This window comes from Halomonas sp. hl-4 (assembly GCF_900215475.1).
Taxonomy (GTDB): Bacteria; Pseudomonadota; Gammaproteobacteria; order Pseudomonadales; family Halomonadaceae; genus Vreelandella.
Window position 1 is genome coordinate 1,430,742 of sequence record NZ_LT907845.1, and the last position, 113,458, is coordinate 1,544,199.

The following is a 113,458-nucleotide window of genomic DNA, read 5'->3' on the forward strand; positions in this document are numbered from 1 at the left end:
CGCCACCGCCGGTGCCGGTAGAGGTAAACACGCTCGCCACCTTACCTCGCAACGCGCCCTTGGCCCATAGGCCGCCGGTTTGGTCGAGGAAGGTACGCATTTGGCCCGCCATGTTGCCAAAGCGCGTGGGGGTACCGAAGATAATTGCGTCGTAGTCGGCAAGCTCCTGAGGCGAGGCTTCAGGAGTGGTGAAATCCTGCTTGCCACCGGCATTTTTGAAAGCCTCTTCCGGCATGGTTTCGGGCACACGCTTGACGGTGACTTCTACGCCGTCAACACGCTTTGCGCCCTCGGCAACAGCGGCGGCCAGCGTATCGATATGGCCATACATGGAATAGTAAAGTACCAGTACTTTCGTCATTGCTCACTCCTTTGCGCCTTGATCAGCACGTTGACATGAATAGCCATACCATAGCGCAGTGGCGAGTAGAGAAAAGCGAATGTTTTCGACCGCGAGGATCGATTTCATCGACGCTCAAGTAGTTGCGCTTTGGCGAGACGCTGACTAGCTTTTATTGCACCCCCGCATCCATGGAGCCAGGAATGACAATTTTTGAAGCCCTACGCAAAGACCACGATATTCAGCGCGACTTACTAGCACGCCTGGTGGAAACCCACGGCGATAGCGACGAAAGAGAACAGCTCTATCAGCAAGTACGTGCAGAATTGAAATACCATGCCAACGCCGAAGAACGTGCGCTTTATATTCCTATGATGGAGATTGACCTAACCCAGGAAAAAGCCCGCCACAGCGTGGCGGAACACCACGAAATTGACGAAATGCTTGAGCTTCTGGACGACACCGATTTCAGCGCGACCAGCTGGCTTACCCACGCAAAAAAACTCCAGCACCTAGTGACTCATCACCTGGACGAAGAAGAACAAGAGGTGTTTCAGCTTGCTGGACGAGGCCTTAAGGACCAGCAGAAAACATCGCTGGCAGATGAATACAACGACGAGATGCAGCGCCAGCGCTCAGCCTAATCGTTGCCACAATAAAGGGCGCCCGGCACACACAATGCGCAAGTCCCGGGCGTTTTTTGTTGGTACTTTTTCAACATGCCACCGCGCTTTTTCACTCGAACGACGCCGAGGGTTGCCGGTTAAGCCGAAGATGGTAAAGGTGGGGCACGCTTATCACCTTGTTGTATTCCCAATGACACGACGCACCGTTACCTCGCGATTTTTTCTCGTTGACGCCGTTATTCGTCACGAGGAGCCAGCATGCTAAACGAGTGGCTGGACTGGACACTTGATGACCAGTGCGATACCCCACGGCAGGGTACCTTTGCCAGCGGTCACTTTGAGGTTAGCGCCCCCGGCGTTTTACGCCTGACGCCACATCGCCAACGCCCTGATGCCCACGCCTGCATTTTCTCAGCGGCCATTCATGGCAACGAAACCGCCCCTGTCGAGCTGATCGGCGCTTGGCTCAGCGCTCTAGAAGCCGGAACGCGGTCATTGGGCGCGCCCGTACTGGTGATTCTCGGCAATATCCCCGCCCTTAAGGCCCAGCAGCGCTTTATGCATACCAACCTCAACCGGCTTTTTCAGCGTGAGCTGAAAGGCAACGGCGATGAGCCCACGCGCGCGCGCCAACTTATGGCCGAGGTGGATGATTTTTTCTCACTGCATGCCGAGCTACCCAAGCTACACTATGACCTGCACACAGCTATCCGGGGAAGTCTCTACCCACGGTTTGTGGTGGCGCCCTATGCGGATACCGCCACCCAACCGGCCCAGTGGCGGTGGATCGCCGCTGCTGGTATGCAAGCCGTGTTACACCAGCATCAGCACAGCTGGACGTTTTCTCACTACAGTAAGCACTACCACGGTGCGCAATCGTTTACCTTTGAGCTAGGTCGTGTCGCGCCTTTTGGGCAAAACGATATGGCTTCACTCACGCCGATGCTTGCATTGCTGGGTAGCCTCAGCGAAGGGGTTATGCCGGCGGAGCAGGCCATTGACTCGTTACCCTATTTCCGCGTGCAGCATGAGTTAATTCGCCACGGCGACCAATTCACGCTGTGCTTTGCCGATGACACGCCCAATTTCACCCGATTTGAAGCCGGAACGTGCTTAGCAAACGACAGCCAGAACGGGGAGTATCGGGTGGGTGACACCCCATTACACGTGGTGTTTCCCAACGCCCACGTTGAAATAGGCGCGCGCGCCGCGCTACTGGTGACTCCCTGCGCGGCGCCACCTACTCATGAATAAGATTTGACAACAATAATGCTGTGGCGATGATAATTCGTTTGGCGTTGACTACGACTAACGTCGCGCTATCAAAAACACCGGGAAAGCGCGCATACGCCGTTTAGCCTGATAGAATCGCCCCTTTTTCGCGCCAGCCGCCATCAACACTCATTGTTGCTGCGGCAACCTAGTATTGGAGCCAATCACATGGCCGCTACGCCTATTCCTCTTGAAGTGCGCAATATAAAAAAGCGCTTCGGCGATACGGAAGTTCTGAAAGGTCTTTCTCTCCAGGCCCATAAAGGAGATGTCATTACCCTCATTGGGGCGTCTGGTTCAGGCAAAAGCACCTTCTTGCGCTGCATGAATCTGCTTGAGCAACCTGACGAGGGCGAACTTTACGTGCACGGAGAAGAAATCCGCTTCAAGAACACCCCGCGGGGACGCGAACCCGCCGACTGGAAACAAGTGGTGCAAATGCGCGCCAAACTTTCGATGGTGTTTCAAAGTTTTAATTTATGGGCGCACATGACGCTGCTCGAAAACATTATTGAAGCGCCGATCCATGTGCTGGGGCAGTCCAAAAAGGAAGCCACCGAACACGCCCACGCGCTGCTCGACAAGGTCGGCTTGACGGCCCGCGCCGATGCCTACCCAGCGCAAATGTCAGGCGGTCAGCAGCAACGCGGCGCAATTGCCCGGGCGTTGGCGATGGATCCGGAGGTCATGCTGTTCGACGAACCCACCTCGGCGCTTGACCCCGAACTGGTGGGCGATGTACTAAAAGTCATGCGTGATCTCGCCGAAGAGGGGCGCACCATGGTCGTGGTCACCCACGAGATGAGTTTTGCCAGGGACGTATCCAGCCAGGTGATCTATCTCCACCAAGGAATGGTGGAAGAAGCTGGCCGCCCCGAAGAAATGATCGGCAATCCCCAATCTCCGCGCCTGCAGCAGTTCCTGGCGCCTAAATACTAATCGCGAGGCTCACGATGCTTGATCTTCATGGTTACGGCCCGCGCTTGCTTGAAGGCGCAGGCGTAACGATTCAGCTAGCGCTGTTATCGTTATTGCTCGCCGTGGTGCTAGGGCTCATCACCGCCAGCGCGAAGATGTCGCGCAACTGGCTTGCCCACCGTATCGCGACGCTTTACACCACCGTTATCCGTGGCGTTCCAGACCTGGTGCTGATGATGCTGCTGTTCTTCGGCGGGCAAATCGGCGTCAACATGATAACCGACTGGCTCTACTATCAGTTTGAAATCGATATTTTCATCAATATCAACGAGTTTGTCGCGGGCGTGGTCACCATCGGGCTAATCTTCGGCGCCTACATGGGCGAAACCTTCCGCGGCGCCTTTATGGCGGTGGATCACGGCCAGATTGAGGCAGGTAAAGCCTACGGTATGAGTAACTCGTTGGTGTTTCGCCGCATCCGTTTCCCCCAGATGATGCGTCACGCCCTGCCGGGGCTTTCGAACAACTGGATGGTACTGCTTAAAACCACCGCGCTGGTCTCGGTGATCGGACTTTCCGACATGGTGCGCGTGGCGTCCGAAGCCTCCAAGGCCACCCGCGAACCGTTCACCTTCATGATTGTGGTGGCGCTGATTTATTTATTAATCGCCAGTGTGTCGGAGTGGGTATTCGCGCGCCTGCAAAAGCGCTATAGCATTGGGTATGGGGAGGCAGACTAATGGAACCCCTATTAACCTGGCTGGAAAATCAGCTCGCCGATAACAGCATTTTTACCCTGCAGACGCTTTCGCACTATGGCGCTGGCTTGACGACCACCGTGCAGTTGGTTTTCCTCTCGCTGATTATCGGACTGATCGCCGCGGTGCCGCTCGCCATTGGTCGCGGCTCACGGCATGCCTGGATCAAATGGCCTATTTTCGCTTACACCTACGTCTTTCGCGGTACGCCGCTACTCATCCAGCTCTACTTGATTTACTACGGTGTGGTGTTTGTTGAGGGCATTCAGGAGTCATGGCTATGGGTCATTCTGGAAGACCCCTTTGTACCAGCATTGATCGCCTTCACCCTGAACACTGCGGCCTACACGACTGAAATTTTCCGAGGGGCCATCAAGTCCACCTCGAAAGGCGAGATCGAAGCGGCACGGGCCTACGGCATGTCCCCCAGCCTTACCATGCGTCGGATCATTATCCCCAGTGCTTTCCGGCGCGCCCTGCCCGCTTATGGCAACGAAGTGATTTTCATGCTCCACGCCAGCGCGATCGCAAGCGTGGTCACCATCATGGATTTAACCGGCGCGGCACGCTTTGTCTATGCCCGTTACTACGCACCTTTCGATGCCTTTTTATTCGTCGCGGCCATTTATCTGTGCCTAACCTTTGCCATTCTGTATTTCTTCCGCCATCTGGAGAAAAAACTGCTGGCCCACCTACAACCCCAAACCGGCTAGCGTGAAACAAACGTTAGTTTATGCGTCGACAAAACATTGTTGTCGGCGCTAAGCTGGCAAAAGTTATGTTCCTCACCACTTGGTGAATTACATCCATCAGGAGAACCCATAATGAAAAAAGTCCTAACACTTTCGCTACTTGGCTTGGCGATTGCCGCAACCAGTGCCCAGGCACAGGAATATGACGAAGTCCGCATTGGCGTGGACGTTCCCTACGAGCCTATGGAATACCGCACCTCTGACGGCGAACTTACTGGCTTCGATATTGATCTGGGCAACGCTATGTGCGAAGAAATCGGCGTTAGCTGCGAATGGATTGTTCAAGGTTGGGACGGCATCATTCCGGGCCTCCTGTCACGTAAATACGATGCCATCATGTCATCCATGACCATCAACGACGACCGTCGTGAGCAGGTACTGTTCTCTGACCCCTACATCACGCCTCCGTCCGCCTGGTTTGCGCCTGAAGGTACCGAGCTGGAAGAAATCAGCGAAGAAACGCTTACCGACATGACCATCGGCGTTCAGCGCGGCACCCTGCAGGACAACTACGTCACCGACATGTACGGCGATGTGGCCGACATCAATCGCTACGCGACCGCCGATGACATGGTCCTGGACATGGAATCCGAGCGCCTGGACATCCTGTTCCTCGACTTCCCGGTAGGCAAGTCCACCCTGCTGGATAGCGAAGAAGGCGATTACGTGGTTGTTGGCGATATGCTGACCGAGCCGAAAGAATACTTCGGCGATGGTTTTGGCATCGCCTTCCGCCAGCGAGATGAAGCGCTCGCCGAGCAATTCAACGAAGCCCTTGAAACCCTTCGTGAAGACGGCACCTACGACGAAATCTACGCGCGTTACTTCGAAACAGAGTAAGCAACTGCTCCTCCCCAGCCCGCTGGGGAGGAGCCCCTCCTTTTTCTCTCCCCCTAAACTTGAACCGTTTTGTTATGCTTTGTTGCGTCGATGACGCATACGGAGTGGCGTGCGTCACTTTCAAGTGCATAAAAGACCGGTGAACCTGAACGATATCCACGAGTCTTTGAGCATAACGTTAACCTATGCAGGCATTCACACGGAGGTTCTATGGCGGCATCGGCAACAAAACCCTCGTCACACTGGACGGGCTGGGCTCAATGGCTCGCCCTGTTCACCATGACGGTGGACCATGTGACGCGCTTTGTAATACCCGATGGCTGGGAGCTAGATTGGGTGGGATCATCCGTTGGCCGCATTGCTTTCCCACTGTTTGCCGCCATGGTCGCTTGGCACGGCCTGTTCAATACGCGTAATCCGATGCGTTACGCTCGGCGTATGCTGATTATCGGGATAATCGCGCAACTGCCTTATATGCTGATGCCACGTGCATCTGATGCGTTCATACTCAACATCTGCTTTACCTTGGCCACCGGCCTCGCGCTAGGCTCGCTTGTGCGGTTGGGTTGGCAGCATTATCAGCAGGAAAGCATCCACTTTGGCTGGCTGCTTGCTGGCGCGGCGGCAGGTGTCACCCTGTGGTATCTGCTCGGCTTTTGGGTTGAGTATCACCACTACGGGTTGCTCTTGATTCCGTTGCTGATGTTTGCCATGCAGGCGCTGAGCGATGCCGACGGTGATTTTTCTGCGCGGCTATGGGCTGGTTTGGCGGCGTTCCCGGCCTTATGGATGGCAGGCCAAATGAATGCTTCCGATATGGCCAAGTCGTTTACGGTGGGCACCTGTATTGTGGTACTGGTGATAGCAGCAGGTGCCGCAAAGCGCATCCCCGCCATTCAGTGGGTCATGCCCAGGCGCTTATGGCTGGCCTGGTATCCTGGTCATTTCGCTTTGATCGCGCTATGGCTATTGCTCAGCGGTCAGATTGGCTAGTCGAATCATCAGCGGGCGCTCGAGGCTGGGCCAGTTGTTTCGCTTCATCCAGCATCCACGGCTGATAGCGTCGACGCTGTGCGCGACCTCCCATTTTAGCCTGATACATGGCCAAGTCGGCTTCTTTCAATAACTCGTCATGATGACAGCCGCCAGCTTGAAAACAGGTGAAACCAATACTTGGCGTCACGTCTACCCAGTGGTTTTCTAGTCTATAGGCGTCGGAAAGCGCATGCTGAATACCCTGCATATAAACTTCAGCCCAGTCGTCCAGCGCCTTGGCCGTGGCGGTATTGGTCAACGCCAATAGCACAAACTCATCACCGCTAAGCCTGGCCGCCATATCGCCTTCGTGTAGACAGCCCTCCAAGCGACGCGCCACTTGTATCAGCAAATCGTCACCGGCAGCGTGACCCAACGTATCATTGATCAGTTTAAAACGGTCCAGATCCATAAACAGCAGCAGTCCGCTGGCGTGCTGATCTCCGGCGCAAAGCGTTTCCAGACGCTCGATAAACATCCGCCGATTGGGCAGGTCGGTCAATGCATCATAGTAGGCCTGGTGATAAATAGTTGCTTCGCGGGCAGCCATACTGACGCGTAGCGAAATATTGTCGTGTATCACCAGTCCCATGCGCCGACTGGTGATAATCAGCAGTCCTAAAAACACCATCATGACGATGCCGATCATGGTGTGGGTAGGGATGTCAGATGTCACAAACATCCATTGAAGGGGCAGGCCAATCGGCAATATAAAAAAAATCACTATCCACCAAATGGCAGACAGCATGGTAACGCAGCCCGCCGCAACGCCCGACAAGACAATCGCCAGTGCCGCGACATATTCAGGATGCTCTGGAGCAAACATAAGCACACCGGCAGTCCCCCAGACGCACCCCGCCACAAAAACGGTCAGCGCAAACGAAAATAGCCATTTCGGTTGCGCCTGTGAGGTTTCGTCGGACTGCAGAAACAAGGAAGCCAGCCGCAAGCGAATCAGAGAGATGGCGATAATGGCGACTAGCCAGCTGATTAAAACGGAGGGAGCAACGACCTCCCACATAATGCTGACTAACAAAACCGCCCCTAGAATACCGGCGTAAACGGGCTGCCATAAATTACTATAGAGGATGCGCACCTTTTCGCTGGTCAGGCTCTGGGCTTTATTAGGATCTTCACGCGCAAACCGGCGACGCAGACCCGATAGAATCGCCGCACTAAAAAACTGTGGCATTCAAAAATGTCCCTTACGTTGTCGGCTCAGCTCGTCGATTCGTCGGCAGGCGCCCGGGGCTGTGCGAGCTGTTGCGCTTCATCCAGCATCCACGGCTGATAGCGTCGACGCTGCGCGCGACCCTCCATTTTGGCTTGATACATAGCCAGATCGGCTTCTTTGAGTAACTCGCCATAGTCACAACCGCTGGCTTGAAAACAGGTGTAGCCCATGCTCGGAGTCACCTCTACCGAGTGAGCTTCTAACCGGTAAGGTGATGCAAGTGTGTGCTGGACCGCCTGCATATAGTCCTCAGCCCATTCGTCCATCGCCCTAGGCGTCGTGGTACTGGTTAACGCCAATAGCACGAACTCATCGCCGCTCAGCCGTGCGACCATATCGCCTTGATGTAAACATCCTTCCAAGCGGCGCGCCACTTGCACCAGCAAATCGTCACCGGCGGCATGGCCCAGCGTATCGTTGATCAGTTTAAAGCGATCCAAATCCATAAACAGCAACAGCCCACTTGCCTGTTGGTCATCCGCGCAAAGCATCTCCAGGCGCTCAATAAACATACGCCGATTGGGCAAGTCGGTGAGCGCATCGTAGTAGGCTTGACGGTAAATAATCGCTTCGTGTCGCTTGCGCTCGGTGAAGTCCTCAATCATCGCCACCCCACCCACCATTTCCTGACTAGCGCTATGCACTCCGTTAAAAAAAGCGCGCAGCGGCGTGCCTTCAGAAGCTCTGGGGAGGTAATACGTACCCTCGTAATAACCCGTGCCTTGCCCTAAGGCATTTTTCACGGCCTTAGCGACGGCTTTATCGGCACTGCGTGCCAGCATGCAATAACCAATTAACTGCGCGCGCTCCACGCCCAGAATATCCAGCAGCTTGTTGTTGCAGTCGGTGATCGTGCCCTGCTCGTCAAAATGCAGCACGCCTAGAGGCGATTGGTGAAAAATCGACCGGTAGCGGTCCTCGCTTTCCTGCAGCTGCGCTTCCCGCGCCGCCATGCTGACCCGCAGTGAGATATTGTCGTGAATGATCCGGCTCAGCCGGCGGCTCGTGGCTACCACCAGCCCCAGAAACAGCACTAGCATCGAGCCAATCAGTACCGAGAGCGACGACCCCAGCAGAAAAAACTGCAGCATCAGCGGCAGCATAATCGGAAGCACAAAGCCCATTGCCACCCACCAGACGGCGGAAAGCGTTGTCACGCCGCCAGCAGAGATGCCGGCCACTACAATGGAAAGCGCCGCCACCTGACCAGGATGGTCGCCGGTAAACAGTGCAAAGCTACCAATGCCCCATACACATCCCGCCGCGATAGCTCCTGCGCTAAATCGATAAAGCCAGCGTTGACGCTGCTGCTGCAAGGCCGGTAAGCGATGAAAATGATAGGCCAGACCCAGGCGTAGTGCGGAAACCAACAGCAGAGCTGCCAGCCAACTCAGCAACTTCCAGTGCGCCACAACCGGCCAAAGCGCGGCGACCAAAAGAATCGCTGCGAGTACGCTGGCAAGCACGGGTGACCATAAACTGTCGTACAGCAGACGCACTTTTTCGCTGCGTAGGCTTTTCACCGTGGCATTATGTTCACTCTGGAAACGACTGCGCAGACCCGAGGCGATCGCCGTGCTAAATGGCTGTGGCATACACTCAATGTCCCTTTATGTTGCCAAGTCGGCTTGCAAGCCGATCTTATTGATTAATCAGTCTGCTCCTTTTTAGCCGATTTTCTCATGCTTGGCGACTGAAGTTCGTCATTGGCTCGTTGGCGCACAAAAAAGCCGCCTCAATCGGCGGCGATTAGACTTAAAGAGTTGACTCAAAGCTCCACGACACGGGAGGCGCCTCGGGCAATAGCGTTTGGCAGGCACGCACTTTTTCAAGCAGCTCGGCGTGGGTATTCGCCACCACATTCACATGGGCCAGTTTGCGCCCGGCCCGCTCGGCTTTGTCGTAGCGGTGCAGGTGGGTATTGGCAAGCGCCAGCAAAGAAGCGTTATCGCCTTCTCGGCCAATCACGTTGACCATGCAGGTAGGCGCAATCGCCTGGGGGCTGCCCAGGGGGAGTCCCTGAATCGCGCGGAGGTGGTTTTCAAACTGGCTGGTCACCGCGCCATCCATGGTCCAGTGGCCCGAGTTATGGACCCGGGGGGCCATTTCATTGGCCAGCAGGCTACCGTCGCGGGTTTGAAACAGCTCCAGCGCCAGTACGCCCACATAGTCCAGTTCATCCAACAGCGCGCGAATATAGCGGTCAGCGGTGTGTTGAACGCTGGCGTCCAGGTCCGGTAGTGGCGCGACCGAATAGCGCAAGATGCCATCGACGTGCTGGTTTTCCGCCATGGGGTAGAACACCACCTCGCCATCGCGGCCGCGCACGGCAATCATCGACACTTCGCGCACGAAGTCGACAAAGGCTTCGACGATCAATTGTCGATGGCCGATATCTCGCCACGCGTCACCCGCCTGTTCAGGCTGCTTAAGTACCGCCTGGCCTTTACCGTCGTAGCCTTCCGTGACGGATTTGGCCACCACCGGGCAGCCAAGCTCGCGGGCGGCTGCCTCAAGCTGCTCGGCACTTTCGACGACGCGGTAAGCGGGTGTGGGAATGCCCAAACGGTCAAACAGTGCCTTCTCTTCCACGCGGTTTTGGCATACTTCAATGGCGCGGCTGCTGGGATACACCGGCTTGTGCTGCTCAATTTCACGCACAAGCTGAACCGGCAGGTGTTCAAATTCGTAGGTCACCACGTCGACCTTTTCAAGAAACGCCGCCAGGTGCTGGTTGTCAGGGTCGACGATCACCTCGCCGATGCCCGCGCTGGGGTTGCCCGTGGTATCCAGAAACGTGAAGCGATTGCCCAGCGGGTAGCCCGCCAGCGCTAACATACGGCCTAGCTGGCCTGCGCCCAATACGCCGATATTACTTGGAATGGTAGACGTCATCGCAGGCCTCCTTATTCGGCTTCCGGCTCGGGGCGCGGGTCCGGGTTATCGAGCACTTTTTGAGTCTGTTCGGCGCGGAAGGCCTCTACCGCATTGCGTACCTCGGTGTCTTGCAGGCCAACAATTTGCGCGGCCAACAAGCCTGCGTTAGTGGCTCCTGCTTTGCCAATCGCCAACGTGCCGACTGCAATGCCGCCGGGCATCTGTGCAATTGAGAGCAGCGAATCCAGCCCTTTCAACGCCTTGGACTCCACCGGCACACCCAGCACCGGCAGGGGTGTCTGTGAAGCCACCATGCCAGGCAGATGAGCAGCGCCACCGGCCCCGGCCACAATCACCTGAAGGCCACGCTCAGCGGCGTTTTTGGCGTAGTCGAACAGCAGGTCCGGCGTACGGTGGGCGGAGACTACACGGGTTTCATAGGGGACGCCTAGCCGCTCGAGCATTGCCACCGAGTGCTCCATGACCGGCCAATCCGATTTTGACCCCATGATCACGCCCACTTTGGGTGCGCTGTTCGACGACATGCCATCTCTCCTCGGCCCGTGGCCTTATCAAAACGCTCAATATGCCGTGCCTCATGGTAGAGGACAGGCGAAAAATTAAGGGGTTAGTTTACCAGAGCCAAGGCGTTTACGGGGGGCTCTGCGTGCCATGAAATTTTCATCAAAAAAGGCATTGAAATACGACCCGGTTGGCGGCATTGTGTCTTTGTCATTTCAGACTGATGGAGCCTCATGAGTACGGCACGCTCAACTGCCCACGCGGATCTGCTCGATCCTCCGCGAAGCAGCCCTGACCTCGATGTCAGGGAACTCGAAAAACGTACGCGCTTAATGCGTATTATCACGCGTCTGATTGCGGTATCAGATATGGGAAGCCGTGAAATCGCCCGCAGAGCGGGGTTACCCGTTCAGAAGGTCAGCGACCTGCTCGCTGGAAAGCTTGAGCACCTTAACGTGGATGAACTTCACGTTTTGCGTCGCACGTTGGAAGTGGAGGTGCCATAGCGGTTTTTATCCTCGCCACCTCAGGATTATCGTTCTCCGCTAATGTCGGCCGCTTATACAGCGGCCGTTTTCATATCCGATTTGGGCAGCGACCTCAGGTCGCAATCAACACGCCGCCCAGCGCCACCACGATGACCACCATCCAAGCGGGCAGCTTCCATACGGTTAGCAGCAGAAAGCCCGTGAGTGCCAACGCGAACTCCTCAGCGCCAATGATCGCACTAGTCCACACCGGATCGTAAAGCGCCGCGCCTAAAATGCCGACCACTGCCGCATTGGCACCGCGCATCAGCGCCTGCGCCCACTGCCACTGGCGGAAGTCGTTCCAGAACGGCAGTACACCCACCAACAGCAAGAAACCCGGCAGAAAAATCGCCAGTAGCGCAAGCGTCGCTGTCAGCAAGCTACCACCTGACGGTATCAGCGCACCCAAATAGGCCGAAAAGGTAAACAGCGGCCCCGGAATCGCCTGAGCGGCACCATAACCGGTCAAAAACTCATCGGCTGACACCCAGCCTGACTGCACCACCTCGGCTTCCAGCAGCGGCAGCACCACGTGCCCACCGCCGAACACCAGGGCACCTGAGCGGTAAAAAGCATCGGTAATATCCAGCCAGGCCGCCATACCGGCCAGCAACGGCAGCACTGCCAGCAGCCCGCCAAACAGCACAAGCGCGATGATGCCGACCTGGCGCGAGACCGGAAAATGCAGCGCCTCGCTCTCCGCGGTCGCCGCCATGCCACGGCAAAGCACTAACCCGGCGATGCCACCCAATACAATCGCGCCCACCTGGCCCAGCGGCCCGCTAATGGCCACGACGGCAAAGACGGCAGCCAGCGCAATACCCGCACGGGTACTATCCGGGCAGAGATTACGCGCCATGCCCCACACGGCATGAGCGACAATTGCCACCGCCACGACCTTCAAACCGTGAATGATGCCGCTGGCAATCGGCCCCTCCAGCACTGCGGCGCCAAACGCGAACAGCACCAACACAATGGCCGACGGCAGGGTGAACGCCAGCCAGGCCATGGCCGCGCCCCAGGGCCCGGCGCGCATCAAGCCAAGCGCAAATCCGACCTGGCTGCTCGCCGGGCCAGGTAAAAACTGACACAGCGCGACCAGGTCGGCGTAGGCGCTTTCGGTCAGCCACTTCCGGCGTGCAACAAATTCCGTGCGGAAGTACCCCAGGTGCGCCACCGGTCCGCCAAAGGAGGTCACCCCCAGCAGCAAAAACGCCCTAAAAACTTCACTCACCCGCGACGTTTGCGTCATTTCACATCCTTATCGCGCACATAAAAACGCCAGGTTAACCCTGGCGTTTTACATACACATGACAACACTACTCTTCGTTATCGGTTACTGCCCCGGTGCTGGCGGAGCTGACCAGTCGCGCGTATTTGGCCAATACGCCGCGACGATAACGCGGCGTCGGCTGCCGCCAGGCCGCACGGCGGCGGATCAACTCGTCATCAGACACATCCACATCGATGGTATCAGCCACCGCGTCGATGGTGATGGTGTCGCCGTTTTCCACCAGCGCCAGCGGGCCACCCTCGAAGGCCTCGGGCGATACATGACCCACCACAAAGCCGTGGCTACCGCCGGAGAAACGGCCATCGGTAATTAACGCCACGTCGCTGCCCAGCCCACGGCCCATGATGGCCGAGGTGGGCGTAAGCATTTCGCGCATGCCCGGGCCCCCTTTGGGACCTTCGTAGCGAATCACCACCACGTCGCCGGCCACTACCGTGCCGTCGTTGATGCGCGCCTGGGCTTCTTCTTCAGAGCCAAACACCCGCGCCGAGCCACTGAACCGCGTGCCTTCCTTGCCGGTAATCTTGGCCACCGCACCTTCCGGCGCCAGGTTGCCATGGAGAATACGCAGATGGCTTTCGGCTTTAAGTGGGTTACCCAGCGGCGCGATAATCTGCTGATCGATTGGGTAGGGCTCTACATCGGCCAGGTTTTCCGCCAGCGTCTTGCCAGTGACGGTCAGGCAGTCGCCGTGCAGCAGGCCTGCATCCAGCAGGATTTTCATCAGCGGCTGAATACCGCCAATCGCCACCAGCTCGCTCATCATGTAGTGGCCGCTGGGGCGTAAGTCGGCTACCACCGGCACGCGCTTGCCAATCTCGGTGAAATCGTTGATCGACAGCTCAACCCCGATAGTGCGAGCCATGGCCACCAGGTGAAGCACGGCATTGGTTGAGCCACCCAGCGCAATCACTACGGTCACGGCGTTCTCAAACGCCTCGCGGGTCATGATATCGGAGGGCTTGATGTCGTTGGCCAGCAGCGCCAATACCGCCTCACCTGCCGCCTCGCAGTCATCACGCTTATCGCGGGAAATGGCGTTTTGCGCCGAGCTACCCGGCAGGCTCATGCCCAGCGCTTCAATCGCCGAGGCCATGGTGTTGGCGGTGTACATGCCACCGCAGGAACCGGGGCCAGGAATCGCTGTTTCCTCGATGTTCTTGAGTTCGATCAGGTCGATATCGCCGCGGGAATGCGCGCCCATGGCCTCAAACACTGAAACGATATCGGTATGGCCCTCGCCAGGCATGATGGTGCCGCCGTAAACAAACACGCTGGGGCGATTGAGACGCGCCAGGCCCATCACGCAGCCGGGCATGTTCTTGTCGCAGCCGCCAATGGCCACCAGGCCGTCAAAGCCTTCGCAGCCCGCCACGGTTTCGATGGAGTCGGCGATCACCTCGCGGGACACCAGCGAATACTTCATGCCCTCGGTGCCGTTGGCGATGCCATCTGAAATGGTGATGGTGTTAAAAATCACGCCCTTGCCACCCGCCGCGTCTGCACCGTCGCGGGCATGCTCGGCCAGCTCGCCAATGTGGCTGTTGCACGGCGTCACCATGCTCCAGGTTGACGCAACGCCTACCTGGGGCTTTTTGAAATCCTCATCGTTAAAACCCACGGCGCGCAGCATCGCGCGGCTGGCGGCTTTGCCTGGGCCGTCGACCACGGAGGAAGAATGACGGCGGGAGTTGTTAGAAGGCTCAGTCATGGGGAAATATCTCTCAGCATTGTTCACGGTATCGGCATAGCTTGGCGATATATCGCGCATCCCGCAAGATGTTCATTTAAAGCGCCTTAACAGTATGCTGATTATTGCTTTTTCTTATCATCAAGTGTAAACCAAAGTTGACACTTTCAGCACTGCCAACTAGGGCTATCAGCCAGCCCCGCGACATCGAATAGGCCAAAGCCATTGCCGCGCAATGGAAGGAGTAATTCTATGACCGTTTCTAACGTCACTTTCAGCCACTACGATACTGCCGATTACCTTCAAACTGAGGAAGATATTGCGGCTTATCTTGACGCAGTAATGGAAGAAAATGATCCAGCACTTCTCGCAGCCGCACTCGGTGACATCGCCCGTGCGCGCAACATGAGTCAACTTGCCAAAGACGTGGGCATGAGCCGCGAAGGACTCTACAAAGCCCTGTCTGGGGAAGGTAATCCGGCATTTTCAACCATCAGCAAGGTCGCCAACTCCCTAGGGTTGCGCCTATCCATCGAACCGCTTTCACGGCCGAAAGCACATAGCTAACGCGCTTATCGCGCATCCAGCAAGACGTAAACTTATGGCGACGGAACGCTATGCTCCCGCGGACATCTCATTTCGCTAGTTTGCTAGACGGCCGTGTTGTGTCTCTGAGCCTGCACTGATAACTCAAAACCGCAGGCTTTCGCATAACGCTGAAGCGTTTTCCAACCGGGGTTACTGTCACCACGCTCTAGCCGACTGATATTACTTTTTTGGGTATGCAGGCGCTTTGCCAATTCGTCTTGAGTCAGGCCTGCTTGCTGTCGCATGGTGATTAGCGTGTTGGCCAATTCAAACTCAGGTGCCAAGCGCTCATATTCCGCTTTGACCTCGGGATTTTGGAGCGCCCTATCCTTTAGTGCTTGTAAGCTCATGACCGTTGTACCTCACGTTGTCGTATACGAGCCAGTTCCAATACCTGGCGGGGCGTTTTTTGGCTTTTCTTCACAAATGCATGAAGAATGATGATTCTCTGCCCATTCACATAGCAAAATAAGGAGCGACCGATTCCCTCTTTGGCTTTTGCTCTTATTTCGAAAAGCCCATCTCCTAATGATTCAGTGTGTGGCGGCCCCAAGTTAGCACCATGCTGTTCAACCATTTCCAATAACCGCAGCATTCGGGCCTGTATTTTTGGCGGCATACCGAGAATTTCACCATCGACTCCCGGATAAAAATCAACTTTCCATTGCATTACCCAGCTCCCTGAAGGTTATCTTTTATGATAACTCATTTGTCGTAAAAGTTCCTCTTTCCAATCCGCACCCCGCAAGACGTTAACTTATGGCACCATACCCTTAGCCACCACCACCGCCGTGAAGGAACCTCGCGCATGCCCGCCAATTCGCTGCTTTCGCCAACACCGCTAACGCCCGGCTTTATGGTGGTGCATGGCAATCGCCTGGAAGATTTGCGCGGGCTGGCGGTGGAGTGGATGCGTCTGCACCCGCTGGGGCCGCTGGAGAATGAAACCATCCTGGTGCAGAGCAACGGCATCGGGCAGTGGCTGAAATTGGCGCTGGCGGAAGACCCAGAAAACGGCGGCGCGGGGATTGCCGCGGCGCTGGACGTGATGCTGCCCGCGCGGTTTCTGTGGCAGGCCTACCGCACGGTATTGACCCACACGAGCCAGCATGAAGATGCCGTCCCGGAAACTTCGCCGTTCGATAAATCGCGGCTGGTCTGGCGGCTGTTACGCCTGCTGCCGACGCTTGCCGGGCAGGACGTCTTCGCCCCGCTGGCGCAGTTCCTGGAAGTCGACCGCGACCAGCGCAAGCACTACCAACTGGCCGAGCGACTGGCGGACCTGTTCGACCAGTATCAGGTCTACCGCGCCGACTGGCTGGACGCCTGGGCCAACGGCGAGGACGTGCTGATCACCGCCCGCGGCGAAACCCATCCGCTGGAAGATCACCAGCGCTGGCAACCCGCCCTGTGGCGCATCCTGCGTGACGACGTGGCCGCTACCCAGGGCGATGCAGGCCTCGACAGCAGTCGCGCCCAGGTGCATCGGCGCTTTTTGAAGGCCACCGAGCAGTTGGACGGCCAAGCCTGCCCGCCAGGGCTGCCCCGGCGGCTGATCATTTTCGGCATTTCATCGCTGCCCCAGCAAACCCTGGAAGCCCTGGCGGCGCTGTCGCGCTGCTGCCAGGTGGTGCTCTGCGTGCACAACCCCTGCCAGTACTACTGGGCGGATATCATCGAGCACAAGGACCTGCTGCGCGCCAGCCGCTACCGCCAGCGGCGCAAGGCCGGCATGCCCGAAGCGCTGGACGTGCTGGGCACCGGCGACGCTGACGATGCCCTGCACCTCCACGCCCAGCCACTGCTCGCTGCCTGGGGCAAACAGGGCCGCGACTACCTGCGCCTGCTGGATGAGCACGACGACACGGGGCACTACCAGACCCTGTTTGAACAGCAGGCGCTGCGCATCGACATGTTCGAGCCGTTCTCCGGCGAACGCGGCTGCCTGCTCAGCCAGCTGCAGGATGACATCCGCGAACTGCGCCCGGTGGCCGAAACCCAAACCCACTGGCCCGCCCTCGACCCGGCAGATGACTCCCTGGTGTTTCATATCGCCCACGGCCCCCAGCGGGAGGTCGAGATTCTTCACGACCAGCTGCTGGCCGCCTTCAGCGCCGACCCCGAGCTGCGCCCGCGGGATATCATCGTTATGGTGCCGGATATCGACCGTTACGCGCCGCACATCGACGCGGTATTCGGCCAGCTTCAAAGCGACGACCCGCGCTTCATTCCCTACACGCTATCCGACCAGGCCAGCCGCCACCGCCTGCCGATGATGATCGCCCTGGAAAAGTTGCTGCGCCTGCCGGAGCTGCGCCTTTCCGTCAGCGACCTGCTGGACCTGCTCGACGTACCCGCCCTGCGCCAGCGCTTCGGGCTTGAAGAACGCGACCTGCCGGTGCTCGAGCGCTGGATGGAAGGCGCGGGCATCCGCTGGGGGCTCAACGCCAAACAGCGCCAGACCCTGGAACTGCCCGGCGGGCTCAGCCAGAACACCTGGGCCTTTGGCCTGCGCCGCCTGCTGCTGGGTTACACCGTGGGCGAAGGCGACGCCTGGCAGGGCATCGAGCCGTTTGACGATATCGGCGGGCTGGAAGCGGGTCTTGCCGGGCCCCTGGCGAGCCTGCTGGAAAAACTCGAAGCCACCTGGGAGACCTTCCGCCAGCCCACCGATGCCGCCAACTGGGTCGAGCGGCTGCGCACCCTGCTGGAAACCTTCTTCCTCACCGACGACGCCCAGGAAAGCGTGATGCTCACCAAGCTGGAAAACGGCCTGCAGCAAATCCTCGAAAGCAGCCGCGAAGCCCAGCTGGCCGATCCGCTGCCGCTTTCCATGGTGCGCGAACACTGGCTCGCGCAGATCGATGAGCACAGCCTCTCCCAGCGCTTTCTGGCCGGGGCGGTCAACTTCGCCACGCTGATGCCCATGCGCGCCATCCCCTTCAAGCGGGTGTGCCTGCTGGGCATGAACGACGGCGAATACCCCCGCTCCCAGCCGCCGCTGGACTTCGACCTGATGGGCAGCGACTACCGCCCCGGCGACCGCTCCCGCCGGGAAGACGACCGCTACCTGTTTCTCGAAGCGCTGCTCTCCGCCCGCGACCAGCTCTACGTTAGCTGGGTGGGCCGCAGCCAGATCGACAACACGACGCTTCCGCCCTCAGTGCTGGTCGGCCAGCTACGCGACCACCTGGCCGCCGGCTGGCACTTTGAAGACGACGCCCCGCTGCTCGACGCCCTGACCACCGAGCACCCGCTGCAGCCGTTCAGCCGCCGCTATTTCGAAGACAACACTGAGTCCGCGCAATTATTCACCTATGCGCATGAATGGCGAGACGTTCATGCACCTAGAGCGCCCCAGACTCAGCCCGAAAAGCTCCCCCCGCCGGAAAACGCCCCCGCCAGCCTGTCCCTCGGCCAGCTGGGCGGCTTTCTGCGTGAACCGGTGCGAGCCTTCTTCAATACCCGGCTGGGCGTCTACTTCGAGCAGGAAGCCATCGCCGAGCTGGACGCCGAACCCTTCGCGCTGGACGGCCTGCAGAACTGGCAGCTGCAGGACCGGCTGATTGCCGCCCAGCGACACGCAGTCGACAACGACGAGCCGCGCCTGGAAGCCCTCGACGCTCAGCTTGAACGCTTCCAACGCCAGGGCGTGCTCGCCATGGGGGCCTTTGGCGAGCGCATGCGCGAGTCGCTGGCCGAGCCCATGGACGACCTGTTCAGCGCTTATCAGGAAGCACTGGACCAGTGGCCCATCGCCTTAGCCGCGCCAGAACCGGTTCACGTAGAAAGTGCCAACGGCATCGTGCTGGAAGACTGGCTCAATGAGCTACGCCAGAACGAGGCTGGCGACCGCTGCCGGTTGTTACTGCTCAGCAGCAGCCTGATCAGCCAGGGCAGCGGGCGCGGCCAGTACCGCTGGACCCACCTGCTGCGCCCCTGGGTCGCGCACCTGGCAGGCAACCTCAGCGGCCCGATGACCACCCAGCTACTTTCCAAGGCAGGCAACATCACGCTGGACCCCATCGCCGCCGACACCGCACGCGCCTACTTGGACACCCAGATGACCGCCTGGCAAGCAGGCCTTCAAGCCCCGCTACCGCTGGCCCCCCAGGCTGCGTTTGCCTGGCTGACCAAGCTAGGCACGCCGGAGATCGCCGAAGAAAAAGGCCGGGAAAGCGACGCCTACGCCGCCGCCGAAGGCGCCTATGACGGTGGCCGTTTCCAGACCGGCGAAGTCGCCCAAAGCGCGTACCTGGTCCACCAGTGGCCCCGCTTCGAGCGGCTGTTCAATGACCACCGCGAACAAGCGCACAGCTTCGCCGCGCTGACCGAAGCGCTCTACGCCCCGCTGTTCAACGCGGTCAAAAACCCCGCTGGCAAAGACCAAGAACGTAGTGGAGACAGCAAGAAGAAAGGAGCTGCCCAATGAGCCAGGATGCCAACCGCGTAACGCCGCTCAACGCGCTCACCCTCCCCCTCCACGGCAGCCGCCTTATCGAGGCCAGCGCGGGCACCGGCAAGACCTTCACTATCGCGCTTTTATACGTGCGCCTGGTGCTGGGCGGCCAGCACAGCGAAGACGACACCGCCTTTGTGCGACCGCTGACGCCGCCGGAAATCCTGGTCGTCACCTTCACCAACGCCGCCACCCAGGAACTGCGCGAACGTATCCGCAACAGGCTGGTAGAAGCCGCCGGGGTTTTTCGTAAGGCACCTGACGCGAAGGAAGCAGGTCACGGAGAGGGTCTTTTTCCAGGGATGGAAAAAGTAGCGCCCAGGGATGGGTTCACAGCGCCCTCGGAGTGGCCTGCTTCCGAGCCTTCGGACGATCCGCTCCTCCTCCAGCTCCGCGACCAATACGATGAAGCCACCTGGCCCGCCTGCGCCCGGCGCCTGGAACTGGCCGCGGAATGGATGGACGAAGCTGCGGTTTCCACCATCCACAGCTGGTGCTACCGCATGCTGCGCGAGCACGCCTTCGACAGCGGCAGCCTGTTCTCCCTCGACCTGGAAAACGACCAGCACGAACTGGAACAGGAAGTGGTGCGCGACTACTGGCGCACCTTCTACTACCCGCTGGACGCCGAGGCACTTGGCCACATCACCCGCTACTGGAAATCCCCCGACGAGCTGCACGCCCAGGTCGCCCGGCTGCTCGCTGAAAGCGAAGCCCTGGGCAGCCAGCGCCCCGACCCGGCGGAGACCCTGAGCGCCGCCGAGGCCGAACGCCAGGCAACGCTCAGCACCCTGAAAGCCCCCTGGCCCGCCTGGCTGGACGAACTCGGCCCGGAGCTTGAAGACGCCGCCAAGCGCAAGGCCTTCAAAGGCCAAAGCTTCAACGCCAAAAGCCGCACCAACTGGCTGGGCGCGCTGCGCGAATGGAGCGAAAGCGACCTGGAGCGCCCCGCGCTGACCCCCGCCGCCTGGAAACGCCTCACCCCGGAGGGAATGGCCGAGATATGGAAAGACGGCGCGCCGCCCTGCCCACAAGCGTTTGAAGCGCTGGCCGAACTGCCCGAAGCACTCAAGACCCTGCCCGAACCGCGCAACGACCTGCTGATTCACGCCGTCCAATGGTGCAAGGTGCGCCTGGAACGCGAGCAGGAACGCCGCGCCGAAATGGGCCCCAATGACCTGCTCAGCCACCTGGACCGCGCCCTGCAAGGCCCCAACCGTGAAGCCCTGGCCGCGCAGATTCTGCGCCAGTTCCCCGTCGCGCTGATCGACGAGTTCCAGGATACCGACCCCATCCAGTACCGCATCTTCAACGCGGTGTTCGAGGTCGCCAAGCCCCGCCGCGACGCCGCCATCCTGCTGATCGGCGACCCCAAGCAGGCTATCTACGCCTTTCGCGGCGCGGATATCTTCACCTACCTGCAGGCCCGGCAAGACACCGCCGGCCGCCACGTCACGCTGGGCACCAACTTTCGCTCCAGCCGCGCCATGGTCGAAGCCGTCAACCACTGCTTCGCCTACGCCGACCGGCAACCCGCCGGGGCGTTTCTGTTCCGCGAGGAAGGCGGCGACAACCCGCTGCCCTTCCAGCCCGTGACCGCCAAAGGCCGCGACGAACAGCTGATACACCAGGGCCAACCGCTGCCCGCCATGACGCTCTGGGCGCTGCCAAGCGACGAGGCGCTTTCCAAAACCGCCTACCAGACCGAAATGGCCGAGCGCTGCGCCTCGCACATGACCGAACTGCTCAGCGCCGGGCAACAGGCAGAAAGTGGCTTCCAGAAAGACGACCAGCTCACATCGCTCAAGCCGTCGGACATGGCGGTGCTGGTCAACGGCCTGCAGGAAGCCCGCGCCATTCGCCTGGCGCTGGCCAGCCGCGGGGTCAAAAGCGTTTACCTCTCCGACCACGACAAGGTATTCAGCTCCCCCATGGCCGGGCAGGTAGAGCGCTGGCTGCGCGCCTGCGCCGAGCCGCTGGCCAGCTCCCGCCAGGCCGAAGCCCACCTGCGCGCCGCCCTGGCCACGCCGGTGCTGGGCCTCACTCTGGCCGACCTGGTCCACCTGCAACAAAGCGAGCTGGCCTGGGAAGCGCGGGTCGAACAGTTCAGCCACTACCACCGCCTCTGGCAGCGCCAGGGTGTGCTGCCACTCGTCCGCCGCATGATGGTCGACTTCGACATTCCCGCCCGCCTGCTGGCGGCGTTCGAAGACGGTGAGCGCTTGCTAACCGACCTGCTGCACCTGGGCGAACTGCTCCAGCAGGCAAGCGCTGAACTGGACGGCGAGCACGCACTGATTCGCTTTCTGTACGACGCCATCGCCGACCCGGAAAGCCACGGCGACAGCCACAAGCTGCGCCTGGAAAGCGACGCCGACCTGGTCAAGGTGGTCACCATCCACAAGTCCAAGGGGCTCGAGTACCCGCTGGTGTTTCTGCCGTTTATCGCCAACCACCGCCCGGTCAGCGACAAGGACCTGCCGCTGCGCTGGCACGACGCCCACGGCAACCTGCAACTCAGCCTGAGCGCCGATGAAGACACCCTGGCCACCGCCGACCGCGAGCGCCTGGGCGAAGACCTGCGCAAACTCTACGTGGCGCTCACCCGCGCCCGCCACGCCACCTGGCTGGGGCTGGCGCCGCTCAAGGGGCTGGAAAACAGCGCCATCGGCCACCTGATCAACGGCGGTAAGACCCTCGACCCGGAGGCACTCACCGCCAAGCTGGCGGAATTGACTGAAGGCAGCGACATTCGCGTTAATGCGCCCCCCGAGCCCACGGCGCTGCGCCTTGCGCCGCCCCAGCAAACCACCACCCTGGGGCACGCCCGCACGCCCAAACGCCCCGCCAGGGAACACTGGTGGATTGCCAGCTACTCGGCGCTGCGCCTTTCCGGCACGCTCACCGCCCCCGTGCTCACGCTCCTGGAGCCCACCACCGCCCAGGAAGCCACGGCGTTCGAGGTGCTGGATGAACCCCAGGATCTCTCCGAGCCGGACGCCTTTCACCTGCACAAGTTCCCGCGTGGCCCCGGCCCCGGCACCTTCCTGCACGGCTTATTGGAATGGGCAGGCAGGGAAGGCTTTGCCACCGCCGCCACCGACAGCGCTGCCCTGGACGATATGCTCTGGCGGCGGGTGCAGCTGCGCGGCTGGCAGGCATGGCAAGAACCACTGGCCGGTTGGCTCACCGCACTGCTGACCACGCCCTTGCCGCTGAACCAAAGCGACAGCGTGCCGGTCACCGAGCTTGGCAGCTATCAGGTCGAACTGGAGTTCTGGTTCGCCGCCAAACAGGTCAACACCCAGGCCATCGACGCTCTGGTTAGCAAGCACTTACTGCCTGGGATGGAACGGCCCGCACTGGATGCCGACACCCTGAACGGCATGCTAAAAGGCTTTATCGATCTGGCCTTCGAGCACCAAGGGCGCTTCTACGTGCTCGACTGGAAATCCAACTATTTGGGGCCGGATGACAGCGCCTACGAACCCGAGGCCCTGCGCCAGGCGCTACTGACCAAACGCTACGACCTGCAGGCCGCGCTTTACCTGCTGGCCATGCACCGGCTTTTAAAAGCGCGACTGCCCAACTACGACCCGCACCAGCACCTGGGCGGCTCGATGACGGTCTTTCTGCGCGGCAGCCGCAGCCCGGGACGCGGCGTCTTTGCCGAGCCCGCCCCGGTTAAACTGATCGAAGCCCTGGATGCCCTGTTTGCCGGTGAACCGGTTTCCACCACGTCGCAAGAGGCCACGCTATGAGCCGCAAACGCACAAACGGCCACGAAGGCGACAGCCAAACGTTTGACCTGTTCGACGACACCGCCGCCGAAACGAGCGAGCCAAAAGCGATGAGAGAGACAACACCCACGGCGGATACCGCGCAAGTAAGCGCTCACCATGCGCTCAGCGATACGACCGAACTGCTGGCACTGTGCGAACGCTGGGTGGCGCGTGGCTGGCTGCGGGATCTGGACCGCGCCCTGGTTCGTTTTCTCGCCATGGAAGCACCGGACGCCCCGCCGCTGCTGCTACTCGGCGCGGCGCTTGCCAGCCACCAGCTAGGCCGCGGCCATGTGTGCCTGGACCTAAACGCCACGCTCAGCGCGCCGGACTTTGCGCTCTCGCTACCGCCGGAAGGCGACGACCTAACCGACCCACCGCCGCTACCCAGCCAGGTGCTCGCCACGCTAACGCTCGCCGAATGGCAAGCCGCGCTCAACCACCCATTGCTTGCCAGCGCCGGCCCCGGCAATACCCCCCTGGTGGTCAGCCACAACGGCAACACCACCAAGCTCTACCTACGCCGCTACTGGCAATACGAACAAACCCTGCACCAGGAAATCGCCAACCGCCTCACCGGCGAAGAAGGCACCTGTAGGAGCCCAATTCATTGGGCGATGGGTGACGAACGTCACCCCGAATTACTCGCCAACGCGCTAAACGTTCTATTTAAAAAAACCACAACCCTAGACTGGCAAAAAACCGCCTGCGCCCTCGCCGCCCGCAACCGCTTCGGCATCATCACCGGCGGCCCCGGCACCGGCAAAACCACCACCGTGGTGCGCCTGCTCGCCCTACTGCAAACCCTGCAACTGGCGGAACCCAATGCCCAACCGCTGCGCATCCGCCTAGCCGCCCCCACCGGCAAAGCCGCCGCCCGGCTGAATGAATCCATCGCCGGGCAGGTAAGCCTGCTGCCGACGGAGGCACTGGCCGACCTGTGCGATGAAGCCGTTACCGAACAGCTAAAGGCGTCTATTCCCACTGAGGTCACCACGCTTCACCGCTTGTTAGGCGCCCGCCCCGATACCCGCCACTTCCGCCACAACGCCGCCAACCCGCTGGCGCTGGACGTGCTGGTGATCGACGAAGCCTCGATGGTGGATATCGAAATGATGACCGCCGTGCTGCGCGCCCTGCCCGCCCAGGCGCAGTTGGTACTGCTGGGGGATAAAGACCAGCTCGCCTCGGTGGAAGCCGGTGCCGTACTGGGCGACCTATGCCGCCGCGCCGAGGCCGCCCACTACACGCCAGAGACCGCCCAGTGGCTGGAACACGCCACCGGCCAGCCGCTACAGCCGGACTACATCGACGCCCAGGGCCAGCCCCTCGACCAAGCGATTACCATGCTGCGGGTCAGCCACCGCTTTAACGAGCACAGCGGTATAGGCCAACTGGCCCAAGCGATCAACCAGCCAAGCCACGCCCAAAGCGACCAGACAAAACACCAGGCGGTGAACAAGGTGCTGCGCCACGGCTACCCTGACCTACACCACCTGACGCTGACCGACGACGCCGCGCTGGATAAGCTGGTCATTCACGGCAGCCCCGACAAGTTTATCAACGGCGGCGAAGGCCGCACCGACCACAACGGTGCCCCCATCGCCCCGCCCACCGGCTACCGCCACTACCTGAACGTGCTGAACGCCCAGCGCCCGCGGGGTGAATCGTTTGAGGAAAACGCAGACGCCTACAACGACTGGGCAAGCGCCGTGCTCAGCGCCTACAGCTACTTTCAACTGCTATGCGCGCTGCGCAAAGGCCCGTGGGGGGTAGAAGGCCTGAACCTGCGCATCGCCAAAACGTTGCGCAGCGAAAAGCTGCTGTACGGGAGTGATTTCACGATGGTAAAAGGCTGGTATGAAGGCCGCCCGGTACTCGTCACCCAAAACGACTACGGCCTGAAACTGATGAACGGCGATATTGGCATCACGCTAGCGGTGCCTGATCCCCGCACTTCATCAGGAGGGCCCGGCAAATCGCTACTTAGAGTCGCCTTTCCCACCAGCGACCCAGAAAAACCCATCCGCTGGGTGCTACCCTCTCGCCTGCACGGGGTGGAAACTGTCTTCGCGATGACAGTACACAAATCCCAGGGCTCGGAGTTCAAACACACCGCCCTACTGCTACCGCCCACCATCAACCCCATTCTTACCCGCGAGCTGGTCTACACCGGCATCACACGCGCCCGCGATTGGCTTACGGTGGTGGAAGCCAAACGCGGGGTGTTGAATGAGGCGGCGGTTAGGGAGGTTATGAGGGTTAGCGGGTCAGAAACTACAAAAGGTTACATAAATGGATAGTTTTATTGCTTCAACTTTTTCTACTGTAACAGGCGGTATAGCACTTGCACTTTTGTTTTTTATAACCAAAGAAAAATTATTTCCGTTAACTGAAGTATCAGGTCACTGGGAATTAACGACAACTACGCAGAAAACAAAAAGAAATCCTTTTAAAAACATGAAGATAAAATACGACCTTATTCTATGGCGCGAAGATAAAGTAATAAGAGGAACTGCAGAAAAGTTCTTTGAAATCTCACAAAAAGGGTCTAAAACGTATTATGGAAAAAACAGAAAAAGAGGTAGAATCAAAGGCTATATTGAGAAAAATTATTTTTCTAGAGACAAAATAATTATAAACATGACTCTTGACGACTTTGGCCGTGAATCAGATTATCTTTTTAAGCTAACTGTTAAGAATAAAAATTACGCTCAAGGACGATTTTACTCAATGGTGGCAGAACAACATGGCCACGTAGAACTTACTAGAAAAAGCGAACCATAGCATTATGAATAAAGACATATCCGAAAAAATCGGCGGAAAACCGAAGCTATTAATTGACATTAAAGGATGGCTTATATATTTCAATTTAATTATTGATATAATTATATCCCACTCAAGGAGAGCTCAAAATACAACAAGTTTATGGATTGAAAATGACATCACTGAATTTGAGAAAGCGGTGCTAATCATCGAGGATAAGCGCTACTTTAAACACTCGGGCATTGATTTATATTGTGCGCCTAGAATAATCAAACAACTCATAATGAAAAAACGACTAGGTGGCATCAGCACAATAGAACAACAATACGTAAGAACCGTAATAAACAAAAGAGAGCGCACTATAAAAAGAAAATCTCATGAAATGACTCTATCATGGCTAATAACTAAAAGATTAAGAAAAGAAACCATCTTAAGGAGCTATCTCAGCTCTGCTTATTTTGGTTACAAACTAAATAGCTGTGATGATGCGTCATTGCTAATTTTTCAACGACCTGCATCAGAATTAGATCAAGAGCAGTCAGCTATCTTAGCTAGCTTATTAGTTTACCCATTACCTAAGCTTGTAGTTAACGCAATAAAAGAAAAAAAGGCTTACAGATTCGAAAGCTCAAGTGATTTTTTTAATTTCACAATAAAAAAAGCACCCAATTGGACCAATAAAATAAAAATGAGAAAAAATTATACCCTCAGATTAATCCAAGCCAAAAAGGCGTAAAAAAAGATATTCACAAGTAAGCTTTGACCTATTGCTAAATGAAACCTCTTTATTAAGGGAAAGAGTAGAATAATCTTTCCGCCTTACTTTTCCCATAAGCCTTCTTATAAAAAAAACCAGCTCACTACTTAACAAGTTCAGCTCTAATTCTAACTGTGACAAATGAATCGAACTAGTATTACTCCTTTGTCTCAAAATCATCTCACTGTGTATAGTATAAAATTTATTCTGGATAACATCTTCAAAAAAAGATACTTCTTGCCTTGAGAAGCTATAATCAAGTTTGGACATAAAGCCACCAATTTTCTCATTCCACAACACCACAGCTTTTCTATACTCTTGCTCAACTTCTTGATTATATTTTTTGCTTTTCAGGTTCCAAACTTGCTCTCTTTGCTTATGAACTCTCATATGAGAAAGCTCAGAGATCTCATTTATCAAAGACAAAGCTATATCTTCCTCCTTTGACTCAAACTTAACCCTTTCTTTTTTAAACCAACTATAATACTGTATCCAAGCAGTAAATATGGCCAGCATAATAGCGATTAAAAAACTAAAAAAATATCCCATAAAAAAACCCTCACTGCATTTAAATTAAATTCAGCTCAATAATTATAAACCGAGTGATCATAATGACCATCAATAAAACCAAAATCAATATCAAAATAACCACCCATATCTTTGAAAGCAAGATCAACATCACGTTTAATTATAATCTTGTTGCTTTTTGAAAATTCATATTGTAGTTTTGTTGCAGAACTAAACCCAACATAAATCACAGTTTCTTTATAATGCATAATATAATTTCTCATAGCAAATAATTTCTCAACAACACTTCTCCATTTTGCCCCCCATACAACAAACCTTCTATCTGATATAAGCATTTGATTTTAGCTATAGTACTTGAGAAATCTCTTTCTTCTTTCTGACTTGAAATTTGGTTTTTCAGCCATGCTAGATTTACAAATAATTCAAGCGAGGCCGCCCATCCAATAATACACTTTATACAAAGTGCAATAGTCTCGTCATCTTCTAGACCCGACCCCTCAAAATAATATAGCTTACCTATCTTAGGTACAGAATCCGGCACATCAACCATTTTATACAGCGCTTTTTAAAACTTAAAATTGGATCTATTGTACATTAACTGCTCAACATTCAGCCTGTGTCCAAATGTCATACTTATTCGCCTTCTAAGGTGTCGATACTAAATTATTATACTGCACCAGTATTATCAATGTATTGTATCGGAGAAATAACTCTGAACATTAATCTAACAAAATATTCATTTTATCCTGCCCCATTAACAAATATTCAATTTACTTAACTACTTACCAAGCGAAAAACTAGAAACGAAGCAAGCAAGTTTTCCACAGCAGAAACTTTTTTTACCTATGGGTTCTTTATTTGTCTTAACTTTGGCTGACGTTGTGCTTTTTCCAAAATTTCCATAGATTCACCGCAGCATCTTTCGAATAACTCATTTCGCCACTCAATTGAGTTTAAACCTTTCGAAAAGGGCACTTCAATTCCATTGAGATACCGCTTTCTTTTATGTATCACACCAAAGTTCTTTGATGGACCTTCACGGTATATGCCGACAAGTTGCGGTGCTCCCCCACTACGTGGATCTTGCCTAGATTCAAGCGAGTCACAGAATGCGCTAAAAACATTCCTACTGGTTCTTCCTGAATAGTGAGAATCTTGGCTATATTTTCCGACCCACTTTTCATACCATGCATTTAGAGAAGCTCTTCCAGTACCAGAGCTTGCTATTAATCCCGAATTTTCAGGCAATTCAATTTGCTCAAAAGAAACGCCATCATATGCAACATTAATCCTTGCGGCATGGAAGCTAGAACGCATTCTATTACCCATTCGGGTCGCATATAAAATTTGGCAGTTTCCTCTTTGAGGCTTCGGCATCAAGTTTAAACTTCTTTCAATCTCGCCCCTGACCTTTTCGATTTTTATTTCTATGGAGTCGCTGTCGTTGAACAACAAACCATCATCAATGCACTCAATTAATTGACCTAATATCTGTATAGGGAACGAGACAGAGCCACAGTAGCCAAATAATTCAGGAAAATTTCTTGAAGCAAAAAGTTTTCGGCCTACGTCCCAAGTAGCCTTGCTTCCCCAAGAAATTCGGCTATCGCTAGCAATATAAATCGATGCAGGGCCATGTGTATCGATACCAGTCCATGAAAATAGTGTTGTCATCTATACATCTCTGCGCATAAGTGGTAATATTAACTTACAAGTGGTGATAAAAATCATCATAACTAAGCAACCCCGGGCCCCTCCACCAAAAACGTTATGGGGGGGACAGGTAGAGAACATTTCCCCAGGTAAAACTGGGGAAGTCCCGGTCTTAAGATTTTTTCTTCCTAATTAACGCAAATATTTAGCGTGTCCGGTAAAGTTACGAACTGGAATCTGTTGTTAGTTTACTCCTTAAAGCTCTTCGTAGATTGTTGACATTCCTCTATCGCCCTTTCTGTACCCAGGCGGATTGACCAGAAAAACACTGTCCGTGACTCTAATATTTGATAAATCCGATACGTAACACAGGTCCCATTCGTGATTGGGATGAACGTGGCCACCTACAGTTTGATATATACGAAGAACTTCATTGCCTGATGTAGATACCCCTATCGTTGCAGGCTGTCCAGTGCGGCGAAGGCCGCTATAAGTAAATTCTATTTCTTTTCGTTCTCTAATTGCATTGATTAATGTGTCTATCATTTTCGTTCCCTCCATTGTGTGTTTCCTGAATTCAACTAACAGCGTATCAGGCTTCCAGTCTCATAATTGAAAAATTCTGTTACTTATATCTAGCTATATGCTGGTTTTAAAATCTACTCTAACTTTTAATATTAAATATTACTTTTAATTCGGATGTGTATTACAAATACACAAGCCTTCTACATTTGCTATTCCAATAATACTTTATTGATAACAAAGTTCTCTTATTCATCCAGCATCTGTACTTTGACGCTGACACCTGAAAACGCCACTCTACCCGCTATCTCCTTCATCCCTTCAATCGGCTGCTCATAGCTCCAAGCAATGTCTTTATTGTCACCCAACGAGAAATACACCGTATGACCTTTAAAGGGGCAATGGGTGGTCGTTTCTGAGGTGGTAAGCAAATCCATCCGCACGTCTTCACGCGGGAAATACTGCCGTGGCTGGTAGCCGGTTTCGCGGAGTTCGAGTGCCTGGGTGGAGTCGGCAAGCAGCTTGCCATCCACACGCACCTGCACGCGCTGGTTAACGGGATGAAGCTCGATGCGTGGGGCATGTGGCATTAAGTTGTTCCCTGCGGCGTTTTTCGCTCTAGTAAAATTAGCCTAGCAGTTAACTTATGTTAAACACACCCTCGCAGCTTAGCTTTTAGTCGGTAGCGCTTGGATTGGTGGGAGGAATCAGGCCTTCTTCACAAACTGGGCGGTGACCATCATGTCGCCAGCGCCGTCGACCTTGCAGTCCAGCTGGTGGTCCTTGCCTTCCTTGAGGCGTTTGATCACGGCTTTGGTGCCAATCTTGAGCACGAGGGAGCTGCTTTTTACTTTGAGGTCTTTTATTAGCGTGACCTTGTCGCCTTCTGCCAGCAGGGTGCCGTTGGCATCCTTGACGGTGACCGCATCTTCAGCGGCGGCCTCAGCGGGGTTCCATTCATGGGCGCACTCGGGGCAGATGAACAGGCTTTGGTCCTGGTAAACAAATTCAGACTGGCAACGGGGGCAAGGTGGGCACGACATAGTAATGGCTTCTGTGGTTTGATTAGCGGCCTATGATACTGCGCCCTGGCGGCCTTGGCGAATGGAGTCACACCAATAAAGGTTGCCTGCCCTGCCTATTGCTCCGGTGGGGACAGGTGGGCATCGGTCAAGGTGCGTGGCCGGTAATCACAGGTTGCATCGGCCCAGCGCTTCCAGACACTGTCATCGATTGAAATATTGACCGCCGGTTTTCCCTGCATCCCTTTTGAATATTGTCGGTAGAATCTGCAGTCTTCTGCCTTCCCAAGGCGTTTGAATTTGGCGTACATCCCCCTCAGGAACTCGGCGAAAGAATCTCTTGGCGCGGTCTTCCAGGCATCCTCAAGCACCTCGTATTGAGCCACTTTCAGGCCAGCTTTTTCCGCCTTGCCTAACATCCACTTCAGCGAAATATCGGCCAGTGTGTCGTCAGCGCCATACCCGCCGCCTACATTGGCGTGGGCACCGATAAACCAGCGCTGCTGTACGTCCAGGTTACCCGCTTTTTGCTTGCCATCCTGGCTGGTCCAGAGCGAGACGTTGTAGGTCGCTCTGTGTTCGTCCAGCGCTACCGCTTGATAGGCATGATCGACGATGCTGGAAAGCTCCGTATCGTGCCAATCGTATTTGCTTTTAAACAGGGTGGTGCCGGGCACGCCTAGCGCGCCAACGGTATCCCATATGCCAATGAAATGAATCCTCGGCTGGCGGCTGAAGCTTTTCTTGAACTCCTTGCAAACGTCAGCGTCTGGGTGCAGCGCCTTGTCCCGATAAATGCTTTCGGCCTTATCGAGCAACCCTGGCGTGACCACGTGCATTAACCCGCATTTTCGTATCAGCCCCACCAGGCTTCTGGCCGTGTAGGCACCGCGGCTGAACCCGAATATCCAGATCTCATCGCCCTCTTTATAGCGCCTGGCAAGCCAGTCATAGCCTTTCAGTAAATGTTTGCTAAGCCCGACACCGAAGGCACCGCCGCTAATGCGCTGAAACCTGGAGGTACCCACGCCGGGGTCGTAATAGAACCGTTGTTTAACATCACCATCGTAATCATGGATAAGCCGCGTAATACGATAAACATTCGTCTGGTCTTCAGGGTCGTTCCACGTTCCATCGAATAGCAGAATCAGTTTTTGTTTTGTCATTGTGTTCCCCATGATGATGCGCACCCTTGAACCGTGCTCATTACCGCTGACGGAGTGACAGCGGATGCGCTATGCGTTTCTGGGCATAGCGCCACCGTCAGCCTCAGCATTATGTGACTAAATGTAGTCGAAAATTAATACCGATGCCCGTTTATGCACAAGCTGCTACGGTTCTTCACAAGGTGGTTAACTTTTCCCGCTCAATCTCAGACAAACCAAGTCATGCCGTTCAAAGGGTGCAAGCTTCCGGCAGGTCAACGTCGGGGAGCGAGTGATTGTACGACCGACGTTAACCCCTGAGTGTGGATTTGAAGATTGTAATCAAAACTGAGATCACCGGGGCTAGTGGTGACGGCGACGGTTTTCGGCCAAAAGCGGACATTGAGACTTTCCTGATATTTAACGTTTACAATGAGCGCAATAAATAGCCACACTCGTACGGCTATTTTACTCTCGATTATGTTGTCTTGCGCCTCGTCTACCATTGCTTCTTGATTACTAAGACAGGATTACCTTGAAACTGAATCACGGTAAGCCTGAAGTGGAGACCCTTCAAATAATCTCGTACATTCTTGTTATCAAGGCCAAGCTCCTTGTAGGTGAAGCTGGTGAAAAATCTACGGAAGAAGGAAGCAATGCTATCTAAATCACCAAAGAAGCCAGAATCCAACTCTTTCACGAACGCTTCGTGCTGTTCATTCCAGTAAGAATTACCTTTGAAGTAGTGTTTTCGGATAAGCCGAAACGCGTCTCCTGTGAAAAGGAAAGCTGCTTCACATGATCCCAAATAGGGGTGTGTGAGCCTGACCACGATATTTCGTTTCTTAGTGTCCGTGACGGGGAAAGTGATGCTTACACCTAAGCTGTAGTCACCGACTTGAAGTCTCCTATTAGACCAATTCAGACTCTTCCTAATGTAAGTAATTCGTGTCTTCCCGATTCTGGCAAACCCCATGCGGCCAGTCTCTGCGATTATCATTGGGTACATGGCTAGTCGACTGAACCGGTAAGGCTCTGTGTTACCGCCTGGCTTTTTAACCACCCATCGCGTCAGGTCATATTCATGATCTGCTATCAGGCTATCGTAGTAATCCCATTCACCGGAAATGTGCTCAATCGAAGCATAAACGACTCCTTGGGACATCCTGATGTGGGATTGCCGCTCCAACTCCTCAAGACGACGGAGAAGAGCGTTTTGCTTTTCTTCTTCATGGTTTTTAAAGAGTTCATCGAATTCGGCTTCCGTTTCTTCTAATAGCTTCTTGTGCCGCCTAATGTGTCGCGAAATCTTGGAGAGAAGCATGTCAACAAAATTTTCATCAACAGATGTGGCGTCTTCCCTCCAGCGGATTAACGTATCAACAAAGCTTGACCCAGTCATGGTTGCAGCGGGAATAACTGTGCATTCCTTGCTCTTCCTGGCGTAAGACGTGAAGTTCTGAGAGCCTATTGCAACAAACTTGTCGTCGGTGAGCAGCACCTTTGCATGGAGGCGCGGAGTACTCAGCACAATGATACCGTTGGACAGCGCATTCTTGAGGGCACGAAGCTGGTTAGGCATTTCTAGCAGAGACGCAGGATTCAGCTCTGTGACGATGGTGATATTCTCATTTCCAAGCTGTGAATTTCCAAGAAGAGAGATTAGCAGACGATCAAAATAAGGGCTGTATACAGTAATCGACTCCTCGGCCTTAGACACCCGGCTCTTCCAGATACTGTAGACGTCTTTGGCAAAGTACGTTCGGGTAGCTTCCGATATTTTCATCTCTTCAGTTCATCTCTTCTGCATATCGTGTGGGCTAAGCAGCCGTTGCGAAGCGCTGCGTAGTACCGGTTGACTTGGGCCCTTGGTTATTCTTAACCGGTTTTCTCGCCACGCAAGACATTTACTATAAACTCAACTGCTTTTTGGTTATAGATACTTGGAGTTGCGGCTGGTATAGTACCATCTTTCTTAAATGCATCTTCCTGTCTTTTATTTCTAAAATTGTAAACGGAATAATCAGGATTAACCTTTAGATCATTTTCGGAAACACATGCCCAAACATCATGTTTCGTTGCTTGCGGTAGTTGTTTCGTCACTTCTTCCGCCATTTCCATCGCTGAGTATGGATAGCTCTTCGTTAGATTTTCTTTTACCCTTTGGATAACCTCTACTTTATCAACCGGAACAACATCACCAACCAGTTTGAGGGTAGGCGCTCCCGATTTTTCTTTAAACTCTCCTTCTTTGACAAACTTCGACGTCACCCCCTGATTGAGTAGCGCTACACTTTAGAGTCCGATCCTATGGGTAAGGAGATTGGACATGAAGAAGCGTTTCAGCGAAGAACAGATCATTGGTTTCCTGGGCGAAGCCGAAGCGGGGCTGCCCATCAAAGAGCTATGCCGTCGGCACGGTTTCTCAGAAGCCAGTTACTATCTATGGCGGAGCAAGTTTGGCGGCATGAGCGTCCCCGATGCCAAGCGACTCAAAGAACTCGAAGCCGAAAATGGACGCTTGAAAAAGCTGCTCGCAGAGTCGCTACTGGAAATGGAGGTCACTCGCGAGGCGCTGAGAAAAAAGTGGTGAGCGCCCCGGCACGCCGAGACGTGGTGCGCTTTATGGTGTCACGTGGCCTGAGTGAGCGCAGAGCGCTCCGTGTCATTCGTATGAGTGCCAGTGCATTGCGCTACCAGCCGGCCCCTGACCGCAATGAGACATTGCGTGAACGCATTGTTGCCTTGGCACACCGGCATCGCCGCTATGGCGCTGGCATGATCTACCTGAAGCTGCGTCAGGCCGGAGAACCGGTCAATCACAAGCGTGTTGAGCGTCTGTATGCGGAAGCTCGCTTGCAGGTGAAGCGTCGCAAGCGCAAGAAGGTTCCCATGTCTGAGCGAAAGCCACTTGGTCGCCCTGGGGCTGCCAATCAGGTCTGGTCAATGGATTTTGTGTTTGACCGGACGGCAGACGGACGAGTGATAAAGAGCCTCACGGTTGTCGATGACGCCACCCATGAAGCCGTGGCGATCGTGCCTGAACGTGCCATTAGCGGACTGTTTTTAACACGTATTCTGGATCACCTGGCCCTACAACGTGGCCTACCGAGCGCCATTCGTACGGATAATGGAAAGGAGTTCTGTGGGCGCGCCATGCTGTCATGGGCGCATCTACGTGGCGTTGCCCTGTTTTTAATCGAACCTGGAAAACCCAACCAAAACGCCTACATCGAATCGTTCAATGGGCGCTTTCGAGATGAATGCCTAAATGAGCATTGGTTCACCAGCCTTCAACACGCCCAGGCTGTCATCGAGGCATGGCGGCGGGAGTACAACGAAGAAAGACCGAAGAAGAGTCTTGGAGGGCTGACACCGTCAGCCTATGCCGAGCAACTGGTGGTAAAACACGATAAAGTTATTTCTGACTCTAAACCCGGGTGCTACTGAAGATGGGGTGACGTCGACTTCAACTTACCGACAAGATCGTCATCCAAAACTAATACTTGAGAAGAATCACGCTCTATCATTCCTCTCTCAGTATCAAGTATTGCTGCATTTTGCGGACCAGCTCGGCCTATTTTTGCCATGAGATTCAGCCAGCTTTGGTTATTCTGCTCGATGCGATGATTAACAATGCTTTCTAACTCAGCACTTTGGATTTTTTGCGTTCTCCCTCCATAGCGATAGTAAATGTCGCCATTTTTTATAATTTTCCCCTCGTCTTTCCGCGCAATGACCGGCTTTGCTTCAGACGGCCAGATATAAAAGGCGCCACAAAACATCTCATCGACGTCAATACTCCCTTGCTCCCACCGGATCTCAGAAGAGAAAAGCTCTAATAGATATCCTGTTATTTTCTCAGGATCCACCTTCTCAAATTGTGCTTTGGATTTGTCGGACAGGCCTGCAATTTCTCTCGGGGAATCTTTTACTCCAAAAATTAAAAAACCTCCACGATTATTCGAGAAAGCAGCAAAATCTTTAAAATAGTCAGCCAAGGCAGCAAGATTAAATTGCTCCTTGAATTCCAACTCTTGGCCCTCACGGTGATAAAGCCTTTTTCCATTTCTTCTTAGGCGCTCTTTTAGTTTTTCCTCAAAATTCATTCTTCGCCTCTACTTCCTTAAAAAAACATGTCTTAACATGCTTGCTGCTTTTCCTGCATGTCGGCTATGGGTCGAAAGGCGTCACCCCCCACTTACTCATAAAACGCTACCCTACCCGCTATCGTTTCCATCCCTTCAACTGGCTGCTCGTAGCTCCAGGCAATGTCTTGCTTTTCGCCCAGCGGGAAATACACCGTGTCGCCTTTAAACGGGCAATGGGTGGTCGTTTTTGAGGGGGTAAGCAAATCCATTCGCACGTCTTCGCGTGGTATGTAATGCCGTGGCGGGTAGCCGGTTTCGCGGAGTTCGAGGGCGTTGGTTGAGTCGGCAAGCAGTTTGCCATCCACATGCACCTGCACGCGTTGGCTAACGGGATGAAGCGTAATGCGTGGTGCCTGTGGCATTAGGTTGTTCCCTGCGGCTTTTTAGCTCTAGTTAAATTAGCCTAGCAGCAACGTTCGTTGAATCCCATGCTCGTCCCATTACACTTTAGGCGCGGGAATGATCTGGATCATGCGGGTGTGATAACGGCTAAACGTTCGGGTTATCCGCATTCACAAACGAGTACAGCTGAATATCTGAACGGCATGCCCAGCCCTGATTGGCCCAGAATTGTTTGGCCATTTCGTTCTCAGGGAGGATCATCAGATGCGATTTCAGAATGCCCTCATGCTTGAGCGCTTCCAGGCAACGGCTGACCAACTGTGTTGCGATGCCTTTGCGGCGGTGGGAATCTGCCACCGATAAGTGCTGGACATAGCCGCGCTTGCCGTCGTGACCCGCCATGATCGTTCCCACCAGTCGCCCTTCTGCCTCTGCCACAAAGCTCAGGCCGGGATTACGCCGCAGGTACTTCTCAATGCCTTCTCGGGAGTCGGCATCGCGCAGCCGCACGCCTTCACTTTCGCTCCATAGCGCGATGGTGGCGTCATAGTCGTCGATGGTCATCGTGCGGTAGTGCATTAAAGAGGTCTCACTGGTGGTTAGGTGAAAACAGGATCGCGTGAGGCGGGTTTATTTTGAGCATTCACGCATGGCACGAACATCGTCGATATCCACTGGCCTTGAGAGCATAGATTTATAGCGGATCAAGTCTTCCTTCAACATCAAGGGAAGCGCCAGGCCCAGTAAATTGACGGTTTCATAGCGAGCAAAGTCTATATTTAACGGCACCCATTCTTGGCTGGCTGCATCAAGAATGTGGGCGCCTTCTGCGTTGCCAACTTCTACCTTAATGCCTTCATACTTGAACTGGACATAGGTTAAATCCCAACCCTCCTCGCAGTGGTGCGCCGCGGGTTTGGATATGTACGCCTGCCCTGCCTGCACCACCGTCATAAAATGCTCATCGGGGACAAACAGGTCAATATCATTCAGCGCTCGCTCAGCACCATAGCCCTTTGCGGCGAGCCCTCCGCAGATCTGAAACGGGATATGTCTATCTCTGAGTAGTCCCACTATCCATTGGGCTGCTAACGGGTGCATGACTGTTCCATTTTGTTGGCTAACACCGGATTACCGTTGTAGCAGGCCTCAAACTCCCCGGTCACTCTAAAGCCATATTGCTGATAAAGCGCTTTTGCCGTCACGTTGCTTTTTGCGACGCAGAGCGTAGCGGGGCTACCGATCCAGGCCATCATATGGTCAAGCAGTTGACTGCCAATGCCTTGGCGGCGAAAGCGCGGGTGAACAAGTAGCGTGCGAATCTCATTTCCATAGACCGCTCCATACCCGCGAATGCCTTTATCGTCATGAACAAATATCGTTGATTCCATCAGCTCCCGTAGGCGTGTCTCGTCTTGCCTCAGAGGTATGAGTACAAATTGGCCTTGCTCAAACCGAAGCTCATCCAGTTTGGCGAGTGAGTAAATTTCCTCTATGGCTTCAAAATCCTGGTCTTCGAATGCTCGTATCATCGTTTTGGCTAACAATCCGGGAGGGACCTCTTCTTGGACACACTAATTGGCTAGTATCCTTTTAGCTGCTCACTCAACGCGACGAGATCTTCAGCTACAAAATCCCATTCTTGCTCTGCTGTTAAATCTTTATGCTGTTGCGGGCCATATTCTGTGCGCCGGGGTATAAACGCCGTTTTCATCCCCAATGCACGGGCAGCCGCCAGGTCGTAATTGTGCGCTGCGCATAGCATCACCTCTTCAGGCGGCAGGCGCAGCAGGCGGCAAGCCCCTAAATAGACCTCTGGGTCAGGTTTATAGTGCTGAAATAGCTCGGCGCAGAACACCATATCCCATGGCAGTTTGGCATAACGGGCAACGTCCACCATTAACGACAAATTGCCGTTGGTCAGGGTGGCAATGATGGTGTGCTCTTTCAATTTTTGAAGACCGCGCTGAACATCCGGCCATGGGTCTAACTGGTGCCAAAAGTGATTGACGCGATCAATGGTCGCCTCGTCTAGCATCACCCCATGTTGATTGAGGAGTTTAACCAGGCTTTCCCGATGCAGATCATCCAACCCCCTCCACGGAATTTCGCCTTTACGCACCCGATCCATCGAAGGCGCATAATGCTGACGCCATTGATCTGTCAGCGCTTCACTAGGTAGCTCAATTCCCAACTCCTGCTCTATCGCCCGGAACTGGTTAATCAAACTGGAGCGCCAATCGACAATAGTGCCAAATACATCAAACACGATGGCTTTCATTCACGTCTCCTTGCCGCTGTATGGTCATTAATAATCCCAGCAGTGCGACACCGATACAATCGCCTGTTGGTTAATCGCCATGGACAGCCCCAGCACAAAGCCGGTTTTATCGAAGGCCTATTGGTTATTGATACAGCGTGATGCACAACGAAGTTGTACTAGCCAGATATACTCTAACAAGCCTGTCAGCCTGGCCCAGGAGAGGAGAAGGAAGGATGAACAAACGTGACCTGGAAGCGACCTATCGTGATTACATCACCTGCCTCAATAAACAGGACTGGACGAACCTTGGCCAGTTCGTGCATGACGATGTTCATCACAACGGCAAGCCTCTCGGGCTTGACGGCTATCGCGCCATGCTGGAAGCCGACTACGAGCAGATACCTGACCTTTACTTCAACATTCAGCTGTTGATCGCTGATCCGCCGCATATTGCGTGCAGGCTTCGGTTCGATGTCACGCCTAAAGGTAACTTCATGGGCCTACCGGTGAATGGCCGAAAAGTGACGTTTTGCGAGAATGTGTTTTACCTCTTCCACGACCAAAAGATTCGTGAGGTCTGGTCGGTGATCGACAAGGCGGCGATCGAGGCTCAGCTTGGTTAAATTGCCTCTTAAGCCAGGCAGGTTTCGCCATCTTCTGCCATAGTGAAAGCTCAACAGTGACAACTCTCAAGGAGGAGAGAAGATGGTCCGTACTACCCGTATAGAGCCTATTAGCGAAGAGCAGGCTGAAGCCATCATTATTTCGGGATGGCGTGTTATAGACGTTACCCAGCCTGAAGCGATCGAGGTTGCGCGACGCTTCAAGACCAAGACATCCAATAAACCGGGGGCCGATCCGGACGCCACCCAGGATTACGATGCCTCGCAGACCAACGTGGGTAAAGGTGACGAATAGCCCTTTAAGTCTTTATTGCACCCACCAGGCAGGGCGCTCTTGAAGCGCCCTGCACTCCATGTGTTCAAGTGATTCCATCTCCAAACATATCGTTGTCGATGTTCATGGTGCGGTAGTGCACTTTTCCATCGAGCAGATGATCAGCATCAGCAACGGGGCTGACGCTGTTCCGATAAAAGAGCACTGATAAAAACGGAAGCAGCCGTTGCGCTGGCCGAACGGAGCATATGACTGATGGAGGTACGGTGCCCGTCACTTGAGGGTGGCTATACTAGCGCCCTCATCCAGGGGGAGCGTTAGTTACCCCTTCAAGGCTGGCATAAGCGCTTGTTGCCGCGCCCCAAATATTAATTTTTATTAGCCAGCAAGGATTCAAGCTTCAACTCTGGATACTGGTTCGCCACATTCGCGACGTCTCGGCGGGTTTCTTCTATTATCCACTCTCTTACTTGCTTGGCCGCGTCGCTTAGCGGCTTTTTACGTGAGTGCACCAGGTGGCATAGCCGCTCGGTGGCGATCGCCGTGGGCGTGGCGGGCACCAGTGAGCCGGTTTCCAGCCAGTGGGAAGCGATGTTGAGCCAGCCGATGGCGATTCCTTGGCCGAGCAAAGCTGCCTGGAGAACGACGGCATAGTCGGAAAATACCAACGGATGGGCAGTACCATAACTCTCCATATGAAAATTGGGCAGAAGCTCGAACCAGTCTATGCGGCTGTCGCTGAGGCTGATCAGGGTGGTGGAAAGGTCGTTGCTGGGCGATTCAAGTTGCTGCTGGCGATAGGCAGGGCTGCAGACAGGTACCAGTATTTCCGGCAGTAGCAATGAAGCGTCATGCAGGATGTCCTCTCCCGTGACAAAGCGAATCCCCAGATCAACGTCCTCGACCGGGCCGCTTACCGGGCCCGAAATCAACTGAAAGCGCAGATCGATATTGGGTAGCTGCGCCTGCAACCTGTGCATACGCGGCATAAGCCAGTGGGTAGTGAAGGCGGTTGAAACCGATAACGTGACGGTTTCAAGCCCGGTACTGCGCGCCCGGATTTCCTGAATTGCCGCTTCGATATTGTGAAAGCCGTCGATCACCCCTTGGTAAAGTATCTCGCCACTCTCTGTTAGCTCGGTTTTGCCGGGCGTCCTCAAGAACAGCTTGACCTCCAGATATTCTTCCAAAAACGCAAGCATGCGGCTGACCGCCGGCTGGGTAACCCCCAGTTCGGCGGCGGCTTTTGTGAAGTTACCGCAGCGGGCTGCTGACTCAAAAACGAAGAGAGCGTTGGCGCTAGGTAGTTGTCGACGCAATGTAGGCATAACTTCAGGTTATGCCACTGCCAAGAATTTCGCAATTGTCCGCGGTCACCTTATCTGCTGTACTCAATGACAACCGATAGGCATCACAACAATGAAAGGTGATAAATCCTATGGATGAGCGAGATAGTGTGGGTGTCTCCATACGCTCCATCTGCAAGCGATATGGCAACACACAAGCCCTGAAGGACATAACTTTAAATATTGAGCCAGGTGAATTCGTGTCGTTGCTGGGTCCTTCAGGCTCAGGAAAAACAACCCTGCTTGGCGCTTTGGGTGGGTTTGTCATGCCGTCATCAGGGTCGGTATGGGTCGGTGATCAAGACATGACCTTCATGCCACCGCACAAGCGCAACATCGGCATCGTCTTTCAGAGTTATGCGCTCTTTCCTCATATGAGTGTTGGCGAAAACGTGGCCTTTCCGCTGCGCGCTCGCCGCCTGCCCAAGTCAACTTGGCCGGAGCGAGTGAAACAGGCCCTCGCCATGGTCGAACTGGACGGTTACCAGGATCGTGGCGTATCTCAACTGTCGGGTGGCCAACGGCAACGCGTCGCCCTTGCCAGGGCGATCGTATTCGAGCCACGGCTGATTTTGATGGACGAACCGCTATCGGCGCTGGATAAGCAACTGCGCGAGGCGATGCAGATTGAACTGCGCAGCTTACATCGCAAGCTGGGGGCCACCGTCGTTTATGTCACCCACGACCAGCGTGAAGCGCTGACCATGAGCGACAGGGTGGCGATTCTCAAAGATGGTGAACTGGTTCAGATCGGCGCCCCCGAAACCCTGCATAACGATCCCAAAGACTCTTTTGTGGCCAGCTTTATCGGCGATTCGACGCTGCTGCCAGTGACGCGTGTCGATGAATACCATGTAAAGCTCGGCAATCAAATACTGCATTCCGCCAAGCCAATCACTTCACATTCGGAATTGCTACTGGCCATTCAGACCGAAAAATTACTGATTGACGACGGCCGTCATGCGCCCGGCATCAACCGCCTGGCATGCCGGGTCGTAGAGGCCGTATACCAGGGCGACAGCCTACGACTGTTCCTCGAACTGGAAGACGGCACCTCTATCAGTATGCGTCAACCCAGCCATCACGCTGCCAGGCAACAGATTCCCCCGCTCGGCGAAAACCTGAGCGTGGTACTGCATCCCGAGGACACCATCATCGTGCCTCGTGCGGGATGCGCCACTCCGGCGGCACACGTCGCCTGACATAACTGCGAAGTAAAAACAGGAGTCATAGCCGATCATGGAACTTTCCAATTTTAAAGTTCTTACTTTCGATGTCGTGGGCACGCTGATCGATTTCGAAACCGGTGTATTGAACGCTATCCGTCGTATTGGGGGAAGTGCCGCACAGGACCTGAGCGACGACACCATTTTCGAGGCCTACAAGCGCGGACGGGACCGTTACCCCGGCCGCTCGAGTAGTGCCATGGCGGATGTTTACCGCTCATTGGCTGAAGAGTTGCAGCTGCCATCCGATGTGGTTTCGGCCGATACTTTTCAGTTAGCGGTGCTGCGCTGGCCCGCTTTCGAGGATTCAGTAGCGGCACTGAAACGCCTGCGCAAGCACTATCGATTGGTCGCGATGACCAATGCTGACCGCACTGCGTTCACCTGCTATTCGCATATCCTCGATGATCCGTTCGACGACAGCGTGACCTGCGACGAGACCGGTGTGGCTAAGCCCAACCCTCAATTCTTTGCCTACAACCGTGGTCGTCAGGCGGCCCATGGCTATAAGGCTTCGGAAATACTGCATGTCGCCCAGAGCCAATACCATGACATCGGCATTGCCAAGGAGCTGGGTTACACCACTTGTTGGATAGAGCGGCGCCAGGGCCAGCAGGGGTTTGGCGGCACACCGGAACCCGCAGAGGTAACCACACCTGATTTCCATTTCCCTACGCTGAAGGCGTTGGCTGACGCCGTAGAGAGGGTGTGACATGAGTGGGCCGCAGCCAGTACCCCCGATTGCTTCACTTTGGCGTGACACGGCGACTACCGCCGCGAATTTTGCGTGTCTTACCCACGACAAAACCGTTGATGTCGCCATCATCGGGGGCGGTTATACGGGATTGGCAGCGGCCCACCGGTTAGCAGAAAGGGGCGTCCAGGCGATTGTGGTGGATGCCAACCCCATTGGCTGGGGGGCAAGCGGGCGCAATGGCGGCGTGGTGTCGGCGAAATTCCGGCTATCTTTTCCCAGCATCGCCCACGCCCATGGCATGCCGGTGGCCACTGCCATGCACCGGCTCTGCCATCAGGCGGTAGATGAGGTAGAAGCCCTGACTCAGGCGTATGGCCTGGAGAATGCCCGTTTTACACGCTGTGGCAACCTGCGCTGTGCGCATACCAGCAGAGCCCTGGACGCAATCACCGATGAAGCCAAGTGGATGCAGCGCGAAATGGGTGACGATTCACTGCGCTGCTTATCCGCTGGTGAGGTAGCCGAAGAAACCGGTTCCCACGCGTTTAAGGGTGGCGTACTGGGGGTTGGCGTGGGCACCTTGCACCCGCTTGACTATGTGCAGGGTCTGGCGGATGGGCTTAATCGACGCCATGGCGAGATGGTCTTTGAGCGCACCCCCGCCACCCATATTCGCCGCCTGGAGGATGGCATCCGTATCACGACGCCAGGCGGCGAGATCAAGGCGCGGCAGGTGATTATGGCGACCAATGCCTATTCGGACATCACGCCGGTCAGTGCTGCCATCAAGTCCCGCCTGGTTCCGTTCAGAAGCTCGATCATTGCCACTGAGCCGCTTCCAGAAGCGCTGCAGAACCGCCTGATGACCAAGGAGAGAAGCTACAGTGAAACGCGCAGAATGATGCGCTGGTTTCGCAAGGTCGATGGCCGAGTCGTATTTGGGGGACGAGGGGCGTTTGGCAAACAGGACTCCCAGGCTGCGTTCGACTCCCTCCAGAAAGCCATGGTGTCGCTTTTTCCAGAGCTCGCCGATATCGATATTGCCTATCGCTGGTCAGGGCATGTGGGCATGACGCTAGATGCCCTGCCTCATGTAGGCAGATTCGATGACCGAATGTGCTACGCCGCCGGCTATAACGGTGCCGGAGTGGCCATGTCGACTTTGCTTGGGCGGTTGGCGGCGGACTACGCCATGGGTGAAACCCCTGACGTGGCGCTGCTTGCTGCGGACAGGCTTAAGGCCGTCCCGTTTTATCCTTTACGTGAAGTCGGTATTCGACTGGTGGCAGGTTACTACCAGTTCCTTGATGCAATCGGGCGCTGATTCGGCGTCAGAAGCATTTACTCAGTTGGAGATCGCATGATGAAAGATACTAACTGCTTTAAATACTTGCTTAGTTCCTCGGTAATGGCCGTCGGTGCGCTGGGTGCCGGGCAAAGCCTGGCGGACGGCGAAATCACCTTCGTCTCCCAGGGTGGTGCTTATCAGGAAGCGCAGACAATCGCCATACTCGACCCGGTAGCCGAAGCATTGGGCATCACCATTATTCAGGAGAGCGCCCCCGACGCCTGGCCGATGATCAGAACCCAGGGCACCACCGGCCAAGCCGTATGGGATGTGGTCGACACGCCGCCGTTGAACTGTGTGCGGGGCGGCAAGCAAGAGCTGATAGAGGAGCTGGATTTCAGCCAGATTCCCAACGCTGAGTCGATGCCCGATGAGTACAAGACGCCCTACTCCGTGGCTTATGAGTTCTACTCCAGCGTGCTGGCCTACAACCCCGAGGCCTTTGATGGCAATCCACCGCAAAGCTGGCAAGATTTCTGGAATGTGGAGGAGTACCCCGGCAATCGTGCACTGCGTAATCACCCGCTAGGGACGCTGGAAGCCGCCTTGATGGCCGATGGGGTGGAGCGGGACGAGCTGTACCCGCTGGATGTTGATCGAGCCTTCGAAAAGCTGGAAGAGATCAAACCACATATTACCACCTGGTGGACGTCTGGCGGTCAGTCGGCGCAGTTGCTCAATGACGGCGAGGTGGACATGCTGATGATGTGGAATGGGCGTGTTAGTGCCATCATCAACGAAGGCGCAAGTGCTGATTTCACCTATAACGATGGTGTTCTGCAGAACACCCACCTGTGCATCATTAAAGATGCGCCCAACCAGGAAACAGCCGTCGAGTTTATCAACGCGGCTATAGACCCCGAGTATCAGGCCAACTTGCCCCTGCACATTGACTACGGGCCCGGCAACCCAGCCGCCTTCGATACTGACAAGATTCCCGATGACCGTGCCCAAGAGCTACCCAGCTTTCCCGATAACGCCGAACGTCAGGTATTGATGTCATACGAGTGGTGGGCCTCCTCTGAAGGCGAGGAAGCGGAGCGTCGTTGGCTGGAGTTCATGCAGCAATAAGTATGTCGTTGTCGTGGCCCGCCTGCGGGGTACGACAACGCTTGTCGATTTCCCGATAGGAGACATCCTTTGAAAGCGACCACCACCAACAATAATTACCCTCTCGTTAATACCCGGGATGCGTCACTTGGCTATCGGCGACGCGAGCACGCGCTGATGCTGCTTTTGATATCACCGGCCGTACTGGTGGTTTTCGTGCTGCTCCTCATCCCGCTTGGCTGGTTGATCGGTCAATCGTTTTATGCCGAAGGCTTCACACTGGAGCACTACCAGCGAATCCTCACGGAAGGTATCTACTGGAATACCTTCTGGGTCACGTTTCGCATCAGCTTTATCGTGACGCTACTGGCTCTGTTGATGGGCTACCCCATTGCCTATGCTGCCTCAATCCTACCAAGACGCTGGTCAATGCTGATTCTGGCGCTGGTAATCCTGCCATTCTGGACCAGCGTACTGGTCAGGGCCTACGCTTGGTTGATTCTGCTGCAACGCTCAGGCGTGGTTAACGAATCCCTAATGGGTGTCGGCCTTATCGACGCACCGCTCGCGCTGATTCATAACGAACTGGGCACGATCATTGCCACCGTACATATCCTGTTGCCGTTCATGGTGTTGCCGCTTTACGCCACAATGCAGAAGATTCCCAGTGATCTAATCCAGGCGGGCGCGAGTCTTGGTGGCAGCCCCCTGCACGTTTTCAGGCGGGTATTCTTCCCGCTCTCTCTGAGCGGCGTATTAGCGGGCATGACCCTCGTGTTCGTGCTGTGTCTTGGCTTCTATATCACGCCAGAACTGGTAGGTGGCGGACGCACGGTCATGGCCTCGATGTTGGTCAGCCGCAACATCCAGCTTTATAGCGACTGGGGTGCCGCCAGTGCCGTCAGCGTCGTGCTGCTGGTCTGCGTGCTGATCATTTTCTATGTGGTGAGCCGTCTCGTCCCTCTCGAGAAGATACTGGGTGCAAAATGAACAAACTATCCCTGAGCCGAATCACCTTTATTGGCTATGTGGCGCTGGTGCTGATTTTCTTGATCCTGCCATTGCTGATTGTCGTGCCCATGTCGTTCTCGGACAGTCGCTTTCTGTCCTTTCCGCCCACCAGCTTTTCGTTTCGCTGGTATGACACTTTCTTCAACAACCCCGGGTGGATGTCTGCCGCAAAGACCAGTTTGATCGTGGCGTTCTCCACGGCATTGATCGCGACCCCGATTGGCGTGGCAGCGGCCTACGCCATCAATAGCTCGTCTCACTGGCTTATGCGCTACCTGAAGATCGTACTTCTGCTGCCGTTGATCGTGCCGATCATCATCGTTGCCACCGGCGTGTTCTTCATTTACGCCTTGTCAGGCATGCTTTACACCATTCCCGGCTTGATCATGGCAGACGTGATGCTGGCGCTGCCCTATGTGATCACCGCGGTAACGGCAGGCCTGCACGGTTTTGATCAGACCCAGGAGATGGTGGCCAGAAGCCTTGGCATGAATCGCTTTCGCAGTTTCATGAGCGTCACTCTGCCGCAAATCATGCCTAGCGTGGTCACCGGCGCGATCTTTGCGTTCATTCAGGCATTGGACGAGACCATGGTGGCACTGTTCATTTCGGGTGGGCAGAACCAGCCCCTGACCGTGCGCATGTTCACTGCGCTGCGTGATGAGATTGATCCGACCATCGCCGCCATCAGCACCTTGTTGACCGCAGCTTCCTTCGCGCTGGTGTTGCTGTTGGTATTGGCACGCAAGCAGTCACCAGCATGACTACATGTGCAATTCCCGTCGTTTGCCTAATTTAAAGCAATCGGCGTAACAAAAATCTAACTTAACCCCAGCGCCTCAACCACCGCCGCCACCTTGTGGCGGTCATCGCCTTGCAGCGTGTTCAGCGGCTGGGGCAAACAAGGTTGGCTGACCTTTCCGGTGAGTTCCGCAATGGTGGCGGCAACCCGTAGGCTGCCGCCGTAGTCACGGTAGAGCGCCCATAGCGGCTCGAGTGCTTGAGAGCAGGCCATCGCTTGCTCGGTATCACCTGCCTGGGCGGCGCGGGTGAGCGCCAGTGCGATGTCCGGGTAGAGCCCGCCGATTACCGAGTACCAAGCATCGCACCCGGCGAGTAACCCGGTGGCGGCGGCCGCGTCGCCGCTAATGCCGATGGTCACGTCGCTGGGGATTAACGCCCGCAGCCCTGCCACGCGTGCCTTGGCAGCGGCAAGGTCGTTCTGCACTGGCGGAATTTTGATCGAGCGCACCTGGGGCAGCTCAGCAATGCGCCCGTGCAGCTCGTCGCTGAAATTAAAATGCGTGGTGCCGGGGTTGTCATATACGCAGAGCGGCACGCTTAGCGAACGGCAGACAGTCTCGTACAGGCTAAACACCTCCTCATCGGTGAGCGTTTGATACGACACCGGCGCCAGCAGTACGCCGCTTGCGCCTGCAAGCTGGGCGCGTTCGGCATTGGCCAATACATCGCGGGTGCGAAGCGCGCCAATGCCCACTATCACCGGCACGCCAGCGGCGCTTTCTACGCTCAGCCTGACGACCCGGGCCCGTTCTTCCTCGCTTAAATAGGCGTAGCTGCCGGTAGAGCCCAGCACGCCGATGGAATCCACCTTGGCGTCAGCCAAGCGGGCCACTAGCTGGATAAATTCATGCTCGTGAATGCCTTGTTCATCCATGGGCGTAAGCGGAAACGCGCTAAGGCCGGTCAACATGGTACATGATCCTTTTGAGGTGGCGGTTCAACTGCCCGTTATATAGCCATGCCGTAATTTAAGTAAAGGCCTGTCCACGCACGTACCGGGTGTCAGGACGTTTTCAACGCCCGCCAACCCCGTCCGAGAGATCGGGGCCGGGATGCAGGCGGTCCGGCCAGCGCAACACCATGATGGCCAGAACGTTGCGGTGTTCACCACTCTCCAGGTCCCCTCGCCCCGAGGACGACGGGATGATGCCGCTGGCCGGGTCCACCGCCGCAGCCAGCACCTCACGCACACGGCCCACCAGCGGGTGGTCTTCACGACCGGCCAGCAGGAAGACCAACGCCACCTCGGCCTGGATGTCGGCCGTACCACGGTCCAGGATGTTAGCTGTCTCACGCTCCAGCGCTTCCAGTACCCAAGCGTGCTCCTCTGGGTCCACCTCCCGCTGGTAGTAGCGGCTGTCAGCAATCACGAAGTGCGTCAGGCCATAGAGCCAGTTACGGTACTCGGCGTCGTTGAGCCCGGCGACTCGCTCGGGCGGGTAGTGGCGCCGGAAGGCTGCCTCCACTTCCCGGCGCAGGTCCATCACGCCGAGCTGGTGCAGGAAGTACGCCTGGTTGGCCACCTGGGCGGCATAGATCCCGATTACCCCGGGGTCGGTCAGAAAGGCAGTCCAGTCCACTTCGGCCAGGTAGCTCAGCGCCTGCTCGTGGTTCTCAATCGCCGGCAGCAGGCCGTAATACTCGGCCTGGACGAGCTGGAACAGCAGTTCCCGGGCGAAGGCCATCTCCCCCCACTCACCCAGCATGGCGCGTCGTGCGCGGTGCTTGGCCGTAAGCTGCGAGTAGTCGGCAACGATCGCCCGGCTGCGGTCAGCCGCGTACCCCGGCTCGGCCAGGCCGGCGATGTCCTCCTCGAGTCGCACCACTATACGCTCGCCGTAGGCATGATTGAGGGGCCGCCAGCGCTGCTCGCCCGTCAGGCGGTAAAGCCGCTGGGTAAAGTGGCGCTGCTTGTCCTCGGATAGCGTCGGCAGGGCCTGCTCGTAGACCTCCTGAATGGCAAGACCAGCCTCGCGCTGGATGTCACGCTCCCCATGCGGCTCCAGGGCGGCGCAGCCAGCCAGCAGGAGCACAACCATCAGTGAAAAGAGCTTTTCCATGCAGAATCCTTGGTGGCGTTCACTATCAATAAAGCATCATTGCACAGTCGATGAGCAATTATGTACAAGCATCCATAGCGCTGTCGGCATAAGCTAGGACGTACTTCATCGAGTCAGGTGTCATCAGGGGAGTCGGCATGAGTAACGCCAGCCGGTTTGAGTTCTTCAAAAGTCATCATGTGCCGACACTAACGGTGCTAAAAGCGGGCATTGAAGATTTCAGCTACGACCCACATGCCCATGAGGAGTATGCCTTTGGCGTGACGCTGGCCGGGCGACAGGACTTTTTCAGCGGTGGGCGGTTTCATCGCAGCCCGCCGGGCAATGTGATTTTATTCAACCCGGAGGAAGTCCACGACGGCCATTCGGGTGGCGCACAAGCGCTCGATTACCTGATGGTGTATGCCCACCCGGAACAGGTGACGCCGCTGTTCGCCGAGGCGCTTGGCCGCGAAAGCGCCGCCGGTTTCCGTTCCGATCAAACGCTGATTCAGGATGCGCCCCTGCGCCACGCCATTCTGGAACTGGCGCGTTTGGTGAGCACCCACGCCGGTAGCTGCATTGACCAGGAAAATGCGCTTTATCAGGTGGTTGAGCGAACCATTCAGCTAGGCGGCCGTGTTCAACCCAGCCGCGTCACGCAACGCCCGGATGCCCTGCTGGACCTTGCCAAGGCGTATATCCACGCCCATCTGGAAACGGATATGTCGCTGGACGACATCAGCCGGGCCGCGCATTTATCCAAGTACCATTTTTTGCGGCTGTTTCGCCAGCACTACGGCATGACGCCTCACCAGTACGTGATTAACTGCCGGATCAATGCGGCCCGCGCGGCGCTGGATCAGGGGGCGCCGCTGAATGAGGTGGCGTTGCGGTTTGGGTTTGCCGACCTTAGCCATTTTAATCGCCGCTTCAAGCGTATCTATGGCATGACGCCCCACCAATACCAGCGCGATATCACGCGTTAGCCCTACCCAACTTTGAGGTTCCAACATGTTAGCAATCATCGCCTATGCCCTGGGCGTCATGTACACCCCTGGGCCTGTGAATCTGCTCGGCCTGAATGTCGGCATCAATGGCCAGGCTAAACAGTCGGTCGGGTTTTGCCTGGGCGTGGGAATGGCAATGCTTGTTTACCTGCTGGTGTTGGGCTGGGCGGGAGCAGCCTGGATCAGCGGTAACGCCCTGATCCTGGTGAGTGCGCTGGGCTGTAGCTACATTGTGTACCTGGCCGTCAAGCTTGTCCGCGCCAACGCGGATTTGGGCGAGCCTGACCATGCTCCGCGTCTCCTGAGCTTTCGCGATGGGCTGGTGATGCAACTGCTAAACCCGAAGGCCATCGTCGCGACCCTGCCCATTGCCACCCTTCAGTTCCCGGCGGCGGGTATTCAGGGCGCAAGCCTGGTGGTCTGGGCGCTGGGGCTGTCCGCCATGGCGGCAGGTGCCCCCGGCAGCTATGTGGTCATCGGTAGCCTGGTGGGTGAGCGCATTAAAAGCACACGGGTGGTGAAGGGCTTTAACTGGCTGATGGCGGTGCTACTGGTCGCCGTGGCGATATCGATTGGTGTTGAGCATGTGTGGGTGCCGCTCGCTGCTCGAAGCTGAAACCTAAGCGCAAGGCGTGCAGGCCATACCTGTACTTTCAGCTAGTTCTGCTTCCGCTTCAGGGTGAAAGCGAACACTCATCTCTCAAGCCTTGCCCTAAGGTTAGCGAATACTTGCTCACTTGAAACCGTAGCCACTTTACCCCCCGTATATCGTCTAATCGGCTGCGGGCAACGTCGACCCATTGCTTGTCGATATCAGCCTCAGGGGAGTTGAGGCTACGCAGCAACACATCGACGACTCTTGCACGCTCTTCAACGGGTAATGATTCTGCTTCGCTGACAAGCTCTTGGATGTTCATAGTCTCACCTAATGAATGGCTCAGACTGAAGGTATCTCAACTATTATATTTTCGCCATATTAGCTCTTTTTGCTTTGTGAGGCTGTCCAATAAGATCACAGCCTATCTACCTGCAATACGCGCTCACGCTTTCCGCCAGCTCGCTCACCAAGCCGTGTACCCGCTCCACGGCTTCATCTGGCGTGTTGGAGTGCTCAATGCAGTCGACCATTGCCAAGGCTTCCAGCCGTTCCGACGTGGGGGCGCTGCCGCTGGTGTTACTGGTCTTTGTACTCTTCAAGCACCTCCTGTGCTTCTGCCTCGATAGCGTCCAGCACCTCTTCAGGCACTTGGTAGCGGAACTGCTTACGCCGGTTGTTTGAGAGGCGCCCCTCGTTACTTAGGCACATCATCACTAGACGGGCTAAATCACTTCCACGTATATCGAAATTCGCATCCACTGCTGCATATACTCGGTCAAAACAAGCAAGGTAGCGTGTTTCTGCTTTCAATTCCTCTTCCAGCGCTACTTTTGCCATTTTCAATGTAAAAGCCACGGCGTTTGTGGCATCCCAATAGCGATAGAGCGCATCGAGCCCCAGATACTCAAAATTATACTGATCGGCATCTATCCAACTTACTCGCCAATGCTCACGAGCTGGCCTTGAAAACGCTTCTAGTGCTGCTAAGTAATCAGCTTCATAACGCCTCATGGCAACCGAAATAGGCAGCAGATTATCGTGGGGGAGGCCATCCATTCGGCAGAGTGTATGGTGAATCAGAAAACGTGATATGCGCCCGTTGCCATCCATGAAGGGATGCAAAAAAACAAAACCAAAGGACAGTATCGCTGAAGCTACCAGCGCTGGCACAGCCTCAGACGAATCGCTGTCTGGGAGTTGGTTCGCCCAGGTCATCAATGCGCCCATTAATTGATTACAAAGATCCGGCGGTGGCGGTAAATAGCTGACGCCTAATGCGCCGGGCAACCCGTTATGTAGATAGTTTTGCTCATGGCGAAATGCCATTGCTTTGTCGAAAGGATTACTGATGGTGCTATTCTGCAATTCAACAAAGTATTCTTCAGTCAGCAGCTTGCGCTCGTGTGCCTGACGGAGTAGCTGCATGAAGCGCTGCTGCTTATCTTGCGACGGCGATTCTCGCTCAATGGCAAACGAAGATTGGGTTTCACTGAGATAGGCCCACTGAATTGCGCGGTCCAGCATACCGGGGGGCAACGAGGCCATGAAGGTAGCGGCTTGGGTGAGAATATCTTCTTCAAGTAGTGCAGCAATTTCTGGCGTACGCCTCACGGTTGCACAATAATCAAGTGTTCCTAGCCCGTTAAAGTCAATCCGCCAACGGCTGTCACGTACTGCAGGGCCGGTAATATAGCGTTCTGGGTCGAACAAAGGCACTGCTCGGCCACTGACGGCTATATCGAACGGCAAGCGCTTTACGAAGGCTTCATACAAAAAGCCTAATTTTCTTAAATAGATGCCGTTTGGCGAGGCTTGCAAGGCGTTTTGAAGCGCTTCTATGGGCAAATGTGGCAATGCGCCCGCCAGAATGGCGAGATCGATACCTTCGTGTTTAAGTGCGAAAAGAAGATGGTCGAGCAATGACGTTTCTGGCGCACGCCCGGCAGGTACTGCTATTTCCTTCTCCATAGACATAATGCGTGTGACTGGGCGCACCCGTGCAGGGTAAACGGGTGGACATACCCCCAGCGCCAAATGCTCGTGCAGGTACGCATAACCTACTGGCTTCATCACAAAACGCCTCAAATCAAAACATTTTATTCACTTCAACAAAGAAATGTTCAGTAATCAATAAAAATACGATTTTTTATTAACCTACTGCAACGCAAATAGAGAGCAGGCAGCTTCATGTCGCAGCTTGGAAGCTGATCAGATAAAAAAGAGCAGGCGTTCATCACCTGCTCTTTTGCACTTATTCCATCTCCACTTTTAACTGCTCACCGTCTCTTCAACCTCCCTGCACCCTCTGACGCTTTCCGCCAGATCACTGACCAAACCGTGTACTCGCTCAACGGCTTCATCAGGCGTGCTGGCCTTTTCGATACAATCAACAAGCGCAGAACCCACTACTACCGCATCGCTGTATCTACCAATGATGGCGGCCTGTTCGGCGGTGCGGATGCCGAAGCCAACGGCGATGGGCAGCTCGGTATCTTTCCGCAGTCGCGAAACCGAGCTTTCCAGCCGTTCCGGCGTGGGGGCGTTGCCGCCGGTGACGCCCGCCACGGAGACGTAGTAGATAAACCCGGAGGCGTTCGCCAGCACCCTGGGCAGGCGCTTGGCATCGGTAGTCGGGGTGGTCAGGCGTATAAAGTCGATGCCGTGTCGAAACGCGGGCTGGCAGAGTTCTTCGTCGTGTTCGGGGGGCAGGTCCACCACGATCAGGCCGTCTACCCCGGCACGGGCGGCATCGGCCAAGAAGCGCTCAACGCCGTAGCGGTAAATGGGATTGTAGTAACCCATGAGCACAATCGGCGTGGTGCTGTCCTGTTCGCGGAAGGTGCGCACCATTTCAAGCGTTTTGGCCTGGGTCTGGCCGTTGTTCAGGGCGCGTTGGGCCGCCTTTTGAATGGCGGGGCCATCGGCCATGGGATCGCTAAACGGCATGCCGAGTTCGATGATGTCCACCCCGGCGGCGGGTAGCCCGTGCAGCAAGCGGCGCGAGGTGTCGGCATCCGGGTCGCCAGCGGTGAGGTAGCTGATCAGCGCCGGGCGGTTTTGCTGTTTGAGTGTGCTAAAGCAGTGTTCGAGACGCGTGGGGTTGTGCATGGTCTGATTCACGATAGTGGTCATCGCGTTGTCCTTGATCGCGCTCATACGTTTTTCACTCCGAATTTATCGCCAAGGTGATGGGCAACGCTGGTCATGTCCTTGTCGCCACGGCCGCTCAGGTTGATCACCATCAAGTGCTCGCGAGGAAGCTGGGGCGCGCGTTTAGCGACTTCTGCCAACGCATGGGCGGTTTCCAGCGCGGGAATAATGCCTTCCTTGCGGCAGCAAATCTGGAAGGCCTCCAGCGCCTCGTCATCGGTGGCCGAGACGTACTCGACCCGCTTCTGCTCATGCAACCAGGCGTGCTCGGGCCCGATGCCGGGGTAATCCAGCCCGGCGGAGATCGAGTGAGCGTCGGTAATCTGGCCGTCTTCGTTTTGCAGCAGGTAAGTGCGATTGCCGTGCAGCACACCCGGCGTGCCACCGTTCAGGCTGGCGGCGTGCAGGCCGCTTTTGACACCCTTGCCGCCCGCTTCCACACCGATCATGTGAACGTCCGGGTCATCCAGGAACGGGTAGAACAGCCCAATGGCGTTCGAGCCGCCGCCCACGCAGGCCACCAGCGAATCCGGCAGGCGGCCGTGCTTTTCCAGCATCTGGGCGCGGGTTTCGTGGCCGATTACTGCCTGGAAGTCACGCACCATAGCCGGGTACGGGTGCGGCCCGGCCACGGTGCCGATAATGTAGAAGGTGTCGTCGACGTTGGTGACCCAGTCACGCAGCGCTTCGTTCATGGCATCCTTGAGCGTGCCGGTGCCGGAGGTGACAGGGACGATCTCCGCGCCCAGCAGCTTCATGCGGAACACGTTGGTCTGCTGGCGCTCGATGTCCGTCGTGCCCATGTAGATCACACACGGCAAACCAAACCGCGCTGCTACAGTGGCGGTGGCCACGCCGTGCATCCCCGCGCCGGTTTCGGCGATGATGCGCTTTTTGCCCATCTGCTTGGCCAGCAGCACCTGGCCGATGCAGTTGTTGATCTTGTGCGCGCCGGTGTGGTTGAGCTCTTCGCGCTTGAGATAAATGCTAGCCCCGCCAAAGTTCTCGGTCAGCCGTTCGGCGAAGTACAGCGGGCTTGGCCGCCCCACGTAGTCACCCTGAAAGTAGGCTAACTGACGCTGAAATTCGGGATCGTTCTTGGCGGTGGTGTATTCGTCTTGTAGCTCCAGAATCAGCGGCATCAGGGTTTCGGCGACGAAGCGGCCGCCAAAATTGCCAAACAGGCCGTTGGCATCGGGCAGGCTCTGGGATACGTCTATAGGTTGATTCATCACGACCTCTGAATGCGTTATCGAACAATGCAGTCAAAGTAGCGCAAGCAGGCGAGGAGAAAAATCGATAAGATGTCATCAACCTGTGAGCTGGAGTCACATATCAATGCACAATAGCCTGCCACCGCTTAGCGCCTTACGCGCCTTCGAGGCCACTGCCCGGCTGGGCAGCGTGACCGCCGCGGCCGAGGAGCTGAGCGTTACTCACGGCGCCGTCAGCCGCCAGTTAAGAAGCCTGGACGAGCATTTTGGCGTGGCACTGTTTACCAAAGCGGGCCGCGGCATTGTGCTGACGCCCCACGGCGAAAAGCTGCAAAGCGGCCTGAGCGACGCCTTTGCCCAACTGCGTGATAGTTGCGCCGCGCTCAAACGTGATGTGGAGGAAGCGCCCTTCACCCTCGCCTGCCCCGGTAGCCTGCTGGCCCGCTGGCTGATTCCCAGGCTCGACCGCCTTCACCGTGACCTGCCTGACCTCAAGCTGAAAGTGGTGGTGAGTGACACCGAGCAGCCCGGCCAACAGACGGACGCCAGTGCCACCCTAGCGTTTTCCGAGCCGCCCTGGCCCGCAGGTGTTGAGGTATTCGAGCTGATGGAGGAGCAGATATGTGCGGTGGCAAGCCCGCCGCTGGCGGCCCAGTGCGATGCAACCAAGCCCGGCTCTCTACTTTCCAATAAGCTCTTGTATACATCTTCCCGCCCCCAGGCGTGGCCACAGTGGGCCGCTGCCAAAGGGCTGGCGCTGGAACAGCTTGAGTCGGCGCTAAGCAAAGGCCAGAGGTTCGATCACCTTTACTACTTGATGGAAGCGGCAGTGGCGGGTCTGGGTATCGCCATTGCGCCACGGCTATTGGTGGAAGACGACCTGAGAAGTGGCAGGTTGGTGGCCCCCTGGGGAAGTATCCAAACCCCTGCGCGCCTCTGCCTGTGGTTGCCCAGCCAAGCCGATAGCCGCCGCAGCGAGCCACTGGCAGAGTGGCTCAAGCAGGAGTTGGAGACTGACTGCTGCTAATATGACTGCTTGATCAACGTTTATTTCGCGCAAAGGATGCGTGCTATTTGCTCACGCACCCAACGATGTGCACTGTGACCATGATTACGCTCATGCCACACCATACCGACTTTGAATCCCAGTGATTTAATGGGGGATTCAACAATTTTAAGGTCGGAACGTTGGGCAACTAAACGCCATGGCACCAGTGCCACAAAACGCGAGTGAGCAACAATCTCAGGGATGAACAGGAATGAAGATGTCGACAGAACAACATTGCGCCTATAACCCAATGTTTTTAAGACCTGATCCACCTGAGTGGAAAAATCGCCCCCGCTGAGCGAAACGATTACGTGCTCAAGCTGGACATACTCTTCAATCGTCATTTCCTCACTTAACTGTGAATGATTCCAGCATCCAACCAGCACATAGTTCTCATCATACAGCGGCCTGGTTCGTAAAACCTGGGGCGCCTCTTCAGGTGTCATGAGCGCAAGATCCACTTCACCCCGTGCCATTTGAGCTTCCAGCCTGGGTGGCTCCAGACTACGTAGGGCGATTCTAATGCCAGGTGCTTGTCGCCTAAACTCTTTCATGACCGCCAATCCCATGACCGCTTGAAGGTAATCGGTGCATGCAATCGTAATGGTCAGCGACGCTTGGGCAGGTTCAAAGTGCTGGTGCGTTATCAGTGTCTCTCGCACCTGATCCAGTGCAATACGTAGTGGGCTAAGTAACTCCAACGCTTTAGCGGTAGGCATCATCCCGCGGTGCGCCGGAATGAGCAGCGGGTCGTTGAACATATCCCTAAGGCGGCTCAGCTGAGCGCTGACGGCAGGCTGACTAAGATGCAAGCGTGCGGCGGCTCTCGTGACATTTTGCTCTTCAAGCAAAGCCTCTAAGGTCACCAACAAATTAAGATCCAGCCTTTTAGTATCCATATTTTATATAGTAGATCATAAAACTATTAATTTCATTGATAGCTTATTCTTGCCCACAATCTCTAGCGTATCCACTAAGTAAATTCGCCTGTAGGAGCATTAGAGTGTCCAAAACCATATTAATTGTGTATGCGCACCCAGAGCCCACATCATTGACCCGTCGGTTCGTAACTGAAACGGTACAAATACTGGAGCAACAAGGCCAAACCGTGCTGCAATCAGACCTATATGGCATGGGCTGGAAAGCGACGTTTGATGAGCACGATTTCCCCAACCGTATAAACATTGACCGGCTAGGCTTTATTCAAGAGTCGCAGCACGCCTATGCCACTCACCAGCAGACGCAGGATGTCGCCGCAGAGCAGGACAAGCTGCTTGCCGCCGATGCCGTCATATTCCACTTTCCTTTGTGGTGGTTTGGTATGCCCGCCATTCTCAAAGGCTGGATAGACCGGGTGTACGCCTATGGATTTGCTTACGGATACAAAGGTGAAGGCAATCGTTATCGCTATGGAGACGGTATTCTCAAAGGCAAACGAGCGTTACTGTCGGTAATGGTGGGTGGCCCAGCAGAGGACTATTCACCCAGAGGTATTAATGGCCCCTTGGAGGAATTGCTATTTCCCATCACCCACGGCGCCCTGTTTTTTCCGGGTATGGATGTACTGCCGACCCATGCCGTGTATGGCACTGGGAAACTATCTAAAGCCAGCGTAGCGAAGGAGCTAGCTGCTTGGCATCTACGCCTCGAAAATCTTTTTAATGAACCCCCTATTCCATTCAGGCGGCAAAATGGTGGGGAGTACCAGCAAAATATACTCGCTGACCATATTGCTGTGGGGAAAGAGGGACTAACCGTCCACATCGACCATTAGCCATTTTTTTAGACAGCAACACCATAAAGACAAAGCATTCATAGCTGTACGATGTTGCCAACACGTGCAGCTTTGGAATCGAGGCGAAGCCGCAGCGATAAAGCTATCGCTGTGCTTAACCTTTATAGGGGCATTTCGGTATAGTTAAAGTGAAGACTTAGTGACTATATCACCCACTCAAGCGATCGCGGTTACTGGCCACCAGCTCAGTCAGAAAATCCGCCACGGCACGGGTACGGGCTGATTGGGTGAGATCCGTCTGGATGACGAGATAGATGGGCTGATCCACGCCGATATCGGACTCGATGCAGACGAGCTCAGCCTCCAGCGCCAGAAAGTGCGGCAGCACCGCGATCCCCAGCCCCGCTTTGGCCGCTGCTAGCTGGGTCGCCAATGATGTGGTGGTCAGTGCTGGTTCACGACCTCGTAGAACCCGTTCAACCCACTGGGCGGCAGGTAAGTGCGCTTGCGTATCGCCCCAGGTGATAAAGGCATCCGTGTCGTAATCGCCTGCGTCACGATGAGCCTTGCGCTGCGCTACATAGTCGGGGCTCGCGTAAAGCCCGAAACCCAGCATACCCAAGCGTCGAAGGGTGACATTGCCCCGCTCGGGCTTAACCATTCTAAGTGCCAAATCGGCGTCGCGACGGTGCAGATTGACGGTCGTGATATCGGTCACTAGTTCAAGCGTGATGCCGGGGTACCGCGCATGAAATTGCGGCAATGCGGACAGAATCAGCGCCGTGGCCAGGTTTTCAGCGGTCGCTAAACGCACTCTGCCGCTCAGTTGCGCAGCATTGGAAACCCCGCTGGAAAAGGCCGCCGCTGCAGCCTCCAAGGCTTCGGCTTTCTCGATTAGCCCCGCTCCCTCCTCGGTAAGCTGATAGCCCGATTGCTGGCGTACAAACAGCGGCAGCTTTAAAGCGTTTTCCAGCCGTTCGATACGCCGGGAGAGCGTGGCGATGCCCAGGTTCAGCTCGGCGGCGGCACCACTCAGCGTGCCGTGACGGGCCACTGCCAGAAAGGTGCGCGTGTCGTCCCATACCCAGCCACGCGGCATGTGTTTTTCATGATCGGAAATTGGCTTACCTAATTCGTTAATTTTTTTCATTACCGGATAATGCCACGCTGTGACGGCGCCACTCAAGATCGCGTCATTACTGGAGAAACATCATGCAAAAACGAACGCTAGGCAACGATCTAACCGTTTCCGCTATCGGCTTAGGCTGCATGGGGATGAGCGAGTTTTACGGCCCTCGGGACGACAGCGAGTCGCTGCGGGTATTAGCCCGGGCGGTAGAGCTGGGTCTCGACTTTTTCGACACGGCGGATATGTACGGACCGCACCATAACGAGGAGTTGATTGGCCGCTTTCTCGCCAGTCACAAGCCTAAGGTGCGTATTGCCACCAAGTTTGGCATTGTACGCAACCCTGGAGAATATCAACGTAGCCTGGACAGTAGCGCCCACTATGCCCAACAAGCCTGCGAGGCATCGCTGCGGCGGCTGGGCATCGAGCAAATCGATCTCTACTACGTCCACCGCGTTAACCCGGACAACCCCATTGAAGAAACGATGGAAGGACTCGCCCAACTGGTGAAAGAGGGAAAAATTGCCCATATCGGCCTCTGCGAGGTCAGTGCAGAGACCCTTCGTAGAGCCCACGCTGTGCACCCGGTAACCGCGGTGCAAACCGAGTATTCGCTCTGGACGCGGGATGTCGAGCAAGATGTGCTGCCCACCTGTAAGGAACTCGGCATCGGCTTCGTGCCCTACTCGCCGCTGGGCCGTGGCTTTTTGACGGGAAAACTTCAAGAGAATGCCGACTTTGGCGAAGGTGATTTTCGCCCTAACCTGCCGCGCTTTTCTGAACAGGCCATGCATGCCAACCGCCAAATCGCCGACGTGATTGGTGACATGGCTACTCAAAAAGGCTGCACCCCAGCGCAGCTGTCGCTGGCCTGGCTGCTATCCAAAGGCGATAACATTGTGCCGATTCCAGGCACCAAGCGTCTGCGCTATCTTGAAGAAAATGTGGCAGCAGCGTCCATCACCCTAACCGCCGACGAGCAGCAACAGCTTGAAGCGGCCACCGAGCGCCTTCCGGTGACCGGTGAGCGTTATACGCCGGAAGGCATGAAGGGGGTTAACGCCTGAGCGGCTGTGGCTCATTGAGAACGCACTACTTGATAATCTCTTCAATCGACCGCTTTCCATCCAGCAAGGCGAACTCTTTGTTGGTAACACTGGATTGCAGTGCGTAGTGGAGCGCATGGGCGACATTGGCGCGGGAGATTTGATTGTCGCCTGCCTCGTCGATTGAGCTTGCGAACTGCTGGCTGGCGGCGTCATCCGTCAAACGCCCTGGCTTGAGAATCACGTAGGGCACGCCGCTGCTGCGCAGGTGGGCATCGGCGGCGAATTTTGCGGCCATGTAGGGGCGCAATTTTTCGGGCGCTTCCATGGGGTTCTCGGCGCGTATCGCGCTGATCATCAGGTAGCGGGAGAGCCCTTTATGCTTGGCGATATCGGCAGCACGAATGGCTCCATAAAGGTCGATCAACAGGGTTTTATCTGGCCCGGTGTGGGGCCCTGAACCGGCGGTGAATACTACCTGGTCACAGCCTTCAAAGGCGTGTGAGAAATCGTCTTCCAGGTCGGCAATCACGGTGTCGATGCCGCGCTCGTTAAACCACGGCACCTGCTTTTCGCTGCGAATCATTGCCTTGATGGGCGTACCTGCCTGCTGGGCCAACTCGCAAAACTGCTTGCCAATCTGTCCGTTCGCGCCAATCACTAGCGTGGTCATAACGTCTCCTTGTGAGTTGCTTCTACAGACTAGGTGCTGGCAAAAAGACGACATTCAACCCGGGGTGAATCATTCATTACCCGCCTCGGTTGCATGGGCGGGAGTCACCCGCAACAGCCTACCCTCGGGGCTGTCGGTGAGCAGGTAAATAGCGCCTTCCGGGCCTTCGCGCACGTCGCGGATGCGCTCATCCAGCTCGCCGAACAGCCCCTCTACGTCTTCGGCGCTGGTACCGTTGTCGGATACACGTACGCGACGCACTTCTTTATTCACCAATGCGCCGACCAGTAAGTCGCCTTGCCACTCGGGGAACATCTCCCCGGTGTAGCGCACCATGCCGGAAGGCGCGATGGAAGGTGTCCATTCCAGAACTGGAGACACGGTGCCTGGGTACTCTGTGAAAGGCGAAATCCGTGCGCCGGTGTAATCCAATCCACCGGTCGCCAATGGCCAACCGTAGTTGCTACCTGCTTTGATAATATTGATTTCATCGCCACCGCGCGGGCCGTGCTCGTGGGCGAGCAGCCGCTGGTTATCGTCGTCAAACACCACCCCCTGCACATTGCGGTGGCCATAGCTGTAAATTTCCGGTCGGGCGCCGTCATGGGCTAACGCAAAGGGATTGTCACCGGGCGGGCTGCCATCCGGATTAAGACGCACAGTGCTGCCGATGTGGCTTCCCAGATTCTGTGCCTGCTCGCGGTAATCAAAGCCATCGCCTAGCGTCAGAATCAGCGTGCCATCCGCCAGCCAAGCCATGCGTCCGCCAAAGTGGGCAGCGCCCTGCTTGGCTGGTTGAGTGCGGAAGATTTCGCTGACGTCTTCCAGGCCGTTTTCCGCCAGCGTGCCCTTCGCGAGGCAGGTGTGGTTGGCATCAGTGTTGCCGCAGGCATAGCTAAGATACACTTGCTGGTCGTCTTCAAACTGCGGTGACACCCGCACATCGAATAAGCCCGCCTGGCCAGAAACAAATACGTCTGGCACACCGCTTAGCGATTCCACCACTGTTTCTCCTTTACCGCTTAACAGCCTAAGCCGCCCTGGGCGCTCGGTGACCAGCATGCGCCCATCGGGCAGAAAGGCGAGCGACCAGGGATGTTCAAGCCCATCGGCAAGCGTTTCAATGTAATACGACCGGTCTTCCTGGGCCTCAACCGGTTGGCTCACACCGGGCAGTGCGGCGGCCAAGCTGCCAACCCCAAGAACCAGCGCCATACCGGAAAAGCCGCGCGGGCGCTTGGCGTATCCAGCCCGCCGGCGCAGCAGGGCAAACAGCCAACCCGCCACCCCTGCGGTTGCCAGCATGGCGATAAGCCCCGCGGTGCCGCGCGTGGCGGCAATCAAGGTGGGCGGCGGCGCCAGGGTGTTGACCAGCCATAGCGTCGCCCAAAGCCCAACGGCCGCACCGCCAGCGCATAACAGCGCCAGAAACCTGCCGCCCAGCCATCGGGAAAGCAGCACAGCCGCGGTTTGGGAAAAAACAAACCCCAATCCAAACAGCAGTGCATAAAGCGGCGCAAAGCTGGCGAGATCCTGAAGCGTAGTGGCCACACTTTGCTCCAGCGGAATCCTAACGCCCATCGTTCGAAGCGCGGCGAGATTAAACTGTGTTTGTACCACGCTACCCAGCACCACGCCCGTCAGCAGGGCAGCAATGAAATGGATAACGATGGGTACCACGCCTGTTGGTTTGGCCATTTTAAATATCAACTTGCTTAAAAAGCGGTGCAGTTTAAGAACATTTCAAGATTAGCAGTTTCTGGGTAAACCCGTGAGATCAGCGACTTTTCTCTTCAGTTCAACACTCACTATGTTACATGCTGGCAATTTGGAATAGCCACTGAAAACGGGTAGGGTTATTAAATGAACATTCAATAAAGGGAACTCCTATGCAACGTCTTCCGCTTGCTACCGCTGTATCGCTGGGTCTTTTCGCTGGTGCTGCCACCACTGCGGCGATAGCAGACACATCGCCTCTGGAGCAGCAGCTAAAAGATCTGGAAGCGTTTCAAGTCATCGCCCACCGTGGTGCCAGCGGCCACGCGCCGGAAAGCACCATGGCGGCCTTCGAACAGGCTCATGAGTGGGGCGTCGATTACTTGGAGCTAGACGCTCAGATTACCTCGGACGGTGAGTTAGTGGTGTTTCACGATGACACCATTGACCGCACCAGTGACGGTGAAGGCGAAATTAATGATTACACCTTAGAAGAACTCAAAGCGCTGGATACCGGCACCTGGTTTAACGACGAGAACCCCGATAGCGCCGACTCGGCCTTTGAAGGCGCGCAAATTCTCACATTGGATGAGCTCTTCGAGCGCTTTGGTCACGATGCCCGCTACTACATCGAGACCAAATCGCCCCAATTAAACCCAGGCCTGGAAGAAGCCCTGGTAGAAACGCTGGAAGAGTACGATATGGTCGAGAATGGCCGCGTGCTGGTGCAGTCCTTCGAGCAGGACAGCCTGTTAAAAGTGCAGGAATTAAATGACGATGTACCGCTGATCCAACTGGTGTGGTACTACCCAAGCGAAGAAGACGACTCACGCCTGGTGGAATGGACAGACGTGACCCCGGGGCCCGCCGAGATTACCGATGAAGACTTCCAGGAAGTGGCCGATTACGCAGTGGGTATTGGCACTAACGTCATCTACGAAGGCGAAGAGGTCATTGATGCCGACTTTGTTAAGCAAGCCCAGGACAACGGCCTGCCGGTGCATGTGTATACCGTCAATGAAACCGAAGAAATGGAGCGCCTGATGGAATGGGGGGTAAACGGCCTGTTCACCAACTACCCCGACCGCCTGCTTGATCTGGTCGAGTAGCCCCCCATTGGCGGCGCCCCGCTTTAGCCGGGCGTCGCCGGCCGCTGAAAGTCTTTGATCGTAATGCTGGCGAACTTTTCCAGAAAGAACACTAACGATTCAGGATGGCGGAAGCGTTCGCTAAAGGCTTCCTGACCTTCCGGTGAGTGGCGGGTAATATTGGCCTCGTATTCATTACCCACTTTAAATACGTTGGCGTGGTTTTCGCGTTCGCCTTCGCGGTGAATCGCGGTGAGCGCGGTTTGCTGCTGCAGCATGACACGCAGGCGGCTAGCGTCGCTTCGCTCGGCTGCCGTTGCCCATAGCGGTTGGTCGCGGTTACCGTAGTGGTAGAGCATCACGGCTAGCAGGATGGCAAAGATGCTGCTGGTTAATACCCATGTCAGCGTGGTTCCTGACACCGACATTTGCAGCATTACCACAAATTGCACGAGCCCACCGACAGCGAGGGCAACCGCCAGCGGGCGCCACATACGCGGATTCATCACGCTGCACTCAAGGCTTGCCCCCCACAGCCCCAGCACGGCAAAAAAGCCAACGACCAGATACACCGCCGCGAGCGGCGTGCCGCCGCCCATCAATACGGCGATAATGCCGATCATCAGTAACACGCTATAAAACGCTGCCAGCAGGCAGTAGGCACGCTTTAGAGTCATGAAAAGTTCTCCTTAGATGCTGGCCGGAAGTATTACTCACACCGGCCGTTATTGTTATGGTTCCTGTGAGTATAGGCGAAGAAAACAAATCCACCTCGTACCTGAAAACGCAGGCGCATGGATTTTTCTCTGGGGCAAACAAAACATACGGGAGGCCCCGTTGTGTGTATGCTGACGTACATCCACTTGCCTTAGTGGAGACCTCTCGTTGACGTCGGCACTCTTCCGCCGGTACCTACCTGTTGCCTCCTCTGAGTCCAAACCTGAGGTTTGTGATTCATGCTTCCTAGTTCCTTAAAAGCTATATTCGGCTCGCACACATCTACCAATGATACTCGCCAAACGGCTATCGTTTATTGCGAGGGCAACTTCACCCGAATTGATGGCAAAACGGCCAACGGTCTGGTGCGCAGCAGTGAGAAATACCGCATCCTTTGCGTTATCGACAGCACCATGGCCGGCACAGACGCGGGCCTCGCGCTGGGTATGCCTTCAGCGGGCATTCCAATAGTGGCCGATTTAACCACAGCGCTTGCCGATTTCGGCTCCCTGCCCGATGTGCTTATATTTGGGCTGGCACCTTTATCTGGATTGATGTCTGAGGCTGACCGCGCAGTCGTGTTGGCGGCATTGACGGCGGGCGTCAGCGTGGTCTCTGGTCTACACGAGTTTCTCGCCGACGACCCGGAAATGTCAGCGACAGCAAACGCTGCCGGCGCGACGCTTTACGATATCCGCCGACCACGCCCGACGAAGCACCTGCGTATGTTCGATGGTGCCATTGCTAACGTTGACTGCATACGCATCGCTGTATTGGGCACCGATGGCGCGATTGGTAAACGCACCACGTCTACCCTGCTTACCAAGGCGCTTAACGAAGCGGGCATTCACACAGTCATGGTCGGAACGGGCCAAACTGGCCTGATGCAGGGCGCCGCCTATGGCGTGGCACTGGATGCCATTCCTGCCCAATTTGGCGTGGGCGAACTCGAAGGCGCGGTGATGGCCGCTTATGAAGGCGAGCACCCCGACGTTATTGTTATAGAAGGCCAAGGCGCGTTGAGCCATCCCGCCTACCTGAGTTCGACGGTGGTATTGCGCGCCAGCCGCCCGCAAGCAGTCATTATGCAGCATGCCCCAGCGCGCAAAATGCTCAGCGACTACCCTGATGTCCGCATGCCGACTCCCGAATCAGAGATTCAGCTTATCGAGCTGTTCGGCCAGACCAAGGTCATTGGCCTAGCGATCAACCATGAGGACATGTCCTCCACAGAGGTTTTAGACGCGGCTAAGCGGTATCAGGCCGAGCTTGGCATTCCCGCCACCGATGCGCTGTGGCATTCGCCTTGCGAACTTGTCGCTATGGTCACAGCGGCCTTCCCCACACTGAAAGCACGGCAGCCGCTGGAAGTCGTATGACCTCGCCGCGTATCGAGATCGATCTGATCAAGATCGAGGAGAACACGCGCACCCTGGTGACGTTGTTAGCCACTAAGGGCATCCAGGTCACCGGCGTTACTAAGGCAGCATTAGGCTTACCAGAAGTAGCCAGCGCAATGATGGCCGGTGGTGCCGAGCGTTTGGGGGACTCACGGATCGAAAACCTTGAAGCGCTTCGCAAAGCGGGCATTGAGATACCTTTAACGCTACTGCGTTCTCCCACGCCTGAACAAGCCGAACGTGCGGTCGCATGTGCCAATATCAGCCAGGTGAGTGAACTTGAAGTAGCCGAAGCGCTCGCCTCAGCGGCGGCTAAACACGGCCTGGTGCATGGCGTGATATTGATGGTAGAGCTTGGCGACCTGCGCGAAGGTGTGCTGCCAAGCGGTGTTCTCGACGCTGCCCAGCACATCGTGCGTCTTAGCAATGTCACGCTATTGGGCCTGGGTACCAATCTCGCATGCCGAGCCGGGGTGGTGCCCAGCGTGGAGAATATGGGCGAGCTAACCTCACTTGCTAGTGGTCTTGAAAATGCGTTAGCGCAAGCGCTGCCGATCGTGTCGGGAGGCAATTCAGCCAATCTCGCCTGGGCCATGCAGTCTTCCACTGGCCGCGTTAACGACCTGCGTTTGGGTGAATCCATTTTGCTTGGTTGCGACCCCCTCACACGACGGCCCTTGAAAGGCCTGTACACCAATGCGTTCAGTTTGGTGGTATCGGTGATTGAATCGTTAGCCAAACCGACCTCACCGCGCGGCATCACGGCAGAGGCCGCGTTCGGCTCGCCGGTCGAAATGCGTGAACGCGGCACCATTATTCAGACCATCGCGTCAATAGGGCGACAAGATATTGACCCCGAAGGCCTAACACCCCCAGAAGGCGTCCGCATTCTGGCGGCCAGCAGCGACCACCTAGTACTTGAGACACCGCACCGCCTACCACCCGGTACGGAAATCCGCTTTGGCCTCAACTACTCAGCGCTGCTGCGGGGAATGACATCACCGTTTGTAGCGACTACTTTCTCAACCGCACCAGACCTACTTGCGCATGAGCGAAATGTCTTTATCGCCGCAGATTTATGCGTGCCTGATACGCACGTACATAAAGCAAATAAGGTGCTGCCTGCCTAGCGGCACCCGCTGTGCCGACCTCGCTGCATCTGCGCCCGTTCAGATACAAAAACCAACCCTTATGTTGCAGTAAACAGCCTGTTGCACCACGCACTTAACCGCATGTCGCGCTATACTTAGCCTATGGTTTAACGGAACCCTACGCTAGGAAGCATTTATGACGGATTCATCACGCGAGTCGACTCGGCAATCCTGGAACCCAGAGGGATATGCCCAGCATGCGCGCTTTGTGCCCGAGATGGGCGACGAAGTGTTAGCGCTGCTTGCCCCAAAACCAGGTGAACGGATTTTAGACTTGGGTTGCGGCGATGGTTTGCTAACCGAGAAAATTGCCCAACGTGGAGCCGAGGTAGTGGGCATTGATGCGTCGCAAGAGATGGTCAGCGCTGCTCAAGAAAGAGGGCTCAACGCCAGAGTGATGGATGCCTACCAGATGCCGTTTGACCAGGAATTTGACGCCGTGTTTAGCAACGCGACGCTGCATTGGATGCTCGACCCCCAATCGGTATTGGCCAGCATCAAGCGCGCGCTAAAACCGGGCGGGCGATTTGTCGCCGAGTTTGGCGGGCATGGCAACGTAGCGGCGATTTGTACCGCACTCATCGGCGCGCTGCAGTTTCGTGGTATCAGCGCCCGGGGCCGCTACCCGTGGTACTTCCCCACTGCGGATGACTATCGCCATTTGCTGGAAACAGTCGGTTTTAAGGTTGAGTCGATTGAGCTCTTACCCCGCCCAACGCCACTGCCCACCGGCATCATCGGCTGGCTCGATACCTTCGCGAGTCCTTTTTTACATGGGCTGGAAGACGACTTGCGCGAATCAGTGATCGACAATACCCAGATGCTGTTAGCCCACAGCCTTCGCGACGCCCAGGGTAACTGGACCGCTGATTACGTCCGCCTACGCGTGTGCGCCCACCTTTGATTATTGCCCCCGCCCATGAGGCGGGGGCGTTTTTCAGGCTTGCTAGAACTCGTCCCACTCGTCGTTATCTTGCTGAGCGTGCGCTGGCTGTTTTTTGCTTTGTGGGCTTGCTTTGCTAGGCGTCGCCAGGGTAGCGATAGGCTGCTTAGCATCCATATCATGGGCATCCGCACTTGACTGCGCGTCTACTTCCCCCTGTTCCAACCGGAAGGTCGCCATCAAGGCGGCAAGCTGCTTCGCTTGCCCCTCTAGCGAGGCGGCGGCAACGTTGGTTTGTTGAACCAACGACGCGTTTTGCTGGGTCACCGAGTCCATTTCAGTCAGCGCGGCGTTGATTTGTTCGATGCCGCTATTCTGCTCCCGCGTGGCGGTGGAGATTTCACTGACCAGCGTGGTGACCTGGCGGATAGAATCTACGGTGTCGTTGATCGTTTCACCGCTTCTCTCGGCCTGTTGCGCGCCCTGATGAATTTGGCCGGTGGTTGCCTCGATCAACTGGCGGATCTCTTTAGCCGAGTCGGCGCTGCGGCTTGCCAGAAGGCGCACTTCGCTGGCCACCACGGCAAAACCACGCCCCTGCTCCCCGGCCCGCGCTGCCTCAACCGAGGCGTTCAAAGCGAGAATATTGGTCTGGAAGGCAATCGAATCAATCACCCCGATAATATCGTTGACGCGTTCGGCGCTTGAGGCAATATCGCGCATCAGTTGAACCGTATGAGCCACCTCCTTGCCCCCACTTTCGGCCGACTGTGAGGCTGCGACTGACAATTGATCAGCCTCTTGGGCGGTTTCGGTATTACGGCTAACCGTGGTGGCCATTTGCTCCATGCTGGAGGCGGTTTGTTGAAGCGCGGCGGCCTGCTGTTCGGTGCGCGCGGAAAGATCCTGACTACCCGCTGAAATATCACCGGTTCCGCTAAACACGCTGTCGCTACTTTCGCGTAGCGAAACCACCAGCGACTTAAGCTTGGCCTGCATGTCGGCCAACCCTTGGTAGAGTTGCCCTACCTCATTACGCCCACGGTCTTCAATGCGAGCGGTTAAATCACCACTGGCGATGCGTTCAAAGTGCACCACCGCCTCGCGCAGCGGCGTGACCAGGCCACGCACAATGCCCATGCGCATGATGACCGTGGCCAGCACGGCAATGACCAGCAGAACAATAGCGATGGTGCCGACAATTTGGTTCAGCGACGCAACGTCGACCAGCATGGCATCGCTGCGCTGGTTAGCGTAATCCGTAAACGCCTGCATGGCATCGTCAAAGGCAATGCCCAATTCGCTTAGCTCTTCCTGGCTTCGCTGGACTTGAAACGGGGCCGCATCAAGCAAAGGCGTAATACCTTCGGTCACAAAGGCATCGTAAGCGTCCACCATAGCGCTGACGTATTCAGTGCGTGGGTCATCTTCAGCGAGTTCAACCTGGCGAAACTGCTCGAACCGCTCATCGGCGGCATTAACCGCCGCCTGGGCCATTGCTTGGCTTTCTTCCCCTTTGTCTGGATTTCCCTGAGTACTGAAACTAGCGTAGCGATCCAAAAACGTCTGGGCGCGAAGCGCGTTGACCTGGGTGCGGTTGGCGGCGTTGGCGAGCTCCCCGTTATTAATCGCCAATTCTTGGAGGGCATTTTCACTGGTGGTGCTCGAATAGAAACCCAGCCCGCTAATCAAGCCAATCATTAACAGCAATATGACCAGCGCGGCGGTTAGGCTCCATTTAATCGAGAGGTGCTTCATCCTGTTGATCCCTTTGCTTTTTTAAGTGTGGGTATCAACGACTATCGGCCAACATCGCACAACATGAAGGAAATTGACAAAAATATAGACCTTGGTCTAACAAAAAACCGGTGACGAGCAGGCCGCTCGCCACCGGGCAACGTAAACAGACTAGTTAAGACGCACCGTTAACGGTGTTAAATGGTCGCCATATCGATGACAAAGCGGTAGCGAACGTCACCTTTCTCCATTCGCTCGAAGCCTTCGTTGATGTTGTGAATATCCAACATTTCAACGTCGCAGGTAATGCCTTGGTCGGCACATAGCTGCAATACTTCTTCGGTTTCAGCGATACCGCCGATCAGTGAGCCCGCTACGACGCGACGCTTGAAGACCAGATTGAAGGCTTCAATCGCCGGCTCGATGGGCTCCATCAGCCCGACCAGAATGTGCGTTCCATCATACTTCAAGGACGCCAGGTAGGGATTGAGATCGTGTTGAACCGGCACGGTGTCGAGCATGAAGTCGAAGGTTTCGGCCACGGCGTCCATCTGCGCTTGGTCACTAGACACCACAACGTGGTCGGCACCGTTACGCTTGGCTTCTTCAACCTTGGCATCCGAGCGGGTAAACACGGTGACTTCAGCACCTAGCGCTTTAGCCAGTTTAACGCCCATATGACCCAAGCCGCCCATACCGATCACGCCCACTTTGTGGCCTTTACCTACGCCGTGATGCTTGAGCGGTGAGTAGGTCGTAATGCCGGCGCACAAGATCGGCGCGGCAGAGGCAAGATCGATACCATCGGGCATTTTCAGCACGAAGTGATCGCTGACCACAATCTTATTGGAGTAACCGCCCTGGGTCATGGTGCCATCCTGGCGGTCCTCGCTACCGTAGGTCATGGTGAAGCCTTCCAGACAGTACTGCTCCACGCCATCTTTACAGGCCGAGCAGGTGCGGCAGGAATCAACCATGCAACCAACGCTGACAATATCGCCTTCTTTAAAGCGACTCACCTTGTCGCCCACGGCGGTCACGCGACCGACGATTTCATGACCTGGCACGATAGGGAACTGCGTCATGCCCCAGTCATTGCGAGCAAAGTGCAGATCACTATGGCAAACGCCGCAGTACAAGATGTCGATGGCGACGTCGTCCGGGCGAGGCTCGCGACGGTCAAAAGTGAACGGGGCTAGCGGTTTATCTGCAGACAATGCCGCGTAGGCTTTGGCTTGACTCATCGAATGAAGCTCCTTTTTCAGCGATCCCCCTCAACGACGGGGATGAACACCTATTATTGACCTAATAGGCCGAGATAGCGATGAATGAAGCTACGAAACTTTTGCACGATCCTCCATAAAATCGCTATAAAATAACAAAATATGCCGGAAAACGTGACATAATCGTCTTTATTAATGGAAACTAATTATGAGGCTATTATGCCGAGTGAAGTCGCCAACCCTGGCCTTAATGCGGCCCAAGCGGGCAGTGAACTGGCGGAACTGATGACGCCGCTGGTCAACCAACAAGGCATGACGCCTACCGCGCTGAGCGGCGTGTCGCTGTTGAGGCTTGCTCGCCACCAGGCCCGCACGCCACTGCTTTACCAGCCTAGCCTAATTATCATCGCCCAGGGGCGTAAGATCGGCTATCTGGGCGATAGGGAAATTCACTACGACCCGGGCCACTACTTGGTACAAACCTTACCGCTGCCGTTTGAATGCGAAACCCACGGCTCGCCTGAGGCACCTTTGCTAGGCGTATCCATTCAGTTGGAGCCTGCGCTGCTTAGCGAAATGGTGGCCACCATGGGCGAGGTACTCGGTCACAACCAGGCCACGCTGCCCATGGCATCGGTGGCGATGAATGCGGGCATGCAAGCCGCAGTGCTGCGATTGGTGCGTGCACTGCATGAGCCCGCTGAACTCAACACGATGGGCAAGGCACGTATACGCGATGTGGTATTTGAGGCATTAAAAGGCGAGCAGGGCCCGGCGCTTAAGGCGCTGGTGCGCGGACATGGTCATTACGCGCGCATCGTTCAGGTACTATCGTCGCTGCATCGCGACTTCGCCGACGATTACAGCGTCGAGCAGCTAGCTCGTCAGGCCAATATGAGCCCCTCGACGTTTCACCAGCACTTTAAACAAATCACCCGCGCATCGCCGGCGCAATACATCAAGCAACTTCGGCTAATCAAAGCCCAGCAATTATTGCTTCAGGATGATCATAACGTCAGCCAGGCGGCACAAGCGGTGGGCTACCGCAGCGTGCCGCAATTCAGCCGCGACTATAAGCGCTATTTTGGCGACGCGCCATTGCAGCATCGTCGCCAAGAGCAGGCCATGCGGTCATAACGCAGCAACTATTTGGCAAATAGCTGGCCCATGTCCTTGAAGGCTTTGAATTCCAACGCGTTACCGCAGGGGTCAAGCAGGAACATGGTGGCCTGCTCACCCACTTCGCCTTTGAAGCGCACGTAAGGCTCAATCACGAAGTCGGTGTCGCGGGCCTTAAGACGCTCCGCCAGGGCTTCCCACTCATCCCAGCCGAGCACCACACCAAAATGGGGCACCGGCACATTGTGGCCATCGACTGGGTTGGTGTGAACGTCTTCCTGGCCCGGCGTTTTGGGGTGCTCGTGAATGACGAGCTGATGCCCGAAAAAGTTGAAATCAACCCAGTGATCGCTTGAGCGCCCTTCACTTAAGCCGAACACGTCATTATAAAACGCACGCGCAGCACTCAAATCGTAGACGGGAATTGCCAGGTGAAAAGGGGAAAGGCTCATGGTTATCTCCTGTAGCGAGAGTCATATTAATGGCATTGCTTCGTTTGGCTAGCGTACCGCACCATCCTGATTGCTCTATCCTAGAGCGCGCTATGCGAAAATAAAATCCATTACGCGTTGATGATAGCGTTTTAAAAATATAAAAGGTGCTTAAATTAAGCATAAAAGGAATCTACAGGTGAACCCAGAAGACCTTGAGAAGCTGGTAAACCGCAAGATGCCCTTCGGCAAATATGAAGGCTGGATTATCGCCGACTTACCCGGACCATACTTAAACTGGTTTGCACGCGAGGGATTCCCAACAGGCGAAATCGGACAACTGCTACATTTAATGCATGAGATCGACCATAACGGTCTGAGTGGCCTGCTCGATCCACTGCGGAAAAGGTAGTGAAGGGGCCTTAGGCCTTAGTTTCGAGACTCAAGCGCCTTTTCACGTTCAGCCATATATAGCGTTTCATGCTGGCTCGGGTCGGCAGGAAAACGGCCCAGCGCTACTGCATGTTGAAAAAAGCCTGGGGCGGGCAAGCCATCACCTCGGCGGCTAACCACCAGCGCCGCGATCATTGGCCGCCCTTCTGCCACATCCTCTTTCATGAGCTGCTCTAGCGCTTGTGCAACGCGCTGAATGGTGCGCGGGGGCATAAGCCCTAAGGCACTTGCCAGTTGCTGGTAAGTGATGGGCAATGCTGCGCTTGGCATGCTGGCTAGCAGTGTGCGCACCTGGGTGGCAATCGGGGCCTCTGGGTCAGTCTGGGGCATCGTGGTTGACGTTCTCGTTGCAGGAAGACAAGCATAACGTGAAATAGCTGGTTATGCTGACGTCGGAGTGAGTCGCTTAACGCGTTATTCATCAGGGGAAAAGCATGACAAAACCACCCAGTACTCGGCAAGCCAACGGCGGCCGGTGGCCTAATGCTTTGGCATGGCTAAGCGTTTTAGCGCTGCTGGCTGCTTTGCTACTGATGGGCGGAGCTGGCCCGGCCTACCGCGGGGAGCTAATTGAACTGGGCGATGCCTTCAGCCTACTGCGCTATGGCGTCTATCTTGCCGCGGCAGCAGCAGCGCTGGGGTTGATTTTGCTGGTGGTCAGCGCTTTGACACGCCGTCCCGGCGCTGGCGTGGTCGCAGTGATCGTGCTGGTGGGCACCGTCGCCATGCTGTATATGCCCTGGCAACACTGGCAGCGTGCCCAGCAGGCACCGGTTATTCACGACATCACCACCGACACCCAGAACCCGCCGACCTTTGATGCCCTGCGCGATGCCCGGGAAGCCGCGCCCAACGGCGCTGACTACCCCGGCGAGGAAACGGCGCGTCAGCAGCGGGACGCCTATCCCGAGGTGCAGCCGCTTCTGTTAGCAGCACCGAGTTCGCGTGTGCTCAGCGCCGCCCAGTCAGAAGTTGAAGCCGCAGGCTGGGAGATTGTAGCGATTACCGACAACACCATCGAAGCCACGGCTGTCACCCGCTGGTTTGGTTTTAAAGATGATGTCGTCATCCGACTCACCGAGCAAGAAAACGACATTCAGGTAGATATGCGTTCGGCATCACGCTTAGGTGCCAGTGATGTAGGCACCAACGCGCTACGTATTGAAAGCTTTCTTAATCGCCTGCGAGAGCGGCTGGAATAGCCTGTTTAGTGCACCTGTTTCGCCCGCGTGGTGATTTCGCGACAACGAATGTGCTCGGCATCCAGTGAGCCAATCGGCACGTCTACGCTGTGCGGTATATCACCGCTTAGCTGCAATGCCTGATAGCGCAGCGCGCATACGCGTAAAAACGACGTGAAGTTTCCCGCATCATGCCCCGCGGCTACCGATTCGTGGTAAAGCCGCGTGATCATTTGAGCGGTGTTCATACCGTCGCGCTGGGCAATTTCCTCAAGAATCTGCCAAAAGTAATTTTCCAGGCGCACGCTAGTCACCATGCCGTCAATACGCAGCGAATGGCTCGCGCTTTGCCAGAGCGAAGGGTCCGCATCGATAAACAGTTTGCACATCACGCCGCCTCTTCGAAGTGAGTCATGCTATCAGCATAGCGCCCATCTGGTTCTGCGCCCAGGCGTCTTGGGCGCAGAACCAGATGGGCGCTAATACGCGGCTCACTTAGCGATTCAGTAACGCCATAAACTGGGCTAGCCAGGCAGGATGGGCGGGCCAAGCAGGGGCGGTTACCAGGTTGCCATCGGTGACCGCTTCCGTCACATCGATTGAACGAAAACGTCCGCCGCCCAGCTCTACTTCGGGCTGACACGCCGGATATGCTGAACACTCGCGACCTTTCAAGACGCCCGCTGCGGCCAACAACTGAGCACCGTGACAGATCGCCGCCACCGGTTTTTGGGCGTCAAAAAAGTGCTGCACCATGCTAAGTACCGCTTTGTTGAGGCGTAAATACTCCGGCGCACGCCCACCAGGGACCACCAGCGCATCGTAATCCGCCGGATTGATGTCGGCGAAGGTCGCGTTGAGGGCAAATCGGTGGCCAGGTTTCTCGGTATAGGTCTGATCGCCTTCAAAATCATGGATGGCCGTAGCCACGGTATCGCCCGCTTGCTTGTCGGGGCATACCGCATCCACTTGATGCCCCACCGCCATCAGTGCCTGGAAAGGCACCATGGTTTCGTAATCTTCGGTAAAGTCGCCGGTAATCATTAAAATGCGCTTGCTGGTCATCTCACGTCTCCTTGTTATCAGCTTATTAGCAACAACGTTATTAAAAAGCCATCAACAACGACGTTGCCAACGATCGTGTTACCACGCGGGATCGCGTGTGGACTGAGCGTAGCAAGCGCGAAGAAATGAGGGGTAGTAGGCCGTTACTACACCCGCCGCCATGCTTTGCACAATGGCGGCGGGTGCCCTGTCAGACTAGCTTAGGCGGGGAGCGGCTTTCTGTTCCGGCAGCGAAAGATGACGCTGTCCAGCGCCTTCACCGACCTTGAAACGACTGACCAGTGAGTTCATGTCGCTGGCACGCTCGTCGAGGGTCTGGCTTTCGGTGGAGGCTTCCTGCACCAAGTGAGCATTTTGGTGGGTCACCTGATCCAACTGGGCGATCGCTTGGTTGATCTGCTCAATACCGGAGGACTGTTCGTGGGTTGCCTGGGCGATTTCCGTCACGTAACGCGTCACTTCGGTTAAGCTCTCGACGATTTCGTTCAGATGAGAGCTTGATGCATTGACCAGGTGCTCGCCTTCGCTAACCTTGGCCACGCTATCGTCGACCAAGTGGCGAATTTGTGCGGCTTCTTCAGCGCTTCTACCCGCCAGCTTACGCACTTCTTGAGCGACTACGGCAAAGCCGCGTCCTTGCTCACCGGCCCGCGCCGCTTCTACCGACGCATTGAGCGCCAGCAAATTGGTTTGGAAGGCAATGTCATCAATCGCTTTGATGATGCTGGTGATTTTTTCGCTGGATTCACGAATATTACCCATCGCCTCTGTGGTGCGTTTAGCGACATCACCAGCCGAGCGCGCGCGCTGGTCAACGCTAGTGCTCGCACCTTTGGCATGGTCAGCGTAGTCAGCGGTTTGCTTGACCGTGGCGGTGATCTGCTCAAGGCTCGACGCTGTTTCGGCAAGCGAGGCGGCCTGTTGATCGGTACGCTGGGAAAGGTTTTCATTACCGGAGGCAATCTGGCGACTGCTGGCGGCAATCGCCTCAGCGCTTTGGCGAATTTGCGCCACCATGCCTTCAAACGTATCCATCATGCGGTTGAAAGCCTGCGCGGTTTGCCCCACTTCGTCGTTGCGCTGTAGATCAAGGCGCATTGAAAGGTCGGCATTTTCGCCAGCGGCCCCGCTGATATTTTCCATTTGACGACGCATGGTCAAAAGCGGCCCGAGCACGCGCACCGTCGTGCGCCAGCCAAAGATCGCCAGCAGCGCAATCACCACCAGCGTTACCACGATTAATAGCGTACGACCCGCATTGGCCAGCATTTCGGCCTGCTCAGCGGCAGTGTCGGCCTGCTCGACCGCGTAGGCTTCCACATCGGTTAATGCGTCGCTCATCTGGTCCATCGCCTGGCTGACGCTATCAAGCTCGCTCTGGACTTGTGCACGGCGATCCAACTGCTGTTGGCGCAGCGCATATACCGAGCTGTCATCGGCGATCATTAAGCTTTCCAGCTCAACGATAATATCGTCCAGCCCATTAACCAGCTCTACTTGCTCAGTATCAGTGCTTGGCGAGCGAGTAATGCCCGCCAGCGACTGGCGAGCCAAGCCAATTTGCTGGGCGATCTCGTTGTGACGCAGATTAACCAGCGCATCTTCGCTTTCGACCTGCATTAAGCGTCGGCCTTGGTCGGCCAACATCGCGACGGCGATGCGTACGTCGCTGCTGAGACGGCTTATCTCAGCATCATTGCTAAACAAGTTATCCAGCAACCCGGTGGGCAAGGTGGTCATACCGTCTTCCCGCCAGGCGTTTAAACGCTCCTCGAGTTCACGCTGCTCACGCACTTGAACCAGCGCAGTTCGCCCGGCGATATCCCCGGCACTGCTCATTACCTCGCTGATTAACGCTTGCATCTCAGCCAGCTGTTCCGCCATGCGCGCTTGCAAGGCGAGCTCTTCCTGGCGGACGCTTTCCAGCGAGGTGTCGCTTTCGAGGAGGGCCTGGTAGTACTCATCCAATGCAGCCAACTGGCCTGATTGGGTTTCGGTATCGTCTGCCGCCAAGTCACTACGGGCCTCGCTGAAGCGCTCGTCCAGCGTTTCCCGGGGCGTAATGTTCGCCAACTCGTCGTCGTTCTCTGCCGCCAGCAGGTCGGCATGGCGCTGGCCAAAAGCCCCCATGGTCGACACCATTTCACGGCTGGCGTTTTGCAGCGGCATCACGTCACCGGTGATGTAGCGTTGCGAGTCGATCAAACGCTGATTGGTTGCCCAGCCGGTGACTGCCAGCACCACGGCACCGATAACGGCGGCCAGAAACAAGCCAATCAACATGGCACGTAAACTGAGTGTTTTTTTCATTAGCTAACTTCGCTTGTATCAGGGGTAAATGACGCAATAGCAGCGGATGAACGCCTTAGCGCAGCAGCGTTGACCACTCGACTAATTCAAATTTGCCGTCGGCAATAATGGTCGGCCAGACGCTATCGCTGGCCTGATGGTCGTCACGCCCCAGCTGAAGCGGCTCTTCCAAGCCAATATCTACCTCGCCGAGCCCTAGCATCCCATCGACAATGGCGTCTCGATCCGGTGAATCGCCCGCGGCTTTTACGCCTTCCACAAATAACTTGGCCGCCAGGTAGCCTTCCAGTGAGACGAAGTCGGGTTCACTGTCATCGGCATATTCCGCGAGCGCCTGGCGATACGCTTCGACCGCCGGCAGGTCGGCATCTAATGGCGGCACTACCTGGGTAACAATGACCCCTTCGGCCTGATCACCCAGCTCGTTTAGCAGCGCTTGGCTTCCCACGAACGAGACGTTGAGGAACACCGCATCGGGCATGTCCTGGCGAGCTTCGCGGATAAAGTCAGCGGCAGGGCCGTATGTGCCGACGATAATTACCGCTTTGGGGGTTTCGGCGGCTTGCAGAATGGTCGCTAGCCCCTGGTGGATATTGCGAGTGCCACGTGAAAAGCGGCCATGGGCAAGATTTTCGATGCCGGTGAAGCCTTGTGCTTCAAGGGCTTGCCTCGCTCCGTTGTAGCCCGCGTCGCCAAAACTATCGTTTTGGGTGAAAAAAGCAATTTCTTCCGGCTCAATACCAGCTTCCATCAGGCCATCCACCATTGCGGCGGTTTCCTGCACGTAGCTTGCACGGTAGTTGATAACATAGCGATCAGGCGGCGATTGTCGCAACACGCCTGCCCCGGTGAAGGCGCCGTAAAGCAGCGTTTCCGCTTCATTATGGATCGGTATAGTGACCGTTGCGGTGGGCGTGCCCACATTGCCGATCGCCGCTAGGATGTCATCATCTTGGACCACTTCACGGGTATGGCGGGCAGCTTGGATGGGGTCATACTGATCGTCAAAGGCGGTCAGTGACAGCGTCTCGCCATTGACGCCACCGTCCGCATTAATTTCGGCAAAATAAGTCTCAATCCCTTTCTGCATACCCTGCCCCAGCGAAGCTGCCGGCCCTGTGTCCGGCGCTACGATGGCAAATTCAAGTTCTGCCTGAGCCATCGGCACTAACGCCACACTCAGTAACGCTATCCCTAATCGTCGCATTGCCCCTCCTTAATCTGCTTGCCCGCTTTATTGCCGAATATGGCTTATGTAAAACCTTTTAAATCAGCACAATGGCGTCTTTTTTTCACCACGCTAAACATTAGCGTGGAATGCGCCTAACAGTACTATCGGCCGCAGAATATAGGACTAAAGGACAATTATCCTTAATTACTAAGTAAACATTGTAGCGAAGTATGTAACCAGACGGTTGGTCTACTGCTGAGTAGGTTAGCTGGGGCGCTGCAAAGCGAACCGGTCAGTTGTGCGAATATAGTCGCTGCCCGCCAGTCGGCCGATGGGAGTAAGCACGTCCAGCTTAACGTGGCGGCCATCCCAGATGGCATCATCAAGATGCAGGGAAATCACGTTAGCGAGCACGAGGTTGCCCGCCATGGGCTGGTCGCCAAAGCGAATGATGTCGCGCAACCGGCAGCCGAAGGCCACCGGTGCACTGGCAATACGTGGCACCGACACCCCCGCCATGGTGGCTTTTTCGAGCCCGGCAAGCATGAACTCGTCCTCACCGGGCGACAGGCTCGCGCTGGTCGTATTGAGCGCATCGATCAGCGCTTCACTACTGATGTGCACCACGCACTCAGGGTTTTCTTCCAGGTTACGCACGGTGTCTTTACTGCGCCCTTGGCCGTTCTGAAGCGGCGAGAACCCCAATACTGGGGGGTCAACGCTGACCACATTGAAGAACGAAAATGGGGCGAGATTGGCGTTGCCTTGACGGTCCTGGGTAGCCACCCAGGCGATCGGGCGCGGACAAATCGTGCCGGATAACAGGCGATACAAGATACCCGCTTCCAGCGGTGATTCATTGAGCAAACAGTGCATAGCCTTTCCTCATCAACGCATGAACGAAGCCATTACGCTATCACACCCTCTGGTGGGCGGGGCATGTTACGCTAGGCGTTTAGAAGCTAATCCTGCTCCCTTTTCTACTGCTTGCTTGTGCCTGAGAGTGACGATGCCTGTAACTTCACCCCGTATTCAGCGTCCGCTATCACCCTGCCGTCAGGTGTGCCGTATCGAGCGTTCCCGGTCGCTATGTGAGGGCTGCGGACGCACTCTGGATGAAATCGCCCGCTGGGGTCAGATGACCGAGGCCGACAAGGCCCCGGTGTGGGAGCGTATAGAGGCTGAGGGCTATGTTGTTTCAGCCGGTAATTCAGTTCGCGGGGGATGATGGCGGTCGCTTAGGATGTGATGCAGCTCGCCGCAGTTAACCAGCGGGTCGTCACAGTTAATCACGATATTCGAATGCGCCAGCACGTAGCTGCGCCCAGTAATCGTATTTTCCACTACCTGATACGCGCCTTCCTGGTGGGTATCAATGAAAGTGCCGATAAAACCGGTGTTGCGCAGCGACACGGTTTCCAGCTTGTCGCCCTGGTTCAGCCGTCCTTCGTAATGCATCAGCGCCAGACGCGCGGAAGTGCCGGTACCCGTGGTACTGCGGCAAATGACGCCGGGATGCACATAGGTGGTGGAACGCGAACGCACGTAGCCTTCAGCAACCTGTTCTTCCGGCCCCATGAAATGCAAAAACGGTAACGGCCCGACATCGCCCAGAGTGTAGTGGGAAAAACCGCGCTCCGCTTTAATCGCTTCAACGATTTTATGCGCGCAAAGCGCTAGTGCTGTCTCCTCTTCCAGCGTCAGCTTAAAGCCTAATTCAGCGGCATCCACCAGCGCATAAAAGCCACCGCTGTAAGCGACCGAATAGGTCACGGGGCCAATACCCGGCACCTGGATCTGCTCGCGGTAGGTGTCGATGTAACTGGGCAGCCCGCCGCAAGTCACCGATTCCACCACGCCGTTATGCACCCTGGCCTCAACCTGCACCAGGCCGGCGGGCGCTTCGAGTTTGAAGCGCTGAATGCCCTCCTGCTTGGGCACAATACCGCTTTCCAATACGGCCGTGGCGGTACACAAGGTGTTGGAGCCAGAGTAAATCGGGTACCCCATGACCTCCATAATGATGTAGCCAGCGGCCGCTTCCGGATCGCAGGGCGGCACCAGTAAATCCACCGACATTTCGGGAATGCCGTACGGCTCTTCGAGCAAGAGCCGACGCAGGCCATCGGCATCGTCGCGCAGGTATTCCATTTGCTCGCGGACGCTATCACCGGGGAGGTGGTCAATGCCTCCGGTCACAATGCGGCTAACATCGCCGCCCGCGTGGGTATCCATTAATTGAATGGTGTGCTGAGTATTCATTCACCGGTCTCTTTGCGATTAAGGTGCGTTAAGGGCAAACGGCACACCGTGGGTTTGCCACTGGCTGTCCGGAACAATGACAATTTTACCTAGGTAGTTGCTATCGCGATTAACAAAATAGCGTTCGGCGTCATGTAATTCGGATAGCTTGAACGCAGCGTGTAAAACAGGCTTCAAATCGCCGTTGCGAATCCAGGCGATCAGTTGCTCGGCCTCTTCCCGTGTGCCGTGGGACACGCCAAAGATCTGCACCTGATAAAGGTAAATGCGCGTCCACATCATTTCGCTGAGATTGCCGCCGCTGGCGCCAGCAATGGAGAGTCGCGGATAGCTTTTACGGTGCTGCATATCGACAATCATGGTGTCGATAAACAAATTAGTCATGTCGCCGCCGACCAGGTCCATCACTGCATCGATGGGCTGGCCATTCGTTGTCGCCAGTACGCGATCTACAAAGGTCGGCAGATCACCCCGGTCAATCACCGCCTCGGCACCCAAAGCGAGTAGCGCATCGGCTTTATCGGGCTGGCTGACGGCATAGGGAATCGCCCCCACAACGCGGCACAGCTGAATCAGCGCGGTGCCAACACCGCCGCTGGCACCGCTGACTAGCACGCGCTCACCAGCTGCTATGCTAGCGGACGTCATCATGTGGTAAGCCGTTTGGTAAGAGCACATCCCCATGGCGGCAAGCTCAGCATCGTGTAGATCCGTGTTGGGTACGTGATGAAACTGATCCGAGGGCACGGCGATGTACTCGGCATAGCCGCCATCTGCCCCATGGCCGTAGTAATCGGGTGTCAGGTTGATATCGCGGCGATCATCGGCATACAGATTAAAATCCAAAAGCCCCCGCTCACCAATCCGCGAGGCGTCAACCCCCTCGCCTACCGCCACGATGTGGCCAGCCACATCGGCTCCTTGAATACGCGGGAACGTCAGCGTCGGCTCGCCGCCCATCGCAAATGAGGTCACATCGCCTTTATCTTTGGTGGGGTACAACCCTTCACGGGCTTTGCGATCGGTATTGTTTTTTGCCGTCGCGGTAACCTGCACCAACACCTGGCCCGCCTGGGGTTTAGGGGTCGCCACGTCCTGGCGGTACTCAAGCTTCTCGACACCACCGTGCCCGGTTAACAGCATGGCCGCCATGGTCGGCGGCGTTACGCTAGCAACTGAGTCAGCCATTTGCGGACTCCTTTAGTAATGAAAGAAAGGCATGATGAACATACTACGACCATATCAAACTTTCGCGCCGTCTCAAGCAGGCTACGCTGAGTATAAATAAAAGACGTCCAAGGATGGTGCATGCTGCGTTTTTCATCGCCCTACCATCGCCACCTCACTTGGCGCTACTTTGCACTTTTTGTGGCGATTGGCTTAATGGGTGGCTTGCTTGGCCCTGCGTTACCTCATTTCGCCGCCATGACCGAGTCCAGCATGAGCCAGATTGCCGTGCTGTTTACCGCTCGCGCCCTGGGAAACATGGCCGGAGCCTTGATCACCGGTGTACTCATCGACCACGTTAGCGGCCATCGTGTGCTATTCGGTATGGCGTTAGTCGGTGTACTAGGGCTGTTACTGACACCTTTTAGCCCATCGCTTGCGCTGTTGACCGCCATGTTGGGGGTGCTGGGTTTTGCTGAGGTGTCGCTCAACGCGGGGGGCAATACGCTGCTGTTGTGGCTACATAAAGAATCGTCGGGGCCAAACGTTAGCGCACTGCATTTCTGCTTTGGGGTGGGCAATATGCTTACCCCGTTGGTCATCATGATCGCACTAGCGATAACGGGACAGTTTCAGTGGGCGTTTTGGGTCGTCGCGAGCTGTTTATTGATGGTGATTGTCCCTATTACTCGATACGCGAGTCCTGTGAAACCACACGCTCATCATGAACCCGGTACATCGCGCGTCATCAAACACCGTGACCCGCTGTTGCTGGGACTACTCATGCTGCTGTTTGCGCTGTATGTGGGTCTCGAAATCACCTTTGCGGGATGGATTACCGCCTACGGCATACTATCGGGGTCACCGTCTGCGCAGGCCGCCTTGCTGGCTACGCTATTCTGGCTTGCCCTCTCGGCGGGCCGACTTCTGGCCATTCCCCTATTGCGCTGGTCTTCCCCCTGGACGTTTCTGGTCGGCGGTTTAGTGTTAGGTATGGCGACCGCCGGCGCTTTGCATGCGCTATGGCTACCACTGGGTGTCGGCGCGCTATTGTTCGGCCTAGCCGCTTCAGCGTTTTTCCCCACCTTATTTACGCTGAGCAACCATGTAATGGAAATACGCGGGCGCACTACGGGGGCCATTTTCATGGCAGCCAGCCTCGGCGCACTGATTATCCCCTCAATCACGGGCCCGCTATTGGATCGATTTGGCGCACAGGCCTTTCCACCGCTACTAGGCGGGCTTCTTTTACTACTGAGTATTGGCCTGTTGGCGTTGGCCCTGCGCTTGCGCTGGTTAGCCTCAAAACCAGTGCTTGCGCTTGAATAGCCAGATCAGCATGCCGCCGATACCCAGCATTACGCCCCAAACAAAGAAATAGCCGTAGCGATAGCCAAGCTCCGGAATATATTCGAAATTCATGCCGTAGACGCCGACAATAAACGTGAGCGGCACAAAGATGGCGGTAATCACCGTGAGCACCCGCATGGTGATATTGAGCTGGTGTGATGAAATTGAAATGTAGCCATTCACCAAGTCGCCGCAAATGTCATAGTACATTTGCGTTAGGGTATAAAGCCGCTCAAAGCGTTCTTCTACATCAGTAATCGCGTGTCGGGTTTCGCTCTCTTCGCGGGGTAGATGAGCGTAGTCGTAGGCGGTTAGCTCTTGGGTGATGCCTTTGTGATAGCTGAAGATTCGGCGCATTTTTACCAACCGCGACCGGTAGGCGATGATTTTACGCATCAGCACATCGTTACCGTTTTCCAGCAACTCATCTTCCAGGTCGCTGAGTTCAACTTCAAATTCCAGCAGGCTGTCGATATAAAACCCGGCCGACAAGTACATCACCCTGAGCGCCACATGCTCGGGCGAATGCGCCAGCAGTGCGCGCCCTTGTTCGTTAAACAAGCGCTCAATGCTTAATGCCTCCCCTGGATGCAGGGTCAACAGGAAGCGTTCACCGATAAAAAAACACACTTGCTGGGGGACGAAGTTCAACTGGGCATCAAACGACGAGATGCCGCGATAAATGATCAGCGTGTGGTGCTCGAATTCTTCGATTTTCGGTGGATGGCGCTCTTTGTGAGCATCTTGGATGGCCATTGGATGGCATTCGAAGCCTTCTAAAAGGCGCCGCTCACTGGCTTGACTTTCACCTTGCATGTCCACCCAAATATGGCTACCCGGCGTTTGCCGCCATAGCTCGATAAGCGGTTCACCACCTTCGTGTATATCCCCCTCGGGAGTGGTTAACAGTGTACGAATCATGTCCGTCCTTGGCATTTGAATAGGGTTACGCGGGCGCGTCGGCCATGCAGACCTGTGCTTTGCCATTATGCTTGGCGTTATACATCGCCACATCAGCGCGCTTGAGCAGTTCCTGGGCCGTTTCATCTACACCGGGCTTGTAGAGCGCGACACCAATACTGGCGCTAACGTCCACCTCGACATCCGCCAGTCGAATGGGCTTTTCTATTGTTTCGACGAGCTGCCGGGCAATCCGTTCGGCCGCCTCGGACGCGACGCTTTCCAGCAATACAACAAATTCATCCCCTGCCCAGCGAGCCACATAGTCGGTCTCACGCACACCCTCGGTGAGGCGCTTGGCAACCTCACGTAGCAGCCCGTCACCAGCGCTATGGCCGTGGAGGTCATTAACGGCTTTAAAACCATCCAAATCCATAAACAACACAGCAAGCGCGGTTTGCTGGCGTCGGGTACGCGCCATGGCCTCTGGCAACCGCTCATCCAGCGCGCGCCGATTGGGCAGCAGGGTTAAGACATCTTCGCGAGCCTGCTGGTCGCGCAAGCGCTCCAATTGAAGGCGTTCGGTGACATCGTGCAGAAACAAGCTGCGAAGACTTTTCCCATCAATATCGAGCGCCTTGATGCGTATTTCTACCGGTAATGGGCTTCCGTCACGACAGGCGGCGTAATAGGTAACGGGCGTTTTATGATCGCCTTCAGGCACCCCGTCAGGAAAGACCAGCTGCTGAATAGGCCGCGCCAACGCTTCTTTACGCGACCAACCAAACATCGTCGCTGCGGCGCTATTCCAATCTAAAACAATATCGTTGTCATCAATACTGACGTAGGCATCATAGGCCGACTCGATCACCAGATTCAGCTCTCGAGTGCGTCGTTCAATCTGGTTTTCGAGATCAAGGTGCAGTGCTTCAAGCGAGGCCTGCGACGCCTCCCGGCGGTGCTTTTCAAATAAGAACCGTTCGCGCAGGTGGATTTCGTCGGTAACAATCGCCCCCAGGTCTTTCAAGGCGTCGAGCTGGGCTTCGCTAAGTCGTCGCGGCCGGGTATCCACGGCACACAGCGATCCTAGTGCCAGCCCCTTTGACGTACGTAGCGGGATGCCCGCGTAAAAACGTACGCCATCGGCTTGCGTCACCAGCGGGTTATCAGCAAAGCGCGGGTCTTCACGGGCATCTTCAACCACCAGCGGTGCGGTTTCCGCAATCGTGTAAGCGCAAAATGCCACGTCGCGGGAGGTTTCACTAAGTTCTGTTCCTACCCGCGATTTAATCCATTGGCGTTTCGCGTCAATCAGCGTGACGGTCGAGGTAGGCACATTCAGTAACTGGGTAACCAGCCGCGTCACCCGATCAAACGCGGGTTCTTCCGGCGTATCCAGCAGCGCCAATTCGTAAAGGGCTGCCAGACGAGCCTCTTCATCGGGCAGAATAGGGAAGTTCATTAACTGTCACCCATGATGGTAGACGGTAGCCTACCATCATAACGTGATCAGCCATGCTTTGCCCAAGGCGCACGGTTACCGGCCAACTTTGCCCAACTGACGCTTACCAATGAGGAAGCCAATAGCGCCCCCAAAAAAGGCCCAAGCGTAGGAATGCCATTGGGGAAAGTGGCAGCTAGCAGCCCTGCTTCCAAGCTACTGGTCGTGACCCAGCCGGGTAAAACGGCGCCTAATAATCCAGCGATGCCGCCGCCGATAGCGGCGGCAGTTGTCATACGCTGCCATAGCCCCAGCAGTACCGGCACGACAATCGCGGCGCACAGTAGGTCGGCGACTAAAAACAGCCGCAGTACCGAGAGCCCTTGTAGTGCGATGATAACCACCGGCACCATCAAGGCAACGGTCAGCCAACGGGCGGTGGTTAGTGATCTGCCCTGCTGCTGATGCTGAGACACCAACAACGAGGCAATCGCATTTTGCAGAGTATCCACGCTCGATGCCACCAGCGTCACCGCTAGCACGAGAGCCAATAGTGCAAGCCAAGAGGGTGCGTTACCCAGTAAAGCGAAAAACGGCATCGGCGGATCACCCAACTCAACCCCGCTGATCGCGGCAAGCATCCCCAAGCCGCCAATCACCATCACTACGGCGATGGTCATACCGCCACCCAACCACGCACCACGACCAAGGCTTTGTGAATCCTGCGCGGCCCATACCCGCTGCCAGTAACCCTGGTGAAACAGATTGGCTGCGGTGACGGCGATCACCAATGTTAGCGCCACGCTCAGCGCGTCGCTTAACGGCACCTTCGGCATCGACGACATCGTGGGCATATCGGGCAGGTGTGTGTACGCCACGCTGCTGACGATAAGCAACAAAGCGACCAGCAGCCAAGCTTGCCAGCGATCGGTGGCAAGGCTTGCCCGCAGTCCTCCGAGCACGGTATAGGCAAGCGTACTCAAGGCAACGCCAAGTACCACCAGGGCGGGCGGCACATCGGAAAGCAAAGCGGTAATCGCGCCAATGGCCGTCAGCTCTGCGGCTAAAAAGCAGGCCATATAGGCCACTGAGACCAGCGAAACCCAGCGCCGCACGTTTGTACCAAAGCATGCCTGGGCGAACTCAGCGATGCTTCTGCCTTCCGGCAACGCCCGGCGAATAGCGGGTCCATAAAGGCCTAATACGATAAACGGCAGCGCCGAACCGAGGGCATAACCGGTCAGCGCCACAGGCCCCACAAACGCACCGATTTCCGGCGGCGCAAACAGAATCCACGCCCCCATGCCGGACGCGAGAAACGACAGCCCAAGAGATGCCCCGGACTGTGAATTACGTGCCGTGATATAGTCATCGACCGTGCCATCGGCCCAGCGCGCGCGCAGACCAAGCAGGATAAAACCACCGAGTGCCGCGGCTAGCACGGCTGATGTTAGGTACGGCATGTCGCACTTCCTCCGCCGGTATGATCCGGATCAGGTTCCAGGGTAAGCGCTAAGCGCACTCTCAGCCCTTGGGGGCTCCCCTGGCGACAATAAGTGAAAGAATTATCTAAACGGACGCTATCCTCAACGATAAACGCGTCAGCGTAAAGCACCATGAGTATGCCATAACGCGCAGGCAAACGGCGTTTCACGTCACAAGGTCTTTCAATCTTGACAACCGCTCGCCATACTCAGTAAGTAACCCAATAACATGATAAAGACCGTGCGCCAATCGCGAAACGGTTCGCTAGAGAAGGGAAACGTTTATGCGCTACACAGAAGCCAAGGAACATACGCCGGGCAGGCTACACGAACTGTTTGCAGACCCTTACAAGGCGTTTGAAAACGATACCGACGAACGACAGCTACACCTTCACATTATGCTGTATTTGCTGTTGGCACGCCCCATGGCGCGCGGCTTGATGACGCTACGCGTCATTCATGGCTGGGAAAACGGCAGCTTCGAGCCGGAGGATTTACAGCATGTGGACTATGCCATTCATAACGTCGCCGACTTCAAACGCGTGGTAAACGACTTTCAGCAAGCCTCCAAAACTAACGCTGCATTTCCCACCGATAACGACGCCCTGCTGGCGTCCCCGCTTAGCGATGCGATCGCCAATGCTGAGGCGGATGGCCAAACATTAAACGAAGAGACGCGCACGATTCCAGCGCGCTGGCCCGCCTTCGAAGGCGGTTTAGCACTCTATACGCTGTTTAAAATGTACCACCGTTTAGTATACGGCGAGGACGAAGCGTATCGCTGCGCGCAATGCTACACACCTTATGGACTGCGCGAGATTCACGAGTTTCATCTTGAAGAGGGAGAGTTTGCGCTATTGGTGCCGACTGGCAAGCACTTTATCGAAGAGCCGTCATTACTGGTTCTGCACGAAAGTCAGCTTGATCCCATTGAGCAACTGCTGGAAGAAAGCCTGCCGTTGTTTCACGATTTTTAGCCGTTGCCTGAGGTTTAAGACTCACACTGCCTCCTTCCCCTCAGCTAAAGCAGAGGGGAAGGAGGCAAGTGACGTTAGCTAAGTGAAATCGTGCTGTTAATACCGCTGGAGACATTCTCCGGTTCGAACCAGCGTGCGGTCACGGTTTTAGTTTGTGTCCAGAAGGCAATCGCCTGCTTGCCGTTCGGCCCCAGGTCACCCAACTTCGACCCACGCGAGCCGGTAAAGCTGAAATAGGCGACCGGCACGGGAATCGGCACGTTAATACCAATTTGCCCTACGTCGATATCGGTTTCAAAGCGCCGCGCGACCCAGCCGGAGTTGGTAAAGATTGAGGTACCGTTGCCGTTGGGGTTGGCGTTGATGAACGCGATGGCGTCGTCCAGGGTTTCCACGCTCACCACGCAGAGCACTGGCCCAAAGATTTCCTCGCGGTAGACGGTCATCTCTGCGGTCACGTCGGCAAACAGTGTCGGCCCTACGAAATTACCCTGCGGATAGCCGTCCACAGAACAGCCTCGACCGTCGACCATTAACTTGGCGCCTTCTTTTTCTCCTGCGGTAATTAACCGCTCGACCCGCTCTTTGGCTTGGGGAGATACCAGCGGCCCCAAATCCGCATCGCGCTGGGTACCGGGGCCAACTTTCATACTGCGGGCACCATCGACAATGTCATTCAGCCATTCGCGGGCTTCACCCACCAATACCACCACTGAGTTGGCCATACAGCGCTGCCCGGCGGCACCAAAAGCAGAGCCCAGCAGGCTATCAATCGCCTGGCTGCGGTTGGCATCAGGCATCACCACGCAATGGTTCTTAGCGCCCATCATCGCCTGCATGCGTTTACCCGCCGCGGCAGCGCGGTTGTAAAGCAGCGAGCCTACATGGGTCGAACCGATGAACGACAACGCCTTGATATCCTGGTGATCGGCAATCTGATTGGCCACCTCAGGGCCACCATGGACCACGTTTAATACGCCTGCTGGAATACCCGCTTCATGAGCAAGCTCAACCAGGCGCATGGTCGAGCTTGGGTCCTGCTCAGAGGGCTTCAGTACAAAGGTATTGCCGGTAGCAATCGCCAGCGGGAACATAAAGCAGGGCAGCATAATCGGGAAGTTAAACGCAGTAATGCCCGCCCCGACGCCCAGTGGCTGGTGCATGGTATACACATCGACTTCGTTAGCAGCGTTTTCAGCCAACTCACCAAGCTGTAGCGACGTGATTGAGCAGGCGTGTTCAACCACCTCTAGCCCGCGCCCAACCTCGCCTTCGGCGTCCGGCAGGGTTTTGCCGTGCTCCTCGGTAATCAGCGCCGCCAGTTCGGGCGTGTGCTCGCGAATCAGCGCCTGCAGCTTGAGCATGATGCGCATGCGTTTGCCCAGTGGCACTTTACGCCACTCTTTGAACGCCGTTTTGGCGCTGGCGACGGCACGCTCGACTTCCTCGGCAGTGCAGAAAGGCACACGGGCCACAACTTCCTGGGTGGCCGGATTCACCACATCGCGCCACTCCTGGCTTTGAGAGGTGACCGGCTGACCATCGATATACATGGGGATTTCGCGAACGGACATAGCATAGCTCCTGTTGTCATTGCGTTGGCAAGTTAACGTAAACGTCAATTTCACATGCCTTGAGTAAACAGAAACTATCGCGCGGCGTCAATTAGCCTTTCCACCTTGCCATGCCAATGGCCATACTGCGCGGACATCCACCTGCGTAATAGCGTGTGACCACACCTTTCATTGCCGAAGATTAACGGTTAATTAACCCGTTGGTTAGCCACGGCAGCCACGCCAACAGCACCAGCGTTACTAATGTCGCCAGCAAAAACGGCAGCAGTGCGCGGAAGATTTTTAGTGGCGGCGCGCCAGTCATCGAAGAGGCAATAAACAGCCCCGCCCCAACGGGCGGGGTTAACAGCCCCATCACCAGCGTTAAGCAGACCACAACGCCAAATTGATAAGGGCTGATAGCGAACTGGTTTTCTGCAATGGGCATTAGAATGGGCACCACTAGAATCAACGCGGCGATACCGTCAATCACCATTCCCACCAACAGCAGTGCACCGATAACTAATAGCAAAAAGACAAACGGGTCGTGGGTTAGGGCCGCAATCCATGCAGCGGCCATCTGCGGCAGTCGTTCATAAACCACCACCCAGCCAAACACCCCCGCCGCTGCAATCAGTATAATCACCAGTCCCGCGTTAATCGCCGTACGCTTTAGCACCTGGGGCATTTGGTCAAGAGCCAGGCCGCCGTACACGAAACGCCCCATGATTAACGCCGCCAAGGAGGCCAGCGCCGCTGACTCGGTGGGGGTAGCAATCCCCCATAAAATACCGCCGATGATAATCACCGGAATCAACAGCGCGGGCAGCCCCCAAAGTGCGTCGTGCAAGGCCTGTTGGCGACTGGGCCACTGCCCTTTGGGGTATTGCTGCACAAGCCCTACCAGCGCAATCACAATAAAGAAACTCGCGCCCAGCAATAACCCAGGAAGCAATCCGGCAATAAACATCTCGGCGATGGGCACCTGGGCCATCACGCCGAACAGCACAAATAGCATTGAGGGCGGGATAATCGGCGACAGCAAACCGCCCGCCGCGGTAATCGCGGCACTGTAAGGGGTGTCGTAGCCTTCTTCCTCCATGGCGGGCACCATGGCGCGGGACATAATGGCGATTTGCGAAGCGGCAGAACCAATAATCGCCGCCATCATCATGTTGGCTACTAGGTTAATGTAAGCAAGACCGCCCCGGAAGCCGCCCACCAAGATACGCGCCAGGGCAATCAAGCGTTTGGTGAGTCCGCCTTCGTTCATCAACTCCCCTGCCAACATAAACAGCGGGATCGCCAGCAGACCGTAGCTGTCGATGGCGCTAAATAATTGCTGCGGATAGGAGTCGAACAGCACCGTGTTGCCCGACACATAGATATACACCATGGCCGTCAGCGCCAGCACCAAGGCAATCGGCACGGCGCCGAGGAGTAACAGTAAAAACACTCCAAGCGTCATAGCAATGTCTCGGCGGAAGGTTCTTCGGCAGGGTTACGCCACTGGGTAATCGACTGGGCAAGATTAGCCAATCCATGCAGGCTAAGCGACAGCGCAAACCACGGCACAATCAGCCATGCCCAGAATTTTTTCACGCCTAGCGTCGACGTATTTTCGGCATAGATGAAGTTGAACGTTTGCCCCTGAAACGCACCGATATCAAACCCCGCTTGGGCAAGCGCCAAGGGCTGGTACCAGCGCCAGCATAGCCAAACCAGCAGCACGGCAAACACCAGCACCATCACATCCACCCAGAGGCCGATCAATTTACGCCCATTGCGCGGCAACAAGTCGCTTAATAGCGTTACCGCAACTCCCTGGCGGCGCTTAAACACCGCCCCTGCAATCAAGAAGGTCATCCAGATCATCGCATAAATGGATAACTCGCTTATCCAATAAAGCGGGTTACCCAGCACACGAAAGGCGATATTGACCAGGATTAAACACGTTACCGCCGCGGCTAGGGCGGCGGCGGCGGTCTCTTCACAGCGGGCAAGCCCCGAGGAAAGGCGTTGCAGCATGATGATTGATGACTCTTGTCGGTGATCGAGTTGTTAGCTTAGCAGCGGTTTACTCACGCAGGCGGTCGGCTTCTTCGCGCAGGGTTTCAAGCATGGGGGCTTTGGGCGCCCAGATATCTTCCCATTCAGCAATCGCGTCGGAGAAAAACTCAGCGTCCGCCTCAACAATATTGATATCCAGCTCGCGAATCTCTTCTTCCTGGGCGGCATCCTTCTCTTCAAACCCCACCAGCACATTTTCCAAGTGCTCGGCCATGGCGGTATCGATCAACTCACGATCTTCTTCGGATAGCTCCCGCCATACGCGCCCGGATACCACACCCACCATGGGGAACATCATGTGGTTGGAAATCAACAGGTTTTCGGCCTGCTCGTAGAATTTGAGAATCAGGATGGAGTCGAAGTCCATATCGATGGCATCCACCTGACCGTTGGCCAGGGCATCGTAGACTTCGAGCAGCGGCATCGGCGCCGGCGCCGCTCCGGTGGCGGTATAGAAATCACGAATTGGCTCAAACGGCGTAATCCGCAAACGCTGGCCTTCCAGATCGTCAACGCTCTCGATGGGATCGCGGCTGAGCACCTGACGCATGCCGACCATACCGTAGCCCACGCCCACCAAGCCGACACCTTCCGGCATTAGGTCAAGCAATTCCCCGGCGGTGTCTGAACGCAACAACCGAGCGGCATGATTGACATCATCGACCAGGTAAGGCGCATAAAGCGCGCCGAAATCGGGAATCCGGTTGGAGATTTCGGCGATGGTCAGAAAGGCCATGTCCAACGCGCCGCTTTGCAACTGCTGGACCATCTGCGCTTCATTACCCAACTGCTGGGCAGGAAAAACCGACACGCTATGCTCGCCGTCGGAGCGTTCATTAAGTGTTTCGGCAAAGGCTTCTGCTTCGGTCGACCACAGGTGCTGGGCGGGGGTAATCAGCCCTAAACGAAAATCACGCGCCTGGGCATTGAACGATGTTACCGCCAGCGCGGTGGCGGTAATCGCAAGGGTCAACCGTTTGCAGTGATTCATAAATCGCCTCTTATAATTCGCGCGGCCTCTTTCGCAGGACCGCATTATGATGAATGAGGCTAAGAATACCCTACACTAAGCGTTGAGGGCAGCTATCGCCACCAACGTCGCATCTCGGTTTGCAAGCTTAGTTAACAGACGCCAGATAGGCAGCTTTAAGTCGATAAAACTCATCCACAATCGCCGCCATCTCATCTGCGTCGTAGGAGCATAGCCCGCTGACCACCAGTTTTTTAGAGCCTGTCCCGACTGGCTCACCCGCTGACTCAATGGCAAATTCAAGTAGCGCATCGGCGCGTTTGCCTTGTACATCCAATGACGAGTGGCTAAGCGTTAACCCCGGCGATACAGCGTCTAGTCGCTCAAGCGAGAATCCCATACTGTCGTAAATGACCAGCGGGCGCTTAGGGTTGAACATCACCCCGTGCTCTTCCATCAGCGGCTTGAGGTAGTGAGGAAAGTTCTTGCCCGAAAACGCCACATAACAGCGGGCAAAGGCTTCTATCACCGAGGCATCGTAGGTCCACTCACCCCGCCGCGTAACCTGCAAATAGCATTTACCACCTTCATCGCATACCTGTAGCTCGCCATTATCCGCTTCGCTAAACACCAGTGGCGTATCGGCGCCCACCATGTTGGTGAAACGAAACTCCATATGCCGGGAAAGACCAAATTTTGCCAACACCAGTGCAAAGAGGAGATCTCCTGGCACACAAAAACGCCGCGCATCAGGGTTATGAATCGGGTTGTAGTCACCCGCGACGCCTTTGGCGAAGCGGCTGGCCTGTTCGGCGGAGATAACCACATACTCTCCGCGCTGCGTGTAAAATTCCTTAAACATGGCGTTGGTTGTCTGCTTAGCGTTGAAATCAAAAGTCAATTGCGGGCTTACGTCGCGCATAATGCCATAAAACATCGACCAGCAGGAGTCATCTGCAAGGAAGCCGTATGCCGAACCAGCGTCATAGATCAAAGCGTTTACTCCGGGTCCTGCTTATCACTCTGTTAAGCGCTTTGACTGTGGCCCTCATATGGATACTCGGGAGCGCATGGCTGCTTAATAGCCAGTGGCTGCCGCAGCAGCTTTCAAAGATCGAAGGCGTCGAGGTGCGTTGGTCGAATGCCACAAGCCTGCACCCTGGGCGCTGGGAGGTCGAGAACCTCTACCTTGCGCGTGAAGACGATAAGCTGCCGGTAGCGATTGAGGCCCAGCGAGCCACCCTATCGCTGTCATTATTAGACCTGCTGCGCGGCGAGTTGCATATAAAAGCGCTAGACGCGCACGGCCTTCGCCGCCTGACCGTAGGCGATATTGCGCTGGAAGCCGAAGGCCAGTTGCAGGTAATGGATACCCAACTCAGCCGCGATACATTAGCGGTGCCTCATTTTTCGCTGGATATTCGCCAGGGGCGCCTGGTACGTCTAGCCGACCAGGCCACCTTGGCGCGCGATATCCAGTTAGGTGCTGACGCCACGTTGGAAAGCGTGAACACCGCGCACTTCTCACGCGATGCGCTTATCTCCCAGCTGCTTAGCGGCCTTTCAGCACAGTTGACGATCGATGCCCAGGCCGACGCCTGGGACGTCTTCATGCCCTACTTAACAGCATTACCCTGGCTCACACTCGAGGGCAACGGCGCGTTAACGGGCGAGCTTTCGCTTAACGCAGGCAAGCTAAAACACGGCAGTCTGCTAACACTGACGGCTCCGGCGCTACGTTTATCAGTGGATGAACAACGCCTCAACCCCCTTGGAAGCGACTCCCCGCGTTGGATACTCCCTCACGCACCTCCACCACTCCACTCAGCCGTCGGTGAAGGGCGCGTGAGACTGGCAGCAGACGATGATGAGCTTACCTTTGCCACCCAGTTAAACGATGTGGTGCTAGCCGACACTCACCCTTACGCCAAGGACACCCAACTGCGCCTAGCGACCCACATGCCCAATCGGCGCTTAGACCAGTTAGACCTACCCACGGGCGCCACACTTGAAATAGAGGGCGAGGTAACCCGCCTGGATATGCTCGACCGTTACCTGGCAGACACCTTGGACGGTCAGGGCGTTCGCCTTTCCGGGAACGGGAAAATTGCCGCCAGCGTGACGCTGCGCGACGCCCAGCCTCACCGTGCCTCACTGGCCATTAAAGCCCCCGAACTGGCCGCAGAGCTGCTTGATTTTACCGCCCAAGGTAGCGGCTCGCTGACGGCACAGCTATCCCCGGAGGACACCATCGACGCCACGCTAGCGTTGACAGAGGCGACCCTTCACCATTATCAGAACACACTGCTGGCAGATGCCGCGATAACCCTCCTTGCGCGCAGCCCGCTTGACCCCGCGCAAGCGCGAGAAAATGCTACCGGTCGGCTAGCGTGGCAATCCGCTCGCCTGCCCAACATCAGCGTACTACAACCTTATTTAGGCGCGGCATTACCCGCCCCCGCTCCACTACAACTGCTCAATGGCCAAGCCACCAGCACCGGCCAGCTTGATTTCACCACGCAACAGATGCGCGGCGAGATCTATTTAGCGGGGGAGCAGCTAACCACTCGCTGGCAGCACAGCAACCAGCATGGCACGCTTAAAAGCGATGCTCAGCTTTCCTTGGCGATCCGTCAGGCGGCGCTCGACGGCACCGCGCTGGATATCAGCGGGTCCCGCTTACGTTGGCAAGTGGCCGACACTGGCGCCCCCACCGAACAGCTACAGAGCATCCTGGTACTCAATGAAGGGCGTTTTGAGCGTGACGAAAGCAATGACGCAAATCGCGTCAGCGGTGAGTTTTCCATGGAGGGCAGCGTACAGCAGCTGGGCTTTTTGAATGCTTTCCTGCCCGACGCCCACGGGTTAAGGCTTTCGGGCAACGGCCAGCTATTCGCTCAAGGTGCATTCCATGATGATCGCCTGCTGGCACCGACCCGCCTTCGGGTCAACGCCAACCAGCTGGAAGTCGGTTTTTTAGACTATCTCGCCACGGGGCGCGGCGAGCTGACGGCTCAACTGGATATTGCTGATCACGCCCAGCTTTCGTTGGGTATTCCACACTTTACACTGATGCGCCAGGACGACGATCAGCCACATCTAGAAGGTCGTCACTTTGCCCTTACGACTCAAACTGATCGGTTTAGCAAGGTACTGGAATCGCCGGTGCCTGCCTACTTCACCACCCGTATCGCGCTGCCCATTACAGAAATTCCTGACTTTACCCGTTATAACCGCTACCTACCTGAAGAAGCAGGTATTCGTCTGCTAGGGGGCAAAGCAAGCCTGACCAGCGAGTGGCTGCTGGAGGGACTGACCGCTCAAGGCGAGGTCAACCTGCGCGCTTTTGGCGCCGAGTTAGCGCTGCTTGACCAGCGCCTCAAGGGAGATGTTGAACTGCATCTTCATCTCACCGAGGGTGACTTGGACACGCGGCGCTTTAATGCCAACGACTCCTTTCTGCGTCTTGAAAATGTGTTTCGACAGAGCGAAGAAGGCGCTCAGGATGCAGGCTGGTGGGTACAACTAGACTTGGATGAGGCGCAGCTTGAGTGGCGCAACCCTATCAACCTCACCAGCCAACTACGCCTTGGTATGCGCGATACCGGCTTACTGGCTCGGCTGTTTCTAGCCCGTGCCCGAGATAGCAGCTGGCTGGGTAGGCTATTGAACGTGCACGACATCAACGGTAACGCCCAGTTGCACATCGACGGCGAGCGGATTCGCCTCCACGACCTAACGCTTACCGGAGGGCCGCTTCTGCTGCTTGCCGATGTCACCCTGGCCCAGAAACGTGCCAATGGCGCGCTATATACCCACCTTGGCGCGATGGGCTTAGGCGTTGAGCTCATCGACAGCGAACCCGATCTGAAAGTCTTACAACCCAGACGATGGTTCGATCGCTGGCGAGAAGCCCATCGTTAGCGCCGCTTGCGCTCATGGCGAATCATCCTGACCCGCTCTTTGGCTTTTTGCGGCGTCGAAAGTGGCGCGGCCGCATCATCGGAGGTTTTCGGGGGTAGCGTCACCCAGGCAAACACCGGCAACGCAAGCTGCCAATGAATCGCCGCAATTCGCAACCCTAGCGTCACCGTTAACGAGGCGGCAATCGCCAAGGTGAGCGGCGCTTGCAAGGCATGTAGCGCCACGTAGACGATCCCCCCGGCCATGGCCGCCGTGGCGTAAATTTCTTCGCGCAGCACCATGGGAACTCGCTGGGCCAGTACATCGCGGATCATGCCACCAGCTACACCGGTGATCATGCCCATTAGCACCGCCACAACGCCGGATGTGCCCAAAAGCAGCGCTTTATGGGCGCCAATCACGGTAAATAACGCCAAGCCAAACGCATCGGCAATCGGCAAAAAGCCCCGTGAAAGCCTGTGGATATAGTGAAATCCCACCAGCGCGACACCCACGGTGGCAAAAATCACCCACAGGTACGTTGGGTCGGCCACCCAAAATACCGGCCGAACCCCCAACACCAAATCGCGCAGCGTGCCTCCACCAATCCCTGTAACGGCAGCCAACACCAGCATGCCAAACGGGTCCATACGCGAACGGCATGCCAAGATAACCCCCGACAGCGCAAAGACGATCACTCCCGTCATATCCAACCAGTACACAATACCCGACACGCGTCTCCCCCCTTCCACCATCAATGGTTTATTGACCCTTCCCCGACGTCGAGTAGCGTACCATTACCGCCCCTCTCCCCCGCGCAAACTGATCATTTTTTAATCAGCTAACACCCATTTTGTAAGAGATTGCCGACACGGTTTGTAAGATATTAACTCTTTGTGCAGTGAAGGGGTTGCCCTGCCACCGCGTCTCGCTACTCTGATCGCTTTTATTATCAGTTGACGATCCAGGGAGCGGGATTATGTCTGACAGGATGGGGTCGTATAAGACAGGCCTGCAATTCACCCTGAGGCTACGAGGATATCGCGGTGATCGACTTCGCCCACCGCGAAGCGCTCTCCCAACCCTTTGAACTGACGCTGAACCTGGCCAGCCGCAACGGCAGCCTCAATCGCGATTGGCAGGCGATTGAAGTGAACCACGTCGGCGAGCAGCCCCAGGCGCCCCCTTTAACAACCTCATTTTCGAGCATTTTGCTCAACAAAAGATAAATAGCAGGCAATCATGAATAACAGTCAAACGAATATAATAGTTGAACTAATACGTGCTTATCATTTTATGAAACGCGAACGCCCGAATATCGAGCAAGCCCATTCGACCAACGACTTGGTTGCTATTGTCGAGCGCGCTCGCTACCAAAGCGTCCAGTTACAATTTAATACTAACGGTGCAGCCATGGTCATGTTTACCATCGCTGCGATTTGTTTTGGATTAAGCTTCAAGCTTGGAGAAGATCACCCCTATACTGCTATTACCCTTCTAACAACTTTTATTTCGATCTTTATAGGTGGCGGATTTATTTTATTAGCCGCTCTACTCAGGCATTTCCGCTACTGCCTTTTTGCAAAGGATTGCGATATCGACAGCGGCTTTACCCCCTATCTTGGTGATACAGGCGAATTACTGCAGCAACTCAAGCTTGATGTATCGGATTTCTCGCGAACGAGCAAGAAGAATGGTCGACTGTCTTACTGCAAGCAAGGCAGGAGCGAGGTTGGCAGCTTCGATTACCACATCTATCGCTTCAATTGGTCCACGGGCAACGAGGATAATCGTCGCCACTTCGCTCGCAACGGTGTCTGGTGCAACCTATTCACTCATGGACCACTGGACATTTGGAATGCCCGGGAGAGCAAGAATTGGCAACACCCCATGGAGTATGCCGTTTCGCCAGAGTTCGCACACCAACTAACAATACGTGAGGGGGATGACATGGCGCTGGCACGCTTTCTTAAACCCCGTGTCATGGAAGTGCTGGTGGAGATGGCCAAGCAGTACAAAGACATGAATGTGCAAGTTACTGCCGACCACGATCTGTTCATTACCTGGACAGGACCGGACCTGTTTGATTTAGCACTGGAGAATACAGGGGAGTCCAACCAAGTTACTGGACAAAACGGACACGTCACGCACAGAGTTAACACCGATTTCAGTTATATTGTTGGAGGAGAAAACCCGCCTGCCTGGTCACCTGAGATGTATGACCAAATAATATCAAAATTGAAAGCCCCCCAAATTACCAAGGGACCTGAAGCCCTGCTTGCGGGCATCGCTGAAATTCGCCGTTATCTCGACGACAACTTCAGTGGCCACCACACCCAAAACGTGAATAGAGCAGATGTCGCTGCAACAACTACTGGCCAATAAGGCTGACTTTAATTTCTTAGGAGCATTTAAGTGGAAGTAATAATTGTCATCGCGGCCGCGCTACTCTTCGGCGCTATCATAAGTTACAACCGTATTATGTATGCCTTCAATCGCGTCGAGCAAGGGTGGGCAGGTGTACTGGTTCAAGAGCGCCAGATCCTCCGCACCCTGCCCGCTTTACTTGAACAGGTCAAAGACTACCAAGAGTACGAGCAAGAGACTCAGGAGCGCTTGACTCGCATGCGCGAGAACCTTGACGGACTCTTCAACCGGAGTGTACCGAATGAAATTGATAGTGCTGCACTTCAGGATGCACAACGCGAAGGAGCGGAGTTGATGCGTGGGCTGCGTTTTACCGTGGAGAACTATCCCGAGCTCCAAGCCAGCGAAGTCGTTCGCGGCTATATGCGCGAACTCTCTGAACTAGAAGATAATCTAGCAGCAGCTTTGCGTATCTTTAACGCTCAAGTAGCCTCTTTCAATTCGCGAATAGACGCCTTTCCAAACAATATGGTCAATACCATTGCTCCGCGTAAACAACGCATTCAGGTATTTTTTGATAACGAGGCTTCCGCTTCCTTTGAGTACCGCCCCAACCTATAAAAAAAGGGCTGCAACAGACATGGTACGAACCACTTCAGCCCCCACCTATCTAACCAGCATGGACAAATGGCCAGCAATATTGTTAAAGCCGGATCATTAATCCGCCAACAGTAGATATATTCGGCTCCAACCTATCGACTAGTCTGCTGAATTTTAAGACAGGGGTTTAGGTAGCTCCTATATCAATCCTTTTTTCTGGCCAACCATTCTTTCAAGAAGGCGATTTCATCCTCCTGGGCGGCAATAATCTCTTCTGCTAATTGACGAATTTCGTCGTCTTCGCCGTACTCCAGTACAATTTCAGCCATGGCAATCGCGCCTTCGTGATGGGGAATCATGCCTTGTGCAAAATCCACATCAGGATTGCCAGTCAGCGCCATTGCCATATCTTCATGCATACGATCACTGGCGGCTTGGTAGGCGGCTACGGCAGGGTTATCACCGTGCTGTTCAGCAGCACTGTGCTCGCCGTGGCGGCCATGGTGATCATTTTCCTGGGCAATGACATACGGCGCTACCAGCACTCCTGCCACAGCACACACGTTTACAGCCATTTTCAATGTGAGGAGTGACCGGAAAGCAGGTGCTTGTTTGTTGATACCATAAAACGGCATAACAATGATCCTATTAGCAATACAGGAAATTAAAGTTTAAAACCTACTGGCAGCCCACAGGTCAAGACGCGCCAAGTGAGTTACCCTAAGCGCATCATCACTTACGTACTGCAGAGGAGTACCCATGGATTGGAATCCGGCGTATAGCTGGCTAGTCATTGCCCTACTGCTGAGTTTGGCGGAGTTAACCTCTGGGGCGATGTTGCTGCTTGCCTTGGGGGTTGCCGCCGCGTTCACGGCAGCGGTAACGGCGCTTGGCCTGACACTACCCTGGCAGTTGGTCAGCATGGGGGTATTTTCCGGTGTGCTGGTCCCCTTGGGGGTAATGGTCATTCGCCCGCACTTTTCACCCAAGGGCGTGGCCTACGGCACCACCGGCACCGGCGTTGAGAAAGGCAACCACTACACCACATTGAAACGCGACTTCGATAACGCTACCGGTATCAAGGTCAACGGTGATTTTTATCGGTTGCGAGTATTAGAAAGCGGTGACACCGACCTACCGCAAGGCACCTCCGTGCTGTTTAAACGCTTTGACGGCACAACAGCCCTCGTCAGTCTCGCACCCACCGACACCGCTCGTCAGGATGATGTTTCCCAACGCAAGGAGTTATGAAAATGGATTTACCCATTAGCCCAGGCTTACTGATAAGCCTGATTATTGTCGTCATCGGCATATTAATCATTTCGAAAGGTCTGGTGATCGTTCGTCAATCAGAGGTCATGGTGATTGAACGCCTTGGCTCGTTTCATCGCGTGCTGGAAAGCGGCATCAATATAATCATTCCGTTTATCGAACAACCACGCGCCATCACCATGCTGCGTTACCGCAAGATGGGCGAGGACTATACTGCGATCACCACCGACGAAATCCGTATCGACCGCCGTGAAACGGTGATGGACTTCCCCGGTCAGCCGGTGGTGACTACCGATAACGTCACGGTGCGCATCAATGGCGCGCTCTACTATCAAATCATCGATCCCAAGCGCGCGGTGTATGAAGTCGAGAACATGAGCCAAGCCGTGGAAGTATTGGCCAAGACCACGCTACGTTCGGTGGTCGGCAAGATGGAGCTGGATAAGCTGTTTGAGTCCCGCGCGGAAGTCAACAATGAGATCCAAGCGGCCATGGAAGAGCCTGCCTCCAAGTGGGGCGTCAAAATCTCCCGCGTTGAAGTACAGGATATCGCCATGCCGGATGAGGTCGAGTCCGCCATGCGCCTACAAATGGCCGCCGAGCGTAAGCGGCGTGCCACTGTTACCGAGGCGGAAGGCGAGAAATCCGCCGCTATCGCTATGGCCCAGGGCCAGCGGGAATCATCTATCCTGAACGCCGAAGGCGATAAAGAGTCGGCGATTCTGCGTGCCCAGGGCGAACAGGAATCTATCAAGCTGGTGCTCAGCGCGATTGGCGACAGCGAAGAGAACAAGCGCACCGTGGTGGGTTATCTGCTCGGCCAAAGCTACATCAAAGGCCTGCCCAATATGGCGAAAGATGGAGAGCGGGTTTTCGTGCCCTACGAATCGTCTGCGCTGCTTGGCTCCATGGGCATGTTCCGCGAAATGGCAGGCTCACCGGAAGACACCGTGGCCAACCACCTTAAAAACCGCAACGGCAGTCGCGAAAGCGGCTTCCAAAGCGGGATCGTTGGCGGTGCCGCCAGCTAACAGTAAGCATGGTGGGCATAGGCGCAAAGTTACGCGCTAAATGCTTAAAAAACCGCACCACCTAATTAAGCCGGGCCCCAGTTGGTCCGGTTTTTTCGCTTGCGACCTAGCACAGTCAATCAAACCGTTGAACAAAACGCATCGCCTTAGTCATATTTTTAGTTAGACTGAGGAACAACATGCCGACTCGACTGTATCTCGCTGCACCAACCCTTGGTAGTGAATACGGTTGTTGCCCTTAATCAGTAGAATGACCGTTAATAAGAAACGAGGACGTTCACCATGCCGCCACGTGGGTTCGCCATACGCCATTGCGTTCTGCTGATCGTCTCATTAGTTATGCTGGCGACGTTCTCTAACGGTCTTAAAGCGGATACCCCACCTCAACCACTAACAGACTGGGAATACCGCTGGGGCGACTCTCCCCTGGATGCTAACGGCGCGCCTCGGTGGCTGCATAGTGACCCCGTCGATTGGCAGCCGTCGATCTCTCCCTCTAACCCACCAGGCCGCGAGGGACATCAACACCTTTGGTTGCGCACGACGTTGCCAGAAGGCGAATGGAACGACCCCGTCCTTTATATCACCAGCATTAATTTAATTGGCCAAGCCTACCTCGGCGATGAAATGGTTTATCAGTACGGGGAATTTGACGACCAGGGGCGGGGCGATTTTGCAGGCTGGCCCTGGCATATGATTGACCTGCCCAAAGACGCTGCCGGTCAGGCACTCACTTTCCGGCTATATTCCTACTACACCAGTATTGGCCTTTGGGGCGAAGTGCAGGTCATGGAGCGTATTGATGTACTCAAGCACGTTATCCATGACTCGGCCCAGGATCTTGGCGTCAGTGCGCTGGTGTTGGTGCTTGCGATTCTGGCGACTATTTTTGCCCTCATTGGCCCTGAACGGCGTGGTTTTATGGCTATCGCGCTGTTCGCCTACGCCTCAGGGCTGATGCTGCTTGCCGAGGCGCCTGCTCGACAACTGATCGCCGATGGTCCCTTGGCTTGGGATACGCTGAGGGCGGGCAGCTATTATACCCTGCCGATCGCGCTTGGGATGTTGCTCAGCCACTGGCTTGAAGGCACAGCTAAACGCTGGATAACAAGGCTCTGGGCCTTGCATGTGGCTTACTTGGTGATTGCCATTGGCTTGGTTCAGATGGGCATTATTAGCCTATCGTTAACCTTCCCCATTTTTGATGTTCTGCTGGCCGTGACCATGCCGTTCATGCTGCTGCTCGCGCTATTTCGCTTTCGCAAGCTCAACCTTGAACAGCGCTTGCTGGTGCTCAGTTTCACTTTTTTCGCCCCGCTACTGCTGGCTGACATGGTCGTCGCCCATGGTTTTGTGGCTTGGCGCATGGTGCCGTTAAGCTACGGCAGTTTGGCCTTTGCGTTGGCCATAGCAGCCATTTTTTTGTGGCACTACCGGCGCACTCAACAGCAACTGGCAACGGCCAACGAAACCCTCGAAATGCAAGTAGCATCGCGTACCGCTGAGCTTGACCAACTGGTTCGGGAGTTAGAGGGCCTGTCGTTTGAGGACCCCCTCACTGGCCTCCACAACCGACGCCATTTCAATACGGTATTTGACCATGAGTGTCGCCGCGCGCAGCAGCATGGTACTTACCTCTCGCTGTTAATGCTGGATCTGGACCATTTCAAAGATATCAACGACCACTTTGGCCACGATGCAGGTGATGCCGTGCTGGTCAAAATGGCGGCGTTACTCAGCCAGCATTTCATGGATTTGGGCGTCGTCTGCCGAATCGGGGGCGAAGAGTTTGTCGCTTTGCTCCCGGACGCCTCTGCCAAAACGGCAGAGGCCAGCGCCAACGCACTATTAACTTCGGTCGCCCAAACCGTCTGTACTCACCAGGGTATGCCACTCAGGCGAATTACCCTGTCTTGCGGCATTGCCACCTTTCCGAACCATACCCGGGACCCGCATAAACTCCTACGACACGCCGATGAAGCGCTCTATCACGCCAAACGCAGCGGCCGGAACCGCTGCGTGGTCTGGTCTGCCTCGTTCGAGGAACACGGCTTCATGCTCGGCCGTCGGCAACCCCAGTAGCCGTTAAGTCTGCGTTGCGGCTAAGGCGAGTCAGTGGCCAAAAAGTGATCGATGAACACGCCGTAGTCCTGCTCGACGCAATCGGCATAGGCCACCGCCAGGGTCGATACCACGTCGACAAACTGGGCTTCACGTCCTTCCAGACGTCGGCAGACCGCCAGCGCAAACGGCCTGTGGTCTCCCTTGTTCAATGCCTGCGCCCCGCGCAGATGCTCGCGGGCCAGAATCTTTCCCCATTGGCGGGCCAGTTTACGATATGGCTTTGCGCCTGAAAGCTTATGGGTGGGAAAGTTTTTCTTGAACGGCGAGCGCTCACGCACCGAAAATATCTTGTCGTTCATGAAGAGCCAGCCAAGGTAGGCGTCCGGGTGTTCCGCAATGGCATGAAACGCCGCCGCATGGCGGATGCCTTCGTTGGGGAACAGCTTTCGCCACGCCTGCTGCTGGGGCTTTGTCATCAAGCGAAAAGCGTCAGGCGCCACCTGCTCCTTCACATCCAGAATGATGTCGTCGTGCTCATGCTCGACGCCGCCTTCAATCAGTACGTAATAACGCTCCACGCCCAGCGAGCCGGTGCCCGCATCCAGACGCCGCGCGGTATCCTTGACGCGGAAATGATGGGGGTCGCTTTCCTTGAGCGGCGCTTGAAGCGTTTGCTGATACTCCTGCTCGATCAGGCGGCGCAGCTGACTGGCGACATCCGCCGACAGGTTGGCCAGTTTTCCCGGGCGCTCGGCAAACTGGCGGCCTTGCTGCTTATCCAGCGTGGTCCACTTTTCCAGCATGCGGGCGCGGCTTTGCTTATCCGCCACCTTGCTCATGAAGGGCTTTAGCGGGCCTTTGGCGCTATTCAGCGTGACTGCCTCGATGGAGGTGTCGTCGGTATAGTCCGCCAGGGTGTGATAGTAGCCTTCCAGCAATCGTTTAAGCGCTTTGTCTATCGCCTTGGGGCTGAGCCCGGCATTTTCGCGGCCATCGAGCACCACGCTCACCGCCAGGCGCCACACATCGTACTGATAGTCGCCGATCAGAGCGTCGTCGAAATCGTCCATACCGTAGCGTACCCGGTCATCATGATGACCGTAGGCGCCGACGTTGTAGACATGGGCGTCGCCCTGCAGCCAGGTTTGGGTATCCGGCCAGCCGCCGAAAAGCGCAAAGCGCCAGTCGTGCCAGACATCCTGCCAGTACAAGTGATTGGTGCCGCGCAAAAACCGATAAGGCGACGCGGCCATTTTGGCGAACTTGGCCTGGCGAGTTGCCGCCGCCAGCGGCGCGTTGGCCTGCTGAATGGCCTCGATCACCTGCTGAGGGCGGTTGTGTCCCGTTAGTGCATGACTCATCGCAATGCCTTTGTCGGTGCATAAAAGCTCTGCTACCAGCGTAGGCCACAAACGTTAAGAGATTAAGTCACAGAATTTAACGCCTTGCCTTTCGAGCGGGTAAAGCCTCGCGGGGCTGAAATACGAAAGAAGCGCTCGACTACCTCGGCGTGGGTAGCAGGCGTCATCAAAGAGACGGCGACAAATACCGGCAGATTGAGTATCAGCCCCCAAAATCCGGCGTGAATGCCCATGGGATTTGGCCAAAGAATAGTAAATGCCGTGGTGATCAAAAAACCCACCACGATGCCCGCCATGACACCCAAGCGAGAGGCTCTCGGCCAAAAGAACATGCCGATAAAGGCAGGCAGTACCTGGGAAGCAAACCCCAACCCTACCAACAGAATCATTACCAAACTGCCGGGCTCGGCAATCGCAAGCGGTGCTATCAATAAGAACATAATGGGCAGAATCAGCAGCCGGGCAAGTTTTCCGGTAACGCCATCGGAAAGCTTTAAAACCGGCTGCAGCACATCTTTACTTAGCGATAGTGAAACCGAGTGGATAAAAGGTTCGCTTGAGGACATTGAGGCCGCAAGCGTGCCTGCACCGAGCAACCCGACCAACACAATCGGCAAGTGCTGCATGGCGTATTCAAGTACGACGGTATCCGCCCTCTCCAGCTCCGGCAGTGAGTAAATGCCGATAAAACCTACGACCACCATAGGCAGGATGACGATGTAATAGGTAGGCAGCCACGTCGCGCTGCGGCGAATAGTGCGCGCGGAAGAGGCACTCATCCACTGGGTCCATACCGGCGGCATAAACGAGAACATGGAAACGATGATCGAGGTCGTCCAGAAGCTAAAGCTCATATCGCCGCCTGCGCCTGGCAGGGTGAGGAACTCGCTATGCTCGCTCTGAATACGCTCGAACACCCCGGCAAAGTTTAACCCGCCAGTAGCGCTATGCACGGCCCAGAGGCCAACGGCCCAGGCGACGATCAACATCAACACACCCTGAAAGGCATTGGTACGACCAATCGCCCGCTGACCGCTGGCGTAGAGATAGACAGCGATGCAAGCCAGTACCAGCACGACACCCAGCCAAATAGGAATCAAACCGCCGCTCATCACAAACAAAATATCGGCTGAGCCAATGGTTTGCAGTACCGCATAGGCAATAGAGCCAATCGCCATCACGAGCGCTGCAATCGCACCTAGTGCGGGACTCTGATAGCGGTCTGAAATGGCGCTTGCCTGAGTCACATGACCAAACTGTTCACCGAACTGCCACACCTTGGGACCGAAGTACCACGCCACCAATGCCAGATAGGCGAGATAGATCGCTACATAAAATACCGCGACACCTTTGGAGTAAGCCCAGCCGGGGGCGCCCATAAAGGTGTAAGCACTCACGCTACCGGCGGCGATCAACAGGTAGAGCGTCACCGGCCCCATGCTGCGCCCCGCCACCCCCCACTCCTCCAGGCTATTCATGGAGCGGCCTGCCCTGGCGCGTAGGCCAATCACCATGGCGATAGCGACATAGGTCGCGGTAATCAGCAGTGGCCAGGGGCTATTCATGGTCGTCTCGCTCTACAATGCGGTTGCCGATCAGCATGACCACTACACAGGCAAAAATCACCAAGTAGCTCCATACCACCATCAGAGGCAGCCCCATCACCAGTACCGCCTTGTTCATTAAACCAATCACCGGCCAAGTGCCCGCCAGCACCAATGCCACAAACGCAATGAGCAGTCCCCAGCCCGCTCGAGAAGTAGGCAGCACGATCAAATTTCGCATCGATGTTTCCCCTTGGTTAATTAACGAGTGGCTTTTTAAACGACAGTTTTGTCCAATGGCGGCGTTGGCCAGCGCATTGGTAGCGCCAAACGCCCCTCCAACTGCCGCGCCAGCTTCAGCACAAAGTGATCGGCAAAGCGCGGGCCAATCAATTGCACCCCGATAGGCATATCGCCACGGCTAAACCCTGCATTGAGCGAGATCGCAGGCTGCTCGCCCATATTCCAAGGCACGGTGTAAGCAATATGCTCAAAGGGCTGACGCGGATCATTGGTGGGCGATGGCCACTCGGCCGGAAAGGCGATATTGGGCGTGGTGGGTGACATCACCGCATCGACCTTATCAAATACGGCTTCAGTGGCGCGACGCATCGCCATGGTTTGCTGAAAACCTTGCACTACGTCTACACCACTCAGGCGTGCGCCAGCGTCGGCCCAGGCTAAAATGGCAGGCAAGACCAGCTCACGCTCTTCTGATGAGAGCTTTAACAACTCGCTCCACTGTCGGGCTTGCCAGAAGTGATCCAGCCCATCCAGCATTTCACGGGTCAGCACCGGCGTCAGGGGCACTAGCGTTGCCCCGACGGCTTCTAACTGCTTTGCGGCCTGTTCCACGTAGTGGCGAATCTCATCATCCAAAGGTAACCCGCAACCCGCCTCCATCATCACACCCACTCGCAAGCCTTTAACGTCGAGTTCCAGATCCATCCAGTCAATCGTTTCCGGCGGCAGGCGCATCGCGTCACGGCGATCCGTGCGGGCAAGCGCCGTCATCATAAGCGCGGCATCCTCTACGCTTCGGGTCATTGGCCCGGCACAACGGCCTACGTAATAAGGGTCTATCGGTACCCGGCCCAGGGTAGGCTTAAAACCGACAACGCCGCACCACGCCGCTGGGAGGCGTACCGAGCCACCAATATCGGTACCCACATGCATTGGCCCTAGCCCCGCGGCAGCCGCAGCACCCGCCCCCGCACTTGAACCGCCGGTATTACAGGCCAAGTTCCAGGGGTTACGGGTTAAACCATGAAACGACGAAAGGCCAGATGAGAGCATGCCAAAGTCAGGGCAGGTAGTTTTTGCCAACAGCAGGGCGTTGTCTTCTGATAGGCGCGCGGCTGGGGGAGCATCCTCAGTGGCAGCCGTCTGCTCACCCAGCCCGGTGCCTACCGGCACCGGCATTCCTTTAGTGGCAATCAATTCCTTAAGGGTGACCGGGACACCATCTAAAGCACCGCTTGGCTCGCCTTTTGACCAGCGTTGGGTAGACGCTTCTGCTGCTTGAATGAAGCCATCGGGCTGATAGGCATACAGCGCGTTAATGTGCGGCTCCCACCGGGCTACATGCTTACCCAAGGCATCCGCCACCTCATAAGGGGAAAACGTTTTAGCGCGGTAGCCATCAATTAATTGGGTGGCGGTGAGTTGGTGTAGTTCAGGCATCACATTACCTTTTTTGCTGTTGTTATCAGACTGTCGCTCTCAATAACCTCAGCATGAACCCACATAGCGCACTCTGCTATTTCAATATTGACTGCAGCGTGTCCACTTTTTGTGTGCACTCTATTCTTTCAGGATCTTCTTTCAATATCTTTCAAGATGACGGAGATTGCAGTTTTTGTAGGGCACTTGCCAGCAACGAAAGGCACGCCTCGGTGGCAAAACTTCGCTGGCGATGACGATAAACGCAGAGATCAATTCGGGCGGCTTCGAGCTCCGATGGACGTAGAGGAACACTCACCAGCATGCCTAATTGGCACTCCCGAGCGACCGCCATCGGTGGCAATACCAGAACGCCTGCGCCGTTAAGGGCGAGTGCTTTTTGAGTTTCCAGCGAAGCGGTCTTGAAGGTAGGGGCCAGAGCGACCCCAGCTTGATGAGTGGCGCGCTCCAGCGCTTGGCGCACACCATAGGATTCATCCGGCAAAATCAGCCGCTGCTCCGCCAAGGTATGCAGACTCACCTCAGAAGCCACCGCCAATGGATGGCCTGGCGCCATCACTGCATGGTGGTGCAGCTCAGCGCTGGCAAAGGGCACAATGTCATCATGGCGGGGCATAAAGAACGACAAGCCAATATCCGCATCGCCTCGGCGCAGTGCCTCCACCATTTGGCTGGCGCTGGCGATACCGATATCAAAACTCAAATGAGGATAGCGCTGCCCCATCTTGGCTAACGCTGGGGCTAACAGGCCAGCCACAACGCCTTCCGCCACCTGCAAACTTACCCGCCCAGTTCGCAAGCCCTTCAAATCGGCAATATGCTCCTGCACCCGCTCCAGGTCACGCAGGGTGCGCTGGGCCTGGGCGGCCAGCAGTTCCCCCGCTGCCGTTAGGCTAATGCCGTTGGGGCCGCGCTCGATGAGCGGTGCACCAAGCTGATGTTCCAGTAAATCGATCTGGCGGCTAATCGCCGTGGGGGCGATATGCAGCTGGGCAGCGGCTTGGCGCAGCGAACGACACCGGGCCACAGTATCGAAATAGCGTAATGCACGGCCACTAATCATAAAAGTCTCTTAATTGTGTGGCTTATCTAGTTGCCGCGCCATCACCGTAACGTGCTCTTTTCGATACTCAACGTCTTCCTCATCCTGCCAACCCAGCCGTCTATAAAGCGCCTGTTGATCAGGGGTGTAGAGATAGAAGCGCTCAAAGCCATGCGCAGCTGCTTCGGCTTCTACCCGGCGCACCAACGCAGAGGCAATACCCTGCCCCCGCCATTCAGGCACGACGAATACGGAGGCCAGCCAGGGGGTAAATTCGCGGCGAATACTCATATCATCCGCAATGAGGCTGGCGGTTCCCACAGGGGTTTCGCCTTGCATCGCCACAAAGATTGAAGGCACACCGCCCTGGCCACATTCGGCCTTCAAACGTTCAATAGCCTGCTCTTGGGTAAGCCCTGGGTGTAAATGGCCCCAGGCTGAAAATGTCCAGCCCGCCACTAACGCAACATTTGGATCGTCAGCGTTGAGCCGCTGGAGGGTTATATCGCTTTGCATAAATAGCTTCCAGCCTTGTTTAGCACAAGCGAATACAGTAGCGATAAACAACGGGTAACGCTACGGTTCGTCAAACCAAAGGCTGACCCCACTGATCGCCATGCACCAGTTGACTTAATGGCAGACGGGCGCGCCAGCCCTTGGCTTCAAGCTCGGGCTGATCCAAAAACTCGCTCACATAGCCAAGGCAGAGATACGCCAGCGGATAAACGTGCTCGGGCAGGTTTAACGCCTCGCTTAGCTGCGCCTGGTCGAGAATACTCACCCAGCCAACGCCAATGCCTTCTGCCCGCGCCGCCAGCCAGAGGTTTTGCACGGCTAAACAGGTGCTGAACAGGTCGGTTTCCACAATGCTATTGCGCCCCAGCACATGGGGACCTCCACGGCTGCGGTCGCAGGTAATGCAGAGATTCAGGGGACTATCCAGAATGCCCTGAAGCTTCAAACTACGGTAGTTCTCTTTACGCTCCCCTTCAAAACGCTCAGCGGCTTTTTGGTTTTCCTGCTCGAATATCCCAAGCACCGACGCCCTCACCTCGCGGCTTTCAATCACGATAAAGTCCCAGGGCTGCATAAAGCCAACCGATGGCGCATGGTGGGCCGCCTCAATCAGGCGCGCCAGCACCTCAGGTGCAATAGGATCGGGCAAGAACTGCGAGCGCACATCGCGCCGTTCGTGTATCGCGCGGTAAAGTCCGCGCCGCTCGGCATCGGAAAAGCGGTGATTCGTTGTGGTCATCGTTACGGCTAGGCCTATTGTACAGCGTGAATGTCGATGTGCCCTCACCCAGAGACTTGTGCATTTCCAAGTTGAGCGGCAGTAGCAAAGTAGTCCCGGAACTGTGGCGTGTTAAGTGATGATGAATGCCAAGTGGCATCTGCTTTATATGCTTTAAAGCCCCAGCTCACAAATGGTTCAAGCCAGGGCGGCAACATAGACAAACACTCAGTTGGACACAGGCTGCATTTGCTTGGCCAACTCATCGTCCAGTTCATTGGCGCGTTTGGCCGCTGGTCTGCTTTCCATACGCGCTATGTATTGCTTGAATACCTCATTTGGCGGGATATTCTTTTGCATCGTTTCCCACCAGAGATAACTACTGACCAGCACATCCGCTGCCGTGAAGTGATCACCGCAAATATAGCTTCCCCGGGTCAATTCCTTTTCTAGCGTGTTAATGACGTCTTCCAAACGGCCACAGCCAACAGCCTGTACATTGCTGCTATCAATTTTCCAGTCATAAGCCTGTGCACTGGTAGCCATTTCAAAAGGCCCTGCCATGAAAAACAGCCATCGAAAGTAAACACCCCGTTCGGGGGATTGCGGCGGTGGCGACAGCTCTTTATCTGGAAACTGATCCGCCAAGTAGGCACAGATAGCCGCCACTTCGGTCACGATGGTATTGCCATGTTTGATGGCGGGGACCTTGCCCATGGGGTTAATGGCCAGGTAATCCAGCGTTTTCATCTCTGGGCCAAATTCTCGGCTTTCTACCGAGTAGGGAATACCAACCTCTTCCAACATCCAACGAACCACGCGCCCTCGGGACATGGGGTGAGTATAAAACGTAAGTTCCGACATACTGCCCTCCTCTTTTCCGTCTACTCTCAGGTTATGTGAAGTACTACGAAATTAGCTTAGTTTGTAAATAGGTAAGAATCCGTCCTAAATAAACATAACAATGCTCTTTTTCTTTAAAACCTCACATACGGGGCCGGGAGGATGGATATGACAGGTTCGGAACATGCGTAGTTGCTCTACTCGAGCTGCAGCAGGTTTCTGGCCAGTTGGGTGGCGCCGAACTGGCCGAGCTAAGGATGCTCTACGAAAGCACGCCGACCAATTTACTAGCAAGTTGCGAGTATTCCTCCCCATGTACAACACACAACTCATAACACTGTATTGTCGATAGGATGGAGTGAATCCATGACAGGGTTTAGATCTCTCAGGTGCTAGGCTGTGGAGCAAACAAGCATGAACACACTGATACCCATATGCAATCTTCACTAAAACGGCCTCATCGCCTTGCAAGAGCAACGCTGGCCCCGCGTGCTTTCGCTTTTTGCCATACCTTCGGTCTCACCGTATGGATTGCCGTGGTAGAAGGAAGCGGTTGGATGCTTATTTTGCCGGGTCTATTGCTGCTGCTATGGCCTGGTTTGGCATATCTCCACACGGCAAGTGTTCAAAACTCGAAACGCGCCGAGTTCAGAAACCTACTCTTCGACAGCCTCCTGTTTGGCACCTGGTGCAGCGTGCTGGACTTTTACGTACTGGCGACCATCACTATTGGGCTTGCCTGCTTAATGAACAACATGATGGTAGGTGGGCCTCGCCGGGTGGTACTGTCCTTTGCCTTATTCGCTAGTGCTGCTATGGGTTGGAGCGCCTTGACGGGGTTCCATTTTCGCCCCTATGTGAGCATGAACCTTGATATCTACCAAGGGGCTGGCGCAGTGGTTTATTTTCTGACGATCGGTCGCGTGATGTACAGCCAGAACCGCCAGATTGGGCGCAATATTGGCGACATCAAGTTTCAGAACCGCGCCTTTCATTGCCTGCTTGAGCTGGGAGTAATCGCCAATCGCGCCACCAATATTCACACGCTTCTGGATGATTCCTTAAATCACCTGCATGCCAATTTCCCCGAGTATGGCTTTGCCGTTTTTCTACAGGAGCAGCAACGCCCTGAAGTAACACGCTACACCGCTGTAGCGGGTCTTAGCCTACACGATGAGCGCCACCTCAGCAGTCTATTGACCAGCTTACCTGAGCAAGATGGAAACACCATCAAGCTACGCGAAAAAAGTGAAGGTGAGCAGTTGTACGCCACCTCCATGGGTGGCCGGCTAAGTCTATACGAAGGTTGGCTGGTCGTGCGGGCGCCAAAGCTAGATGCCGCTCTGGAGCAAATGTTGACCCTATTCGTTGACCAATTAGCAGCGGCCACCGAAAACAAGCTCCTGCATCTGGCGTTGAAGGAAACGGCGGAACGCGACGGGCTAACCGGCCTTTACAATCGAGGCTTCTTCGAATCGACACTTCAACTGAGTATTCAAGGCAAAACGCAGACGCCGAGCCTGGACTTTGCCTTGCTAATGATGGATGTCGACGGACTTAAGGAAGTGAATGACCGCCATGGGCATGTTGCGGGCGATCAGCTCATCACCTCGGTTGCTGAGCGCTTGCAAACTCACTGCCGATCTGGCGATATTCTAGCGCGCTACGGCGGCGACGAGTTCGTCGTCTTGTTTCCTTCTGCAGACCTGTCGGCAGCTAAGCGCCTAGTCGACTTGATCAGGACACACCTTGAAGGTCAACAATGCAGTATTACCACCGCGACTGGCGAACGTAAAAAGCTAGCGCTTCATTTGAGTTTAGGCTGCGCCAGCTCCACCGAAGTGGCCGCTCAGGAAGTGTTCACCCTGGCAGACGAGCGCATGTACGATGACAAGAGCCAACGCCGTAGGGAAACTGATCTATAAACATGCTTGTACAGCTCGATAAAGGCCACCTTGCTCAGCATCAAACATCGGCTCAGCCTAATCGCCATCGCAGCGGGTTTATC

Annotated in this window: 111 protein-coding genes, 1 pseudogene and 1 riboswitch (1 of these 113 running past the window's edge); of the genes and pseudogenes, 47 read left to right on the plus strand and 65 right to left on the minus strand. The window is 55.8% G+C overall.

Annotated elements, in window-relative coordinates; all coding sequences use genetic code 11:
* A protein-coding gene (gene wrbA / locus CPH17_RS06890) for an NAD(P)H:quinone oxidoreductase (protein ID WP_074397067.1) crosses the window boundary here: on the minus strand, positions 1-361 show its 5' portion. Its footprint begins 239 nt before the window's first position; the window shows 361 of its 600 coding nt (coding positions 1-361); its start codon is at positions 359-361; its stop codon lies off the left edge, out of view.
* 182 nt (positions 362-543) lie between these two features.
* Here wrbA and CPH17_RS06895 point away from each other — a divergent pair, with 182 nt between their 5' ends.
* The 7 genes from CPH17_RS06895 to CPH17_RS06925 all read left to right on the plus strand — a co-directional run bounded on the left by CPH17_RS06895 (position 544) and on the right by CPH17_RS06925 (position 6,499).
* Positions 544-984 (plus strand): hemerythrin domain-containing protein, encoded by a 441-nt coding sequence (locus CPH17_RS06895; RefSeq protein WP_096298765.1) that lies wholly within the window; start codon positions 544-546, stop codon positions 982-984.
* Between the two features lie 240 nt (positions 985-1,224).
* Positions 1,225-2,220 (plus strand): succinylglutamate desuccinylase, encoded by a 996-nt coding sequence (locus CPH17_RS06900; RefSeq protein ID WP_074397069.1) that lies wholly within the window; start codon positions 1,225-1,227, stop codon positions 2,218-2,220.
* A gap of 186 nt (positions 2,221-2,406) precedes the next feature.
* Entirely contained in the window at positions 2,407-3,177 is a 771-nt protein-coding gene (locus CPH17_RS06905) for an ABC transporter ATP-binding protein (RefSeq protein WP_074397070.1), read from the plus strand.
* A gap of 14 nt (positions 3,178-3,191) precedes the next feature.
* Positions 3,192-3,896: an ABC transporter permease gene (locus tag CPH17_RS06910; RefSeq protein ID WP_074397071.1), complete on the plus strand. Its 705-nt coding sequence runs from the start codon at positions 3,192-3,194 to the stop codon at positions 3,894-3,896.
* On the plus strand, positions 3,896-4,627 hold the full coding sequence (locus tag CPH17_RS06915) for an ABC transporter permease (protein ID WP_074397072.1): 732 nt from the start codon (positions 3,896-3,898) through the stop codon (positions 4,625-4,627). The genes CPH17_RS06910 and CPH17_RS06915 overlap by 1 nt, the downstream gene beginning before the upstream one ends.
* 111 nt (positions 4,628-4,738) lie before the next feature.
* Positions 4,739-5,506: a transporter substrate-binding domain-containing protein gene (locus CPH17_RS06920; protein WP_074397073.1), complete on the plus strand. Its 768-nt coding sequence runs from the start codon at positions 4,739-4,741 to the stop codon at positions 5,504-5,506.
* Positions 5,507-5,716: 210 nt separating this feature from the next.
* Complete coding sequence (locus CPH17_RS06925; protein WP_074397074.1) at positions 5,717-6,499, plus strand: TraX family protein; 783 nt, start codon at positions 5,717-5,719, stop codon at positions 6,497-6,499.
* Here CPH17_RS06925 and CPH17_RS06930 read toward each other — a convergent pair.
* The 4 genes from CPH17_RS06930 to purE form a co-directional block, all read right to left on the minus strand.
* Positions 6,480-7,733, minus strand: coding sequence for a GGDEF domain-containing protein (locus CPH17_RS06930; RefSeq protein WP_074397075.1), 1,254 nt, complete (start codon positions 7,731-7,733; stop codon positions 6,480-6,482). The genes CPH17_RS06925 and CPH17_RS06930 overlap by 20 nt on opposite strands.
* 26 nt (positions 7,734-7,759) lie before the next feature.
* Positions 7,760-9,370, minus strand: coding sequence for a sensor domain-containing diguanylate cyclase (locus CPH17_RS06935; protein ID WP_074397076.1), 1,611 nt, complete (start codon positions 9,368-9,370; stop codon positions 7,760-7,762).
* A gap of 160 nt (positions 9,371-9,530) precedes the next feature.
* Complete coding sequence (locus CPH17_RS06940; RefSeq protein ID WP_074397077.1) at positions 9,531-10,670, minus strand: 5-(carboxyamino)imidazole ribonucleotide synthase; 1,140 nt, start codon at positions 10,668-10,670, stop codon at positions 9,531-9,533.
* Between the two features lie 11 nt (positions 10,671-10,681).
* Positions 10,682-11,197: a 5-(carboxyamino)imidazole ribonucleotide mutase gene (gene purE / locus CPH17_RS06945; RefSeq protein ID WP_096298768.1), complete on the minus strand. Its 516-nt coding sequence runs from the start codon at positions 11,195-11,197 to the stop codon at positions 10,682-10,684.
* A gap of 210 nt (positions 11,198-11,407) precedes the next feature.
* On the opposite strand from purE, the gene CPH17_RS06950 reads away from it, so the two are divergent.
* A complete protein-coding gene (locus CPH17_RS06950) occupies positions 11,408-11,680 on the plus strand; it encodes an XRE family transcriptional regulator (protein WP_074397079.1) in 273 nt (90 codons plus the stop codon).
* Positions 11,681-11,774: 94 nt separating this feature from the next.
* On the opposite strand, the gene chrA is transcribed toward CPH17_RS06950, so the two are convergent.
* Both chrA and ilvD read right to left on the minus strand, forming a co-directional pair.
* Positions 11,775-12,956, minus strand: coding sequence for a chromate efflux transporter (gene chrA, locus CPH17_RS06955; protein ID WP_096298770.1), 1,182 nt, complete (start codon positions 12,954-12,956; stop codon positions 11,775-11,777).
* Positions 12,957-13,023: 67 nt separating this feature from the next.
* Entirely contained in the window at positions 13,024-14,709 is a 1,686-nt protein-coding gene (gene ilvD, locus CPH17_RS06960) for a dihydroxy-acid dehydratase (RefSeq protein ID WP_096300908.1), read from the minus strand.
* 231 nt (positions 14,710-14,940) lie between these two features.
* Here ilvD and CPH17_RS06965 point away from each other — a divergent pair, with 231 nt between their 5' ends.
* Positions 14,941-15,255 carry an addiction module antidote protein gene (locus CPH17_RS06965; protein WP_074397081.1) on the plus strand — a complete coding sequence of 105 codons (315 nt, stop codon included), beginning with the start codon at positions 14,941-14,943 and terminating at the stop codon, positions 15,253-15,255.
* An 83-nt stretch (positions 15,256-15,338) separates the two neighbouring features.
* Here CPH17_RS06965 and CPH17_RS06970 read toward each other — a convergent pair whose 3' ends face one another.
* Together CPH17_RS06970 and CPH17_RS06975 are read right to left on the minus strand one after the other, a co-directional pair.
* Positions 15,339-15,626, minus strand: coding sequence for a helix-turn-helix domain-containing protein (locus tag CPH17_RS06970; RefSeq protein ID WP_074397082.1), 288 nt, complete (start codon positions 15,624-15,626; stop codon positions 15,339-15,341).
* Positions 15,623-15,946 (minus strand): type II toxin-antitoxin system RelE/ParE family toxin, encoded by a 324-nt coding sequence (locus CPH17_RS06975; protein WP_074397083.1) that lies wholly within the window; start codon positions 15,944-15,946, stop codon positions 15,623-15,625. Before CPH17_RS06975 ends, CPH17_RS06970 begins: the two co-directional genes overlap by 4 nt.
* Positions 15,947-16,084: 138 nt before the next feature.
* On the opposite strand from CPH17_RS06975, the gene recC reads away from it, so the two are divergent.
* From recC to CPH17_RS07000, 5 genes are read left to right on the plus strand one after another with little or no spacing between them, the layout of a single operon-like run.
* Positions 16,085-19,708: an exodeoxyribonuclease V subunit gamma gene (gene recC / locus CPH17_RS06980; protein ID WP_096298772.1), complete on the plus strand. Its 3,624-nt coding sequence runs from the start codon at positions 16,085-16,087 to the stop codon at positions 19,706-19,708.
* Entirely contained in the window at positions 19,705-23,496 is a 3,792-nt protein-coding gene (gene recB, locus CPH17_RS06985; RefSeq protein ID WP_096298775.1) for an exodeoxyribonuclease V subunit beta, read from the plus strand. The genes recC and recB overlap by 4 nt, the downstream gene beginning before the upstream one ends.
* Positions 23,493-25,820 carry an exodeoxyribonuclease V subunit alpha gene (gene recD / locus CPH17_RS06990; protein ID WP_172898691.1) on the plus strand — a complete coding sequence of 776 codons (2,328 nt, stop codon included), beginning with the start codon at positions 23,493-23,495 and terminating at the stop codon, positions 25,818-25,820. The genes recB and recD overlap by 4 nt, the downstream gene beginning before the upstream one ends.
* Complete coding sequence (locus CPH17_RS06995; protein WP_096298777.1) at positions 25,813-26,304, plus strand: hypothetical protein; 492 nt, start codon at positions 25,813-25,815, stop codon at positions 26,302-26,304. Before recD ends, CPH17_RS06995 begins: the two co-directional genes overlap by 8 nt.
* Before the next feature lie 4 nt (positions 26,305-26,308).
* A complete protein-coding gene (locus CPH17_RS07000; RefSeq protein WP_096298779.1) occupies positions 26,309-27,019 on the plus strand; it encodes a biosynthetic peptidoglycan transglycosylase in 711 nt (236 codons plus the stop codon).
* Here CPH17_RS07000 and CPH17_RS07005 read toward each other — a convergent pair.
* The 8 genes from CPH17_RS07005 to CPH17_RS07050 form a co-directional block, all read right to left on the minus strand.
* Positions 26,996-27,589, minus strand: coding sequence for a hypothetical protein (locus CPH17_RS07005; RefSeq protein WP_096298781.1), 594 nt, complete (start codon positions 27,587-27,589; stop codon positions 26,996-26,998). The genes CPH17_RS07000 and CPH17_RS07005 overlap by 24 nt on opposite strands.
* A gap of 35 nt (positions 27,590-27,624) precedes the next feature.
* The gene (locus tag CPH17_RS20210) at positions 27,625-27,903 is read right to left on the minus strand and encodes a hypothetical protein (RefSeq protein WP_231898091.1); all 279 of its coding nucleotides are present in this window, start codon (positions 27,901-27,903) and stop codon (positions 27,625-27,627) included.
* A 508-nt stretch (positions 27,904-28,411) separates the two neighbouring features.
* Positions 28,412-29,242 (minus strand): hypothetical protein, encoded by an 831-nt coding sequence (locus CPH17_RS19900; RefSeq protein WP_157742948.1) that lies wholly within the window; start codon positions 29,240-29,242, stop codon positions 28,412-28,414.
* 749 nt (positions 29,243-29,991) lie between these two features.
* Positions 29,992-30,333, minus strand: a complete 342-nt coding sequence (locus CPH17_RS07025) for a DUF427 domain-containing protein (RefSeq protein ID WP_096298785.1) — start codon at positions 30,331-30,333, stop codon at positions 29,992-29,994.
* Positions 30,334-30,450: 117 nt separating this feature from the next.
* Positions 30,451-30,786 carry a zinc ribbon domain-containing protein YjdM gene (locus tag CPH17_RS07030; RefSeq protein WP_027338143.1) on the minus strand — a complete coding sequence of 112 codons (336 nt, stop codon included), beginning with the start codon at positions 30,784-30,786 and terminating at the stop codon, positions 30,451-30,453.
* A 95-nt stretch (positions 30,787-30,881) separates the two neighbouring features.
* Positions 30,882-31,931: a DUF2235 domain-containing protein gene (locus CPH17_RS07035; protein ID WP_096298787.1), complete on the minus strand. Its 1,050-nt coding sequence runs from the start codon at positions 31,929-31,931 to the stop codon at positions 30,882-30,884.
* Between the two features lie 478 nt (positions 31,932-32,409).
* Positions 32,410-33,696 carry a phospholipase D-like domain-containing protein gene (locus CPH17_RS07045; RefSeq protein ID WP_096298791.1) on the minus strand — a complete coding sequence of 429 codons (1,287 nt, stop codon included), beginning with the start codon at positions 33,694-33,696 and terminating at the stop codon, positions 32,410-32,412.
* 92 nt (positions 33,697-33,788) lie between these two features.
* Entirely contained in the window at positions 33,789-34,181 is a 393-nt protein-coding gene (locus CPH17_RS07050; protein WP_096298793.1) for a hypothetical protein, read from the minus strand.
* A gap of 58 nt (positions 34,182-34,239) precedes the next feature.
* Between CPH17_RS07050 and CPH17_RS20215 the strand changes: the two are divergent.
* Together CPH17_RS20215 and CPH17_RS07055 are read left to right on the plus strand one after the other, a co-directional pair.
* Positions 34,240-34,389, plus strand: a pseudogene (locus CPH17_RS20215) (transposase); the annotation flags it as partial.
* Positions 34,356-35,360 carry an IS3 family transposase gene (locus CPH17_RS07055; RefSeq protein ID WP_231896491.1) on the plus strand — a complete coding sequence of 335 codons (1,005 nt, stop codon included), beginning with the start codon at positions 34,356-34,358 and terminating at the stop codon, positions 35,358-35,360. The pseudogene CPH17_RS20215 and the gene CPH17_RS07055, both read left to right, overlap by 34 nt.
* On the opposite strand, the gene CPH17_RS07060 is transcribed toward CPH17_RS07055, so the two are convergent.
* The 6 genes from CPH17_RS07060 to CPH17_RS07085 form a co-directional block, all read right to left on the minus strand.
* Positions 35,354-36,019, minus strand: coding sequence for an AlbA family DNA-binding domain-containing protein (locus tag CPH17_RS07060; protein ID WP_096298797.1), 666 nt, complete (start codon positions 36,017-36,019; stop codon positions 35,354-35,356). The genes CPH17_RS07055 and CPH17_RS07060 overlap by 7 nt on opposite strands.
* 92 nt (positions 36,020-36,111) lie before the next feature.
* Positions 36,112-36,423: a DUF427 domain-containing protein gene (locus CPH17_RS07065; protein WP_096298799.1), complete on the minus strand. Its 312-nt coding sequence runs from the start codon at positions 36,421-36,423 to the stop codon at positions 36,112-36,114.
* Between the two features lie 127 nt (positions 36,424-36,550).
* Complete coding sequence (locus tag CPH17_RS07070; RefSeq protein WP_096298801.1) at positions 36,551-36,982, minus strand: GNAT family N-acetyltransferase; 432 nt, start codon at positions 36,980-36,982, stop codon at positions 36,551-36,553.
* Between the two features lie 51 nt (positions 36,983-37,033).
* The gene (locus CPH17_RS07075; RefSeq protein ID WP_096298803.1) at positions 37,034-37,504 is read right to left on the minus strand and encodes a hypothetical protein; all 471 of its coding nucleotides are present in this window, start codon (positions 37,502-37,504) and stop codon (positions 37,034-37,036) included.
* Positions 37,492-37,794: a GNAT family N-acetyltransferase gene (locus CPH17_RS07080; protein WP_197703518.1), complete on the minus strand. Its 303-nt coding sequence runs from the start codon at positions 37,792-37,794 to the stop codon at positions 37,492-37,494. The genes CPH17_RS07075 and CPH17_RS07080 overlap by 13 nt, the downstream gene beginning before the upstream one ends.
* A 191-nt stretch (positions 37,795-37,985) precedes the next feature.
* The gene (locus CPH17_RS07085) at positions 37,986-38,684 is read right to left on the minus strand and encodes a haloacid dehalogenase type II (protein WP_096298808.1); all 699 of its coding nucleotides are present in this window, start codon (positions 38,682-38,684) and stop codon (positions 37,986-37,988) included.
* Positions 38,685-38,899: 215 nt separating this feature from the next.
* On the opposite strand from CPH17_RS07085, the gene CPH17_RS07090 reads away from it, so the two are divergent.
* The gene (locus CPH17_RS07090) at positions 38,900-39,289 is read left to right on the plus strand and encodes an ester cyclase (RefSeq protein WP_096298810.1); all 390 of its coding nucleotides are present in this window, start codon (positions 38,900-38,902) and stop codon (positions 39,287-39,289) included.
* An 82-nt stretch (positions 39,290-39,371) separates the two neighbouring features.
* On the plus strand, positions 39,372-39,584 hold the full coding sequence (locus CPH17_RS07095; protein ID WP_096298812.1) for a hypothetical protein: 213 nt from the start codon (positions 39,372-39,374) through the stop codon (positions 39,582-39,584).
* 347 nt (positions 39,585-39,931) lie between these two features.
* On the opposite strand, the gene CPH17_RS07100 is transcribed toward CPH17_RS07095, so the two are convergent.
* Positions 39,932-40,891, minus strand: coding sequence for a LysR substrate-binding domain-containing protein (locus CPH17_RS07100; protein WP_096298814.1), 960 nt, complete (start codon positions 40,889-40,891; stop codon positions 39,932-39,934).
* Positions 40,892-41,109: 218 nt separating this feature from the next.
* On the opposite strand from CPH17_RS07100, the gene CPH17_RS07105 reads away from it, so the two are divergent.
* From CPH17_RS07105 to CPH17_RS07130, 6 genes are all read left to right on the plus strand, one after another.
* Positions 41,110-42,111 (plus strand): ABC transporter ATP-binding protein, encoded by a 1,002-nt coding sequence (locus CPH17_RS07105; RefSeq protein WP_231898092.1) that lies wholly within the window; start codon positions 41,110-41,112, stop codon positions 42,109-42,111.
* 37 nt (positions 42,112-42,148) lie between these two features.
* Positions 42,149-42,847: an HAD-IA family hydrolase gene (locus CPH17_RS07110; RefSeq protein ID WP_096298818.1), complete on the plus strand. Its 699-nt coding sequence runs from the start codon at positions 42,149-42,151 to the stop codon at positions 42,845-42,847.
* Position 42,848: 1 nt separating this feature from the next.
* Positions 42,849-44,156, plus strand: coding sequence for an NAD(P)/FAD-dependent oxidoreductase (locus CPH17_RS07115; RefSeq protein ID WP_096298820.1), 1,308 nt, complete (start codon positions 42,849-42,851; stop codon positions 44,154-44,156).
* Between the two features lie 36 nt (positions 44,157-44,192).
* Positions 44,193-45,251 (plus strand): ABC transporter substrate-binding protein, encoded by a 1,059-nt coding sequence (locus CPH17_RS07120; RefSeq protein ID WP_231898093.1) that lies wholly within the window; start codon positions 44,193-44,195, stop codon positions 45,249-45,251.
* Between the two features lie 69 nt (positions 45,252-45,320).
* A complete protein-coding gene (locus tag CPH17_RS07125; protein WP_231898094.1) occupies positions 45,321-46,220 on the plus strand; it encodes an ABC transporter permease in 900 nt (299 codons plus the stop codon).
* Positions 46,217-47,005 carry an ABC transporter permease gene (locus tag CPH17_RS07130; RefSeq protein ID WP_096298823.1) on the plus strand — a complete coding sequence of 263 codons (789 nt, stop codon included), beginning with the start codon at positions 46,217-46,219 and terminating at the stop codon, positions 47,003-47,005. The genes CPH17_RS07125 and CPH17_RS07130 overlap by 4 nt, the downstream gene beginning before the upstream one ends.
* 56 nt (positions 47,006-47,061) lie before the next feature.
* Here the strand turns inward: CPH17_RS07130 and CPH17_RS07135 are convergent, their stop codons facing one another.
* Together CPH17_RS07135 and CPH17_RS07140 are read right to left on the minus strand one after the other, a co-directional pair.
* The gene (locus CPH17_RS07135) at positions 47,062-47,955 is read right to left on the minus strand and encodes a dihydrodipicolinate synthase family protein (RefSeq protein WP_096298825.1); all 894 of its coding nucleotides are present in this window, start codon (positions 47,953-47,955) and stop codon (positions 47,062-47,064) included.
* A gap of 103 nt (positions 47,956-48,058) precedes the next feature.
* Entirely contained in the window at positions 48,059-49,105 is a 1,047-nt protein-coding gene (locus CPH17_RS07140) for a DUF3541 domain-containing protein (RefSeq protein WP_096298827.1), read from the minus strand.
* Positions 49,106-49,242: 137 nt separating this feature from the next.
* Here CPH17_RS07140 and CPH17_RS07145 point away from each other — a divergent pair, with 137 nt between their 5' ends.
* Positions 49,243-50,073, plus strand: a complete 831-nt coding sequence (locus CPH17_RS07145) for a helix-turn-helix transcriptional regulator (protein WP_096298829.1) — start codon at positions 49,243-49,245, stop codon at positions 50,071-50,073.
* Between the two features lie 25 nt (positions 50,074-50,098).
* Positions 50,099-50,710 carry a LysE family translocator gene (locus tag CPH17_RS07150; RefSeq protein ID WP_096298831.1) on the plus strand — a complete coding sequence of 204 codons (612 nt, stop codon included), beginning with the start codon at positions 50,099-50,101 and terminating at the stop codon, positions 50,708-50,710.
* Between the two features lie 58 nt (positions 50,711-50,768).
* On the opposite strand, the gene CPH17_RS07155 is transcribed toward CPH17_RS07150, so the two are convergent.
* The 5 genes from CPH17_RS07155 to trpB form a co-directional block, all read right to left on the minus strand.
* Positions 50,769-51,011: an addiction module protein gene (locus CPH17_RS07155; RefSeq protein ID WP_197703519.1), complete on the minus strand. Its 243-nt coding sequence runs from the start codon at positions 51,009-51,011 to the stop codon at positions 50,769-50,771.
* Between the two features lie 106 nt (positions 51,012-51,117).
* The gene (locus tag CPH17_RS20220) at positions 51,118-51,291 is read right to left on the minus strand and encodes a hypothetical protein (protein ID WP_231898095.1); all 174 of its coding nucleotides are present in this window, start codon (positions 51,289-51,291) and stop codon (positions 51,118-51,120) included.
* Positions 51,269-52,660, minus strand: a complete 1,392-nt coding sequence (locus CPH17_RS07160; RefSeq protein ID WP_197703520.1) for a Fic family protein — start codon at positions 52,658-52,660, stop codon at positions 51,269-51,271. The genes CPH17_RS20220 and CPH17_RS07160 overlap by 23 nt, the downstream gene beginning before the upstream one ends.
* A gap of 300 nt (positions 52,661-52,960) precedes the next feature.
* On the minus strand, positions 52,961-53,800 hold the full coding sequence (gene trpA / locus CPH17_RS07165) for a tryptophan synthase subunit alpha (protein WP_096300913.1): 840 nt from the start codon (positions 53,798-53,800) through the stop codon (positions 52,961-52,963).
* Positions 53,801-53,844: 44 nt separating this feature from the next.
* Positions 53,845-55,074, minus strand: coding sequence for a tryptophan synthase subunit beta (gene trpB / locus CPH17_RS07170; protein WP_197703521.1), 1,230 nt, complete (start codon positions 55,072-55,074; stop codon positions 53,845-53,847).
* 106 nt (positions 55,075-55,180) lie between these two features.
* Between trpB and CPH17_RS07175 the strand changes: the two genes are divergently transcribed.
* Complete coding sequence (locus CPH17_RS07175) at positions 55,181-56,083, plus strand: LysR family transcriptional regulator (RefSeq protein WP_074397110.1); 903 nt, start codon at positions 55,181-55,183, stop codon at positions 56,081-56,083.
* 20 nt (positions 56,084-56,103) lie between these two features.
* Here the strand turns inward: CPH17_RS07175 and CPH17_RS07180 are convergent, their stop codons facing one another.
* On the minus strand, positions 56,104-56,970 hold the full coding sequence (locus tag CPH17_RS07180; RefSeq protein ID WP_231898111.1) for a LysR family transcriptional regulator: 867 nt from the start codon (positions 56,968-56,970) through the stop codon (positions 56,104-56,106).
* Between the two features lie 137 nt (positions 56,971-57,107).
* On the opposite strand from CPH17_RS07180, the gene CPH17_RS07185 reads away from it, so the two are divergent.
* A complete protein-coding gene (locus tag CPH17_RS07185; protein ID WP_074397112.1) occupies positions 57,108-57,878 on the plus strand; it encodes an NAD(P)H-dependent oxidoreductase in 771 nt (256 codons plus the stop codon).
* Positions 57,879-58,047: 169 nt separating this feature from the next.
* On the opposite strand, the gene CPH17_RS07190 is transcribed toward CPH17_RS07185, so the two are convergent.
* Positions 58,048-58,989 (minus strand): LysR family transcriptional regulator, encoded by a 942-nt coding sequence (locus CPH17_RS07190; protein WP_074397113.1) that lies wholly within the window; start codon positions 58,987-58,989, stop codon positions 58,048-58,050.
* Positions 58,990-59,051: 62 nt separating this feature from the next.
* On the opposite strand from CPH17_RS07190, the gene CPH17_RS07195 reads away from it, so the two are divergent.
* A complete protein-coding gene (locus CPH17_RS07195; RefSeq protein ID WP_074397114.1) occupies positions 59,052-60,035 on the plus strand; it encodes an aldo/keto reductase in 984 nt (327 codons plus the stop codon).
* Positions 60,036-60,060: 25 nt separating this feature from the next.
* Here CPH17_RS07195 and CPH17_RS07200 read toward each other — a convergent pair whose 3' ends face one another.
* Positions 60,061-60,687: an SDR family oxidoreductase gene (locus CPH17_RS07200; protein WP_074397115.1), complete on the minus strand. Its 627-nt coding sequence runs from the start codon at positions 60,685-60,687 to the stop codon at positions 60,061-60,063.
* 69 nt (positions 60,688-60,756) lie between these two features.
* On the minus strand, positions 60,757-62,385 hold the full coding sequence (locus tag CPH17_RS07205; protein ID WP_082934261.1) for a PQQ-dependent sugar dehydrogenase: 1,629 nt from the start codon (positions 62,383-62,385) through the stop codon (positions 60,757-60,759).
* 191 nt (positions 62,386-62,576) lie between these two features.
* On the opposite strand from CPH17_RS07205, the gene CPH17_RS07210 reads away from it, so the two are divergent.
* Positions 62,577-63,512, plus strand: a complete 936-nt coding sequence (locus CPH17_RS07210; RefSeq protein ID WP_074397116.1) for a glycerophosphodiester phosphodiesterase — start codon at positions 62,577-62,579, stop codon at positions 63,510-63,512.
* 23 nt (positions 63,513-63,535) lie between these two features.
* On the opposite strand, the gene CPH17_RS07215 is transcribed toward CPH17_RS07210, so the two are convergent.
* A complete protein-coding gene (locus CPH17_RS07215; protein ID WP_074397117.1) occupies positions 63,536-64,168 on the minus strand; it encodes a hypothetical protein in 633 nt (210 codons plus the stop codon).
* A gap of 279 nt (positions 64,169-64,447) precedes the next feature.
* Between CPH17_RS07215 and CPH17_RS07220 the strand changes: the two genes are divergently transcribed.
* The 3 genes from CPH17_RS07220 to CPH17_RS07230 all read left to right on the plus strand — a co-directional run bounded on the left by CPH17_RS07220 (position 64,448) and on the right by CPH17_RS07230 (position 67,663).
* The gene (locus CPH17_RS07220) at positions 64,448-65,587 is read left to right on the plus strand and encodes a DUF1611 domain-containing protein (RefSeq protein ID WP_074397118.1); all 1,140 of its coding nucleotides are present in this window, start codon (positions 64,448-64,450) and stop codon (positions 65,585-65,587) included.
* Positions 65,584-66,738: an alanine/ornithine racemase family PLP-dependent enzyme gene (locus CPH17_RS07225; protein ID WP_074397119.1), complete on the plus strand. Its 1,155-nt coding sequence runs from the start codon at positions 65,584-65,586 to the stop codon at positions 66,736-66,738. Before CPH17_RS07220 ends, CPH17_RS07225 begins: the two co-directional genes overlap by 4 nt.
* A gap of 157 nt (positions 66,739-66,895) precedes the next feature.
* On the plus strand, positions 66,896-67,663 hold the full coding sequence (locus CPH17_RS07230; RefSeq protein WP_074397120.1) for a class I SAM-dependent methyltransferase: 768 nt from the start codon (positions 66,896-66,898) through the stop codon (positions 67,661-67,663).
* A 42-nt stretch (positions 67,664-67,705) separates the two neighbouring features.
* Here the strand turns inward: CPH17_RS07230 and CPH17_RS07235 are convergent, their stop codons facing one another.
* Positions 67,706-69,400 (minus strand): methyl-accepting chemotaxis protein, encoded by a 1,695-nt coding sequence (locus CPH17_RS07235; RefSeq protein ID WP_074397121.1) that lies wholly within the window; start codon positions 69,398-69,400, stop codon positions 67,706-67,708.
* Positions 69,401-69,576: 176 nt separating this feature from the next.
* A complete protein-coding gene (locus CPH17_RS07240) occupies positions 69,577-70,623 on the minus strand; it encodes an NAD(P)-dependent alcohol dehydrogenase (RefSeq protein WP_096298835.1) in 1,047 nt (348 codons plus the stop codon).
* Between the two features lie 198 nt (positions 70,624-70,821).
* Between CPH17_RS07240 and CPH17_RS07245 the strand changes: the two genes are divergently transcribed.
* A complete protein-coding gene (locus CPH17_RS07245; RefSeq protein WP_096298837.1) occupies positions 70,822-71,739 on the plus strand; it encodes an AraC family transcriptional regulator in 918 nt (305 codons plus the stop codon).
* Between the two features lie 8 nt (positions 71,740-71,747).
* On the opposite strand, the gene CPH17_RS07250 is transcribed toward CPH17_RS07245, so the two are convergent.
* The gene (locus tag CPH17_RS07250) at positions 71,748-72,173 is read right to left on the minus strand and encodes a VOC family protein (RefSeq protein ID WP_074397124.1); all 426 of its coding nucleotides are present in this window, start codon (positions 72,171-72,173) and stop codon (positions 71,748-71,750) included.
* 178 nt (positions 72,174-72,351) lie between these two features.
* Between CPH17_RS07250 and CPH17_RS07255 the strand changes: the two genes are divergently transcribed.
* On the plus strand, positions 72,352-72,564 hold the full coding sequence (locus CPH17_RS07255; RefSeq protein WP_074397125.1) for a DUF3820 family protein: 213 nt from the start codon (positions 72,352-72,354) through the stop codon (positions 72,562-72,564).
* A gap of 17 nt (positions 72,565-72,581) precedes the next feature.
* Here CPH17_RS07255 and CPH17_RS07260 read toward each other — a convergent pair whose 3' ends face one another.
* Complete coding sequence (locus CPH17_RS07260) at positions 72,582-72,935, minus strand: hypothetical protein (protein ID WP_096298839.1); 354 nt, start codon at positions 72,933-72,935, stop codon at positions 72,582-72,584.
* A gap of 104 nt (positions 72,936-73,039) precedes the next feature.
* On the opposite strand from CPH17_RS07260, the gene CPH17_RS07265 reads away from it, so the two are divergent.
* Positions 73,040-73,807, plus strand: coding sequence for a DUF1499 domain-containing protein (locus tag CPH17_RS07265; RefSeq protein WP_096298841.1), 768 nt, complete (start codon positions 73,040-73,042; stop codon positions 73,805-73,807).
* A 5-nt stretch (positions 73,808-73,812) separates the two neighbouring features.
* Here CPH17_RS07265 and CPH17_RS07270 read toward each other — a convergent pair whose 3' ends face one another.
* The 5 genes from CPH17_RS07270 to CPH17_RS07290 all read right to left on the minus strand — a co-directional run bounded on the left by CPH17_RS07270 (position 73,813) and on the right by CPH17_RS07290 (position 79,208).
* A complete protein-coding gene (locus CPH17_RS07270; protein WP_074397128.1) occupies positions 73,813-74,175 on the minus strand; it encodes a ribbon-helix-helix domain-containing protein in 363 nt (120 codons plus the stop codon).
* A 106-nt stretch (positions 74,176-74,281) separates the two neighbouring features.
* Positions 74,282-74,851 carry a DJ-1/PfpI family protein gene (locus CPH17_RS07275; protein ID WP_096298843.1) on the minus strand — a complete coding sequence of 190 codons (570 nt, stop codon included), beginning with the start codon at positions 74,849-74,851 and terminating at the stop codon, positions 74,282-74,284.
* 195 nt (positions 74,852-75,046) lie between these two features.
* On the minus strand, positions 75,047-77,161 hold the full coding sequence (locus CPH17_RS07280; protein ID WP_096298845.1) for a methyl-accepting chemotaxis protein: 2,115 nt from the start codon (positions 77,159-77,161) through the stop codon (positions 75,047-75,049).
* Positions 77,162-77,216: 55 nt separating this feature from the next.
* The gene (locus tag CPH17_RS07285; protein WP_074397131.1) at positions 77,217-78,368 is read right to left on the minus strand and encodes an ABC transporter substrate-binding protein; all 1,152 of its coding nucleotides are present in this window, start codon (positions 78,366-78,368) and stop codon (positions 77,217-77,219) included.
* Between the two features lie 228 nt (positions 78,369-78,596).
* The gene (locus CPH17_RS07290) at positions 78,597-79,208 is read right to left on the minus strand and encodes a flavin reductase family protein (RefSeq protein WP_096298847.1); all 612 of its coding nucleotides are present in this window, start codon (positions 79,206-79,208) and stop codon (positions 78,597-78,599) included.
* A gap of 133 nt (positions 79,209-79,341) precedes the next feature.
* On the opposite strand from CPH17_RS07290, the gene CPH17_RS07295 reads away from it, so the two are divergent.
* Positions 79,342-79,560 carry a DUF1289 domain-containing protein gene (locus CPH17_RS07295; RefSeq protein ID WP_096298849.1) on the plus strand — a complete coding sequence of 73 codons (219 nt, stop codon included), beginning with the start codon at positions 79,342-79,344 and terminating at the stop codon, positions 79,558-79,560.
* Here the strand turns inward: CPH17_RS07295 and CPH17_RS07300 are convergent.
* Together CPH17_RS07300 and CPH17_RS07305 are read right to left on the minus strand one after the other, a co-directional pair.
* Positions 79,521-80,594, minus strand: coding sequence for a proline racemase family protein (locus CPH17_RS07300; RefSeq protein ID WP_096298851.1), 1,074 nt, complete (start codon positions 80,592-80,594; stop codon positions 79,521-79,523). The genes CPH17_RS07295 and CPH17_RS07300 overlap by 40 nt on opposite strands.
* Positions 80,595-80,612: 18 nt before the next feature.
* Positions 80,613-81,782, minus strand: a complete 1,170-nt coding sequence (locus CPH17_RS07305) for a zinc-binding dehydrogenase (RefSeq protein WP_096298853.1) — start codon at positions 81,780-81,782, stop codon at positions 80,613-80,615.
* A 120-nt stretch (positions 81,783-81,902) separates the two neighbouring features.
* On the opposite strand from CPH17_RS07305, the gene CPH17_RS07310 reads away from it, so the two are divergent.
* On the plus strand, positions 81,903-83,090 hold the full coding sequence (locus tag CPH17_RS07310; protein ID WP_096298855.1) for an MFS transporter: 1,188 nt from the start codon (positions 81,903-81,905) through the stop codon (positions 83,088-83,090).
* On the opposite strand, the gene CPH17_RS07315 is transcribed toward CPH17_RS07310, so the two are convergent.
* The 3 genes from CPH17_RS07315 to CPH17_RS07325 all read right to left on the minus strand — a co-directional run bounded on the left by CPH17_RS07315 (position 83,064) and on the right by CPH17_RS07325 (position 86,915).
* On the minus strand, positions 83,064-84,032 hold the full coding sequence (locus CPH17_RS07315; protein WP_096298857.1) for a magnesium transporter CorA family protein: 969 nt from the start codon (positions 84,030-84,032) through the stop codon (positions 83,064-83,066). The genes CPH17_RS07310 and CPH17_RS07315 overlap by 27 nt on opposite strands.
* Before the next feature lie 25 nt (positions 84,033-84,057).
* Positions 84,058-85,473, minus strand: a complete 1,416-nt coding sequence (locus CPH17_RS07320; protein ID WP_096298859.1) for a diguanylate cyclase domain-containing protein — start codon at positions 85,471-85,473, stop codon at positions 84,058-84,060.
* Between the two features lie 47 nt (positions 85,474-85,520).
* A complete protein-coding gene (locus tag CPH17_RS07325; protein ID WP_096298861.1) occupies positions 85,521-86,915 on the minus strand; it encodes a sodium:solute symporter family transporter in 1,395 nt (464 codons plus the stop codon).
* A riboswitch (TPP riboswitch) is annotated at positions 86,905-87,007 on the minus strand. Its footprint overlaps the gene before it by 11 nt.
* Positions 87,008-87,220: 213 nt before the next feature.
* Here CPH17_RS07325 and CPH17_RS07330 point away from each other — a divergent pair.
* Entirely contained in the window at positions 87,221-87,913 is a 693-nt protein-coding gene (locus CPH17_RS07330) for a hypothetical protein (RefSeq protein WP_074397140.1), read from the plus strand.
* 74 nt (positions 87,914-87,987) lie between these two features.
* On the opposite strand, the gene CPH17_RS07335 is transcribed toward CPH17_RS07330, so the two are convergent.
* From CPH17_RS07335 to CPH17_RS07355, 5 genes are all read right to left on the minus strand, one after another.
* Positions 87,988-89,487 carry a CoA-acylating methylmalonate-semialdehyde dehydrogenase gene (locus tag CPH17_RS07335; protein WP_096298863.1) on the minus strand — a complete coding sequence of 500 codons (1,500 nt, stop codon included), beginning with the start codon at positions 89,485-89,487 and terminating at the stop codon, positions 87,988-87,990.
* Between the two features lie 181 nt (positions 89,488-89,668).
* A complete protein-coding gene (locus tag CPH17_RS07340; protein ID WP_074397142.1) occupies positions 89,669-90,934 on the minus strand; it encodes a TRAP transporter large permease in 1,266 nt (421 codons plus the stop codon).
* Positions 90,931-91,494: a TRAP transporter small permease gene (locus CPH17_RS07345; RefSeq protein ID WP_096298865.1), complete on the minus strand. Its 564-nt coding sequence runs from the start codon at positions 91,492-91,494 to the stop codon at positions 90,931-90,933. The genes CPH17_RS07340 and CPH17_RS07345 overlap by 4 nt, the downstream gene beginning before the upstream one ends.
* 49 nt (positions 91,495-91,543) lie before the next feature.
* The gene (locus CPH17_RS07350; protein WP_074397144.1) at positions 91,544-92,527 is read right to left on the minus strand and encodes a TRAP transporter substrate-binding protein; all 984 of its coding nucleotides are present in this window, start codon (positions 92,525-92,527) and stop codon (positions 91,544-91,546) included.
* 127 nt (positions 92,528-92,654) lie between these two features.
* A complete protein-coding gene (locus CPH17_RS07355; protein ID WP_074398535.1) occupies positions 92,655-93,368 on the minus strand; it encodes a DUF3581 family protein in 714 nt (237 codons plus the stop codon).
* A gap of 107 nt (positions 93,369-93,475) precedes the next feature.
* Between CPH17_RS07355 and CPH17_RS07360 the strand changes: the two genes are divergently transcribed.
* Entirely contained in the window at positions 93,476-96,430 is a 2,955-nt protein-coding gene (locus CPH17_RS07360) for a hypothetical protein (RefSeq protein WP_074397145.1), read from the plus strand.
* Here the strand turns inward: CPH17_RS07360 and CPH17_RS07365 are convergent.
* Positions 96,427-97,143 (minus strand): trimeric intracellular cation channel family protein, encoded by a 717-nt coding sequence (locus CPH17_RS07365; RefSeq protein WP_074397146.1) that lies wholly within the window; start codon positions 97,141-97,143, stop codon positions 96,427-96,429. The two genes, CPH17_RS07360 and CPH17_RS07365, sit on opposite strands and share 4 nt — an antisense overlap.
* Before the next feature lie 312 nt (positions 97,144-97,455).
* On the opposite strand from CPH17_RS07365, the gene CPH17_RS07370 reads away from it, so the two are divergent.
* Genes CPH17_RS07370 through CPH17_RS07380 form a run of 3 tightly spaced genes read left to right on the plus strand, consistent with a single transcriptional unit; the run spans position 97,456 to position 99,397 of the window.
* Positions 97,456-97,638, plus strand: coding sequence for a hypothetical protein (locus CPH17_RS07370; protein WP_074397147.1), 183 nt, complete (start codon positions 97,456-97,458; stop codon positions 97,636-97,638).
* A gap of 13 nt (positions 97,639-97,651) precedes the next feature.
* The gene (locus CPH17_RS07375) at positions 97,652-98,794 is read left to right on the plus strand and encodes a hypothetical protein (protein WP_074397148.1); all 1,143 of its coding nucleotides are present in this window, start codon (positions 97,652-97,654) and stop codon (positions 98,792-98,794) included.
* A gap of 30 nt (positions 98,795-98,824) precedes the next feature.
* Positions 98,825-99,397: a LemA family protein gene (locus CPH17_RS07380; protein ID WP_074397149.1), complete on the plus strand. Its 573-nt coding sequence runs from the start codon at positions 98,825-98,827 to the stop codon at positions 99,395-99,397.
* A gap of 182 nt (positions 99,398-99,579) precedes the next feature.
* Here the strand turns inward: CPH17_RS07380 and copM are convergent, their stop codons facing one another.
* Positions 99,580-100,011 carry a CopM family metallochaperone gene (copM, locus tag CPH17_RS07385; protein ID WP_197668815.1) on the minus strand — a complete coding sequence of 144 codons (432 nt, stop codon included), beginning with the start codon at positions 100,009-100,011 and terminating at the stop codon, positions 99,580-99,582.
* 124 nt (positions 100,012-100,135) lie between these two features.
* Here copM and CPH17_RS07390 point away from each other — a divergent pair, with 124 nt between their 5' ends.
* The 3 genes from CPH17_RS07390 to CPH17_RS07400 all read left to right on the plus strand — a co-directional run bounded on the left by CPH17_RS07390 (position 100,136) and on the right by CPH17_RS07400 (position 103,761).
* Positions 100,136-100,627, plus strand: a complete 492-nt coding sequence (locus CPH17_RS07390; protein ID WP_096298867.1) for an NfeD family protein — start codon at positions 100,136-100,138, stop codon at positions 100,625-100,627.
* A gap of 2 nt (positions 100,628-100,629) precedes the next feature.
* Positions 100,630-101,679 (plus strand): SPFH domain-containing protein, encoded by a 1,050-nt coding sequence (locus tag CPH17_RS07395; protein ID WP_074397151.1) that lies wholly within the window; start codon positions 100,630-100,632, stop codon positions 101,677-101,679.
* Between the two features lie 282 nt (positions 101,680-101,961).
* On the plus strand, positions 101,962-103,761 hold the full coding sequence (locus CPH17_RS07400) for a GGDEF domain-containing protein (RefSeq protein WP_096298869.1): 1,800 nt from the start codon (positions 101,962-101,964) through the stop codon (positions 103,759-103,761).
* 20 nt (positions 103,762-103,781) lie between these two features.
* On the opposite strand, the gene CPH17_RS07405 is transcribed toward CPH17_RS07400, so the two are convergent.
* The 8 genes from CPH17_RS07405 to CPH17_RS07440 form a co-directional block, all read right to left on the minus strand.
* Positions 103,782-105,104, minus strand: coding sequence for a DUF2252 domain-containing protein (locus CPH17_RS07405; protein ID WP_096300916.1), 1,323 nt, complete (start codon positions 105,102-105,104; stop codon positions 103,782-103,784).
* A gap of 62 nt (positions 105,105-105,166) precedes the next feature.
* Positions 105,167-106,669, minus strand: coding sequence for a sodium:solute symporter family protein (locus CPH17_RS07410; protein WP_096298871.1), 1,503 nt, complete (start codon positions 106,667-106,669; stop codon positions 105,167-105,169).
* Positions 106,662-106,889 (minus strand): hypothetical protein, encoded by a 228-nt coding sequence (locus CPH17_RS07415; RefSeq protein WP_074397155.1) that lies wholly within the window; start codon positions 106,887-106,889, stop codon positions 106,662-106,664. Before CPH17_RS07415 ends, CPH17_RS07410 begins: the two co-directional genes overlap by 8 nt.
* 35 nt (positions 106,890-106,924) lie before the next feature.
* On the minus strand, positions 106,925-108,331 hold the full coding sequence (locus CPH17_RS07420; protein ID WP_096298873.1) for an amidase: 1,407 nt from the start codon (positions 108,329-108,331) through the stop codon (positions 106,925-106,927).
* 151 nt (positions 108,332-108,482) lie between these two features.
* Positions 108,483-109,394, minus strand: a complete 912-nt coding sequence (locus tag CPH17_RS07425) for a LysR family transcriptional regulator (protein WP_096298875.1) — start codon at positions 109,392-109,394, stop codon at positions 108,483-108,485.
* 9 nt (positions 109,395-109,403) lie between these two features.
* Positions 109,404-109,889, minus strand: coding sequence for a GNAT family N-acetyltransferase (locus CPH17_RS07430; protein ID WP_096298877.1), 486 nt, complete (start codon positions 109,887-109,889; stop codon positions 109,404-109,406).
* A 70-nt stretch (positions 109,890-109,959) separates the two neighbouring features.
* Positions 109,960-110,628 (minus strand): 5,6-dimethylbenzimidazole synthase, encoded by a 669-nt coding sequence (bluB, locus tag CPH17_RS07435; RefSeq protein ID WP_096298879.1) that lies wholly within the window; start codon positions 110,626-110,628, stop codon positions 109,960-109,962.
* Positions 110,629-110,835: 207 nt separating this feature from the next.
* The gene (locus CPH17_RS07440) at positions 110,836-111,471 is read right to left on the minus strand and encodes a glutathione S-transferase family protein (protein ID WP_096298882.1); all 636 of its coding nucleotides are present in this window, start codon (positions 111,469-111,471) and stop codon (positions 110,836-110,838) included.
* Positions 111,472-111,884: 413 nt separating this feature from the next.
* On the opposite strand from CPH17_RS07440, the gene CPH17_RS07445 reads away from it, so the two are divergent.
* A complete protein-coding gene (locus CPH17_RS07445) occupies positions 111,885-113,375 on the plus strand; it encodes a sensor domain-containing diguanylate cyclase (RefSeq protein ID WP_096298884.1) in 1,491 nt (496 codons plus the stop codon).
* The last annotated feature ends 83 nt before the right edge of the window (positions 113,376-113,458 follow it).

Bases quoted from the DNA above. Each gene is read 5' to 3' on its own strand.
- CPH17_RS06895 (WP_096298765.1), top strand. From the start codon at position 544: ATGACAATTTTTGAAGCCCTACGCAAAGACCACGATATTCAGCGCGAC.
- CPH17_RS06900 (WP_074397069.1), top strand. From the start codon at position 1,225: ATGCTAAACGAGTGGCTGGACTGGACACTTGATGACCAGTGCGATACC.
- CPH17_RS06905 (WP_074397070.1), top strand. From the start codon at position 2,407: ATGGCCGCTACGCCTATTCCTCTTGAAGTGCGCAATATAAAAAAGCGC.
- CPH17_RS06910 (WP_074397071.1), top strand. From the start codon at position 3,192: ATGCTTGATCTTCATGGTTACGGCCCGCGCTTGCTTGAAGGCGCAGGC.
- CPH17_RS06915 (WP_074397072.1), top strand. From the start codon at position 3,896: ATGGAACCCCTATTAACCTGGCTGGAAAATCAGCTCGCCGATAACAGC.
- CPH17_RS06920 (WP_074397073.1), top strand. From the start codon at position 4,739: ATGAAAAAAGTCCTAACACTTTCGCTACTTGGCTTGGCGATTGCCGCA.
- CPH17_RS06925 (WP_074397074.1), top strand. From the start codon at position 5,717: ATGGCGGCATCGGCAACAAAACCCTCGTCACACTGGACGGGCTGGGCT.
- CPH17_RS06930 (WP_074397075.1), bottom strand. From the start codon at position 7,733: ATGCCACAGTTTTTTAGTGCGGCGATTCTATCGGGTCTGCGTCGCCGG.
- CPH17_RS06935 (WP_074397076.1), bottom strand. From the start codon at position 9,370: ATGCCACAGCCATTTAGCACGGCGATCGCCTCGGGTCTGCGCAGTCGT.
- CPH17_RS06940 (WP_074397077.1), bottom strand. From the start codon at position 10,670: ATGACGTCTACCATTCCAAGTAATATCGGCGTATTGGGCGCAGGCCAG.
- purE (WP_096298768.1), bottom strand. From the start codon at position 11,197: ATGTCGTCGAACAGCGCACCCAAAGTGGGCGTGATCATGGGGTCAAAA.
- CPH17_RS06950 (WP_074397079.1), top strand. From the start codon at position 11,408: ATGAGTACGGCACGCTCAACTGCCCACGCGGATCTGCTCGATCCTCCG.
- chrA (WP_096298770.1), bottom strand. From the start codon at position 12,956: ATGACGCAAACGTCGCGGGTGAGTGAAGTTTTTAGGGCGTTTTTGCTG.
- ilvD (WP_096300908.1), bottom strand. From the start codon at position 14,709: ATGACTGAGCCTTCTAACAACTCCCGCCGTCATTCTTCCTCCGTGGTC.
- CPH17_RS06965 (WP_074397081.1), top strand. From the start codon at position 14,941: ATGACCGTTTCTAACGTCACTTTCAGCCACTACGATACTGCCGATTAC.
- CPH17_RS06970 (WP_074397082.1), bottom strand. From the start codon at position 15,626: ATGAGCTTACAAGCACTAAAGGATAGGGCGCTCCAAAATCCCGAGGTC.
- CPH17_RS06975 (WP_074397083.1), bottom strand. From the start codon at position 15,946: ATGCAATGGAAAGTTGATTTTTATCCGGGAGTCGATGGTGAAATTCTC.
- recC (WP_096298772.1), top strand. From the start codon at position 16,085: ATGCCCGCCAATTCGCTGCTTTCGCCAACACCGCTAACGCCCGGCTTT.
- recB (WP_096298775.1), top strand. From the start codon at position 19,705: ATGAGCCAGGATGCCAACCGCGTAACGCCGCTCAACGCGCTCACCCTC.
- recD (WP_172898691.1), top strand. From the start codon at position 23,493: ATGAGCCGCAAACGCACAAACGGCCACGAAGGCGACAGCCAAACGTTT.
- CPH17_RS06995 (WP_096298777.1), top strand. From the start codon at position 25,813: ATGGATAGTTTTATTGCTTCAACTTTTTCTACTGTAACAGGCGGTATA.
- CPH17_RS07000 (WP_096298779.1), top strand. From the start codon at position 26,309: ATGAATAAAGACATATCCGAAAAAATCGGCGGAAAACCGAAGCTATTA.
- CPH17_RS07005 (WP_096298781.1), bottom strand. From the start codon at position 27,589: ATGGGATATTTTTTTAGTTTTTTAATCGCTATTATGCTGGCCATATTT.
- CPH17_RS20210 (WP_231898091.1), bottom strand. From the start codon at position 27,903: ATGCTTATATCAGATAGAAGGTTTGTTGTATGGGGGGCAAAATGGAGA.
- CPH17_RS19900 (WP_157742948.1), bottom strand. From the start codon at position 29,242: ATGACAACACTATTTTCATGGACTGGTATCGATACACATGGCCCTGCA.
- CPH17_RS07025 (WP_096298785.1), bottom strand. From the start codon at position 30,333: ATGCCACATGCCCCACGCATCGAGCTTCATCCCGTTAACCAGCGCGTG.
- CPH17_RS07030 (WP_027338143.1), bottom strand. From the start codon at position 30,786: ATGTCGTGCCCACCTTGCCCCCGTTGCCAGTCTGAATTTGTTTACCAG.
- CPH17_RS07035 (WP_096298787.1), bottom strand. From the start codon at position 31,931: ATGACAAAACAAAAACTGATTCTGCTATTCGATGGAACGTGGAACGAC.
- CPH17_RS07045 (WP_096298791.1), bottom strand. From the start codon at position 33,696: ATGAAAATATCGGAAGCTACCCGAACGTACTTTGCCAAAGACGTCTAC.
- CPH17_RS07055 (WP_231896491.1), top strand. From the start codon at position 34,356: ATGGCGGAGCAAGTTTGGCGGCATGAGCGTCCCCGATGCCAAGCGACT.
- CPH17_RS07060 (WP_096298797.1), bottom strand. From the start codon at position 36,019: ATGAATTTTGAGGAAAAACTAAAAGAGCGCCTAAGAAGAAATGGAAAA.
- CPH17_RS07065 (WP_096298799.1), bottom strand. From the start codon at position 36,423: ATGCCACAGGCACCACGCATTACGCTTCATCCCGTTAGCCAACGCGTG.
- CPH17_RS07070 (WP_096298801.1), bottom strand. From the start codon at position 36,982: ATGCACTACCGCACGATGACCATCGACGACTATGACGCCACCATCGCG.
- CPH17_RS07075 (WP_096298803.1), bottom strand. From the start codon at position 37,504: ATGCACCCGTTAGCAGCCCAATGGATAGTGGGACTACTCAGAGATAGA.
- CPH17_RS07080 (WP_197703518.1), bottom strand. From the start codon at position 37,794: ATGGAATCAACGATATTTGTTCATGACGATAAAGGCATTCGCGGGTAT.
- CPH17_RS07085 (WP_096298808.1), bottom strand. From the start codon at position 38,684: ATGAAAGCCATCGTGTTTGATGTATTTGGCACTATTGTCGATTGGCGC.
- CPH17_RS07090 (WP_096298810.1), top strand. From the start codon at position 38,900: ATGAACAAACGTGACCTGGAAGCGACCTATCGTGATTACATCACCTGC.
- CPH17_RS07095 (WP_096298812.1), top strand. From the start codon at position 39,372: ATGGTCCGTACTACCCGTATAGAGCCTATTAGCGAAGAGCAGGCTGAA.
- CPH17_RS07100 (WP_096298814.1), bottom strand. From the start codon at position 40,891: ATGCCTACATTGCGTCGACAACTACCTAGCGCCAACGCTCTCTTCGTT.
- CPH17_RS07110 (WP_096298818.1), top strand. From the start codon at position 42,149: ATGGAACTTTCCAATTTTAAAGTTCTTACTTTCGATGTCGTGGGCACG.
- CPH17_RS07115 (WP_096298820.1), top strand. From the start codon at position 42,849: ATGAGTGGGCCGCAGCCAGTACCCCCGATTGCTTCACTTTGGCGTGAC.
- CPH17_RS07120 (WP_231898093.1), top strand. From the start codon at position 44,193: ATGATGAAAGATACTAACTGCTTTAAATACTTGCTTAGTTCCTCGGTA.
- CPH17_RS07130 (WP_096298823.1), top strand. From the start codon at position 46,217: ATGAACAAACTATCCCTGAGCCGAATCACCTTTATTGGCTATGTGGCG.
- CPH17_RS07135 (WP_096298825.1), bottom strand. From the start codon at position 47,955: ATGTTGACCGGCCTTAGCGCGTTTCCGCTTACGCCCATGGATGAACAA.
- CPH17_RS07140 (WP_096298827.1), bottom strand. From the start codon at position 49,105: ATGGAAAAGCTCTTTTCACTGATGGTTGTGCTCCTGCTGGCTGGCTGC.
- CPH17_RS07145 (WP_096298829.1), top strand. From the start codon at position 49,243: ATGAGTAACGCCAGCCGGTTTGAGTTCTTCAAAAGTCATCATGTGCCG.
- CPH17_RS07150 (WP_096298831.1), top strand. From the start codon at position 50,099: ATGTTAGCAATCATCGCCTATGCCCTGGGCGTCATGTACACCCCTGGG.
- CPH17_RS07155 (WP_197703519.1), bottom strand. From the start codon at position 51,011: ATGAACATCCAAGAGCTTGTCAGCGAAGCAGAATCATTACCCGTTGAA.
- CPH17_RS07160 (WP_197703520.1), bottom strand. From the start codon at position 52,660: ATGGAGAAGGAAATAGCAGTACCTGCCGGGCGTGCGCCAGAAACGTCA.
- trpA (WP_096300913.1), bottom strand. From the start codon at position 53,800: ATGCACAACCCCACGCGTCTCGAACACTGCTTTAGCACACTCAAACAG.
- trpB (WP_197703521.1), bottom strand. From the start codon at position 55,074: ATGAATCAACCTATAGACGTATCCCAGAGCCTGCCCGATGCCAACGGC.
- CPH17_RS07175 (WP_074397110.1), top strand. From the start codon at position 55,181: ATGCACAATAGCCTGCCACCGCTTAGCGCCTTACGCGCCTTCGAGGCC.
- CPH17_RS07190 (WP_074397113.1), bottom strand. From the start codon at position 58,989: ATGAAAAAAATTAACGAATTAGGTAAGCCAATTTCCGATCATGAAAAA.
- CPH17_RS07195 (WP_074397114.1), top strand. From the start codon at position 59,052: ATGCAAAAACGAACGCTAGGCAACGATCTAACCGTTTCCGCTATCGGC.
- CPH17_RS07200 (WP_074397115.1), bottom strand. From the start codon at position 60,687: ATGACCACGCTAGTGATTGGCGCGAACGGACAGATTGGCAAGCAGTTT.
- CPH17_RS07205 (WP_082934261.1), bottom strand. From the start codon at position 62,385: ATGGCCAAACCAACAGGCGTGGTACCCATCGTTATCCATTTCATTGCT.
- CPH17_RS07210 (WP_074397116.1), top strand. From the start codon at position 62,577: ATGCAACGTCTTCCGCTTGCTACCGCTGTATCGCTGGGTCTTTTCGCT.
- CPH17_RS07215 (WP_074397117.1), bottom strand. From the start codon at position 64,168: ATGACTCTAAAGCGTGCCTACTGCCTGCTGGCAGCGTTTTATAGCGTG.
- CPH17_RS07220 (WP_074397118.1), top strand. From the start codon at position 64,448: ATGCTTCCTAGTTCCTTAAAAGCTATATTCGGCTCGCACACATCTACC.
- CPH17_RS07225 (WP_074397119.1), top strand. From the start codon at position 65,584: ATGACCTCGCCGCGTATCGAGATCGATCTGATCAAGATCGAGGAGAAC.
- CPH17_RS07230 (WP_074397120.1), top strand. From the start codon at position 66,896: ATGACGGATTCATCACGCGAGTCGACTCGGCAATCCTGGAACCCAGAG.
- CPH17_RS07235 (WP_074397121.1), bottom strand. From the start codon at position 69,400: ATGAAGCACCTCTCGATTAAATGGAGCCTAACCGCCGCGCTGGTCATA.
- CPH17_RS07240 (WP_096298835.1), bottom strand. From the start codon at position 70,623: ATGAGTCAAGCCAAAGCCTACGCGGCATTGTCTGCAGATAAACCGCTA.
- CPH17_RS07245 (WP_096298837.1), top strand. From the start codon at position 70,822: ATGCCGAGTGAAGTCGCCAACCCTGGCCTTAATGCGGCCCAAGCGGGC.
- CPH17_RS07250 (WP_074397124.1), bottom strand. From the start codon at position 72,173: ATGAGCCTTTCCCCTTTTCACCTGGCAATTCCCGTCTACGATTTGAGT.
- CPH17_RS07260 (WP_096298839.1), bottom strand. From the start codon at position 72,935: ATGCCCCAGACTGACCCAGAGGCCCCGATTGCCACCCAGGTGCGCACA.
- CPH17_RS07265 (WP_096298841.1), top strand. From the start codon at position 73,040: ATGACAAAACCACCCAGTACTCGGCAAGCCAACGGCGGCCGGTGGCCT.
- CPH17_RS07270 (WP_074397128.1), bottom strand. From the start codon at position 74,175: ATGTGCAAACTGTTTATCGATGCGGACCCTTCGCTCTGGCAAAGCGCG.
- CPH17_RS07275 (WP_096298843.1), bottom strand. From the start codon at position 74,851: ATGACCAGCAAGCGCATTTTAATGATTACCGGCGACTTTACCGAAGAT.
- CPH17_RS07280 (WP_096298845.1), bottom strand. From the start codon at position 77,161: ATGAAAAAAACACTCAGTTTACGTGCCATGTTGATTGGCTTGTTTCTG.
- CPH17_RS07285 (WP_074397131.1), bottom strand. From the start codon at position 78,368: ATGCGACGATTAGGGATAGCGTTACTGAGTGTGGCGTTAGTGCCGATG.
- CPH17_RS07290 (WP_096298847.1), bottom strand. From the start codon at position 79,208: ATGCACTGTTTGCTCAATGAATCACCGCTGGAAGCGGGTATCTTGTAT.
- CPH17_RS07295 (WP_096298849.1), top strand. From the start codon at position 79,342: ATGCCTGTAACTTCACCCCGTATTCAGCGTCCGCTATCACCCTGCCGT.
- CPH17_RS07300 (WP_096298851.1), bottom strand. From the start codon at position 80,594: ATGAATACTCAGCACACCATTCAATTAATGGATACCCACGCGGGCGGC.
- CPH17_RS07305 (WP_096298853.1), bottom strand. From the start codon at position 81,782: ATGGCTGACTCAGTTGCTAGCGTAACGCCGCCGACCATGGCGGCCATG.
- CPH17_RS07310 (WP_096298855.1), top strand. From the start codon at position 81,903: ATGCTGCGTTTTTCATCGCCCTACCATCGCCACCTCACTTGGCGCTAC.
- CPH17_RS07315 (WP_096298857.1), bottom strand. From the start codon at position 84,032: ATGATTCGTACACTGTTAACCACTCCCGAGGGGGATATACACGAAGGT.
- CPH17_RS07320 (WP_096298859.1), bottom strand. From the start codon at position 85,473: ATGAACTTCCCTATTCTGCCCGATGAAGAGGCTCGTCTGGCAGCCCTT.
- CPH17_RS07325 (WP_096298861.1), bottom strand. From the start codon at position 86,915: ATGCCGTACCTAACATCAGCCGTGCTAGCCGCGGCACTCGGTGGTTTT.
- CPH17_RS07330 (WP_074397140.1), top strand. From the start codon at position 87,221: ATGCGCTACACAGAAGCCAAGGAACATACGCCGGGCAGGCTACACGAA.
- CPH17_RS07335 (WP_096298863.1), bottom strand. From the start codon at position 89,487: ATGTCCGTTCGCGAAATCCCCATGTATATCGATGGTCAGCCGGTCACC.
- CPH17_RS07340 (WP_074397142.1), bottom strand. From the start codon at position 90,934: ATGACGCTTGGAGTGTTTTTACTGTTACTCCTCGGCGCCGTGCCGATT.
- CPH17_RS07345 (WP_096298865.1), bottom strand. From the start codon at position 91,494: ATGCTGCAACGCCTTTCCTCGGGGCTTGCCCGCTGTGAAGAGACCGCC.
- CPH17_RS07350 (WP_074397144.1), bottom strand. From the start codon at position 92,527: ATGAATCACTGCAAACGGTTGACCCTTGCGATTACCGCCACCGCGCTG.
- CPH17_RS07355 (WP_074398535.1), bottom strand. From the start codon at position 93,368: ATGTTTAAGGAATTTTACACGCAGCGCGGAGAGTATGTGGTTATCTCC.
- CPH17_RS07360 (WP_074397145.1), top strand. From the start codon at position 93,476: ATGCCGAACCAGCGTCATAGATCAAAGCGTTTACTCCGGGTCCTGCTT.
- CPH17_RS07375 (WP_074397148.1), top strand. From the start codon at position 97,652: ATGAATAACAGTCAAACGAATATAATAGTTGAACTAATACGTGCTTAT.
- copM (WP_197668815.1), bottom strand. From the start codon at position 100,011: ATGCCGTTTTATGGTATCAACAAACAAGCACCTGCTTTCCGGTCACTC.
- CPH17_RS07390 (WP_096298867.1), top strand. From the start codon at position 100,136: ATGGATTGGAATCCGGCGTATAGCTGGCTAGTCATTGCCCTACTGCTG.
- CPH17_RS07395 (WP_074397151.1), top strand. From the start codon at position 100,630: ATGGATTTACCCATTAGCCCAGGCTTACTGATAAGCCTGATTATTGTC.
- CPH17_RS07400 (WP_096298869.1), top strand. From the start codon at position 101,962: ATGCCGCCACGTGGGTTCGCCATACGCCATTGCGTTCTGCTGATCGTC.
- CPH17_RS07405 (WP_096300916.1), bottom strand. From the start codon at position 105,104: ATGAGTCATGCACTAACGGGACACAACCGCCCTCAGCAGGTGATCGAG.
- CPH17_RS07410 (WP_096298871.1), bottom strand. From the start codon at position 106,669: ATGAATAGCCCCTGGCCACTGCTGATTACCGCGACCTATGTCGCTATC.
- CPH17_RS07415 (WP_074397155.1), bottom strand. From the start codon at position 106,889: ATGCGAAATTTGATCGTGCTGCCTACTTCTCGAGCGGGCTGGGGACTG.
- CPH17_RS07420 (WP_096298873.1), bottom strand. From the start codon at position 108,331: ATGCCTGAACTACACCAACTCACCGCCACCCAATTAATTGATGGCTAC.
- CPH17_RS07425 (WP_096298875.1), bottom strand. From the start codon at position 109,394: ATGATTAGTGGCCGTGCATTACGCTATTTCGATACTGTGGCCCGGTGT.
- CPH17_RS07430 (WP_096298877.1), bottom strand. From the start codon at position 109,889: ATGCAAAGCGATATAACCCTCCAGCGGCTCAACGCTGACGATCCAAAT.
- bluB (WP_096298879.1), bottom strand. From the start codon at position 110,628: ATGACCACAACGAATCACCGCTTTTCCGATGCCGAGCGGCGCGGACTT.
- CPH17_RS07440 (WP_096298882.1), bottom strand. From the start codon at position 111,471: ATGTCGGAACTTACGTTTTATACTCACCCCATGTCCCGAGGGCGCGTG.
- CPH17_RS07445 (WP_096298884.1), top strand. From the start codon at position 111,885: ATGCAATCTTCACTAAAACGGCCTCATCGCCTTGCAAGAGCAACGCTG.